Genomic DNA, 111,658 nt, shown 5'->3' with positions numbered 1-111,658 from the left:
GCACGCAGAGGGCCGCTGCGGCTTGCCACAGCCGGCTCGTTTTCAGTAGGGTTTTCATGCTTGAATGCTTTCCCGATAACGGGTCAGCGCCTCGTCGACGGTATCGAACCAGTGAGCGTGGCCGCCGTGCAGCCAGATCGCGGAATCGCAGAAATTGCGCAGCGTCGATTCGCTGTGCGAGACCATCACCAGGCCGGCGCGGCCGGCGAGGTCCTGGAATGCCTTCTGCGATTTCCGCTTGAAGGCGGCATCGCCCACTGCGGTCAGTTCGTCGACCAGATAGGTATCGAAATGGAATGCCATCGACATCGCGAACGCGAGACGCGAGCGCATGCCGGAGGAATAGGTTTTGACGGGATCGTCGAACGCTTCACCGAGTTCGGAGAAGTCGCGGACGAATTCCAGCGTTTCTTCAAGTTGTCGATGTGCGCCGTGAATACGGGCGACGAACTTGGTGTTCTGCCGGCCGCTGAGCGAGCCCTGGAAACCACCGGTCAATCCGAGGGGCCACGACACGCGGCAATTGCGCTGGATCGACCCGCGATTGGGTTGGTCGATCCCGCCGATCAGCCGCAGCAGCGTCGATTTGCCCGCGCCATTGGCGCCGATCAACGCAATACGGGCCTGCGCCGGAATATCGACGGAGATACCCTTGAGCACCCACTGCGATCCATGATGATTGCGGTAGCGCTTGTAGACGTCATTGACCCGGATCATTGCGCCACCAGCCGTCGCGCAAAACGGGTGTGCAGGGCCAGGCCGAGAAACAGCAGGGCCAGCACGACGAAGCCCAGGTATCCCAGGCTGATATGGGTCTCGCCGTGGTAGCCGGCGAAGTAGCCGCCCCGCATCGATTCGAGTCCATGCACGATGGGATTGAGCAGCAGCCAGTCACGCACCGGGCGCGGCACGCTGCCGATCGGATACATCACCGCGGACAGGAAATACAGCGGCGTGAAAGCCAGCTTCACGATCTTGCCGGCTTCGGGCAGCAGCGCACCGATTACCGAAAAAACCAGCGCCATGCCCAAGCCCAGCAACCACAGCAGTACCGCGGCCACCATTACCTGGATCGGATCGGCGGGCGCGACATCGATGCCGAACAGCGCCAGTCCGCCGAGCAGCGCGAACCAGACGATGGCGTACAGAAACGCTTCGAGCCCGGCCCTGACCAGTACGGTATCGACCGGCCGCACTTGCCGGTAGGCGAACAGCGCTGCGTTGGCATTCACGGCTTCCATGCCTCGGCCGGCCACGTTGCGTACCAGGAAGAAGCCCCAGACGCCGACCAGGATGAAGACCTCGGCATTGACGCCGCCGGCCATCAGCCGGTGCCGGATCACGCCGAACAGCACCATCAGGAAAATCAGATGAACGGCGGGCTCGAGCAGAATCCATAGCCATGCGGCCCGGCCGGTGGCCAGGCGCGCGCTGGCCTCGCGCAGGAACAGCGCGCGCCAAACCGATAGCGCTACGGAAAACTCCGAGCGAACGCCCGCCGAGCTCATTGCAGGTTGTCGAAGATGTCCAGTACGCCTGCAACCTGGTCTTCGGCATCGAGCACGACCAGCGCGCGCACATTGCGCTCGCGCATCAGGTCCTCTGCGTCCGAAAGACGAGCATCCGCTTGGATGGTGATGGGGGTGGGCGTCATGAAGTCGCCTACCGGGTGGCTCAGCGCCGTGGCATCCCGCTCGATCGCGCGGCGCAGGTCGCCGTCGGTAAAGATGCCGGCGAGCTCGCCGTTATTCAGGACAACCGCAAGTCCGAGCCGTCCGCTGGTCATCGCATCGATGGCCTCGCGCAGCGGGGCATCGGGCGCGACCACGGGCACCCGCTTGTGCATGACGTCGCGCACGCGCGTCAGCAGCTTGCGGCCCAGGCTGCCGCCCGGATGGAAGCGTGCAAAGTCCAGCGGCTTGAAGCCGCGCCGCTTGATCAGCGTGACGGCAAGGGCGTCGCCCAATGCCATGGTCAGCAGCGTCGAGGTGGTCGGCGCCAGATTGTTGGGGCACACCTCGCGCTCCATCGGCAGGTGCAGAAACACTGTGCTGTGCCTGGCCAGCGTGCTGTCCTTGCGGCCGCTGATGCCGATGATGGCGTTGCCGAAGTCCTGCAGCGAGGGGAGCAGGCGCAGGATCTCCTCGGTTTCCCCGCTGTTGGAGATCAGCACCACGATGTCGTCGTGGCGGATCACGCCCAGATCGCCATGCAGTGCTTCGCCGGGATGCAGGAAATAGCTGGGCGTGCCGGTCGAGCTGAACGTGGCTGCCATCTTGCGGCCGACCAGTCCCGACTTGCCCATGCCGCTGATGATCAAGCGGCCGCGGCAACGCAGGATCAAATCGATGGCGGTATCGACCTCCCGCCCCAACGACTCGGCCAGCGCCTCAAGTGCAGCCGCCTGCTCTTGAATGACTTCCCGGCACATCCCGGCGGCAGACTGTATCTGCCCCGCGACGGCGTCCTCCCTTACCCGTTCCGAATTGACCGCTGTATCCATTTGTTACTTTTTATTCAGTAGCTTGCGCCTTTTTCAGCGCTTATTTACTTTTCAAAGTCGGCAATGGTAAAGGCAAGCTCACTTGAAAGGCAACAGAAAGTAACAGCATAAATTCGCGATCACGTTGCCAACTTCAGACAACGCCCCGGAAATTTGTGACTTATTAGGCGATCCTCCGGCAACAAGACGAGTCAATCCTCCCTCGGTAGGCCCGGCGCATATCAGCACTGGGGGCAATGTAACGACCGAGCAGCGGCCAGACCGACGCTGTGTTCCTTTCGGGAAAACGGCCCCGGCCTATGTCGCCTATCCAACAGACGTCGCTCCCGGCGGCTCCCCATACTCCCGGCAAAAGCGCCGCCCATTACGGCGCGCCGGAACACGCGGGCGATGTCCGTCGACCTGGGTCCGGCACTTACTGCCAGGAAGCCCCGCCATGAAGCCCGATCCCAGATCCTGTGCCGGAGCGACAAATGCCCGGTCGCCGTTCGAGAGGACCGTGCTGACGCGCGGCAAGGCGACCCTGATCACCTATATGGGCGCCGGCGATTCCCATCCGACGCTGGTGCTGTGCCAGGTCGAGCGCCTGCGCGAAAGCGACCTCGAGCCGCTCGAGAAGCTGCAATCGTTCTGCACCGCACGCCACGTGCTGTTCGCCGTCGTCGCGCCCGACGAGGCCGCGCGCGCCATGGCCGAGACCTTGCAGCGCTGGGGCATCATGGTGTTCCTGAAGGCGCCCACCGACGAGGAAGTCGAGGCCTTCGTGCGGGTGCAGCGATTGATGCGCCATCCGGCGGTGTGGGTTTAGGCGGCCACTCTTCGGCCGCCTTCGATCTCATCCTGCCGCATCAGCCAGCCGTACAGATCGCGCGTATCGTCCGGCGTCGCCACCAGCTCGACGAAGCGCCCCGCATGGCGCGCGCAGGCGGCGGCATGCAGCCAGCGCAGCGTCGAATAGTCTTCCAGCGCGAAACCGACCGAATCGAACAGCGTGACGTCCTCGACCGCAGTGCGGCCCGGGACCTCGCCGCTCAATATGCGCCACAGTTCGATGACCGGGAAATCGGCCGGCATCTGCTGGATCTCGCCTTCGAGCCGAGACTGCGGCTCGTATTCCACCGCAACGCGCGCGCGCCGCAGCAGCGACGGGTCGAGCTCGGTCTTGCCGGGGCAGTCGCCGCCTACCGCGTTGATATGCACGCCCGGGGCGATCTGCTCGTCGCGAACGATCGTCGCGCGGGTCTTGTCGGCAGTCACGGTCGAGACAATGTGCGCGCCGGCCAGTGCCTCGTCGACCGACGCCATTGGAAGGATGCGCAGCGCGCCGGAATCGGTCAGGCCCGCCAGGTTGCGTTGCAGCTTGGCGGTCGCCGCCGGATCGACGTCGTAGGCGCGGATCTCGCGCACGCCGAGCATCGCGTGGAAGGCCAGCACCTGGAATTCGGCCTGCGCGCCGTTGCCGATCAGCGCCATCGTCGTGGTGCCGTGCGGTGCCATCGCCCTGGCTGCCACCGCCGAGGTTGCCGCGGTGCGCAGCGCGGTGGCCAGCGTCATGTCGGCCAGCAGCACCGGAAAACCGGTCGACACCTCGGCCAGCGCGCCGAACGCCATCACGGTCGGCATCGCATGCGCGGCGTTGCGTGGATGGCCGTTGACGTACTTGAAGGCGTACTGCTCGCCGTCAGTGACCGGCATCAGCTCGATCACGCCCACCGCGGAATGGCTGGCGAGACGAGCGGACTTCTCGAAGCGGTGCCAGCGCAGGAAGTCCTGCCGCACGTGTTCGGCCAGCTGCCGCAGTGCTGTCGGCACGCCGATGCTGCGCACCAGCGCCGCCACCGCGGTCGCGTCCAGGAAACGGGTCATCGCGGTCTCCTTCATCGTCGTCTCCTCTTCGTCTCGTCTGAAGCGGTGTTCGCGCGTCAGGCCGCCGCGACGGCGGGCTGCCCGCCGGCTGCTTCGTCGCCGGCCATGCCGCTCCCTTGCCGCATGCTGGTGCTGCGATCGAGCCGCAGCGTCATGCAGTAGGCGCCGCCGCCCGACAGCATGAACGGCGCGAGATCGACCTCGTGCACGCGATAGCCGCGCTTGCCAAGGGCGTCGCGCAGCCGCGGCGTGGTGCGCGCCATCACGATGCGGTCGTGCAGATTGACGGCGTTGACGCTGAAATGCCGCAGGTCGTCGGCGCTGGCCTCGATGCGCTGGCTGGGGGGCACGCGCGCGTGCAGCTCGCGCAGCGCGGCCTCGGTGAAGGCCGGCGGGTAGTACAGGATCTCGCCACCGGCCAGCGGGCAGAAGCAGACGTCCAGGTGGTAGCTCTGCGCGGTGGCCAGTTCCAGCGCAACGACTTCGCGGCCGAAATAGGCACCGACCGCATCGGCTGCGCAGCGTGCCGAACGCGGCCCGAAGCCGGCCCAGAAGTGGCCGCGCACCGCATCCCAGATGCAGTCGCCTGCGCCCTCCTGGTAGCAGCCGTTGGCGAGCGTCGCGACGTCGTCGAGCAGGCCGCGCTCGCGCAGTTCGGCGAAGATCCGGGCGAACGGCGCTTCCTCGCCCTGCCGCTGCGGGTAGCGGAAGCGCGCCAGCAGCGCGCGCCCGTCGAGCACCACCGCGGCATTGGCCGGAAACACCATGTCGGGCAGTCCGGGCTCGCCCGCCACGATCTCGAGCCCGAAGCCCGCCGCTTGCAGCGCGTCACGCAGCTCGGCGAACGCCCGCAGCGCGCCCCGGTGCATGCCATGGGGATCGGCGGCCCAGCGCAGCGGGTCCATCCACGGATTGATGCTGTACGACACGTCGTAGTGGGTCGGCTCGACAAGCAGGATGGTGGGTTCGGTGATCACGCCGCGCTCCTTCCATTTCGGGTTGTTGTCAGTTGCTGTCGAAATGGATTGTGGTGCACATGGACGCCAGCGGATAGCGCACAAACTGCGCAAAAAGCGCGGTGACCATGACAGAATGCCGGCACGGGCTGGCGTTATGCCAACTCCCTGTTCCCGCATCCTCAGCGAGCCGCCATGGACGACATCGACCGCCAGTTGCTGGCGCTGCTGCGCGACAATGCGCGCACCCCGACCACCGCGCTGGCCAAGGCGCTGCGGCTGTCGCGCGCCACCGTGCAGAACCGGATCGACAAGCTGCAGGAGGCCGGCGTGATCGTCGGCTATACCGTGCGGCTCAAGCCCGAAGCGGAGCCGCATCGCATTCGGGCACTGACGACGATTGCGGTGGAAGGCAACCGCATCGGCAAGGTGCTGCAGGCGCTGCGGGGCGAGCCGAACGTGCAGACGCTGCATACGACCAATGGGCGCTGGGACATCATCGCGGAGCTGCGCGCCGACACGCTGGAGGCGTTCGACCGGACGCTGGACCGCATCCGGCTGATCGAGGGGATCGCGGCGACGGAGACGAGCATCCTGCTGTCGACGTACAAGCTGTGAGGGCGTCCGGAAGCGGTCGGGATGGCGAATGCCGCTTGCCCTCTCCCCCGCCGCCCATCCCCCCACAAGCAGTGATTCAAAAGCCGCACCACCAAATTCCGATATATTGACGTGTTTCCCGCCCCCCGGGCGGGTCGTTGGAGATCTGTTCGAATGACGTCCGGCAATCCGGTTGAGAAGTCGATGGAGCGGGTCCCGCCGGGCCCGGCCGTCACCGACCGCGCGGAGCTGGACCGGCTGGTGGCCTGCGAGTATTGCGACGCGGTCTACCGCCGCCTGGTGCTCGGCCCTGGCGAGCGCGCCCAGTGCCTGCGCTGCGGCGGCGAGCTGTACCACGAGAGCCGGCGCGCCTACCGGCGGCTGCTGCCGCTGGTGCTGACCGCGCTGATCCTGTTCGTCGTGTCCAACGCCTATCCGATCGTCGAGATGGACCTGCAAGGCGTGCGCACCCAGACCACGCTGTGGGGCGCGGTGCAGGCGCTGCATGCCGACAACATGACGCTGGTGGCGCTGCTGGTGTTCGCGACCACCATCGTGTTCCCGCTGACAGAAATGCTGATGATGGCCTATCTGCTGGTCCCGCTGATGCGCGGCAACGTGCCACCCGGCTTCGAACGGATCATGCGCGGCATCCGCCAGACCCGCCCCTGGGGCATGCTCGAGGTCTTCATGATGGGCGTGCTGGTCACGCTGGTGAAGCTGTCGACGATGGCGCAGGTGCTGCCCGGCATCGCGCTGTGGTCGTTCGGCGCGCTGGTGATCGTGCTGGCGACGATGCTGACCTACGATCCGCGCGACCTGTGGCGCCATGCCGAACGGCGCCAGGAGGCCGGCCAGCGATGAGCCCCGCCGATCCCAAACCCTCGGCGCGCCAGCGCGCGCTGCGCCGCTCGCGCGAGGTGGTCGCCGGCGTGGTGCAGGAGCTGGCCGACGACGACGAACGCACGCCGCTGCCGGAGGTGCCCACCGCGACGTCGATGGGCCTGCTGTCCTGCCACGCCTGCGACGCGCTCAGTCCGCTGGACCAGGAAGGGCAGCCGTGCCGCCGCTGCGGCGCGACGCTGCATCATCGCAAGCCGGCCAGCCTGTCGCGCACCTGGGCCTTTCTGCTGGCGGCCTACATTCTGTACATTCCGGCCAACGTGCTGCCGATCATGATCACCCGCTCGATCCTCGGCACGCAGGAGGACACGATCCTGTCGGGGATCATCTATCTGTGGCTGTCGGGCTCGCGCATGCTCGCCATCGTGGTGCTGATCGCCAGCATCGTGGTGCCGCTGCTGAAGATGATGATCCTGACCTTCCTGCTGCTGTCGGTGCATCTGCGCTCGACCTGGCGGCTGCGGCAGCAGACCAGGCTCTATGGGCTGGTCGAGCTGATCGGCCGCTGGTCGATGCTCGATATCTTCGTGGTGGCGCTGCTGGCCTCGCTGGTGCGCGCCGGCGCGCTGGCGCAGGTCGACCCGGGCACCGGCGCGGCGGCGTTCGGCATGGTGGTGGTGCTGACGATGCTGGCCTCGCTGTCGTTCGACCCGCGGCTGCTGTGGGATGCGCACGATCACGCTGACGATCACGCGCGCCTGAACGCGCCCGCCGGCGCTGCCCCCGCCCCGGCACGGGCCGACTGAGCGCCGGCGCAGACGCGGAGACCGGGGCAGCCGCCCGAACCGATTCCCGAAACCGAATACCGATACCGAACACCGACGTACGCTGGACTTTTATCGATGCCCGATCCGGACAACCTCTCCTCCCCTCCTCCGCCGCAGCCGCCGCAGCCTCCGGAGCCGGCGCGCCGGCGCCGCGCGCGCTGGCTGCCGTCGGTGGTCTGGCTGATTCCCATCGTCGCCGCCGTGGTCGGGCTGTCGCTGCTGTTCCATACGCTGTCGCAGCGCGGCCCCGAGATCCAGGTGACCTTCCGCACCGCCGAAGGGCTGGCGCCGGGCAAGACGCCGGTGCGCTACAAGGACGTCGATATCGGCCTGGTCAAGCAGGTGCGGCTGGCGCCGGACCGCTCGCATGTGGTCGCGACCATCGACCTGTCCAAGGACGCGGAGAACTTCGCCGTCAAGGACACGCGCTTCTGGGTGGTGCGCCCGCGGCTGGCCGTCAGCGGCGTGTCGGGACTGGAGACGCTGCTGTCCGGCTCCTATGTCGGCGTCGATGCCGGCAAGTCCGAGGAAACCCAGAGAGAGTTCGTCGGCCTGGAAACGCCGCCGGTCGTCACCACCGACTCGTCCGGCAAGCAGTTCGTGCTGCGGGCCGCCGACCTCGGCTCGCTCGACATCGGCTCGCCGGTGTACTACCGGCGCGTGCAGGTCGGACAGGTGGTCGCCTATCAGCTCGAACCGGCCGGTCGCGACATCACGCTGCGGGTCTTCATCAACAAGCCCTACGACGAACTGGTCACCGCGGACACGCGCTTCTGGCACGCCAGCGGCGTCGACCTGAAGCTCGATGCGGGCGGCTTCAAGCTCAATACGCAGTCGCTGGTGACGATGCTGCTGGGCGGGGTCGCCTTCCAGGCGCCGCCCAACTCGCACGTCACCGAGGCCGCCAAGGAGAACACGCAGTTCCTGCTGGCCGGCGACCAGGCCGACGCGATGAAGGAGCCGGAGGAGCTGGCGCCGACGCTGGCGGTGCTGAACTTCGAGCAATCGGTGCGGGGCCTCGCCCCGGGCGCGCCGGTGGACTTCCGCGGCGTGGTGGTCGGGCAGGTACGGTCGATCGGCATCGACTACGTGCGCGAGACCAAGTCGTTCCGGCTGCCGGTCGTGGTCGAGCTCTATCCGTCGCGGATGGGCTTCCGCGAGCGCGACCTGGCCGACCGCGAACGTGCGCGCCAGCTGATGCTGGGGCTGATCGAGCGCGGCCTGCGCGCGCAGCTGCGCACCGGCAACCTGCTGACCGGCCAGCTGTATGTGGCGCTCGACTTCTTCCCCAACGCCAAGCCGGTCAAGCCGCCGGCCGATACGGCACTGGCCGAGCTGCCGACCATGCCGGGCGCGCTTGACGAACTGCAGGCCAAGCTGGGCAGCATCGTCGGCAAGATCGAGAAGGTGCCGTTCGACCAGATCGGTCAGGATCTGCGCAAGACCGTGGCGCAGCTGAACACCACGCTGGCCGGCGCCGACAAGCTGGTCGCGCAGCTGCAGGGCGACGTCGCGCCGGAAGTGCTGGCGGCCCTGCAGGACGCACGCCGCACGATCCAGTCGGCCAACGGCACGCTGTCGTCCGACGCGCCGCTGCAGCAGGACACGCGCCGCATGCTGCAGGAACTGACGCGCACCGCGATCTCGCTGCGCACGCTGACCGACTATCTCGAACGCCATCCCGAAGCGCTGCTGCGCGGCAAGACGGAGACTCAACGATGAAGGGCCCGCTAATCCTGTCCCGCCGGCTGCGCGCCGCGATGTTCGCCACGGCCTGCGCCGGCACGCTGGTGCTCGGCGGCTGCGCGTCGTCGTCGGAGCCGCGCTATTACACCCTGGCGCACGGCGGCGACGCCGCTGCGGCCGGCGCTGCATTGCCCGCCACCACGGTACTCAGCGGCACCACCTCGCCCACGGGCACGGGCACGGGCACAGGCACCAGCGCCGGCACGGGCAACGGCACAGGTGTGGGGACAGGCACCGCCAGCCAGCCACTGTGGATCGAGGTGGCGCCGGCGCGCGTGCCCGAACGGCTCAATCGCCAGCAGATCGTGATCGGCGGACCGGATGGCCGCGTGACGCCGCTCGACATGGCGCGCTGGTCGGCGCCGCTGCCCGACGAATGGCGCGATGCGCTGTCGCAGCGCCTGCAGATCGTGCTGGGCGCGGTCGACGTCTATCAGCAGGGATTGAGCGGCGTGCAGCCGCTGTACCGGATCACCACCGAGGTGGTGCGGCTCGATGCGCAGCCGGGCGCGCGCGTTGGCGCGACAGTCAACTGGACCGTGCGCCGCCTGCCCGATGGCCGCACGCTGGCCGGCCGCACGCAGGCGGAACTGCCCGCCACCGGCAGCGGCGACGATGTTGCCGGCGTGGTCGCGGCGATGCGGCAGGTGGTGGCCGATACCGCCACGCAGATCGCCGCCGGCGTGGAATCGTTGCGGACGGAGCCGGCGACGGTCGGCCGCCGGCCTTAAGACTTCCGCGCCTTCAGTCCTGGGCGCCGGCGCCCGCCGCCGCCATTGCCGCCAGGCACTGCGCGGGCCCGCCCTGCACCAGCTGCACCGAGCAGGCCAGCATCAGGTTCTTGCCGAGCCCGAAATCCTCGACATGAAAGCCGCGCGCGTCGAGCGGCCTGCCTTCGGCGTCATGACCTGCCGTGGCGCGCTCGACGATGGTGCCCGGATCGCCGGTATAGGCCCACACGGGCTTGCCCAGCGCCACCGCAAAGCCCACCTCGAAGGCCGTGCCGGAATCCGGCTCTCCCGGCCCGCGAAAGTCGTCCAGGTTGGCCATCACCAGATCGGCGCGGCGGATCAGCGCGGCATTGGCCTGGTAGATCCAGCGCGCCGCCGCCTCGCCGGCGAGGCCGGCCGGCAGCTGATGGTCCAGCGGAAACAGGCCGGTAAAGCCGTGCTGCGCGCACAGTGCCTTCAGCGTCTGGCCATGGGCCAACGCATCGGGGCGAAACACATCGGGGCCGGCGAGGTAGACGGTGGGCATGGTGTTCGGATTCCAGATTGGCGAGGTCGAAAAACGTCGTCGTTCCCGCGAACGCGGGGACCCAGTGGCTCTTGAAGACGCTGGATTGCCGCCTTCGCCGGAACGACATCGTGGCCGTACCCAGCGACCGCCGGCACGGACAAGACGCCGTCCGGCAGGATACACTTTGCTGTCTTTTTCCCGCCTTGCCCTTAACAAGAAGCTGACTATGCCTGCCATCGACCTGATCCAGATCGGCCCGCTCGCGCCGCACCTGAACGCCACGCTGCAGCAACAACACGGCGCGGCCGCGCTGTGGGAGCAGGACGACTGGCCCGCCTGGCTGCGCGAGCACGGCGCGCAGGCACGCGTGGTCGTGACCTCGGCTCGGCACGGCTGCAGCGCCGCGGTCATCGACGCACTGCCGCAACTGGCGGCGATCGTCAGCTTCGGCGTCGGCTACGACAGCATCGCGCTGGACGCGGCCCGCGCGCGCGGCATCCAGGTCAGCAACACGCCGGACGTGCTCAACGATTGCGTGGCGGACCTCGCCTTCGGCCTGATGATCGATGCCGCCCGCGGCATCTCGCACGGCGACCGTTTCGTGCGCGCCGGCCGCTGGCACCAGGGCCCGTTCCCGCTGACCAGCCGTGTGTCCGGCAAGCGCCTGGGCATCCTGGGCCTGGGCCGCATCGGCGAGAAGGTCGCGCGGCGCGCGCAGGGTTTCGACATGGAAGTCGCCTACAACAACCGGCGTCCGCGCGAGGGCGCACCTTGGCGCCATGAGCCCGACCTGCTGGCACTGGCCGCGTGGGCGGACTTCCTGGTCGTGACCTGCGTCGGCGGCCCGGAAACCGAAGGGCTGGTGTCGCGCCAGGTCATCGAGGCGCTCGGGCCGAAGGGCGTGCTGGTCAATGTCGCGCGCGGCAGCGTGATCGACGAGGACGCGATGGTCGAAGCGCTGCGCGATGGCCGCCTCGGCGCCGCCGGGCTCGACGTGTTCCGTGACGAGCCGCGCGTGCCGCCCGCGCTGACCGAACTGGACAACGTCGTGCTGGCCCCGCATATGGCCAGCGGCACGGTCGAGACGCGCGGCGCGATGCAGGCGCTGATGCTCGACAATCTGCGCGCCTTCCTCGATACCGGCAAAGTGCTGACGCCGATCCTGTAAGCGTCCCCGACGGGCCTGCCCTGTCACAAGCCGCGGCGCGGCGTTCCTTGCGAACGCCGCGCCGCGCGATTTCCGCTACCACGCCTTGCCCTCGCGCCAGCCATGCCACGGCATTTTCTCTACCTGTTCGTCTTTATCGCGCTGTACGCCTGCTTCGACCTGGTGTTCGACTACAACGAGGCCGAAGGCCTGCAGCACGTCATCGTGGATTCCATCGGCACCTCGATCACGCTGGCCGGCGTGTTCGTGCTGGCGCGCGAGCGGCTGCGCACCGACCAGGAGATCCGCCAGCTGCGCGCCTCGCTGGGCGAGGCCGAGCGGACGCTGGCGCAACGCGACGCGGCCGCCCATCAGGCCGGCCTGCAGATGCGGCATGCGATCAGCAGCCAGTTCGACCGCTGGAACCTGACCGTCAGCGAGCGCGAGGTCGCCTACCTGCTGATCAAGGGGCTGTCCCTCGAAGAGATCGCCGGCGTGCGCGACAGCAAGCCGAAGACCGTACGCCAGCACGCGACCAACATCTACGCCAAGGCCGGCCTGCGCGGCCGGCACGAACTGGCGGCCTACTTCCTCGAAGATCTGCTGGTGCCCGAGGTGCCCTGAGGGTATCGCCGGTATCGGCTGCCCTGCGCCAGGGTCCATTGACGCGTCGTTATATACCGCCGTATATTGCGCTCGATGTGACTCGGGTGTCCCCCTGCGGCGCCCCTTCGTCGCGGCGCGCGCCTTCCATGGGCGGCGCGCTGTCCTTACCGAATCCTGAATCCCGGCATCCCGGAACCAGCTGCCATGCCTGCTCGCCGTTCTCCCGCCCTTGCCATCGCCCCGCGGCGCGCGCGCTCGCGCCTGCCCGGCACCTTCGCCGCGGCGGCACTGGCCATGCTGGCGATGCTGCCGCTCCGGCCGGCGGCGGCCGCCGAACTGGTGGTCTCGGCAGCGGCGAGCCTGACCAATGCCTTCCGCGCCGTCGCCGCCGCCTATGAGCAGGCGCATCCCGGAACGAAGCTCGTACTCAATTTCGGCGCCTCGGATGTGCTGATGCAGCAGATCGTGCAGGGTGCGCCGGCCGACGTGTTTGCCTCGGCGGACCAGCAGGCGATGGACAAGGCGCAGGCCGAACACATGATCGTGCCGGGCTCGCGCCGCGACTTCGCCGCCAATGCGCTGGTGCTGATCGAGCCGGCCGACAGCGCGCTGAAGCTCGCCTCGCCGCGCGACCTGCTGCGCGACGACGTGCGGCGCGTGGCCTTCGGCAACCCGGCCTCGGTGCCGGTTGGCCGCTATACGCGCGATGCGCTGGAGGATGCGCGGCTGTGGCAGGCCGTCTCGGCCAAGGGCGTGCCCGCGCAGAACGTGCGGCAGGCGCTCGACTATGTGGCGCGCGGCGAAGTCGATGCAGGCTTCGTCTTCGCCACCGATGCGGCCGTGATGCCATCGAGGGTCCGCGTCGTCGCGCAGGTGCCGACGCGTACCGCGGTCACCTATCCGATCGCCGTGACCGCCCGCTCGCGCCAGAAGGACGAGGCTGCCCGCTTCGTCGACTTCGTGTTGTCCGCCGAAGGCCAGGCGCTGCTCGCGCGCCACGGCTTCCGGACGCGCTGAACGCGGCATCGCCTGTCCGTCGATGGAATCGGTCTGGGTCCCGCTGGCACTGTCGCTGAAGGTCGCGGGCTGGGCCACCGCGATCAATGCGGTACTTGGCGTTGCCGCCGCGGTGGCGCTGTCGCGCTGGCGCTCGCCGCTGCGCGATCTGGTCGACGCCGTGCTGACGCTGCCGCTGGTGCTGCCGCCGACCGTGCTCGGCTATTACCTGCTGGTGCTGGTCGGACGCCGCGGCGTGTTCGGCGAATGGCTGTCGTCGCTGGGCATCGAGCTGGTCTTCACCTGGCAGGGCGCGGTGCTGGCCGCGACCATCGTCGCCTTTCCGCTGGTGCTCAAGTCCGCGCGCGCGGCGATCGAGGGCGTCGACCCGCAGCTCGAGCATGCCGCACGCGTGCTCGGCGTCAGCGAGATCGGCATCGTCTTTCGCGTGACGCTGCCGCTGGCGGTGCGCGGCATCGCCGCCGGCGTACTGCTTGCCTTCGCTCGCGCACTCGGCGAGTTCGGCGCGACGCTGATGGTCGCAGGCAATCTGCCCGGCCGCACACAGACGCTGTCGGTGGCAATCTACGAGGCGGTGCAGGCCGGCGATGACAATACCGCCAACCTGCTGGTGCTGGTGACCTCGCTGACCTGCGTGGTGCTGCTGGTCATCGCCGGCCGCCTGGTGCCGGGCACGCGGCAGCCGGTGCGCTGAATCGCCGAATGGACGACGCCATGCCTGTCCCGCTGCCTGCGCCCCCGGCTGTGAATCCTTCTGCGAACCCCATGACGCTGCAGGTCCAGGTCAGCAAGCGGCTCGATACCGCCGACCGGCATTTCGCGCTCGATATCGGCTTCTCGTCCGCCAGCCGCCGCATCGCGCTGTTCGGTCCCTCGGGCGCCGGCAAGACGCTGACGCTGCGCGCGATCGCCGGTTTGCTGCGGCCCGAGCGCGGACGCATCGTGCTCGGCGAGCGCACGCTGTTCGACGCAGCGACGGGGATCGACGTGCCGCCGCAGCAACGGCGCGTCGCCTATCTGTTCCAGGACTACGCGCTGTTCCCGCATCTGACCGTCGCGCAGAACGTGGCCTTCGGGCTCGCGCGCGGCTGGCGCAATCCGCCGCGCGGCAAGAGCCACGACGATGCCGAACGCTGGCTCGACGCCTTCGGCCTGCAGGAGATTCGCGGCCACTATCCGGCGGAGATTTCCGGGGGCCAGAAGCAGCGCGTGGCGCTGGCCCGGGCGCTGGCGACCCGGCCCGATATCGTGCTGCTCGACGAACCGTTCTCGGCCCTCGATCCGGCGCTGCGTGCCCGCATGCGGGCCGAACTGCGCGCGCTGCAGACGAGCCTGGAAGTGCCGATGCTGGTGATCTCGCACGATCCCGACGATGTCGCGGCCTTGGCCGACCATGTGATGGAGATCCGCGATGGGCGGATTTATGGGGCGGCGGGACGATAGCCCGCCTGTCCAAATCGGCGTGCCCCGCGCTTGACCACGCCCCGCGGTGTTCCCCCCTCCCCCTTCACGGGGGCGAGCGGAGCAAAGCCGTTGGCCTCAGTCCATCGTCCCCAGGATCACGCTCGACGCCTTGAAGATCGCCAGCGCCGGCGCGCCCTCGGTCAGGCCAAGCTCGTCGAGCCCGGCATGGGTGACGATGGCCGCGATCGTCGCGCCGCCATCGAGCGCCAGCACGACCTCTGCATTGACTGCCCCGGGCACGATGCGCGCCACCGTGCCTGGCAGCTGATTGCGCGCGGACAGCCGCAGGCCGGGCGACGGCACGCCGATCATCACCGATGAGGCCTTGACCAGCGCGAACGCCTCGCTGCCCGGCGCCAGGCCCAGCGTCTCGACGCTCTCGTGCGTGACCGTGGCAACCACCTGTTGCCCGCCGGCCAGCGCCAGCGTGACCTCGTCGTTGACCGCGCCGGTCCGCACCCGGGTCACGGTGCCGAACAGCCGGTTGCGTGCACTGGTCTTGATCATCAGTCGCCGGATCAGATGGATATCGTGTTGCAGCGCGTCGGCCGCCGTCGCGTCGAGCTGCTCGCTGACGCGCGACAGCTGCGCGACGAAGGCGCGGTGCTCGGCCTCGAGCGCGCGATAGGTGCGCACCAGCCCTTCGCCGCGCGGCGTCAGCATCGTGCCGCCGCCGCCCTTGCCGCCGGCGGCGCGCACCACCAGCGGCTCGCCGGCGCTGTTGTTCATCGCATCGACCGCGTCCCACGCCGCCTTGTAACTGAGCCCGACCGCCTTGGCGGCCGCGGTGATCGAGCCATGTTCGGCGATCGCGGCGAGCAGCGCGATGCGGTCCTTGCCGCCGAGGTCCTGGCTGCCGGCGCGAAACCAGATCGCGCCCTGAAGTTCGAGCATGAGGCATGGCGCCGCCACGGGGCGGCGTATCGGTGTCGGAACGGCGCTATGTTACCGCGCCGCCCCCCGGCCCGGGCCCTGGCGCGGGGCGCCGCCGGCAAGGTATGTCATCACGTGATACATTGACGGCTTTTTTGCGCGGCGCTTTTTTTGCTGCGTCGCGGCACGCGCCGGCGTCTTCATGTCCTCCCGAACCTCTCCTCTCCTTGCCCTGGCCGGCGAAGTCCGGTTGCGCTGGCGCGGCTGGCTGGCCGCCTTTGTCCCGATGCCGGTGGCGGCAAGCAGCCGCGAACGGATCAAGAGCTGCCTCGGCGCGCTGTTCGCGCTGGCCTGCACCGAGTGGATCAGCCGGCATATGCTGGGCGGGCACAACCCCTGGTTCATCGCGCCGATGGGCGCCTCGGCGGTGCTGCTGTTCGCCGTGCCGTCGAGCCCGTTGGCGCAGCCGTGGTCGGTGATCGGCGGGAACCTGCTGGCGGCGCTGGTGGGCGTGACCTGCGCGCGCTGGATTCCGGACCCGGGGCTGGCCGCGGCCGTCGCGGTGGCGGTGGCGATCGGGCTGATGTTCCATCTGCACTGCGTGCATCCGCCGGCCGGCGCGGTCGCGATCACGGCGGTGTTCGGCGGCCCGGCGGTCGCCAAGCTCGGCTATGCCTTCGTGCTGTTCCCGGTCGCGCTCAATTCGATGCTGATGCTGCTGATCGCGCTGTCGTTCAACAACCTGACCGGCCGCCGCTATCCGCATCGGCCACCGCCCCCGGTGCCTGGACATGGCACCAGCGATCCGCCCCCGGGCCAGCGCGTCGGCTTCACGCGCGCGGACCTCGACGACGTGCTGGCGGCGCGCGGCGAATTCCTCGACGTCGACCGCGACGACCTCGAAGAGATCCTGGTCGCGGCCGAGCTGCGCGCGTTCGGACGCCGCTTCGGCGACATCCGCTGCGGCGACATCATGTCGCGCGATGTGGTGGCGGTCCACGCCGACCAGCGCCTCAGCGAGGCCTGGACGCTGCTGACGCGCCACCGGCTGCAGGCGCTGCCGGTGGTGTCGCCGCGGCAGCGCCGGCTGGTCGGCCTGGTCGCGCTGCCGGACCTGTTCGCCGGCGACCCCGCCAAGGGTCAACGCCGTCCCGATGGCCTGGTGCGCGACGCGATGCTGACCGAGCTGCCGACCGCGCGCCCCGACCAGCCCATCGTCGAGCTGGCCGGCGCGATGTCCGACGGCGGCTGGCACCTGATGCCGGTGGTCGACGAGCAACGGCGACTGCTCGGGCTGATCACGCAGTCGGATCTGCTGGCGGCGCTGTTGAAGCGGTGACGGGTCGATCGGGGGCCGTGTGCCCTCTCCCCGGCCCTCTCCCGCAGGCGGGAGAGGAGAACACCACGGGCAAGCTCCACACGTCGTCGCTCCAATCCGCGACGACACGCTCCGCTCTCCTGCAAGCGGGAGAGGGAGAACACCACCGGCAAGCGGGCGCCACAGCGATCGCGAACGCGCTTGCGGCATCCCGCTCCCCTCTCCCGCTCGCGGGAGAGCGGCTGGGGGAGAGGGCAAACGGCGTGCCCCTCACCGATACGGCCCAATCCCGCCATCACGGCTCTGCCACCCAACACTGGCAAAATAGCGGCCCATGAATCGTCTCTGGTCGCACCTCCTCGGCTTGTTCGTCCTCGTGCTGGCAACCTGCGCGCTGCTGGCCACGCTTGCAGTGGTGGTCGCCAGCCGGCAACTGCCCCCGCTCGACGCCATCGCGGCGTTCCGCCACTCGGCCGGCTACGTGCCGCTGGACAAGATGCCGCCCGCGCTGACGCAAGCGGTGGTCGCGATCGAAGACGAACGCTTCTATCTGCATGACGGCATCGACTACGTCGGCGTGATCCGTGCGGGCCTGGCCAATCTGTCCGACGACCTGTCGCAGGGCGCGTCGACCATCACGATGCAGGTCGCGCGCAATTTCTTCCTGTCGCGCGAAAAGACCTATACCCGCAAGCTGTACGAGGCGCTGCTGGCCTACCGCATCGAGGGCGCGTTCAGCAAGGACGAGATCCTCGAGCTGTACATGAACAAGGTCTATCTCGGCGAAGGGGCGTACGGCTTCGCGCAGGCCGCGCGCACCTATTTCGGCAAGCCCCTCGCAGACCTGACGCTGGCCGAGTCGGCGATGCTGGCCGGCCTGCCGAAGGCGCCGTCGGCCAACAACCCGGTCGTCAATCCTCGCCGCGCACGCCAGCGGCAAGCCTATATCCTGCTGCGGATGCTGGAACTGGGCCGCATCGACCGGCACCAGTACGACGCCGCGCTGCTCGAGCCGCTGCGGCTGCGTTAGCCCCCCATCGACAGGCCCCGTTCGGCCGGGCCATGTCAGTGCCGAACCGACTGCCCCGCCCCGCGTCTCCATGCTAGCCTGCTGGCAGCCGGGTTCCGCCTGCGCCGAACCCGCACCACGCCACGACGGCGGACTCTCGGGGAGGCAACGATGGATGGCATCTGGTCAGATATGCTGAGCGCGCTGCGGACGGAGTTCGCCGACATTCCCGACATCGAGGAAGCGACCCGGGTCGTGGTCCGGCTCGGCATGGCGATGCTGCTCGGCGCAATGATCGGCTACGAACGTGAAGCCGCCGGCAAGGCCGCCGGCTTGCGCACCCATATGCTGGTCGCGCTGGGCTCCGCGATGTTCGTGCTGGTGCCGCTGCAGGCCGGCGTGCCGCTGGCCGACATGAGCCGCGTGCTGCAGGGCATCGCCTCGGGTATCGGCTTCCTCGGCGCCGGCGCCATCATCAAGCTCAATAGCGAAGAGAGCATCAAGGGCCTGACCACCGCCGCCAGCATCTGGATGGTGTCCGCCATCGGCGTCGCCGCCGGCATGGGCCGCGAAGCGACTGCGCTGCTCGCGACGATTTTTACGCTGGTGATTTTGGAGATTCTGCAGCGGGTGAAGTAGGACTCTTCATCGTCGGTGTCCTCGAATCTCACTACTATGGTGGGCTAGTCTGAGATCCTATAGAGTCGCCGGATTCGGAAGGACCGGCGATACGGATCTAGATACGCTGCGCGCTCGACATGACGTCGATTGTGAGCGCGCCAATGATCCAATCATTCCGATGCATGGACACGCGAGCCCTCTTTGGAGGCAAGCGCGTTGCACGTTTTACCAACATCCACGCAGTTGCGGAACGCAAACTGCAGATGTTGGAGTCCGCCACCACACTGGCCTCGTTAATGGCTCCGCCAGGCAATCGGCTGGAAATCCTCTCGGGCAATCGACGGGGCCAGTACAGCATCAGGGTGAACGCCCAATGGCGGATTTGTTTCCTCTGGACCTCCGAAGGTCCACAGTGCGTAGAAATTGTGGACTACCATGATTGAGTTCAACAACAACGTTGGCGAGGAGTTCGCTATGGCGCGTTTTCACAACGGCATGCGCCCGGTTCATCCGGGCGAGATCCTGCGCGAGGAGTATCTGGTGCCGCTCGATCTATCGATCGCGGAACTGGCGAAGGAATTGCATATCGACACCGCGCAGATCGACGCGATCGTCCGGGGCGATGCCGGCGTGGCCAGCGAGATCGCTCTGCGTTTGGCGCGCTATTTTGGTGGTGACGCCGAAACCTGGTTGAACCTTCAGCAGGCCTACGATCTCAAGACCGCCGAACAGCAGGTCGGCGACGCCATTCGTTCCGAAGTCGCGCCGCGCAAGGCCAAGGCGGCGTAGCGGCCTCGCGCTTGATGGGCTGACCGCATCCCGGTGCACTGCGCGGGGCAACGCCTTACAGCCGCTCCCGATGCCGCTCCAGCGCCGCGCGCACGATTGGCGCGACCGCCTCCGCCTGGCCGTTGTCGACGCCCTCGAGCAAGGCTCGGCGCATCGGTGGTGCCCAGAAGCGGCGCAGGTGGGTGGCAATGTCGGCCAGCGCCTCGTCACGGTCGGGCATCGCGGCGAAGAAGGTTCCGATCTGGTTGGCCATCTTGACCAGGTTGTCGAGGTTCATGATCAGCAGCGTGGCGGCAGCAGCCGCGCGGAATGGGTGTAGACGACATGGCGGCCGGGGCGCACGAACCCGGCCAGCGTGACGCCGGCCTGTTCGGCCAGCCGGACCGCCATCGCGGTGGGTCCCGAGACGGCGGCCAGTATCCCGATGCCGGCGCTGGCGGCCTTGAGCACCATCTCGTAGCTGGCGCGGCTGGTGACCAGCGCCGCGCCGTCGGCGACCGGCTCGCCGCTGCGCGCCAGCGCGCCGATCAGCTTGTCGAGCGCGTTGTGGCGGCCGACGTCCTCCCGCACGAAGGCCACGGTGCCATCGGCGCGCAGCCAGCCGGCCGCGTGAGTCGCGCCGGTATGGCGCAGCAGCGCCTGGCGCTGCTGCAGCTCGGCAAAACCGGCATGCAGGCTCGCGCCATCGAAGCGCGCGGTGCTCGCGACCGGCGCCGGCATGCGCGCCACCTGCGACAGCGATTCGACGCCGCACAGCCCGCAGCCGGTGCGGCCCGTCATCGCGCGACGCCGCGTCTTCATCCGCGCGAAGGCATCGCCGGCAATGCGCAACTGCACCGCGATCCCCTGCCCGCCGACCTGCGTGTCGATCTCGAACACGTCGCGCGCGTTCGCGACGATGCCTTCGGTCAGGCTGAAGCCGACCGCGAAATCCTCGAGATCGGCCGGCGTGGCCAGCATCACCGCGTGCGAGATGCCGTTGTATTCGAGCGCGACAGGAACTTCTTCGGCGACATCGTCGAAGGCGAGCGCCATGTCGCCGCCCCCGCCTTCGCAGCGCGCGACCTCGACCGTGGCGTACGGCATCGGCGGATCGCCGTCGCGCTCGTATGGACAGGCCTCGTTTGGACCGGCATCGTACCGATCGGCGCGGTACGGACCGGACTCATTGCGCGCGACCACGCCGCGCTCACAGACCAGCATGGCCGGCCTCCGCCTTCTCGTCCTCCGCCACCGCATTCGCCGCCCGCAACAGCCGCAACTGCTCGTCATGGAAATCCCGATAGCGCCACTGCCATTCGGACGGCTGCGCGACCGGCAGCACCTGCACCGCGGTGACCTTGTACTCGGGGCAGTTGGTGGCCCAGTCCGAGTTGTCGGTGGTGATCACGTTGGCGCCGGACTCGGGGAAGTGGAACGTCGTGTAGACCACGCCCGGCTGCATGCGCTCGCTGACCAGCGCGCGCAGCACCGTCTCGCCGGCGCGGCTGACGATGCCGACCCAGTCGCCGTCGGCGATGCCGCGCTCCTGCGCATCGTGCGGATGGATCTCGAGCCGGTCCTCGTCGTGCCAGCGCACGTTGTCGGTGCGCCGCGTCTGCGCGCCGACGTTGTACTGCGACAGGATGCGGCCGGTGGTCAGGATCAGCGGGAAGCGCCGGTTGACCTTTTCCTCGGTCGGCACGAACTGCGTGATGATGAACTTGCCCTTGCCGCGCACGAAGGTGTCGACGTGCATGATCGGCGTGCCGGCCGGCGCCTGCGCATTGCACGGCCACTGGATGCTGCCGAGCTCGTCGAGCTTCGCGTAGCTGACGCCGGCGAACGTCGGCGTCAGCCGCGCGATCTCGTCCATGATCTCGGACGGATGACGATAGTCCATCGAATAGCCGAGCGCGTTCGACAGCAGCATCGTGACCTCCCAGTCGGCATAGCCGGCCCTGGGCGGCATCACCTTGCGCACGCGCGAGATACGGCGCTCCGCGTTGGTGAAGGTGCCGTCCTTTTCGAGGAAGGACGAGCCGGGCAGGAACACGTGCGCGTATTTGGCGGTCTCGTTCAGGAAGATGTCCTGCACCACGATGCATTCCATCGACGACAGCGCCTCGGCCACGTGCTGCGTGTTCGGATCGGACTGGACGATGTCCTCGCCCTGGCAGTACAGGCCCTTGAAGCTGCCGCCCAGCGCGGCCTCGAACATATTGGGAATGCGCAGGCCCGGCTCCGGGCTGATCTCGACGTTCCACGCCTGCTCGAACAGGCCGCGCGTGGTCGAGTCGGACACATGCCGGTAGCCCGGCAGCTCGTGCGGGAACGATCCGATATCGCAGGACCCCTGCACATTGTTCTGCCCGCGCAGCGGATTGACGCCGACGCCCTCGCGGCCGATATTGCCGGTCGCCATCGCCAGGTTGGCGATCGCCATCACCGCGGTCGAACCTTGAGCGTGCTCGGTGACGCCCAGCCCGTAGTAGATCGCGGCATTGCCGCCGGTCGCGTACAGGCGCGCGGCGCCGCGCAGCTGCTCGGCCGGCACGCCGGTGACCTCGGCCATCGCCTCGGGCGAGTTCTCGGGCCGCGCGACGAATTCGCGCCACAGGCCGAACGCCCTCGATTCGCAGCGCTCGGCGATGAAGTCCTCGGCCAGCAGCCCCTCGGTGACGATCACATGCGCCATCGCGGTCAGCACCGCGACATTGCTGCCGGGGCGCAGCTGCAGATGGTAGTCGGCACGCACGTGCGGCGACCTGACCAGATCGATGCGGCGCGGATCGATCACGATCAGGCGGGCGCCGGCGCGCAGCCGCTTCTTCAGCCGCGAGCCGAATACCGGATGGCCGTCGGTCGGATTGGCGCCGATCACCAGGATCACGTCGGAGCGCTCGACCGAACGGAAGGTCTGCGTGCCGGCCGACTCGCCGAGGGTCTGCTTCAGGCCATAGCCCGTCGGCGAGTGGCAGACGCGCGCGCAGGTGTCGACGTTGTTGTTGCCGAAGGCCGCGCGCACCAGCTTCTGCACCAGATAGCCTTCCTCGTTGGTACAGCGCGACGACACGATGCCGCCGACCGCGTCGCGGCCATGCTTTTGCTGGATGCGGCGGAACTGCGCGGCGGCGTAGCCGATCGCCTCCTCCCATGACACCTCGCGCCACGGGTCCTGGATGCTGGCGCGGATCATCGGCTTCAGGATGCGGTCCTGGTGCGTGGCGTAGCCCCAGGCAAAGCGGCCCTTGACGCAGGCATGGCCCTCGTTGGCCTGGCCGTCCTTGTACGGCACCATGCGCACCACCTCGTTGCCCTTCATCTCCGCCTTGAAGGCGCAGCCGACGCCGCAGTAGGCACAGGTGGTCACCACGCTGTGCTCGGGCTGGCCCATGCGGATCAGCGAGGTCTCGGTCAGCGTCGCGGTCGGACAGGCCTGCACGCAGGCGCCGCACGACACGCAGTCCGACTCCATGAAGGACTCGCCCTGCCCCGCCGTCACGCGCGAATCGAAGCCGCGCCCGCTGATCGTCAGCGCGAAGGTGCCCTGCGTTTCCTCGCAGGCGCGCACGCAGCGGTTGCAGACGATGCATTTCGACGGGTCGTACTCGAAGTACGGGTTCGACTGGTCCTTGACCGCATCGAGATGGCTGGCGCCATCGTCGCCATAGCGGACCTCGCGCAGCCCGACCGCGCCGGCCATGTCCTGCAGTTCGCAGTTGCCATTGGTCGGGCACGTCAGGCAATCGAGCGGATGGTCCGAGATATACAGTTCCATCACGCCGCGACGGATCTCGGCGAGCTTGCCGGTCTGCGTGCGCACCTTCATGCCGGGCTCGGCGGGCGTGGTGCATGACGCGGGATAGCCGCGCCGCCCTTCGATCTCGACCAGGCACAGCCGGCACGAGCCGAACGGCTCGAGGCTGTCGGTGGCGCACAGCTTGGGCACATGGACGCCGGCCTCGACCGCGGCGCGCATCACCGAGGTGCCGGCGGGCACGGTGACGGCGACGCCGTCGATTTCCAGCGTGACGGTTTGTTCGGCCTCGCGCCGCGGCGTGCCGTAATCGATATCGTGGTGGGGATGCAAGGTCGAACTCCGCGGGGTCGGGTTAGCGGGCGAGGATGGCATGCAAGCTCGGGCGGGGCTCATGCGGCCCGCGCCGGCAACGGCGGCAGGCCGAAGTCCTCGGGAAAGCCGTCGAGCGCCGACAGCACCGGATACGGCGTCATGCCGCCCATCGCGCAAAGCGAGCCGTGCAGCATCGTGTCGCACAGATCGCGCACCAGCCGCACCTGCTGCGTGCGCTGCGCGGGGTCGGGCTGGGCCATCAGCCTGTCGATGACCTCGACGCCGCGGGTCGAGCCGATCCGGCACGGCGTGCATTTGCCGCAGGACTCGACCGCGCAGAATTCCATCGCATAGCGCGCCTGCCGCGCCATGTCGACGGTGTCGTCGAACGCGACGATGCCGCCGTGGCCGACCACGCCGCCGAACGCGGCATAGGCCTCGTAGTCGAGCGGTACGTCCCAGCGCGCTTCGTTCAGATAGGCGCCAAGCGGACCGCCGACCTGTACCGCGCGCAATGGCCGGCCGCTGCGCGCGCCGCCGCCGTAGTCGTACAGCAGCTCGCGCAGCGTGACGCCGAACGCCTTCTCGACCAGGCCGCCGCGCGCGATATTGCCGGCCAGCTGGAACGGCAGCGTGCCGCGCGAGCGGCCCATGCCGAAGTCGCGATAGTGCTGCGCTCCCTCGGCAAGAATTACCGGCACGGTCGCCAGCGAGATCACGTTGTTGATGATCGTGGGACGGCCGAACAGCCCCTGGATCGCCGGCAGCGGCGGCTTGGCGCGCACCATGCCGCGGCGCCCCTCGAGGCTTTCCAGCAGCGCGGTTTCCTCGCCGCAGACATAGGCGCCCGCGCCCTTGCGCACCTCCAGCGCAAAGCGGCGGCCGCTGCCGCGGATATCGCCGCCGAGCCAGCCAGCCGACGTGGCGATGGCGATCGCACGTTCGAGCACCGCAATCGCATGCGGATATTCCGAGCGCACGTAGACGTAGCCTTGTTCCGCCCCGACCGCAAGGCCGGCAATCGTCATGCCCTCGATCAGCATGAAGGGATCGCCCTCCATCACCATGCGGTCGGAGAACGTGCCGGAGTCGCCTTCGTCGGCATTGCAGACCACGTATTTGACGGCGCTGTCCGCCTTCAGCACCGTGTTCCACTTGATGCCGGTCGGAAAGGCCGCGCCGCCGCGGCCGCGCAGGCCCGACTCGGTGACTTCGCGCACGATGTCGGCGCCGCCCATCGCCAGCGCACGCGTCAGGCCGCGATAGCCGCCGTGCGCCAGATAGTCGTCGAGCGACAGCGGATCGGTGATGCCCATGCGGACGAAGGTCAGCCGCTCCTGCTCGCGCAGGAACGGAATCGATTCGGTCATGCCGTGACACAGCGGATGGTTGCCGCCGCGCAGCAGGCCGGCATCGAACAGCGCGGGCACGTCGGCGGCGGTGACCGGCCCGTAGGCGATGCGCCCGGCCGGCGTCTGCACCTCGACCAGCGGTTCGAGCCAGAACATGCCGCGCGAGCCATTGCGCACGAGACGGACCGGCTCGCCGCGCGCCCCGGCTTCCGCAGCGATCGCCCGCGCCACCGCTTCGGCGCCCATGGCGAGCGCAGTCGAGTCGCGCGGAACGAACACCGTCACCGGCGCGACGGTCATCGGCATCGATGTCGTGTTCATCGGCTCACCTCGTCGTCGGACATGCAGGCGGCCCGGTCTTGCCGCGCATCGTCGTAGCCGGCATCGCCCTGCCGCAGCGCGGTCAGCAAGGCATCGAGCCGCGCCGGTGTCACGCCGCCATGCAGTTCGGTGCCGGCCATCAGCGCCGGCCCCACCGCGCACTGGCCCAGGCAATAGACCGGCTCGAGCGTGATGGCGCCGTCCGCGCTGGTCTGGTGCCAGCCGCAGCCGAGCTCGCGCTGCGCATGGTCGGCCAGCGCATCCGCGCCGACCGCCTGGCAGGCCTCGGCGCGGCACAGCTGCAGCACGTGCCGCCCGGCGGGCCGGTCGCGGAAATGGTGGTAGAAGCTGATCACGCCATGGACTTCGGCGCGCGACAGGTTCAGCGCGCCGGCGATCGCGGGCACCGCATCGGCAGGGACGAAGCCGAGAGCGTCCTGGACGTCGTGCAGGATCGGCAGCAAGGCGCCGGGCTGGTGCTGGCGCGCGCGCAGGATCGCCGCGATGCGATCGGCGGCCTCGGCATCCGGCGCCTTCGTAGCCGCGCTTTCGGATGCCGCGCCTTCCAAATAGGCTATTTTTTGCATATTGTCGGGACTCCACCCCGGCCGCCTCGCGCGCCCAACGGCGCCCAATCCCCGGGTTTTTTTGCCATGCCGGGACTATAGGCAGCGCGCACGCGAGCGGCAATATGCTATTTTTCGCCTATGTTGAGAATCGCCATCCAGCCGCACCTGCAGGTACGCGACGACAGCAACGGGGCCCCGCCGCTCGATGTCTCGCGGCTGGTCACCCTGCTCGCCCAGATCGAACGCACCGGCAGCATCCGCCAATCGTGCGAGGCGATCGGGCTGTCATATCGCTATGCCTGGGGCCTGCTCGAGGATGCGCAGTCGCTGTTCGGCGGCCCGTTGATCGACAAGCGCCGCGGCCGCGGCAGCGTGCTGACGCCGCTGTCGCAGCAGCTGGTCTGGGCCAGCAAGCGTATCGGCGCACGGCTGTCGCCGACGCTGGAGAGCCTCGCATCGGAACTGGAGATCGAACTGAAGAAGGTGCTCGACGCCTCGGTCAGCGCGCTGCGGCTGCATGCCAGCCACGGCTTCGCGGTCGCCGCGCTGCGCGACTTTCTCGACGAGCACAAGGTCCGCCATGACCTGAAGTACTGCGGCAGCCTGGAAGCGGTGGCCGCGCTGGCCGCCGGCGACTGCGATATCGCGGGCTTTCATGTGCCGATCGGCGAGTTCGAGGCCGAGACGTTCGAGCGCTTCGCGCACTGGCTGCATCCCGAGCGGCATTGCCTGATCCATCTGGCGGTGCGCACGCAGGGGCTGTTCGTCGCGCGCGGCAATCCGAAGGCGATCACGCGGCTGGATGACCTGCTGCGGCCCGACGTGCGCTTTGTCAACCGCCAGGTCGGTTCGGGCACCCGCCTGCTGCTCGACCTGATCCTGCGCGCGCGCGGCATCGACCCCGCGCGGATCGAAGGCTACAGCAATGGCGAATTCACCCATGCCGCGGTGGCCGCGTATATCGGCAGCGGCATGGCCGATGTCGGCTTCGGCGTCGAAACGGCCGCGCGTCGCTTCGGACTCGAGTTCGTGCCGGTGCTCAAGGAACGCTATTTCTTCGCGATCGAACGCGAACGGCTGCAGAGCCCGATGCTGGCCGATGCGGTGGCCGCGCTGACCAGCGGCGGCTTTCGCGAGCGCGTCGATGCGCTGCCGGGCTACGACGCGACGCTGACCGGCACCGTGCTGACGCTGCCGCAGGCCTTTCCCGGGCTGCAGCGTCCGCGCTAGCGATCGAGCCGGCGGTCAAGCCGGCGCCCGACCCAGCGCTCAACCCAGCGAACCGTAGACCTGCGGCACCCACATCTCATCGGGCACCGGCTGGCGTGCGTAGTCGTGGCTGCGCTGGCGTTCGGGCAGCACGATTTCCGGCTGCTCGATCTCGCGATAGGGAATCAGCGTCAGCAGATGGTGGATGCAGTTCAGCCGCGCAACCTTCTTGTCGTCGGCATGCACGACCCACCAGCGCGCCTCGGGGATATGCGTGCGCGCCAGCATGATTTCCTTGGCCTTGGTATAGGCCTCCCAGCGGCGGCGCGATTCGAGGTCCATCGGGCTGAGCTTCCATTGCTTCAGCGGATCGTGGATCCGCGACAGGAAGCGCAGCTCCTGTTCCTCGTCCGAGATCGAGAACCAGTACTTGATCAGCCGGATGCCGGAGCGCACCAGCATCTTCTCGAACTCTGGCACGGAGCGGAAGAACTCCTCGTACTGCTCGTCGGTGCAGAAGCCCATTACCCGCTCGACGCCGGCGCGGTTGTACCAGCTGCGATCGAACAGCACGATCTCGCCGGCCGCCGGCAGATGTGAGACATAGCGCTGGAAATACCACTGCGTGCGTTCGCGGTCGTTCGGCGCGGGCAGCGCGGCCACGCGGCAGACGCGCGGATTGAGCCGCTGCGTGATGCGCTTGATCACGCCGCCCTTGCCGGCGGCATCGCGCCCTTCGAACACGATGACGATCTTCTGGCCGGTGGCGACCACCCAGCTCTGCAGCTTGACCAGCTCGCCCTGCAGACGGAACAGTTCCTTGAAATAGTGCCGGCGCGCTTCGCGGTCGACCGCGCCGCCGGGCAGCGAGTCGGAATCGAGCAGCGCCTGCGCGTCGCCATCCTCGAGCGCGAGCTCGAATTCCTCATCGTAGTGGTCCGCCACCTCGCGGTGGATGCGGCGTACCAGTTCTTCTTCGCTCGGGGTCATCTCACGCTCCTTCACGCTCCATCGTGCTGCACGACGCTACGCCAGCAGCCCGGCCCGCGCCCGTGGCCGGGCGGTTCGCCAGCGTAGCGGTCCGGTATGTCAAAGCCGTGAAAGCGCTAGCCGGACGCTGTCACGGCGCTCCACAAGCGTAGACCAGAAAATCCCGCAGCAGCTGCGCGGGCTCGCTCAGCGGCTCGTCGCGCCGCCAGATCAGCCCGACCTCCATGTCCGGCACGGCGTCGGCCAGCGGCCGGGCCTCGATCTCCTTGCCTTCCAGCGACCACGGACGGAACACCATGTCCGACAGCACCGTGACACCGAAGCCGTGGGCCACCAGCCCGCGCAGCGCCTCCATCGACGTGGTGCGGAATGCGATGTCCGGCGCCAGCCGCTTGCTCTTCCAGTAGCGCAGCGTCGAGGTCTCGCCTTCGTCGACGGTCAGCAGGATGTACGGGTGCGCCGCCACCTCCTTCAGCGTCGGCGCGCCGCCCTGCATCAGCGGATGGCCCGGCGCGGCCCACAGCTGCCGGCGCGAGCGGATCAGCGTGCGGTGCGCGAAGCGCTGCGCTCGCGTGACGTTCGACAGCAGCACCACGCCCAGCTCGATCTCGCCGGACAGCACCGCCTCCTCGATCTCGACGCGATCGAGGTCGCGCAGGTCGAACACGATGTCCGGATAGTGCGAACGAAAGCGCGCCAGCAAGGCCGGCAGCAGATAGCCCAGCACCGTGTACGAGGCGGCGAACGACACCGTGCCCTGCTGCCCCGGCCCCTGCAGCGACGGTTCGCGCAGCATGTCCTCGACCGAATCGAGAATGCCCGCCACGCGCTGCAGCAGCCGGTGCCCTTCGGCCGTCAGCGCGACGCCGTGCGGCAGGCGGTCGAACAGCCGCACGGCCAGGCGCTGCTCCAGCGCCAGCACCGCATTGGTGATGGCCGACTGCGATACGTGCTCGCGCGTGGCCGCCATCGAGAACTGGCCGGTCTCGGCGGCCGCCTGGAAATAACGCAGCTGCCGCAGCGTGATGTCGCGGGCGAGCGGCGCCGGACGCGTCTTGGCGTCGCGGGACGCACCGCCGGTCACGGCGGTCGGAAGCGAGGGAGAGGGCGGTCTGGCGGCCATGCGATTTCCAAATATCAGCGCTCTGAATTTGTGATTTTACGATAGCGAAGCGCTTTCCTACACTCGTTCGGCATACCAGAACGCGCAGATCCGCAGATCGAAAGCGCGCACCGACGAACCGCATACCGAACGATACCGCCCGACCTTGCCGGCGAGATATCGCCATCAGCCGGAGACACCCCCCATGAACAGCCCGCTCTCGCCCGCGCAGCAACAGGCCCTCGCCGACGCGCTGGCCAACGTCAGCCTCGACGACAAGTACACCGTGGACAAGGGCCGCGTCTATCTGAGCGGCACCCAGGCGCTGGTGCGCCTGCCCATGCTGCAGAAGGCGCGCGACCGCGCGGCCGGGCTCAATACCGCCGGCTATGTGTCCGGCTACCGCGGCTCGCCGCTGGGCGGGCTGGACCAGGCGCTGTGGCAGGCGAAGGCCCATCTGGCGGGCAGCGACGTGGTGTTCCAGCCCGGGCTGAACGAAGACCTGGCGGCCACCGCGGTCTGGGGCACGCAGCAGGTCAACCTGTTCCCGGGGGCGAAGCGCGACGGCGTGTTCTCGATGTGGTACGGCAAGGGACCGGGCGTCGACCGCTCGATCGACGTGCTCAAGCACGCCAACTCCGCCGGCTCCGCGCCCCATGGCGGCGTGCTGCTGCTGGCCGGCGACGACCATGCCGCCAAGTCCTCGTCGGTCGCGCACCAGTCTGAGCACGTGCTGATCGCCGCCGGCATTCCGGTGCTGTACCCGTCCACCGTGCAGGAATACCTGGACTATGGCCTGCATGGCTGGGCGATGAGCCGCTATTCGGGCCTGTGGGTGGCGATGAAGTGCGTCACCGACGTGGTCGAGTCGAGCGCCTCGGTCGAGATCGACCCGGACCGCGTCCAGGTGGTGTTGCCGCAGGATTTCACGATGCCCGAGGGTGGGCTCAATATCCGCTGGCCCGATCCGCCGCTGGCGCAGGAAGCGCGGCTGCTGGACCACAAGTGGTACGCGGCGCTGGCCTATGTGCGCGCCAACAGGCTGAACCGCGTGGTCGTCGATTCGCCGCGGGCGCGCTTCGGCATCATGACCGCGGGCAAGGCCTATCTCGATGTGCGTCAGGCACTGGCGGACCTGGGCCTGGACGATGAAACCTGCGCCCGCATCGGCATCCGCGTGATGAAGGTCGGCTGCGTGTGGCCGCTCGACGCGCAGGACGCGCGGGAGTTCGCCACCGGTCTCGACGAGATCCTGGTGGTCGAGGAAAAGCGCCAGATCCTCGAATACGCGTTGAAGGAAGAGCTGTACAACTGGCGCGACGACGTGCGCCCGCGCGTGTTCGGCAAGTTCGACGAGCGCGACAACGAGGGCGGCGAATGGTCGGTGCCGCGCGGCAGCTGGCTGCTGCCCGCGCACTACGAGCTGTCGCCGGCGATCATCGCCAAGGCGATCGCGCGCCGGCTCGACAAGGCCGATCTGCCGGACGACGTGCGCGCGCGCATCGCGGCGCGCGTCGCGCTGATCGAGGCCAAGGAGCGCGACGCGGCCCGTCCGCGGCTGTCGGTCGAGCGCAAGCCGTGGTTCTGCTCGGGCTGCCCGCACAACACGTCGACGCGCGTGCCCGAGGGCTCGCGAGCGCTGGCCGGCATCGGCTGCCACTACATGGCGATGTGGATGGACCGCAATACCGACACCTTCAGCCAGATGGGCGGCGAAGGCGTGGCGTGGACCGGCCAGATGCATTTCACCGACGAGAAGCACGTGTTCGTCAATCTGGGCGACGGCACCTACTTCCATTCGGGCCTGCTGGCGATCCGCGCGGCGATCGCGGCGAAGGCCAATATCACCTACAAGGTGCTGTTCAACGACGCGGTGGCGATGACCGGCGGCCAGCCGGTCGACGGCGTGCTGACCGTGCCGCGCATCGCGCATCAGGTGCTGGCCGAAGGGGCGCGCGAGATCGTCGTCGTCACCGACGAACCCGACAAGTACGCCGGCGGCGGCGGGCTGCCAGTCGGCATCGCCGTGCATCACCGCGACCAGCTCGACGACGTGCAGCGGCACCTGCGCGACACGCCAGGCGTCACCGTGCTGATCTACGACCAGACCTGCGCGACCGAGAAGCGCCGCCGGCGCAAGCGCGGCGACTATCCCGATCCGGCGCGGCGCGCCTTCATCCACGACGCGGTCTGCGAAGGCTGCGGCGACTGCTCGGTGCAGTCGAACTGCCTGTCGGTCGAACCGCTGGAAACCGAGCTCGGCACCAAGCGCAAGATCAACCAGTCGTCGTGCAACAAGGACTTCTCGTGCCTGAACGGCTTCTGTCCGAGCTTCGTGACGGCCGAGGGTGCGCAGGTGCGCAAGCCGGCGGCCGCCGGAACGCCGGGGGGAAAGTCGGACGCGATCGATCTGGACGCCCTGCCCTTGCCGACGCTGCCGGCGCTGGAACGGGCCTACGGCATCGTCGTGACCGGCGTCGGCGGCACCGGCGTGGTGACGATCGGCGGCATCCTCGGCATGGCCGCGCATCTCGAAGGCAAGGGCGTCACGGTGCTCGACATGGCGGGCCTCGCGCAGAAGGGCGGCGCGGTGCTCAGCCATGTGCAGATCGCCGCCACGCCGCAGGGGCTGCATGCCACGCGCGTCGCCACGGGCGAAGCGAGGCTGGTGATCGGCTGCGATGCGATCGTGTCGGCCTCGGCCGAGGTGCTGTCCAAGGTCCGGCGCGACGTGACCGCCGCGGCCATCAACAGCGCGCGCACGCCGACCGCCGACCTGATTGCCAACCCGAAATGGCGCTTCCCCGGCGCCTCGGCCGAGCAGGACCTGCGCGACAACGTCGGCGAGGCTTGCGCCTTCATCGACGCGAACGCATGGGCCGTCAGGCTGCTGGGCGATGCGATCTTCGCCAATCCGCTGCTGCTCGGCTTCGCGTGGCAGCGCGGCTGGGTGCCGCTGTCGCTGGCGGCGCTGACGCGCGCGATCACGCTGAACGGCGTCGCCGTGCAGAAGAACCTGCTGGCCTTCGGCTGGGGCCGCGCGCTGGCGCATCGAGGCGAGACGGCGGTAAGCGCGGCGCTCGGCGGCAGCGGCAACGTTTCGCGCCAGACCGGGGCGGCATCGACGCAGGTGCTGCCGCTTCCGCAGACGCTCGACCGCTTGATCCAGGACCGCGCCGCGCTGCTGCGCGCCTACCAGAACGACGCCTATGCCGTGCGCTATCTGGCCGCCGTCGACAAGGTACGGCAGGCGGAGCTGGCGCTCGGCGCCGACCGCAAGCTGCCGCTGACCGAGGCCGTTGCGCGCAACCTGGCCAAGCTGATGGCCTACAAGGACGAATACGAGGTCGCGCGGCTGTACGCCGATCCGGCCTTCCTCGACAAGCTGCGCGCGCAGTTCGACGGCGAGCCCGGCCGCGATTATCAGCTCAACTTCTGGCTGGCGCCGCCGCTGCTGTCCGGCGAGACGCGCAACGGCCGGCCGCTCAAGCGCCCCACCAAGCGCCGCTTCGGCCCGCGCACGATGACGCTGTTCCGGCTGCTCGCCAGGCTGAAAGGACTGCGCGGCACGCCGCTCGACCCCTTCGGGCGCACGGCCGAGCGCCGCGAGGAACGGCGGCTGGTGGACGAGTATCTGGCGATGGTCGACGAGTTCGCGCGCAGCCTGGATGCCGATCGTTTCGACACCGCCCTGGCCCTTGCCAACCTGCCCGACGATATCCGCGGCTTCGGGCCGGTCAAGGAAGCGAGCATGCGCAAGGCGGCGCAGCGGCGCGCCGAGCTGATGGCGCGTTATCGCGGCGGCGCTGTCGAGGATGGCGAACGCGCTGCAGCCTGATGCGGAGGGTCTGAAGCCTCAGATCGCCGTCCCCGCGAAAGCGGGACCCCAGCGTCTTTGAACGCTACTGGGTCCCCGCCTTCCTGGAGACGGCAGCGCTTTTCGGCAATTGAAGACGCCCTGCTACGCCGTGCGCCGCGGCTCGCCGAACTGCGCCCGCAAATCATCGAACGACAGCAGCCGCCCCGCAATCGCGCTGGCCGCCACCGTCGGCGGACTGGCCAGCCACACCTGCCCCGGCCCCGAACGGCCGGGGAAATTGCGATTGATCGAGCTGACCGTGACCTGCTCGGCCGCCGTCGACGAACCCGGCCCGCAGTTCGCGCAGGCGCCGCAGGAAGGCTGCAGGATCGTCGCGCCGACCGCGTCGAACGCCTCCAGATAGCCCTGGGCGATGCAGTAGTCGCGCACCGCCGTCGTGCCGAACTGCAGATACAGCGTGACGCCGGCCGGCACCCGCAGCCCGCGCTCGGCGGCCCAGCGCAGCACCGCATGATAGTGGTCGAAGTCCTCGCGCTTGCCGGCCGTGCACGAGCCGCCGTAGGCGATGTCGATCCGTACCGGCTCGGTCAGACCGGACAGCGCCAGGCCGTTGCCGGGATCGCCCGGCCGCGCCACCATCGGCGCCAGGCCGCTGCAATCGACGTGGATCGTCGCGGCATAGTCGGCGCCGTCGTCGCTATGCATCCACGGCTCGACCGTGAAATCGATGCCGCGCCGGTCCTTCAGGAAGCGCACCGTCTCCGCATCGGGCGCGACGATGCCGGTGAAGCCGCCGAGCTCGGCGCACATATTGGTCAGCGTCGCGCGTTCGTCGGTCGACAGCGCCGACACCACCGGACCGGTGAACTCGAATACCTTGCCAACGCCCGTGCCGCCACGGATCGCCGGCAAGGCCAGCAGATGCAGCACCACGTCCTTGGCCGTCACGCCGGCCGGCAACGCACCGTCCAGCACGATCCGCAACGACGCGGGCAACGTCATGCGCACCGCGCCGGTCACGAAGGCGTTGGCCATGTCGGTCGTGCCGACGCCGAACGCCACGCAGCCGAGCGCGCCGCTGTGCGGCGTGTGCGAGTCGGTACCGACCACCAGCTGCCCCGGCAGCGCGTAATGCTCGGCCATCATCGCGTGCGAGATGCCGGCGACATTGCTGCCGTCGTCGCGCAGCGCCTCGTCCTCGGTCAACGTCCGGTGGAACCGCAGCGCGTAGTCCGCGACGAAACGCCGCTGGGCGTCGCGCATCTGCACGACGTTCCGCACCAGGCCGCCGCGCAGATGGGCCGGGCTTTGCTCGACATACGAGGTGTGGTCCTCGAACACGACGACGCGCTCGGGCGCGTGCAATGCCAGCGGCCGGCCCAGCGCGGCATGCAGCATATGGGCCGCCATGCCGGTGTAGTACTCGTGGATGAAGCGCCAGTCGGCTCGCACGAAGATGCCGTCGCCCGGAGCGGGTTCGGCCGGCGTGACTTCGGTCGCGATCGCATGGCGGGCGACGATCTTCTCGAACAGCGTGCGCGGCCGATCCGCGGCCGGCTGCGTTGGCTGCGTGGGCCGCACCGCTGGCGCGCCGTCTCCGGCGAGGCCCCGCAGATGCCGCTGGCCGAAGCGCAGCAGGCCGCCCTCGCGCAGGATCTGCGCCGCCAGTGCATCGCGGCCGGCCAGCAGTTCCTCGAGGGGAATCGCCTCGCCAGCCTGCAGCCGGGGAATCAGGCCGAAGTCGGTCGATGTCAGCAGGCCGATATTGTCGGCGTTCTGCCGGTAGATCCGCTCGAAGCTGCGGGCAATCACCAGCCGGATGCCGGCCAGTTTCTCGGCCGCCGGGCTGTGCTCGCGCGACGAGCCCTTGCCGTAGCGGTTGCCGGCGACGGTCACGGCAAAGCCGCCCTGCCGGATCGCATCGGCGCCGATCGGCTGGGCGCCGCCCGCGCGAAAGCCGGTATAGGGATAGCGCCCGAGCTGGTCGTCGAAATGGGTCAGGATCGGTACCGGGGTGATCTCGTCGGTCGAGACATCGTCGCGCAGCCCGCCGACCTGCTCCAGCGTCAGCGCCTCGCCGCGCAACTGCCGTTCGATGGTCCGCGGGCAATCGGCAAGAAACAGAATGCGGCCATCGATCTGCAGGCGGTCCATCGGGTCTTCTCCGGTCTTGTCGGTAAGCACCAGCACAGTACGTAGTGCCGAAAATCACCGAATCTACGCGCTGCGCCGCGCGACGGCCAAGCGCCGATGCGGCATCGGGGCTATCTTCGGCAGAGATATCCGGGTAAACCTGCGGTCAGGCCCGGCAGACAATGGCATGCCGGGCCGGCCGCCTTGTCCCGCCCGACGGTTTTGCGGGACACTTGCGCCGGCCGTCCGATACGAAGCCCCGCTTCCATACACCGCTCATGCACCGCATCGACCCCGTCAGCATCCAGCTCTTTCTCGCCGCCGCGCGGGAAGGCTCCATCAAGCGCGCCGCGGAAACCGAACACATCGCGCAATCGGCGCTGAGCCGCCGGATCGCCGACCTTGAACGCAGCCTGGGCGTGACGCTGCTGGTGCGCTCGCCATCCGGCGTGGCGCTGACCGAGGCCGGCGTGCGTGCGCTCGAACTGGGCCGCAAGCTGAACGAGGACATCGCCGCGTTCGCCCGCGAGGTGCAGGACCTCGGCGATCAGGTGGCCGGCACCGTGCGTCTGTCGGCCAGCCCGTCGTCGATCGTCGGTTTCCTGCCCGAGCGGCTGCACGCCTTCCGCGCCAGCCATCCGCACGTCGATATCGCGTTGCACGAGCGCTCCACCAGCGAGACGCTGCGCGCCTGCCTCGCCGATCATGCCGACGTCGGCGTCGGCGTGGCGATCGACGGCGCGCGCGGGCTCGAATCGTGGCACTTCGCGCAGGACCCGCTGATGGTGCTGCTGCCGGCCGGCCATGCGCTGGCGGCGCGCACGGGACTGCGCTACGCCGAGGTCCTGCAGTATCCGCTGGTGATCGTGCAGCAAGGCGGGGCGCTCGATACCGAGCTGCGCGATCGCGCCGCCGAAGCGGGCCTGCCGATGCGGCAAAGCGTGGCGGTGTCGAGCTTCGAGGCCGCCTGCCGGATGGTCGAGGCGGGGCTGGGCCTGGCGGTGATTCCGCATAGCGCGACCACGGCCTATGCCGGCACACGCGGCTTCGTGCGCGTGCCGCTGGACGAGCCGTGGCGGCAGCGCGAACTGCGCGTCTACGCGCCGCGCAAGACGCCGCGGCTGCGGGCGGTGGAAGCGCTGATCGCGGCGTTGCGGGCCGAGCCGCCGGCGGGGCCGTCCGAGGGCGGCTGACTTCCGAGGGCGGCTGACGTCCGAGCGCGGCTGACTTCCGTTGCCCCCGATGGCGTTCTGTGGACCGATATCGCGGAACGCGATACCCGGTCCGTCGCAACAGCATTTCTTTCCCGCAGGCTGGCCGCTCTAGACTGGCGCGCAGAGGAACCGTCGACAGGTTCCCGCCACGCGACAACGGAGACAGCATGCCCCTCATCCTTCGCACCGTCGGCCGCCTGCGCCACGCCTTCCTTCCCCTTCGCCGCACCGCTGCGCTGACCGTGGCCCTGACGATCGCCGCCGCGTCGGTGGCCGCGCCGGCCAGCGCGCAATCGGCCGACGGCAAGCCGCTGCGGCTGATCGTGCCGACCCAGCCGGGCTCGCAGGCCGACGCGGTGGCGCGTGCGCTCAGCGAATCGATGGGCCGTCAGCTCGGCCATCCGATCGTGATCGAGAACATCGCCGGCGCCGGCGGCATCCCGGGCACGCAGCAGATCGTGCGCGCGCCCAAGGACGGGCTGACGCTGGGCCTGGTGTCGTCGAACCACGTGATCAATCCCGCGATCTACCGCGCGATGCCGTTCGACTCGCTGCGCGACATCACGCCGATCACGGTGATCGGCACGCTGCCGCTGGTGCTGGTGGTCAATCCCTCGGTGCCGGCCAACAACGTGCAGGAACTGATCGCGCTGCTCAGGAGCAAGCCCGACCAGCTGAACTACGGCTCGTCGGGCAACGGCACCGTGCTGCATCTGGCCGCGGAACTGTTCGCCAGCGAGGCCAAGGTTCAGGTCCGCCACGTGCCGTACAAGGGCGCCGGCAACTACACCACCGACCTGCTCGGCGGACAGGTGCAGATGGGTTTCCTGACGGTGCCGGCCGTGCTGCCGCAGCTGAAGGCCGGCAAGCTCAAGGCCATCGCGATATCGACGCCGAAGCGCATTCCGATGCTGCCCGACGTGCCGTCGCTGGCCGAGTCCGGCCTGCCCCGCTACAGCTTCGACGCCTGGCTGGCGATCGTCGGCCCGGCCGGCCTGGCGAAGGACAAGGCGGCCGACCTGCAGGCAAGGATCAAGGCCGCGCTCGATGAAAAGCCGGTGCAGCAGAACCTGGCCGCGCAAGGCCTGGTGATCATCGGCAGCACGCCGGAGCAGGCGGCGCCGTTCTTCCAGAGCGAGCTGGACAAGCACGCGCGCATCGTCAAGCAGTCGGGCGCGAGCCTGAACTGACCCAGGCATGTCGTCCCCCGAAGGCGGGGACCCAGTGGCTTTCGAAGACGCTGGATTCCCGCTTTCGCGGCAACCACAGCGCCGTCGTCGAATGGCGTCCAGCAAAAAACAAGGCCCTCCAGTTGGAGGGCCTTGCCACGTCGAAGGACAGTCGCGCTGTCGTCGATCAGCCAGCGAAGTTCTTGCTGACGAAGTCCCAGTTCACGACGTTCCAGAATGCCTCGACGAACTTCGGACGGGCATTGCGGTAGTCGATGTAGTAGGCGTGCTCCCACACGTCGCAGGTCAGAAGCGGCTTGGCGTCGGTGGTCAGCGGGGTGGCGGCGTTCGAGGTCGACACCAGGTCCAGCGAACCGTCGGCCTTCTTGACCAGCCAGGCCCAGCCCGAACCGAAGGTACCGACCGCGGTCTTGGTGAACTCTTCCTTGAACTTGTCGAACGAGCCCCACTTGGCGTTGATCGCGTCGGCCAGCGGGCCGGTCGGCTGACCGCCGCCTTGCGGCTTCAGGCAGTTCCAGAAGAAGGTGTGGTTCCACACCTGAGCGGCGTTGTTGAAGATGCCGCCGGAGGACTTCTTGACGATCTCTTCGAGGGTCGCGTTCTCGAATTCCGTGCCCTTGATCAGATTGTTCAGATTGGTGACGTACGTCTGATGATGCTTGTCGTGATGGAACTCCAAGGTCTCCTTGGACATATGCGGGGCCAGCGCATCATGGGGGTACGGCAGCGGGGGGAGAGTATGTTCCATTGTTCTGTCTCTGTGGGTTGTGGGACGGGAGACACCGATTGTAGGTGACTTGCCATAGTGGCGCAAACGAGCGGCAAAGCCCCTTCGGGGCGCGGCAGTATGCGGCCACGGCCCCCCGCCGGGCGGGCCCTGCGGCCCCGTTTCGCAACCGATGCCGCGACGATGCGGCGCCCGTCGAAGGGTCCACGCAGGCGCCTGCCGAAGGCCCTATAGATCGAGCAGTTTGGCCTGCACGCTGGCGATGCCGATATCGGCCACGCCCTCGGCCAGATGGACCTCGAGGCGGCCGCCGGCGCGCAACTCCGAAGGGGCCCGCAGCGCCTTGCCGCGCGGGTCCAGCAGCACTGCATAGCCGCGTTCGAGCGTGCGTTGCGGCGCCAGCAGTTCGAGCGCACCGGCGGCGCGATGCAGGCGCTGCGCGGCACGTTCGTGCTGGCGTTCGCTGGCGGCGTGCATCCGTGTCACCAGTCGGGCAAGTTCCGCTTGCCCTGCGCTTGCGTCGGGACGTTGCGCGCGCCAGCGCATCGACCACAGCTGCAGCCGATGGCGGCGCGCCACCAGGTTGTCGCGCCATGCCGCGCGCAGATGTCGCGCGAGATTGTCGAGCTGTCCGCGCCGCTCCTGCAGTTGCGCCTGCGGGCTGCGCACGCGCCGCGCCAGCCAGTCCAGATGTTGGGCGCGCCGCTCGAGCTGGCGGCGCATGCATTGGCCGAGCGCGTCGCGCGCACGCGCGGCCTGCGCCAGCAGATGCGCGCGATCCGGGCTGACCAGCTCCGCCGCGCCGGTCGGCGTCGGCGCGCGCACGTCGGCGACGAAGTCGGCAATGGTGAAGTCGGTTTCGTGGCCGACGCCGCAGACCACCGGCAGCGCGCAGCGGGCCACGGCATGGGCAACCACTTCCTCGTTGAACGACCACAGGTCCTCGATGCTGCCGCCGCCGCGGCACAGGATCACCACGTCGCACTCGGCCCGCGCGCTGACCGTGTCGAGCATCGCCGCGATCTTGTCGGCGGCGCCCGCGCCCTGCACCGGCACCGGATAGACCAGCACCTGGATATGCGGCGCGCGCCGGCGCAAGGTCGTCAGCACATCGCGCAGCGCCGCGGCCTGCAACGACGTGACGACACCGATCGTGTGCGGATGGGACGGAATCGGACGCTTGCGTGCGGGATCGAACAGACCATCGCGTGCGAGCTTGTCCTTCAGCCGCAGAAAGGCCTCGTACAGATTGCCGACGCCGGCGCGCCGCATCGCTTCGACATTGAGCTGGACCTCGCCGCGCGCCTCGTACATCGACACCAGCGCACGCACTTCGACGGCCTCGCCTTCGCGCACCGGAAAGTCGACATGCTGGTTTCGTCCGCGAAACATCACGCAGCGGATCTGCGCACGCGCATCCTTCAGCGAGAAATACCAGTGCCCGCTCGACGCGCGCGTCAGGTTGGAAATTTCTCCACGCACCCAGGCCAACGGAAAGTTGCGTTCGAGTACCGATGCGATCGCATGGTTCAGTTCGCCGACCGGGATCACTTCGCGCCCGCCGGGTGCCGTCCGGGTGACTGGCGAAGGCGGAAACGAGAATGGTTCAGACATGGCAAATCGCCTCCGAAGCGGCGTCAGATGGACATGTCCACAGCATAACCGCTCTGTCAAGCCCTTCGCTGTAGGGTGCCTGAAACGGCCCGTGTTTCGTGGGGCTTGACACAAGCCTTTGATTCTTAATGACTTTCCCGGACATCACTTTTTAAGCAATGTAAGAATTTCTCTTACGCGTCAATCACTTACCATTTGTCCACACCAGCTTGTTCACAAAGTTATCCACAGGAACTCTGGACAACTACAGCGCGGTAACACCGACCGTGCGGGCGCACACGCAGCGCGGTGGACGAAACGTCGCTCCCGCACCGAAATGCAAACGACGTGAACGGGAAAGCGACGCCTCTGGCGGCTTGCGGCATTGCCGCTTTTTTAGGCAGCCCGGGGAATTGCCTTACAGATCAAGCCCTTGTCCCGCTTCTCCCGGGCTTATCCACAGGCGCTCCACAACGCTGTCCCGCCGCGATGTGGAAAGAGGTCGACTTTTGGATTTCCGTTGCTCGATACCGACGCGGCGAGCCGTTTGGACACGGTTGCACAATTTTTAGGCAGCGCAAGATAATCGCTTGTGGATCAAGGACTTGGGGCGCTTGTCAGGCGTCTTTCCACACCTGTTCCACAATCCTGTCCCGCTGCGGTGTGGAAAGCCGCGCGACGCAATGACGGCGATGCGCCGTTACCGGCGTGTCCGACGGCCTGCCGGGCCTGCCGACCCTTCTGCCCATTTTTTAAGCAGGACGGTGTTCGCCCTTTGCAATCAAGGACTTGGCACGCCTGTCCGCCCGCTTTCCACAATCGATCCACAGCACTGTCCCTGTCCGGTGTGGACATGTCTGAAAGTGGATCGCGTCCGCCCTGTCGGCTTGCCGCGCCGGGGACCGCGCGTTAGAGTGGCGCCTGTTTTTTTACGCCGGCCTGCCACAGTCCCTTCCCTTTGCGCCGGCGACTCGGGGTGTCCTTGTGTTTTCCATCATTGAAGCGGCCGGTTGGCCAATCTGGCCGTTGCTGGTGGCCTCTGTCATTGCGCTGGCCTTGATCGTCGAACGTTCGCTGAGCCTGAAGCGCAGCAAGGTGCTGCCGGCCAGGCTGTACGACCAGGCGCTGACGGTCGCGCGGCAACGGCGCGCGACGCCGGACGTGGTCGATTCGCTCGAACGCGATTCGCCGCTGGGCCGCGTGCTGGCAGCCGGACTGCGGCACGTGATCGCCCAGCCCGACACGTCGCGCGACGCCGCCAAGGACGCGGTCGAGGAAGCCGGCCGCGCGGTCGCGCACGAGCTCGAACGCTATCTGAACGCACTGGGCACGATCGCTTCGGTCGCGCCACTGATGGGTCTGCTCGGCACCGTGATCGGCATGATCGAGATCTTCGGCAGCCAGGGCGGCACCGGCGCCAATCCCGAACAACTGGCGCACGGCATCTCGGTGGCGCTGTACAACACCGCCTTCGGCCTGATGGTCGCGATCCCGGCGCTGATCTTCTGGCGCTATTTCCGCCGGCGCGTCGACGACTACGTGGCCGAGCTGGAATCGCGCGCGGCCACGTTCCTCGACGCGATCCTGCCGCAGCGGCGCGCTTGAAGGCGGATGCAGGCCATGCGATTCCGTACCCGTGCCAGGCGCGACGAGCCCGAGATCAATCTGATCCCGCTGATCGACGTGCTGCTGGTGATCCTGATCTTCCTGATGATCACGACTACCTATTCGCGCTACACCGAGCTGCGCATCCAGCTGCCGACCGCCGAGGCGCAAAGTTCGCAGCAGCGGCCACGCGAAATCGTGGTGTCGGTGTCGGCCAGCGGCGAATACGCGATCGACAAGGAACGTGTCGGCGTGCGCGACGTCGCCGGCCTGACCGAGCGGCTGCGCGCGCTGGCCGGCACCGCGGCGGCGCAGGCGCCGGTACTGATTGTCAGCGCCGATGCGCAGGCCAGCCACCAGTCGGTGGTCAACGTGATGGAAGCCGCGCGGATTGCCGGGCTGTCGCGGCTGACGTTCGCGACGCAGAGCGGCGGGACGCGGTAGGCGCCGGCCTCCGACCAGCGCCGGTCAGGTTCGATTGCGTTCTCCCTCTCCCCTCAGGGGACAGGGTCGGGGAGAGGGGGTGGCGTCAAGCAGCGCTGACACGGCAAGTGCCGCTTGCCCCCTTCCCCAAACCTCCGTCCCGCGAGCGGGACAGGGGCGCACTACCATGCCGCCCCACCGCGACACGATAGACTCTGGCGAAAACCGCTCTCCTTCTGCCCATGCCCGCTGCCCGCCATCTGCTGTCCGACTTCGTTACCCGCCAGTGGCAACGCCGCGGCTGGTTTGCCTGGCTGATGCTGCCGTTCGCCGGCGTGTTCGCTGCGATCAGCGCCCTGCGGCGGCTGGCGTACCGGCGCGGCTGGTTCAAGTCGACGCGGCTGCCGATGCCGGTGGTCGTGGTCGGCAACGTGACGGTGGGCGGCACCGGCAAGACGCCGGCGGTGATCGCGCTGGCCGACGCGCTGTGCGAGGCCGGGCTGCGTCCCGGCGTGGTCTCGCGCGGCTATGGCGTCAAGCTGGAGCGGCCGCGCCGCGTCAAGGCGACCTCGAAGGCGGAGGACGTCGGCGACGAACCGCTGCTGATCGCGCGCTCGACCGACGTGCCGGTCTGGGTCTTTCCCGACCGCGTCGCCTGTGCACAGGCGATGCTGGTCTCGCATCCGGGCATCAATGTGCTGTTGCTCGACGATGGCCTGCAGCACTACCGGCTGCAGCGCGACTTCGAGATCGTGATGTTCGACGGCCGCATGGGCGGAAACGGCTGGCTGCTGCCGGCGGGCCCGCTGCGCGAGCCGCTGTCGCGCCGCCGCGATGCCACGCTGATCAACGATCCGTATTTCCGCGCGACGCCGGACCGGCCCGAGGTCTACGGCATGCGGCTCGAGCTCGAGCAGGCCTGGCAGCTCGCCGATCCGACCATGGTGCGGCCGCTATCGACCTTCGCGGGACGGCGCGTGCTGGCCGCGGCCGGCATCGGCAACCCCGAACGCTTCTTCGCCAGCCTGCGCGGCGCGGGCCTGCAGCCCGATACGCTGCCGCTGCCGGACCACTACGATTTCGCCGAGGACCCGTTCGTCGACCATCCGGCCGCGCAGGCCGCCGAGGCGATCCTGATCACCGAGAAGGATGCCGTAAAATGCGACCGGCTTCGCGAGCCGCTCGACCCGCGCATCTGGGTCGTCCCCACCAGGCCCGTGATCGATCCGGGTCTGATCGATCGAATTCGCCGCACCGTCATTGCGCGCTGCCAGGCAGCGCCGACCGCGGCCACTGGCGCCGCCGCCGCCGCGGCCAGCCACACCAAGGAACACCAAGATGGACAACCGGCTGCTTGAAATCCTGGTTTGCCCGCTGTGCAAGGGCAAGCTCGAATACGACCGCGCCGCGCAGGAACTGATCTGCCATGCCGACAAGCTGGCCTATCCGATCCGCGACGGCATTCCGGTGATGCTGGCCGACGAGGCCCGCCAGTCGGTACCGGGCCGCGCCATCGATCCGACCTGAGGCCTGGCTCGATGTCGCTCGCCGATTTCACCGTCGTCATTCCCGCGCGGCTCGCGTCGACGCGTCTTCCCAACAAGCCGCTGGCCGATATCGCAGGCAAGCCGATGATCGTGCGCGTCGCCGAGCGCGCCCGCACCTCGTCGGCACGGCGCACCGTGGTCGCCACCGATGCGGACAGCGTGCGTGCCGCCTGCGCCGAGCATGGCATCGAAGCGCTGCTGACGCGCACCGACCATGCCACCGGCACCGACCGGCTGGCCGAGGTCGCCACGCTGCTGTCGCTGGACGACGATGCGATCGTGGTCAACGTGCAAGGCGACGAACCGCTGATCGCGCCGGCGCTGATCGACGCAGTGGCCGGGCATCTGGCCGCGCATCCCGACTGCGCGATCGCCACGGCCGCCCATCCGCTGCACGAGATCGGCGAGGTCTTCAATCCCAATGTGGTCAAGGTCGTGTGCGACAGCGCCGGCCGCGCGCTGTATTTCTCGCGCGCGCCGATTCCCTGGGCGCGCGATGCCTGGTCCGGCGTGCCGTCGGCCCCTGCCGCCAGCGCGCAGGTGCCGCTGCCCGACATGCCGGTGCTGCGCCATATCGGCCTGTACGCCTATCGTGCCGGCTTCCTGCGCCGCTTTCCGGCGCTGGCCGCCGCGCCGGTCGAGCAGACCGAAGCGCTCGAACAGCTGCGTGCGATGTGGCATGGCGAACGCATCGCGGTGCTCGCCACCGACGCCGCGCCTGCCCCAGGCGTCGATACGCCCGCGGATCTGGAGCGCGTGCGCGCGCTGTGGTCCGAGACCTCGGCGGCCATCGGCCGCTGAGCGCAGACCGGCGCAATCCCGCACGGAGCGGGCCATTCGCCCGCTCCGGTTTACACACCGTTGACCGCCGCGGCAGGCCGATTCCCGGCTGCCTCGTGGCATAATGCTCGCCAATAAAGAGCCGCTGTCGCCGTCAATGCGGGCGACGACGCAAGCTCGGTGGGGAGATGAAGAATGAGCCGTCCGGCTTGCGCCCATGCGAACCGCATGCGGACCGCGCCGGTCACCAGCCATGGCGGCGCCTGCGTGCCTGACCATCGCGCGGTAAGCCACACGTCAAGTTTCGGCGTTACCCTCCTTCCATTCCCCCGCCATACCGGATTCAAAACTCTGAGGACCCGTAAATGCGTTTGATCCTGTTGGGCGCCCCCGGCGCCGGCAAAGGCACGCAAGCCAAGTTCATCTGCGAGAAGTTCGGCATCCCGCAGATCTCCACAGGCGACATGCTGCGCGCCGCGGTCAAGGCCGGCACTGCGCTGGGCATCGAGGCGAAGAAGGTGATGGACGCGGGCGGTCTGGTCTCCGACGACATCATCATCGGCCTGGTCAAGGACCGCCTGAAGCAGGACGATTGCCGCAACGGCTATCTGTTCGACGGCTTTCCGCGCACGATTCCGCAAGCCGAGGCGATGAAGGAAGCCGGCGTGCCGATCGACTACGTGCTGGAAATCGACGTGCCGTTCGACGCGATCATCGAACGGATGAGCGGCCGCCGTGTGCATGCCGCCTCGGGCCGTACCTATCACCTGAAGTACAACCCGCCCAAGACCCCCGGCGTCGACGACGAAACCGGCGAGCCGCTGATCCAGCGCGACGACGACAAGGAAGAGACCGTGCGCAAACGTCTCGATGTCTACGCGCAGCAAACCCGTCCGCTGGTCGACTACTACTCGGACTGGGCCGCCAAGGGCGCGCCTGGCGCGAGCGTCGCGCCGCCGCAGTATCGCAAGATCAGCGGCGTCGGTTCGGTCGACGAAATCACGGCGCGCGTGTTCGAGGCGCTGAAGTAAGTCACCGAAGCCCTGCCCGATCGGGAAAGCGCAAAGGCGGCCATTGGCCGCCTTTTTCATTGCCGTTGCACGAGGTCAGCCGCCGGGCGCGGGCACGCCCGCCACGCCGGATGCCTGCACGCGATGAAAGGTCCCGTCGTGCCAGGCCGCCTGCGCGCCATCGCCATGCAGATGATGGAAGATCGTGCGATAGGCCAGCTCGAAGCCGGCGTGTTTCAGCAGCGTGGTGGACATCCTGGACATGCCCAGTGCCTGCAGCAGGGCCGAGGCCTCGAGCCGGGCGGCCTTTCCGGCGATCTTGCCGGCGGAGTTGCCAGCGGTGTTGCCGGCTGGATCGTCGATCAGCAACCGTCGCGCCAGCACCGCGGCCTGCCAATGGCGATTGCCTGACAGCGCCTGGCTTTCGTGCCGCAAGGCCTCGAGCTGCGCCAGGCTGCACTGGGCCAGCGTGTCCGCGCACAGGCCACGCGCGGCGCCGCTTCGGATCGCGTGCGCCAACCGTTCGCGCTCCCACATATCGGCACGGCGGCGTGCGAACCGCATCGCGATGCGGATCAACGTGAACAGGAACCAGGCGCCGCCGAGCACACCGCCGAGCGCGACCAGCAGCGGCGCTGCCGGGGTCGCCAGTGCCGCCGTGCCGGCTACCACCATCGTTGCCATGCCGGCGCCCGACAGCAGCACGGTGCCGACGCCATAGGCAATGCGGACAGCGGCCCGGCGCGCCAGCCCGCGCGCACGCTCGCGCCAGCGACGTTGTCCGCGGGCGAACCAGTGCAGCGCCTCGGTCGCGGCGGGCGATTGCAGCCGCCTGCGCCGCACGGGATCGGCCGACAGTCGGCGCAGATTGTCGCGGATCGCCGCGTCCACCTTCCGCAGCGTGGCATCATGCCGCCGCGCCTCCGCCAGTTCGCCGATCCCGCAACCGACCTGGGCCAGGCCAATCGCCGCGCCGAGGCCGAGCGACAGCATGTCGCCGGGAATCAGCCCGAGATCCAAGGGCGCCTCCCACCCGGACGCCGGGATCGGACTGGTTTCGTAGCCGACGCGCAGCGCCTGCAGGCTGCTGTCGCGGAGGCAGGCAATGGCACTGCCGCGCAGTCGCCGCGTGGCGCGACGATCGTTTCGCGTGACGGCGTCGTGGCCGAGAAGATCGGCGCCATGTTGCCGCAGCATGGCGTCGCGTTGCCCGTCGATCAAGGCGAGTTCGCGGTCGATCACGTCCATGGCGGCCTGTCACAGCGCAACGGCATCGCCGTTGCCGGCGGTCAGCGCCTGGCGGAACGTGTCGGGAAGATAGGCGGCGCCGTGCCGCGGCAGCCGGTGTGCGGCAAGGGCCGGTGCCGGCGTGCCATCGTGCCGGGCCGGGGTCGACAGGCAGGCGCCGATCCAATGGCGCGCCGCCTTCAGCGCGGTCTTGCGCCGCTCGACGTGTTCCGGCAGGCGCGTTCGAGCCAGCGCGGCGACCGCGCGGCGGTAGCCCGGCTCCGAGGCGCGGAGCTGTTGCGCGGTCCGGACCTTGCCAGCCGCCGTCCTGACCAGGTCGACCACGCCAAGGACCGCGTCGCCCGCCGGCAGTACGTCGCTGGCCTGGACCAGGTCCGGAGACATCGCGTCGGCCGCCTCGAACAGCGGCTCGGCCTCCTGCACGGCGGAAGACATCAGCGAGATGCCCGTCGTATCCAGCCGCAAGGTTGGCCGGCCCACGCGCAGATCGCGGATGAACTGCCGCACGGCGCCGAATGTTCCCTGCGGCTCGGCCAGATCGAGTCGGATGGCACCGGCGCCCGGCGTCGAGTGCACCGCCTTCCGGGCGCAGTGGAGCCCGCGGTGGGGCCCGCAATGGAGCCCAGGCTCGGCCCCATCCAGCGTTGGCGTCGATGGGCGGCTGCGCATCCAGCCAGCATGGAAATCGCTCACGGCGGGACTCCCGAGGTGTGACGTGAGCGCACTCTAGCCAGATGGGGTCCTGACATCTGGCGCGAATGGTTGCGGGCTTACGATTCTCGTGAGCGCTATCGGCGCGCCGCGCGGGCCTTTACAATACGGCGCGATGCTTGACGTTTACGTAAACGTTATATTCGCCGTTCGTTCTTCATCTTCATGCGCCGGCGCGGTGTCGACCGGCGCTGCCAACCCCGAGGAGACAATCGATGCAGATCCGAGACAACGTATTCATCGTCACCGGCGGCGCTTCCGGCCTGGGCGCGGGCACGGCCCGCATGCTGGCCGAACAGGGCGGCAAGGTCGTCATCGCGGACCTGAACGAGGCCGCCGGCACCGCGCTGGCCGAAGAGCTGGGCGGCCGCTTCGTCCGCTGCGACGTGACCTCGGAAGCCGACGGCCAAGCGGTCGTCGACGCCGCGGTGGGCATGGGACGGCTGGCGGGGCTGATCAACTGTGCCGGCATCGCGACCGCCAACAAGACCGTCGGCAAGAATGGCCCGCACCCGCTGGACGCCTTCGAGAAGACCATCCGCATCAACCTGATCGGCACCTTCAACATGATCCGGCTGGCCGCCGCGGCGATGGTGCAGAACACCCCGGACGATGGCGGCGAGCGCGGCATCATCGTCAACACCGCCTCGGTGGCCGCCTTCGACGGCCAGATCGGCCAGGCCGCCTACGCCGCATCGAAAGGCGGCGTGGTCGGCATGACGCTGGCGGTGGCACGCGATCTGTCGCGCGATGGCGTGCGCTGCATGACGATCGCCCCCGGCATCTTCGAGACGCCGATGCTGCTGGGCATGCCGCAGGAGGTGCAGGACGCGCTCGGCAAGATGGTGCCGTTCCCGCCGCGGCTGGGCCGCCCGGCGGAGTACGCGCAACTGGTGCAGGCGATCATCGGCAACACCATGCTCAATGGCGAGGTGATCCGGCTCGATGGCGCGATCCGGATGCAACCGAAGTAAGCCGGCACTCTCTGCACAATGGCGGCCCGGCGGCCCGGCCGCCTTTGACGGCCGCCGACAAACGGCAGCGCGAGGCCGATTGTGCTGTCCATGGCACGGCGATGGGCAGCAGTGACTACAATCGCTGTACCTCATAGGCCTCAAAGGGAGTGCAGCATGCCGCCACGTTCGCCGGTTCCGCCGTTCCTTTCCACCGCCGCCGTCAACGGATGGCCACCGACGGCCAGGCTGGCCGGCACGCTGGCCGCGCTGCTGCTGGCGGCCTGCGCGGCCCCGCAGGCCGGCAAGGACGCCGGCACCACGGCGGCGCCGGCCCCGGCCACCCCCGCCGCCAGCACCCCCGCCCCGGGCACCACCGCCCTTCCCCCGGCGCCCGAAGGCGCCTCCGGCTGGACCGACAAGCCAGGCTGGACCGCCAGTTCGTTCATGGTGGCCGCCGCCAATCCGCTCGCCACCCAGGCCGGCTACGACATGCTGAAGGCCGGGGGCACCGCGATCGATGCGGCGATCGCCACGCAGATGGTGCTCAATCTGGTCGAACCGAATTCGTCCGGCATCGGCGGCGGCGCCTTCCTGATGCATTTCGACGGCAAGCAGGTGCAGGCCTACGACGGCCGCGAGACCGCGCCCGCGGCCGCCACCGAGCGGCTGTTCTACGGCCCGGACGGCAAGGTGATGCCGTTCCGCCAGGGGCTGGTCGGCGGCCGCTCGGTCGGCGCGCCCGGCGTGCTGCGGATGCTCGAGCTCGCGCATCGACAGCACGGCAAGCTGCCCTGGCGGCGGCTGTTCGAGCCGGCGATCCGGCTGGCCGAGCAGGGCTTCGCGATCAGCCCGCGGCTGGCGACGATCATCGCGCAGGACCAGGACCTGATGAAGGATCCGACCGCGCGCGCCTACTTCTACAACGCCGACGGCACGCCCAAGGCCGCTGGCACCGTGCTGCGCAATCCCGAGCTGGCAGCGGTGCTGCGCAGCGTCGCCGCACGCGGCGCCGATGCCTTCTACCGCGGCGATGTCGCCCGCGATATCGCCGCCAAGGTCCGCTCGCATCCGACCAATCCCGGCTTGCTGACCGCCAGGGACATCGCCGACTACCGGCCGAAGGTGCGGCAGCCGATCTGCACCGACTATCGCCGCTGGACCGTCTGCGGCATGCCGCCGCCGTCGTCGGGCGGCATCGCGGTCGCGCAGATGCTGGGCATCCTGCAGGCGCTGCCGCCAGCGCGACAGATCGGCGCGGCCAGGCCGCAGCGCAACGACGTCGGGCTCGAGCCCTCGGTCGAGGGCGCGCATCTGTTCGCCGAGGCCGGCCGGCTGGCCTACGCCGACCGCAATCAGTACGTCGCCGATACCGACTTCGTGCCGCTGCCCGGCGGCGACTGGCGCAGCCTGGTCGATCCGCGCTATCTCGCCAGCCGCGCCGCGCTGATCGGCGAGCGCAGCATGGGCAAGGCCAGCGCCGGCACGCCGGCCGGCGCCACGGTGGCGCTGGGCCGCGACCGCGCGCCGGAATTTCCGTCGACCTCGCACATCTCGGTGGTCGACCGCTACGGCAATGCGCTGTCGATGACCACCACGATCGAGGACCAGTTCGGCTCGCGCCAGATGGTGCGCGGCTTCCTGCTGAACAATCAGCTGACCGACTTCTCCTTCGTCGCCGAGGAAGACGGCAAGCCGGTCGCCAACCGCGTGCAGCCGGGCAAGCGGCCGCGCTCGTCGATGGCGCCGACGCTGGTGTTCGACCGGCAAACCCGCGAGCTGGTGATGACGGCCGGCTCGCCCGGCGGCTCGGCCATCATCAACTACGTGGCCAAGACGCTGGTCGGCACGCTGGACTGGGACCTGAACGTGCAGCAGGCGATCTCGCTGCCGAACGTGGGCTCGCGCAACGGCCCGACCGAGCTGGAGAAGGGGCGGGTGTCGGACGCCTTGGTCGAAGGGCTGAAGGCGCGCGGGCATGACGTGCGCGTGATGGACCAGACCTCCGGCCTGCAGGGCATCATGCGCGTGCGCGTCAACGGCAAGCCGATGTGGTTCGGCGGCGCCGATCCGCGGCGGGAAGGGGTCGCGATGGGGGATTGAGGGGGATTGAGGAGGATTGAGGGCGATGGCGGCGGCGGTGGCATGACGGCCGCCGCTGCCCTCTCCCCCGCCCCTCTCCCGCAAGCGGGAGAGGGGCGAAAACCGGCGTCGCCAGCCGTCCCCGATTGTGTTCTCCCTCCCTTCTGTACATCGCGCACGCGGGAGAGGGGAGAAAACCAGCGCCGCCAGCCGTCCCCGATTGTGTTCTCCCTCTCCCCCTCGGGGGAGAGGGGTGGTTTCCCGCCGCCCGCCAGCAAACCTCAAGCCGCCGGAATCGGCATCGTCCTGACCATCTCCCACACCGCCGCCGCCGCCGGTGACAGCGAGCGGTCCTCGCGGCGGACCATCACGATGCGCCGCTGCTCCTGCGGCACCAGCGGGCGCCAGACCAGATTCGACGCGGCCGGCAGCGGCAGCGAGAACGACGGCAGCACCGACGCGCCGATGCCGGCCTGCACCATGCCGAAGACGCTGGCCGAGTGGCCCAGCTCCTGCACGACGCGCGGCGTCACGCCATGCATCGCGAACACGCGATCGATCAGCGGGCGGCTGCCGGAGGCGAAATCCAGCAGCACCAGCGGTACGCCATCGAGCGCGGACCACGACACCGTGTCGCGTTTTGCCAACGGATCGTCGTCGCGGCAGACAAAGCAGAACGGATCGGTGCCCAGCGGCACGGTTTCCAGCCCTTCGCTGGCCAGCGGGTCGATCAGCACGCCGAAATCGACCGCGCCGGCACGGATCTGCTCGAGCCCGTCCGCCTGCACGTTGTCGCGCACCGACAGCCGGACCTCCGGATATTGCCGGGCGCAGGCGGCCACATAGAGCGGCATCAGCCGCGCCGAGATCGTCGGGGCGCTGGCGATCACCACCCTGCCGCGGTAGCGCTCGCCCAGCTGCCGCGTCTCCTCCAGCGTGTCGTCGAGCTGGCCGAGCAGCCGTTCCAGCGCGGGCACCAGCGCCTGGCCGGCATCGGTCAGCACCACCTCGCGCGTGGTGCGGTCCAGCAGCCGCAAGCCGAGCGCCTCCTCCAGCTCGGCCACGCCCCGGCTGACCGCCGGCTGGGTCAGTCCGACCGCGTCGGCGGCGCGGCTGAAACTGCCGTGCGAGGCCACCGCCAGGAAGACCCGCAACTGCCGCAACGTGTAATTCATGCGTTAACCATATCAATGAATACGACAAATGAATTTGCATTCTAGACAGGACTGTCGTCCAATACCAGCGTTAACCCTGATTCCACCGGTTTCTGGCTATTCCTTTTCTTTTTAACCCATCCGTCCCGGCGCGCCGCTCCGGTGCGCTTCAGTCCACGCAGTCATGTCCTTCCTGCTGAATCCCTTCAAGAAACTCTACGATCTGATCGACGGCTTCGTGCTGATCATGCTGGCCGCGATCGCTGTGGCGCTGGCCGCGCCGGAACTCGGCACCGGCGACGGTCCCCTGCATCTCGGGCTGGTGACCAGCCTCGGCGTCGCGCTGGTGTTCTTCCTGCACGGTGCCGCGCTGTCGCGCGACAAGCTGGTCGCCGGTGCGAAGCACTGGCGCCTGCATACCTTCGTGCAGGTCTTCACCTATGTCGTGTTCCCGCTGATCGGCGCGGCGCTGATGTTCGCGTTGCACGACCAGCTGCCGGCCGACCTGCTGCTTGGCGTGTTCTTCCTGTGCGCGCTGCCGTCGACGGTCTCGTCGTCGGTGGCGATGACCTCGATGGCGCGCGGCAACGTGCCCGGCGCGATCTTCAACGCGACCATCTCCGGACTGATCGGCATGGCGCTGACCCCGCTGCTGATGGGCCTGGTGATCAGCGCCAGCGGCGCATCGATGCCGCTGGGCAAGGCGCTGACCGGCGTGGCGCTGCAACTGCTGCTGCCGTTCGCGCTGGGCCAGCTGGCGCGTCCGGTGATCGGCGCCTGGCTGGGCCGGCACAAGGCCATCACCAGCAAGATCGACCGCGGCGTGATCGTGCTGATCGTCTATTCGTCGTTCTGCGACGCCACCGCCGAAGGCCTGTGGCACCAGTACAGCTGGCAGACCATCGCCTCGGTGATGGCGCTGGCGGCGGTGCTGCTGTTCGCGATCCTGGCCACCACGACCTTCGTCGCACGGCGGCTGGGTTTCGCGATCGAGGACGAGATCACCGCGGTGTTCTGCGGCTCGAAGAAGAGCCTGGCCAACGGCATCCCGATGGCCAAGATCCTGTTCGCCGGCCATCCGGCGCTGGGCCTGCTGGTGCTGCCGCTGATGGTCTACCACCAGCTGCAGCTTATCGTCTGCTCGGTGATGGCCTCGCGCTACGCCAACCGCGAGCAGATCGAAGGCGCGGTCGCGCGGGCCTGACCGGGAACGTCGGCACCGCCTGGTGCCGTTCCCGCGCAAGCGGGACGCCGGCGTCCCGACAAGCCACCGGGGTTCCCGCCTTCGCAAGGACGACAAGCGTTGCCATCGAACAAGAAAGGCCGGCGATTTGCCGGCCTTTTCTTTGGATCGTGACGTCGATGGCGAGGCGCCCTTACACCGACGGGCTGCGCGACAGCGGCGGATTGCGCGCGAAGTAGCCGCGGATGCCGCGCAGGATCGCGTTGGCCAGCTGCTCCTGGTGGGCCTCGTCGTTGAGCTTGCGCTCTTCTTCCGGGTTGCTGATGAAGGCGGTCTCGATCAGGATCGACGGGATGTCGGGCGCCTTCAGCACGGCGAAGCCCGCCTGCTCGACATGGGCCTTGTGCAGCTGATGCATGCCGCCGATCTCGGACAGCACCGCCTTGCCGACGCGCAGGCTGTCGTTGATCTGCGCGGTGGTCGACAGATCCAGCAGCACGCGCGCGACCTGCGCGTCCTTGTTGTTCATGTTGGCGCCGCCGATCAGGTCGGCCGCGTTCTCCTTGTTGGCCAGCCAGCGCGCGGCCGAGCTCGACGCGCCGCGCTCGGACAGCGCGAACACCGAGGCGCCGCGCGCCTCCGGCTTGACGAAGGCGTCCGCGTGGATCGACACGAACAGGTCGGCCTTGACGCGGCGCGCCTTCTGCACGCGCACGTTCAGCGGCACGAAGAAGTCGGCGTCGCGCGTCATCATCGCCCGCATATTGGGCTGCGCATCGATCTTGGCGCGCAGGCGCTTGGCGATCTGCAGCACCACGTCCTTCTCGCGCGAGCCGGCGGCGCCGATCGCGCCCGGGTCCTCGCCGCCATGGCCGGGATCGATCGCGACCGTCAGCAGCCGGCGCATCTTGAAGCGCGACGGCGCGGGATCGTCGGCCGGATCGTTCTTGCCCGGCTTGTCCTGTGCGAGCGGCGCCTGAGGCTGCGGCGGCTGGGTCGCCGGCGAGCCGGCGGGCGGCTTCGGTCTGGTGGCGGCGACCGGCGGATTGGCGGGCAGCGGCGGCGTGGCCGGCGTCTTCGCCTGGTCTTCGAACTGGCGCACCAGCGCGGCGATCGCGTCCTCTTCGCTGCTCGGCGGCGCGCCGGCCACGCTGTCGGCGCTGTCGGTGGCCGGCGTCGAGGCGAAGCGGCGCTGCTTGTCCTCGGTCTCGCGCACCAGCTTCCACAAGGGATCGGGCGGATTGACGGGGTACAGATCGAACACCAGCCGGTTGCGGTACTGGCCGATCGGCCCCAGCGTGAACACCTGCGGCGAGATGTCTTCCTTCAGGTCGAACACCAGCCGGACCACGCGCGGCCGGTTCTGGCCCACGCGGACGGACTGGATATACGGATCGTTGGGCGTGATCTTGGCGACCAGCTCGCGCAGCGTCGGCGACAGGTCCAGGCCATCGATATCGACCACCAGCCGATCGGGATTGCGCACCATCGTGTGGACCGCGGCGAGTCGCTCGTCCGATTCGATCGTCACGCGCGTATAGTCCTCGGCCGGCCAGACCCGTACCGCGACGATGCCGGCGCCGGCCGCGATCTGCGGACCCGCGAGCGTCAGCACGACCGTTCCGGCGCCGGCTTTCAGGCATTGCGCCAGCCATTTGCGGCGGGCGAGCAGCAGTTCATCGGGACGGTCGGTGGCGAGGCGCTTGATCAGCATGCGTGCAGCAGGAGAAGTCCGGTTGGAGTATAGGCCCGCAGGATCGCGACTCGCCGATCGGCGGCCTCATCGCTGGGCGAGGTGTCCGATTGGAGCAACAGGTGCAGGTCGGGTTCCCCAAGCAGCGCGGCGGCCTTCTCCGGCCACTCGACCAGATTGAAGGCCGGCTCGGCAAAACAGTCGCGAAATCCCGCGTCGAGCCACTCCTCGGGATCGGCGAAACGATAGAGATCGAAGTGATAGACGGTCAGCGGCGAACCGTCGGCGCGCGCGACCTGGTACGGCTCGCACAGCGTGTAGGTCGGGCTGCGGACCTTGCCCGCATGGCCGAGCGCGCGCAGCACCGCGCGCGACAGCGTGGTCTTGCCCGCGCCGAGATCGCCCGACAGCTGGACGTGCACCGTCTGCGGCGGCAAGGCGCGCACCGCGCCGGCCAGCGCCGCGCCGAGGCGGCCGGTGGCCGCTTCGTCGGGCAGGATCACGGTGCGTTCTTCGAGCAGGGGCATTGCGTACAATTCAGGGATGATCGACCGAGCAGCACAGGCGCCTGACGCCGTTCTCAGCGGGACGCCAGCGGCGCAGCACGCCACCGGCGCGGATCCGCATGCGCTGGTCGCGCAGATTCGCGCCTGGGGCGCGGCGCTCGGCTTCGACGACGTGCGCGTCGCCGACGTGGACCTGAGCCATGCCGAAGCTGGTCTGCTCGAATGGCTGGCGCAGGGTTGCCATGGCGACATGGATTATATGGCGAACCATGGGCTCAAGCGCGCGCGGCCGGCCGAACTGGTGCCCGGCACGGTGCGCGCGATCGTCGCGCGCATGCCTTATCTGCCCGCTTCCACCGATGCCGAAGACGACGATGATGGCGGCGACTGGCGCGCGCGCGAGTTCGCGCGGCTGGCGCAGGTCGAGGCCGGCGGCACCGCGGCCACGATCTCGCTGTACGCCCGCGGCCGCGACTATCACAAGGTGCTGCGCACGCGCCTGCAGCAGCTGGCCGGCCGCATCGAGGGCGCGATCGGCCCGTTCGGCTATCGCGTCTTCACCGACTCGGCACCGGTGATGGAAGTCGCGCTGGCCGGCCAGGGCGGCCTGGGCTGGCGCGGCAAACACACGCTGCTGCTGGACCGCGACGGCGGCTCGATGTTCTTCCTCGGCGAGATCCTGGTCGATCTGCCGCTGCCGGTCGACCCGCCCGCCTCCGCGCATTGCGGCCAGTGCCGCCGCTGCATCGACATCTGCCCGACCCAGGCCATCGTCGGCCCGTACCGGCTCGATGCGCGCCGCTGCATCTCCTACCTCACCATCGAGCACAAGGGCGCGATTCCCGAGGAGTTGCGCGCGCCGATGGGCAATCGGGTCTATGGCTGCGACGACTGCCAACTGGCCTGCCCGTGGAACAAGTTCGCGCACCGTGCGACGCTGCCCGACTTCGCCGTGCGCAACGGCTTCGACGCGCCCGACATGGTGGAGCTGTTCGGCTGGAGCGAGGAAGAATTCAATCGGCGCCTCGAAGGCAGTCCGATCCGGCGCATCGGCCACGAGCGCTGGCTGCGCAATCTGGCCGTGGGGCTGGGCAATGCGCTGCGCGGAGCCGGCGCGCCGGCGCAGGCCGAGCGCATTCGCGCGGCCCTGCTGGCGCGCGCCGAACATCCGTCGGCGCTGGTGCGCGAGCACGTCGCCTGGGCGCTCGCGCAGCGGCCGCAGTCGCCGCAGCCACGGCCGCGGTAGCAGCGGCCACGGCCGCCGCCCCGGTGGCAGCCGCAGCCGCGGTCGGGGTAGCAGCCTCGCCTGCAGCCGCCTAGCTGACCAGCGCCAACCACAACGGCGCGGTAAAGATCGCCGACACCGTCATCGCGGAAATCGCCGCGGCCACCATCGGCCCGTTGCCGCCCATGCGGACCGCGAGGATATAGGCGCTCGATGCGGTCGGCATCGCGGCATAGAGCACCGCGATCTGCAATTGCAGCGGCGACAGCGGCAGATGCCGGCCGACGGCCCAGGCGAAGGCCGGCATCGCCAGCAGCTTGACGCCGGTCCACCAGGCTACCGGCCCGACCGTACCGACCGCGCCGCGCATCTGCAGGCCCGCGCCGACCGTCATCAGGCCGAGCGCCGTCGAGGCCGAGCCCAGCCGGGCCAGCGTCATGCCGAGGACCTCGGGCGGATGCAGCCCGATCAGATTGGTGATCAGCCCGCCGGCGGTGGCCAGGATCAGCGGATTGCGCGCCAGCTCGCGCCACAGCCGCGCCTCGCCGTGCCGCGCCAGTGCCCACACCGCGGCCACATTGCACATCGGCACCACGCAGCCGACGATCACCGCCATCATCGCCAGCCCTTCGCTGCCGCCCAGCCGCGATGCCAGCGCCAGCGCGATATACGAATTGAAGCGGAACGCGGTCTGCAGGCCGGAGGCGAAATCGACCGGATTGGGCCGCAGCACCCATTTGACCGCGTAGCCGGCGGCCATGCCGAACACCGTGGTCAGCACCGCCAGCCCGAGCATCGCCGAGGTGGTCGAGAAATCGAATACCGCGCTGTTGGTCGCCTGCAGCAGCAGCGCGGGAAACAACACGAAGTAGACCAGCCGTTCGACGCCGGACCAGAAGCCGCGATCGAACGAGGTATAGCGCACCAGCAGCCAGCCGATCAGGATCAGGCTGAAATCGGGCACCATCAGCAGAGCAGGCGACATCGGCGTCTTGTTGTTGTCGGGACGCGGGGGGCGCGTCGAAGGATGTCAGGAAGGTGGCAGCAACGATGGCCGCAGCCCGTGCGGACCGCGTTCCGGCGGCGCGCCGAGGCGGCCCGGAGTGCGCCCTAGGGCAGATACGGATTGGTATTGTTTCAGAAAACCCGGAAGATGGCACGCTCCGGCATTTCCGTCGATCTCATTCCGCTTCCCATTCCGTCCTCGATGTACCGCCCCGCCATGCCTGCCCCCCGCCACCCTTCCGCCCGCGCTCCGCTGGACCGGACCGCACGGACCGCACGCCGCCTGCGTCAGTGGCTGGCGATCTGCTGCGTGGCCGTGGCGGGCGCGCTGCCGGTGGCGGCGAGCGCGATCGAGATCGAGGGCGTGCGGCTGGACGAGGCGACCCGCCTCGGCGGCAAGGAACTGCAGCTCAACGGCGCCGGCCTGCGTTCGGTGTTCATCGTCAAGGGCTATGTGGCCGCGCTGTATCTGCCGGAGAAGGTGCGCAACGCCGCCGTGGTGCTGGGCGCCAAGGGTCCGAAGCGGCTGCAGATCCGGCCGCTGCGCGAGGTGGAATCGAGCACCTTCGTCAAGGCGCTGAACGAAGGCATGCGCGAGAACCACAACGAGGCGCAACTGGAGAAGTTCGCCGATCGCCTGCACCAGCTGGAGCAGGCGATGAACCAGGTCGGCACCGCGCGCAAGGGCGACGTGATCGACTTCGACTACACGCCGGACAGCGGCACGGTGATCGCCGTCAATGGCACGCCGCGCGGCAAACCGATCCCCGGCGAGGATTTCTACCAGGCCGTGCTGCGTATCTTCCTGGGCGAACGCCCGGTCGATCGCGATCTGAAGCGTGGCCTGCTCGGCGGCTGACCGGCCGCCGATGCATCGCGCCGGCGTGGCGGGCCCTACCGGGTCCCTGGCCGGCATTTTCAGTTCTGGACGGACACTCTCCGTCCGGCTTCACGACGGGAGACACGATCTCATGCAAAGCAAACACATTGCCCTGGCCCTGGGTCTGGCCGCCTGCGCCTCGCTGGCACAGGCACAGAGCAACTATCCGAGCAAGCCGATCAAGCTGATCATTCCGTTCGCCCCGGGCGGCACCACCGACATCGTCGGCCGCGGCGCGGCCGACCAGATGAGCAAGATCCTGGGCCAGCCGGTGGTGGTCGAGAACCGCGCCGGTGGCGGCGGCTCGATCGGCGCCGACGCGATCGCCAAGGCGGCGCCGGACGGCTACACGATCGGCATCTCGACGGTGTCGACGATGGCGGTCAACCCCGCCTGCAATCCGAAGCTGTCGTACGACCCGATCAAGGACTTCAAGCCCATCACGAACCTGGCCAACGTCGCCAACGTGATCGCGGTCAACCCGAACTTCCCGGCCAAGGACTACAAGGAATTCCTGGCCGCGCTGAAGGCCAACCCGGGCAAGTACTCGTACGCGTCGTCGGGCACCTGCGGCTTCGGCCATATGCTGGGCGAGCAGTTCAAGGTCTCGACCAAGACCTTCATGGTCCATATCCCCTACCGCGGCGCGGGCCCGGCGCTGAACGACGTGCTGGCCGGCCAGGTGCCGATCATGGTCGACAACCTGCCCTCATCGATGCCGCACATCAAGGCCGGCAAGCTGCGCCCGATCGTGGTGGCCGCCGAGAAGCGCCTGGACTCGCTGCCCAACGTGCCGACCTTCGGCGAAATGGGCCTGAAGGAGCCGAACGATCCGGCCTGGTACGGCCTGGTGGCGCCGGCCGGCACGCCCGACGACATCATCAAGAAGCTGAACGAGGCCGCCGTCAAGGCGCTGCAGGACAAGGGCTTCCGCGAACGCCTGATCGCCGCCGGCGCCGAGCCGTCGGGCAACTCGCCGGCGCAGCACGCCGCCGAGATCAAGAAGGAGTTCGACAAGATGCGCAACCTGGTCAAGGTGCAGAACATCAAGCTCGAGCAGTGATGGGCCAATAGTTCGCCCTTGGCAGTACGCCCCTCTCCCGCTTGCGGGAGAGGGAGTTCTCCCCGAAGCCTCGGCAAAGGCAGCCGCGCACTCGTCGCGGTTTTTTTTTCGCCCCTCGCGCCCGACGCACTAGAATCCGGTATCCGGATCGACCGTTGTCCCGCCCATGCAGCTCCATCCGAATCCGTCGACGGATTCTCCTCCGGCCTCGCTCCAGCCCGATCGCGACGCCAGGCTCGCCGCCCGCTTCGATGCCATCCTGGCCGCGCCATTCGGCCGCATCGGCGTGCGTGCCGATGCGCAGTGCATCCACGCGATCCACTTCCTGCCCGAGCGTTTCGCGCTGCGCGGCGCCGACCTGCCGCCGATCCGGCAGCTGGCGGCGCAGCTGGAGGCCTACTACGCCGATCCCGACGCGCCGCTCGACGTGCCGCTGGCGGGCACCGGCACCGAGTTCCAGCGCCGCGTCTGGCAGGCGATCCGCACGGTGCGGTGCGGCCGCACCGCGACCTATGGCGAACTGGCGGCCAATGTCGGCGGCACCGCGCGCGCGGTGGGCCAGGCCTGCGGCGACAACCCTTTCCCGCTGGTGGTGCCCTGCCATCGCGTGGTCGGCGCCAAGGGCCTGGGCGGCTTCGCGCATCACGGCGAGGACGGCTTCCATCTCGAAGTCAAACGCTGGCTGCTGCGCCACGAGCGGGTGATGCTGCTGTGAACGCGGCGCACGACAGCAGGGCGGCGCTGACGGACCAGCCTGCGCCGCTTGACGACCGCGCCGACGATGGCGATGCGCAGCGCGAAGCGGACATCGCCGCCGACCTGACGCTGGTCGACCGCTTCTGCGACGCGCTGTGGCTCGAAGACGGACTCGCGCGCAACACCATCGACGCCTACCGCCGCGATCTCGCGCTGCTGGCGCGCTGGCTGCGCGGCGAGCGCGGCGTGGCGCTGCTGGCGGCCGACGACGGCGCGCTGTCCGGCTACTTCGCCGCGCGCCATCCGGACACGCGGGCGTCGTCGGCGAACCGGCGGCTCGCAGTATTCCGGCGCTTCTACCGCTGGGCGCTGCGCGAGCATCTGGTCCAGGCCGACCCCTGCCTGCTGCTGCGCGCCGCCAAGCAGCCCCCGCGCTTTCCGAAGACGCTGAGCGAGGCCCAGGTCGAGGCGCTGCTGCAGGCGCCGGACATAGACACGCCGCTCGGCCTGCGCGACCGCACGATGCTGGAGCTGATGTACGCCAGCGGCCTGCGCGTATCCGAGCTGACGCAGATGAAGACGGTCGAAATCGGCCTGAACGAAGGCGTGGCGCGTGTGGTCAGCGGCAAGGGCAACAAGGAACGGCTGGTGCCGTTCGGCGCCGAGGCCGGCGTCTGGCTGCGCCGCTATCTGGCCAGCGCCCGTCCCGCTCTGCTGGGCCAGCGCGGCAGCGACGCGCTGTTCGTGACCCAGCGCGGCGAGGCGATGACGCGTCAGGCCTTCTGGTATCTGATCAAGCGCTATGCGCGCCAGGCCGAGATCCACGCCCCGCTGTCGCCGCATACGCTGCGCCATGCCTTTGCGACGCACCTGCTGAACCACGGCGCCGACCTGCGCGTGGTGCAGCTGCTGCTTGGCCATGCCGATATCTCGACCACGCAGATCTACACGCACGTCGCGCGCGAACGGCTGCGTGTCCTGCATCAGCAGCATCATCCGCGCGGCTGACCGCGCGAGCGAACGCCATGGCAAAGACCAGACATATCTCCGAAACGCCGGCCACGCAGATGCTGCGCCAGCATGGCATCGCCTTCGGCGAGCACCCGTATGACTATGTCGAGCACGGCGGCACCGAGGAATCGGCGAAGCAGCTCGGCGTCGACGAGCATCACGTGGTCAAGACGCTGGTGATGGAAGACGACAAGGCACAGCCGCTGATCGTGCTGATGCATGGCGACCGCACCGTGTCGACCAAGAACCTGGCGCGGCAGATCGGCTGCAAGAGCGTGCAGCCGTGCAAGCCCGAAGTCGCGCAGCGCCACAGTGGCTACCTGGTCGGCGGCACCTCGCCGTTCGGCACGCGCAAGCGCATGCCGGTCTATGTCGAGGAGGGTGTGCTGGCGCTCGAGCGCATCTATATCAATGGCGGCCGGCGCGGCTATCTGGTCAGCATCGAGCCGGCCGTGCTGACCGCGCTGCTGGGCGCGAGGCCGGTGCAATGCGGGCTGGCGGAGGGCTGAACAGCGCGGTGCCCTCTTCTGTGCCCTGGCCTGTGCGCTGGTTCATGCCCGGGTAATCACGGTCGTGAGCGTCACGCCGGCGCGCTACAATCGCGCCAGTTTTTTGCGACCGTTCCGGTTCTCCCCGCCTTTCCGCTGCTTTTTCGAACCCCGCCCATGGCCAATCTCGCCAATCTCGTCTTTGCCCTGCTCGCCTATCTGATCGGTTCGATCTCCTTCGCTGTCGTGGTCAGCAAGACGATGGGGCTGCCCGACCCGCATTCCTACGGCTCCGGCAATCCGGGCGCGACCAACGTGCTGCGCACCGGCAACAAGAAGGCGGCGCTGCTGACGCTGCTGGGCGACGGGCTCAAGGGCTGGCTGGCGGTCTGGCTGGCGCAGCGCTTCGGTCCCGACTACGGCGTCGACCAGACCGGCATCGCGCTGGTCGCGGTGGCGGTGTTCCTCGGCCACCTGTTCCCGGTGTTCCACCGCTTCGCGGGCGGCAAGGGCGTCGCGACCGCGGCCGGCATCCTGTTCGCGATCCACCCTTGGCTGGGCCTGGGCACGCTGGCGACCTGGCTGATCATCGCCTTCTTCTTCCGCTACTCGTCGCTGGCCGCGCTGGTGTCGGCGATCTTCGCGCCCTTCTTCTACGTGCTGATGTTCGGGATCGACGTGATGGCCGCGGCGATCGTCGCCATCAGCGCGCTGCTGATCCTGCGCCATCGCCAGAACATCGCCAAGCTGCTGTCGGGGCAGGAGAGCCGCATCGGCGAAAAGAAAAAGCCGCAGCAGTAAGCTGCGGCTTCGTGGCCGGCAGGCGCTTGACGTCCCTCCTTGACGTCCCTCCTTGACGTCCCTCCTTGACGTCCCTGTCTTACGCCGCCTTGGCCAGCTGCGCGAACGGGAACACCATCTCGACGCGCAGGCCGCCCTCGGGCCGGTTGCCCAGCGTCAGCCGGCCGCCGGACTGGCGCACCAGCCGGTCGACGATCGCCAGCCCCAGACCCGAATGCGCATTGCCGCCGCGGGCCGGGTCCAGCCGCACGAACGGCAGCGTGACCTTGTCGAAGGCGTCCTCCGGAATGCCGCTGCCCGCGTCCTCGACCACCAGCTGCCAGCCGTCCGCCACGCGCGCGGTGCGGATGCTGACCGGCGGCGCGCCGTAGTGGTAGGCGTTGTCGACCAGGTTGCCGACGATCCGATCGAGCTGCGTGGCGATCATGCGGAAGCCCTCGCCGGCCTCCAGAGACAGGTCGACCGGCCGCTCCTGCTCGGCGAGCGAGGCCGCCAGTTCCGCCATGCGGCGATCGACCGGCACCGGGCGCGCGGTCGGCTCGGCGCTCTGCGCAAAGGCAAGGAACTGCTCGACGATCGCCGACATCGACTCCACGTCGCGCGTCACGCCCGCCGCCGCCTTTGGATCGGCCAGCATCTCGGCGCGCAGCCGCAGCCGCGCCAGCGGCGTCTTCAGGTCGTGCGCGATGCCGGCCAGCATCGTGTTGCGCTCCTGATCGATGCGCGCCAGGTCCGCCACCATCTTGTTGAAGCGCTCGATCAGCTGGCGCAGCTCCAGCGGGCCGCGCTCGCGCAGCGGCGTCACCGGCTGCTGGCGCGACAGCTGCCCGGCGGCATTGGCCATCTCGCGCACCGGCCGCTGGATCTGCCAGGCGACCAGCAGCGCGAACACGATCGCCACGCTGACCACCAGCATCGCGCCGGGGATCAAGCGGTTGTCCAGCGGCGGGTTATGGACCCACAGGATCGGCATCGCGATCCAGTCCTGGCGCGTCGGCAGCTTGATCCAGATGCGCGGCGTGTCCTCGTCCTCGATGCGCACCTGGGTGCCGGGCGGCAGCCGGCCGGAGAAACGTTCGACCAGCCGGCGCGAGCGGTCGGTCGGCGCGCGCGCATGTTCCTCGGCACTCGCCTCGCCGGCGACCTCGACCAGGCTCGGCAGCTTCGCCGGCGGCCTGGCGTCGAGCGCGCGCTGGATGCTGTCGAGCTGGAACAGCATCTGCTCGACCGAATATTCCATCCGCTGCTCGCGCCGGTCCATGCGCAGGATCGCCAGCCACGAGAAATGGCTGATCACCAGCACCGCTGCGATCAGCAGCGCCATGCGGCCGAACAACGTGTCGATGCGCAGCTTCATGAGGCGGCCTGGTCCGCGTGATCGGCCTCGTCGGGCACGAAGGTGTAGCCCCGCCCGCGCACCGTCTGGATATAGCGCGGCCGCTGCGCGTCCTCGTCGAGCAGCCGGCGCAGGCGCCAGATCTGCACGTCGATACCGCGGTCGCTGACGCCGCTGGCCGCGCCGTACATCAGTTCGACGATGCGCTCGCGCGACAGCACCTCAAGCGGATGCATCAGCAGCAGCTTCAGCAGCGCGAATTCGGTGTCGCTGATCGGCAGCGCCTGGCCGGACCGCACCAGCGTGCGCTGGCGGAAGTCGACCTTGAACGGGCCGAAGCTGACGCTGTCGCGGTCTTCGGGAGCCGCCGCCGGACGCGCCAGCTTGCGGCGCAGCACCGCGTTGATCCGGGCCAGCAGCTCGCGCGGCGAGAACGGCTTGCCGAGGTAATCGTCGGCGCCGATCTCGAGGCCGACGATGCGGTCGATCTCGTCGCTGCGCGCGGTCAGCAGGATCACCGGGATATCGTCGTTGCGCGCGCGCAGCTTGCGCAGCGCGGTCAGGCCGTCGACCTTTGGCATCATCAGATCGAGCACGATCAGCGCCGGACGCTCGCGCTCGAGGCGGGCCTGCAGGCCGTCGCCGTCGTGCAGCACGGAAACGGCGAAGCCTTGCTGGGTCAGGTATTCGCGCAGCAGGTCGCGCAAGTCGGGATCGTCGTCGACGACCAGGATCTGGGTGGGCTGATTGGATCGCATAGCCGGATGATAAACAGGCACGCCGGCCGGGCCGCCGCAATGTTGTTTCGGCAAGTTACACCGGGGGCGCTGGTAATTATCTGTAATAAAGCCCTTCCGTGCCGACATAGGTCTGCCCCGCCTCACGCCGTATCCTTGCGACGTCGCCGCAGGTGGGGCCCGCTCCGCATCCGGAGCCGGCCCTGACCGTTGCGGCATACTTCTGCGTCTTTCCATCGATCAGAAGGGCCGCGCACCGAGCGTGCGCAGGACCCCGCTTCAGGACCGCTTCAGGACCCAGTGCATGGCCAATCCCGACTCCAATCCGCCCGCCAAACCCACGACCCACGGCGAGGATCATCCGATCGATGCCTCCACCGAGGCGCCCGCCGGCCGGCCCGCTGAAGGGTCCGGCTCCGGCCCGCATCGCGGCCGCGACCCCGTCCGGCCTGCCGCCGGCTCGCCCCGGCGCGGCCGGCGCGGCGCCTGGATCGCCGGCCTGCTGGTGCTTCTGCTGGCCGGCGGCGGCTGGTACTGGTACAGCCAGCGCGGCGCGTCCGATGCCGGCCAGGCGGGCCAGCCAGGCCCCGGCGGCCGCATCCCCGGCGGACCGGGCGGCCCAGGGGGTCCCGGCCGCGGCATGAGCGGCCCGGCCGCGCCGGTGGTGGTCAGCCCGGTCGTGCAGCGCGATATGGACGTGGTGCTCAATGGCCTGGGCAACGTGACCCCGGTCGCCAACGTCACGGTGCGCGCGCAGGTCTCCGGCCCGCTGCTGCGCGTGCTGTTCAAGGAGGGCCAGATGGTCAAGGCCGGCGACCTGCTGGCCGAGATCGACCCACGTCCGTTCCAGGCCGCGCTCGACCAGGCGCTGGGCCAGCTGGCGCGCGACCAGGCGCTGCTGCAGAACGCGCGCATCGACCAGCAGCGCTATCGCACGCTGCTGGCGCAGGATTCGATCGCCAAGCAGCAGGTCGACACGCAGGACGCGCTGGTGCGCCAGTACGAGGGCGTGGTCAAGACCGACCAGGCCAACGTCGACAACGCGCGCCTGCAGCTGGGCTACACCCGCATCAAGGCGCCGACCTCGGGCCGCATCGGCCTGCGCCAGGTCGACCCGGGCAATATCGTCAGCACCTCGGATGCCAACGGCATCGCGCTGATCACGCAGATCCAGCCGATCGCCGTGCTGTTCTCGATCCCGGAGGACAACCTGCCCAGTGTGCTCAGGCAGCTGAACGCCGGCCAGACGCTGCCGGTGCAGGCCTGGGACCGCCAGGCGCGCAACAAGCTGGCCGACGGCACGCTGCTGACCACCGACAACCAGATCGATACCACCACCGGCACCGTGCGGCTCAAGGCCGTGTTCCGCAATGACGACGGCATGCTGTTCCCGAACCAGTTCGTCAATGTGCGGATGCGCGTCGATACGCTGGCCGGCGCCACCGTGGTGCCGGTCGCGGCGATCCAGCGCGGCCAGCAGGGCACCTTCGTCTACGTGGTCGACCAGCAGAACAAGGTCAAGGTGCAGACCGTCGCGCTGGGACCGAGCGACGGCGAGCAGACCGCCGTGCTGCGCGGCGTGCAGGCCGGCCAGCGCGTCGTGGTCGACGGCGCAGACCGGCTGCGCGAAGGCATGACGGTGCAGACCGTCGATCCGGCGGCGCGCGCCGCGGCGGTGGCTCCGGCCAGCGAGCCGCGCGCGCGTGGCCGCCGACTTCGTGCCGGGGGCGCTTCGGGCCCGGAGGCCGCCGGACCGCGCGGTCCGCGTCCGCAGGACGGCGCCAGCGCGCCGGCCGCCGGCGCCGCGCCATCCGCGAGCCCGTCCGCGGCCCCCGCCTCCGCCGCCGCGCCGGCACCGCGCCAATGAGCCCGCGCCGTAGCCGTACCGAGGACGCTGCATGAACCCGTCACGTCTATTCATCGAGCGGCCGGTCGCCACCGCGCTGCTGATGCTCGCGATCCTGCTGTCCGGGCTGGTCGCCTACCGGATGCTGCCGTTGTCGGCGCTGCCCGAGGTCGACTACCCGACCATCCAGGTCACCACGCTGTATCCGGGCGCCAGCCCCGACGTGATGACCTCGGCGGTGACCGCGCCGCTGGAGCGCCAGTTCGGCCAGATGCCCGGGCTCAAGCAGATGTCGTCGTCCTCGTCGGGCGGCGCGTCGGTGATCACGCTGCAGTTCGACCTGACGCTGCCGCTCGACGTCGCCGAGCAGGAGGTGCAGGCCGCCATCAACGCCGGCAGCAACCTGCTGCCGGGCGACCTGCCGATGCCGCCGGTCTACAGCAAGGTCAATCCCGCCGACGCGCCGATCCTGACGCTGGCGATGACGTCGGACACGCTGCCGCTGCCCAAGCTGCAGGACCTGGTCGATACGCGCGTGGCGCAGAAGATCTCGCAGATCCAGGGCGTGGGTCTGGTCACCATCAGCGGCGGCCAGCGCCCGGCCGTGCGCATCCAGGCCAATCCGGCCGCGCTGGCAGCGCTCGGCATGTCGATCGACGACCTGCGCACCGCGATCGGCGCGGCCAACGTCAACGGCGCCAAGGGCAGCTTCGACGGCCCGGCGCGCGCCTCGACGATCGACGCCAACGACCAGCTGCGCTCGGCCGACGAATACCGCCAGATCATCATCGGCTACCAGAACGGCGCGCCGATCCGCATCACCGACGTGGCCACCATCGTCGACGGCCCGGAAAACTCGCGGCTGGCCGCGTGGGCCAACGGCAAGCCGGCCATCGTCGTCAACATCCAGCGTCAGCCCGGCGCCAACGTGATCGCCGTGGTCGACCGCATCAAGACGATGCTGCCGCAGCTGCAGGCCTCGCTGCCGGCCTCGGTCAAGGCCGAGGTGCTGACCGACCGCACCACCACGATCCGCGCCTCGGTGCACGACGTCGAGATCGAACTGCTGCTGGCGATCGCGCTGGTGGTGATGGTGATCTTCCTGTTCCTGCGCAACGTGCCGGCGACGGTGATTCCCGGCGTGGCGGTGCCGCTGTCGCTGGTCGGCACGTTCGGCGTGATGTACCTGGCCGGCTTCTCGATCAACAACCTGACGCTGATGGCGCTGACCATCGCGACCGGCTTCGTCGTCGACGACGCCATCGTGATGATCGAAAACATCATGCGCTACATCGAGAAGGGCGAGTCGCCGATGGCGGCCGCGCTCAAGGGCTCGAAGCAGATCGGCTTCACCATCATCTCGCTGACGTTCTCGCTGGTGGCGGTGCTGATCCCGCTGCTGTTCATGGGCGATGTGGTCGGCCGGCTGTTCCGCGAGTTCGCGGTCACGCTGGCGGTGTCGATCCTGATCTCGGCGGTGGTCTCGCTGACGCTGACGCCGATGATGTGCGCACGGATGCTGCGCCACGTGCCCGAGGACCAGCTGCCGCGCTTTCACCGCGCCACCGGCGCCTTCTTCGACCGCGTGATCGAGCGCTACGGCCGCGCCCTGAACTGGGTGCTGGGCCGGCAGCGCGCGACGCTGCTGGTCGCGATCGGCACGCTGGCGCTGACCGTGGTGCTGTACCTGGCGATTCCGAAGGGCTTCTTCCCGGTGCAGGACACCGGCGTGATCCAGGGCGTCACCGAAGCCTCGCAGAGCATCTCGTTCCAGGCGATGTCGCAGAAGCAGCGCGCGGTGTCGGAAGTCGTGCTGAAGGATCCGGCGGTGCAGAGCGTGTCCGCCTTCATCGGCGTCGACGGCACCAACACCACGATGAACGCCGGCCGCATGCTGATCAACCTGAAGCCCAAGGGCGAGCGCGACGACATCGCGACGGTCGCCGAGCGGCTGCAGGCCGCGGTGGAAGAGATGGGCGGCGTCTCGCTGTACATGCAGCCGGTGCAGGACCTGACCATCGAGGACCGGGTCTCGCGCACGCAATACCAGTTCACGGTCGAAGACCCCGACCCGCAGACGCTGGCGACCTGGGTGCCGAAGCTGGTCGAGCGGCTGAAGGAGGAACCCGAATTCCGCGACGTCGCCACCGACCAGCAGAACAACGGCCTGCGCGTCTACGTCGACATCGACCGCGACGCGGCGGCCCGCTTCGGCATCACCACCGCGGTGATCGACAGCGCGCTGTACAGCGCCTACGGCCAGCGGCTGGTGTCGACGATCTTCACGCAGTCGAGCCAGTACCGCGTGGTGCTGGAGGCCATGCCGGAATTCCGCGACAACCCGCAGGCGGTGGCCGAGCTGCGGCTGCCCTCCTCGTCCGGCGGACAGGTGCCGCTGGGCGCCTTCGCCCGCATCAGCGAGCGCACCGGGCCGCTGGTGATCAACCACCAGGGCCAGTTCCCGGCTGCGACGATCTCGTTCAACCTGGCGCAGGGCGCGTCGCTGGGCCACGCCGTCGACAAGATCAAGCAGGTCGAGCAGGAGATCGGCCTGCCGATCTCGATGCAGACCACGTTCCAGGGCGCGGCGCTGGCGTTCAGCGCGTCGCTGTCGAACACGCTGTGGCTGATTTTGGCCGCGGTGGTCACGATGTACATCGTGCTCGGCGTGCTGTACGAGAGCACGATCCATCCGGTGACGATCCTGTCGACGCTGCCGTCGGCCGGCGTCGGCGCGCTGCTGGCGCTGCTGCTGGCCGGCCATGACCTGGGCATCATCGCGATCATCGGCATCATCCTGCTGATCGGCATCGTCAAGAAGAACGCGATCATGATGATCGACTTCGCGCTCGAGGCCGAGCGCGAACGCGGCATGGCGCCGCGCGACGCGATCTTCGAGGCCTGCCTGCTGCGCTTCCGGCCGATCCTGATGACGACGATGGCGGCGCTGCTGGCCGCGCTGCCGATGATGCTGGGCACCGGCATCGGTTCGGAGCTGCGCCGGCCGCTGGGCATCACGATGGTCGGCGGGCTGCTGGTCAGCCAGGTGCTGACGCTGTTCACCACGCCGGTGATCTACCTGGCGTTCGACCGGGTCGCCGGCCGGCTCAAGGGCTGGCGGCGCCGCCGCTTCGGCGATCCGGACGCCGATCGGGACGCGGACTTCGGCCCCGGCGGCACGCCGGGTACCGAGCCGCCGAGGGCGCCATGAACCTGTCGGCCATCTTCATCCACCGGCCGGTCGCGACCGCGCTGCTGACGCTGGGCATCCTGCTGGCGGGGCTGGCCGCGCTGCGGATGCTGCCGGTGTCGCCGCTGCCGCAGGTCGACTATCCGACCATCTCGGTGTCGGCGTCGCTCCCGGGCGCGAGCCCGGAGACCATGGCCGCCACCGTGGCGACGCCGCTGGAGCGCGCGCTCGGCTCGATCGCCGGCGTCAACGAGATCACCTCGAGCAGCTCGCTGGGCTCCACGCGGATCGTGCTGCAGTTCGACCTGTCGCGCGACATCGACGGCGCCGCGCGCGACGTGCAGGCGGCGATCAACGCCTCGCGCGCGACGCTGCCGAGCAGCCTGCCGGGCAATCCGACCTACCGCAAGGTCAATCCGTCGGACGCGCCGATCATGATCATCGCGCTGACCTCGCCGACGATGACGCGCGGCCAGCTGTACGACGCCGCCTCGACCATCCTCGCGCAGAAGCTGTCGCAGATCGAGGGCGTCGGCCAGGTGACGATCGGCGGCGCCTCGCTGCCGGCGGTGCGGGTCTCGCTCAATCCCACCGCGCTGAACAAGTACGGCATCGCGCTGTCCGACGTGCGCAACGCGATCAGCGCGACCAATGCGAACCGGCCGCTGGGCGTGGTCGAGAACGACAGCAAGGCCTGGCAGATCTATGCCAACGACCAGGCGATGAAGGCGGAAGACTACATGCCGCTGATCATCCGCTATGCGACGCCGGGCAGCTATTCGACCACCACCGCCGGCGCGCTGATCGCCAGCACGTCGAGCGCGACCTCGGGCGGCACGGTGCGCACCACCACCGTCAACGGCGTGACCACGACCACGGTGACCGCGGGCGGCACGACGACCACCACGGTCAACAACGCGGCCGGCAGCAATGCGGCAACCAGAGGCCCCAATTCCTTCGCGGTGCCGGTGCGGCTGTCCGATGTCGCCACCGTGACCGATTCGGTGCAGGACGTGCGCAACGCCGGCTCGGCCAACGGCGAGCCCTCGGTGCTGCTGGTGCTGAACCGCTCGCCCGGCGCCAACATCATCGAGACCGTCGATCGCGTCAATGAGATGCTGCCGACGCTGCGCCAGATGATCCCGGCCGCGATCTCGATGGACGTGATGATGGACCGCACGCCGACCATCCGCGCGTCGCTGCGCGAGGTCGAGCACACGCTGATCATCTCTGTCGCGCTGGTGATCATGGTGGTGTTCCTGTTCCTGCGCAACGTGCGCGCCACGCTGATCCCCAGCGTCGCGGTGCCGGTGTCGCTGATCGGCACCTTCACCGTGATGTACCTGGCCGGCTTCTCGCTGAACAACCTGTCGCTGATGGCGCTGACGATCGCCACCGGCTTCGTCGTCGACGATGCGATCGTCGTGCTGGAGAACATCTCGCGCCATCTGGAGGCCGGCATGCGGCCGGTGCAGGCGGCGCTGCGCGGCGCGCGCGAGGTGGGCTTTACCGTGATCTCGATGAGCCTGTCGCTGATCGCGGTGTTCATTCCGCTGCTGCTGATGGGCGGCATCATCGGCCGGCTGTTCCAGGAGTTCGCGATCACGCTGTCGGTGGCGATCCTGGTGTCGCTGGTGGTCTCGCTGACGACCACGCCGATGATGTGCGCGCGGCTGCTGCGCGAGCCGCGGCACCAGCGCCCGCCCGGCCGCTGGTATCGCGCCAGCGAGCGCGTGTTCGGCTGGATCAACGAGCGCTATGCGCGCTCGCTGTCGGTCGCGCTGCGGCACAGCCGGCTGGTCTGGCTGATCCTGCTGGTGACGATCGGCCTGAACGTCTGGCTCTACGTGATCGTGCCGAAGGGCTTCTTCCCGCAGCAGGACACCGGCCGGCTGATCGGCTTCATCCGCGCGGACCAGGCCACCTCGTTCCAGGCGATGCGCCAGAAGCTCGACAGCTTCATCCGCATCGTGCAGTCCGACCCCGCGGTGGTCAACGTGACGGGCTTTACCGGCGGCTCGCAGCGCAATACCGGGCAGATGTTCGTCACGCTCAAGCCGCTGTCGGAACGCACCGAGACCGCCAACGAGGTGATCGCGCGGCTGCGCGGCAAGCTGGCCAAGGAGCCCGGCGCGAGCCTGTTCCTGGTGCCGGTGCAGGACATCCGCATCGGCGGCCGGCAGAGCAGTTCGCAATACCAGTTCACGCTGCGCTCGGACGACCTCGAGGTGCTGCGCGCGTGGGAGCCCAAGGTCCGCAATGCGCTGTCGAACCTGAAGGAGCTCGAGGACATCGACACCGACACCAACGACAAGGGCCTGCAGACCTCGGTGATCGTCGATCGCGATACCGCGTCGCGGCTCGGCGTCACGATGCAGCAGGTCGATTCGCTGTTGAACGACGCCTTCGGCCAGCGGCTGGTGTCGACGATCTACCATCCGCTGAACCAGTATCGCGTGGTGATGGAGCTGAGCCAGGAGTACCTGCAGGGGCCGAACGCGCTGAAGGACATCTATGTGGTCACCGGCGCCGGCAATCGGGTGCCGCTGTCCGCGTTCGCGCGCGTGGTGCCGACCAATACGCCGCTCGGGGTCAACCACCAGGGCCAGTTCGCCGCGTCGACGATCTCGTTCAACCTGGCCGAGGGCGTGTCGCTGTCGCAGGCCACCGAGCGCATCCAGCATGAAATGGCGCGGATCGGCGCGCCCGAATCGCTGCAGGCCAATTTCGCCGGCACCGCCAGCGCCTTCCAGGAGTCGCTGCGCAGCCAGCCGATCCTGATCCTGGCGGCGCTGATCACGATCTACATCGTGCTGGGCGTGCTGTACGAAAGCTATGTGCACCCGCTGACGATCCTGTCGACGCTGCCGTCGGCCGGCGTCGGCGCGCTGCTGGCACTGCTGGCCTCGGGCACCGAGTTCAGCGTGATCGCGCTGATCGGCGTGATCCTGCTGATCGGCATCGTCAAGAAGAACGCGATCATGATGATCGACTTCGCGATCGATGCCGAACGGCGCGAAGGGCTGACGCCGCGCGAGGCGATCTATCAGGCCTGCCTGCTGCGCTTCCGCCCGATCATGATGACGACGATGGCGGCGCTGCTCGGCGCGGTGCCGCTGGCGCTCGGCCGCGGCGACGGCGCGGAGCTGCGCGCGCCGCTCGGCATCTCGATCGTCGGCGGCCTGCTGGTCAGCCAGCTGCTGACCCTGTACACCACGCCGGTGGTCTACCTGACGCTGGACCGCTGGCGCCTGAAGTGGCAGGCGTGGCGCAACCGCCGACAGGCCCACCGCAACAGCCGTGGCAACGGCGGCGGCGGCGCGCCGTCCGCGCCCACGCCTGCCGGACTCGATTCGTGACGATGACCCAGAAAGCGATGACCCGCCCCTCCTCCCTGCCCCGCTGCGTCGTGATGGCCTGCGCGCTGCTGCTTGGCGCCTGCGCGGTCGGTCCCGACTACCAGCGGCCCGAAGCGCCGGTAACGCCCGCCTTCAAGGAAGCGCCGGCCGAATGGGGCCAATGGAAGCCCGCCGAGCCGGCCGACGCGAGCCAGCGCGGCGACTGGTGGACCGTGTTCGGCGATCCGCAGCTCGACGCGCTGATGGCGCGCGTGAAGATCTCCAACCAGACCATCGCCGCCGCCGAGGCCCAGTACCGGCAAGCCACCGCGATCCTGCGCGCGGCGCGCGCCGGCTACTTCCCGGTGGTCGGCGCCCAGGCCAGCGTGGACCGCTCGCGCAGCGGCAACGGCAACATCAGCAGCGGACAGACCGCGACGCTGTCGGCCAGCTGGGAGCTGGACCTGTGGGGCCGGGTGCGGCGCCAGGTCGAAAGCAGCGAAGCGAGCGCACAGGCGAGCGAGGCGGACCTTGCCTCGACGCTGCTGTCGACGCAGGCCACGCTGGCGCAGACCTATTTCCTGCTGCGCGTCGCCGATGCGCAGCAGGCGCTGCTGCAGCGGACCGTCGCCGATTACGAAAAATCGCTGCAGTTGGTGCGCAACCAGTACCAGGCCGGCATCGCGCAGCGCTCGGACGTGCTGCAGTCCGAGACGCAGCTCAAGAGCGCGCAGGCGCAGCTGATCGACATCCAGATCGAACGCGCGCAGTACGAGCATGCGATCGCGGTGCTGACCGGGCAGCCGCCGGCCGCGTTCTCGCTGGCACCGATCGACTTTGCCGAGACGGTGCCGCGTGTGCCGGTGGCCGTGCCGTCGCAGTTGCTGGAGCGCCGCCCCGACATCAGCGCGGCGGAGCGCCGCGTCGCCGCCGCCAACGCGCAGATCGGCGTGGCGCAGGCCGCGTATTACCCGACGCTGAGCCTGTCGGCCGCGGGCGGCTTCACGTCGAGCTCGCTCGAGCGCTGGCTGTCGCTGCCGAACCGGATCTGGTCGATCGGGCCGGAACTGGCGCTGACGCTGTTCGACGGCGGCGCGCGCAGCGCGGCCAAGGAACAGGCCATCGCGGTCTACGACCAGACCGTGGCCAGCTATCGGCAGACGGTGCTGACGGCCTTCCAGGAGGTCGAGGACAACCTGGCCGCGGCGCGCCTGCTCGAGCAGGAAGCGGTGGTACAGAACGAGGCGCTGCGCTCGGCGCGCGAGGCGCTGTCGCTGGTCAACAACCGCTATCGCGCAGGCACCGCGGGCCTGCTCGACGTGCTGACGGCGCAGACCGCGGCCTATACCGCCGAGCGCACCGCGCTGTCGATCGCCGGCCGGCAGCTCAGTGCCAGCGTGGTGTTGATCAAGGCGCTGGGCGGGGGATGGCAGGGCCCCGGGACGGCGGTGGCGACGGGATCCGAGGCAGGAGCTGCGGTGTCGCGCTAGGCGCCGCGGCGGTGGTCTGCCGCCGCCCTCGCCGAATCAACCGCTGCTGCGCCGCCGCGGCGCCGGCTGCGGCAGCGGCTGGTGGCTGACCCGCTCCTGCAGCCAGGCGCCCGCCTTGCCGAGCGGGCGCTGCTTGTGCCAGACCAGCTCCATCGCCACCGGCCAGTCCTGGTCGTCGAAGTCCAGCTCCGGTGAAACCAGCTGCGCGGCGGCCGGCGAGTTGGCGGCGACGTGCCACGGCACGAAGGCCCAGCCCAGTTCGCGCTTGACCAGCTCGACGATGACCCAGTGGCTCTCGACCCACCAGACCTCGGCCGCCACGCGCAGGCGCATCTTTTCTTCGCTGTCGCTGCGCACCGCCACCATCAGCTGCCGATGGCGCTTGAGCTCTTCCCAGCCGACCCGCTGCTGCGCCGCCAGCGGGTGATCGGGCGCGCAGATGATCTGCATCGGCACCCAGCCCAGCCCGCGGAAGGCCAGCGCGGGCGGCAACACCTCCTGCCGCCACATCAGGCCGAGGTCGGCGCCGCCCTCCAGCACCAGCCGGCTGACGTCCTCCATCACCGGAAACAGCAGCTCGAGCTCGACCGCGGGAAACCGGTGGGAAAACTCCTCCAGCAGCACGCCCAGCGTCTCTTCGGGATACAGCTCGTCGACGGCCAGCACCAGCCGGCTTTCGACGCCCTCGCCCAGGCTCTTGGCGACGCCGCGGAAATGCTCGCAGCGCTCCAGGATCACGCGAGCCTCGACCAGCAGGCGCTCGCCCGCCGGCGTCAGCGTGGGATAGCGTCCGCCGCGGTCGAACAGCGCGTTGTCCAGATCGATCTCGAGATTGGAGACGGCGGTGCTGACCACCGACTGGGCCTTGCCGAGGCGGCGCGCCGCGGCGGAGAACGAGCCGGTCTCGGCCGCGGCGACGAAGGCTTGCAGTTGTTCGAGGGACAGGCTCATGGGAGTACTGGCGCTGGGCGCATGCGATCGGGGTCAGGGCCCCATGGTGCCACACTGCCGCGATCCATCGGAATATCCGATACTTCCCAACTTGTATCTACTTGTCCTTCCGATAGACTGAGCGCCATTGTCATCGATGGAGCGACACAATGCGCGGTACGCTGGACCGAATCCGTCACACGGTTGGCTTCGAACTGATCGGCCTGCTGATCTTCGCGCCGCTGGGCAGCTGGGTGTTCGGCTACGCCCTGCACCAGATGGGCGTGATCGCCGCGGTCGCCTCGCTGATCGCCGCGGTCTGGAACTACGTCTACAACCTGATGTTCGACAAGGCCATGGTCCGGCTGACCGGCTCGGTGCGCAAGTCGCCGGCGGTGCGCGTCGGCCATGCGCTGCTGTTCGAGCTGGGCCTGCTGATCGTGTTCCTGCCGTCGGTGGCGTGGTACCTGAAGATCAGCCTGCTCGATGCGCTGCTGATGGACCTGGCGGTGGCCGGCTTCTACGTGGTCTATGCCTTCGTCTACAACTGGGCCTACGACATCGTGTTTCCGGTGCCGGGCCGCTCGGTCGCCGCCGAGGCGTCCGGCAGCGAGCCAGCCTGACCGGCGCCGCGCCAGAGCACGTCAACACCGACGCAACGAGAGGCATCAAACGACGACGCCCCGGCCATTGGCCGGGGCGTCCTGCCTTGGTGCCGCCTGACTGCTGCTACGCTGACTGCTGCGACGCTGACTGCTACGGCCCTGACTTCTGCGCCCCTTACTTCTTTTTGTCGTCGGTCAGCACGTTGCCGACCACACCGCCCAGCGCGGCGCCGCCCAGCGTGGCGCCCGGTCCGCCGATCAAGGTCGCGCCCGCGACCCCGCCCACGCCCGCGCCGATGGCGGTGTTGCGCTGCTTGGCGGTCATGTCGGCGCAGCCCGCGGTGGCGAGCAGCGTGGCCAGCGCGAACGACAGGGTAAGGGTACGCATCGAAAGCTCCTTGTACGGGCGAGAGGTAGTCCGATTGTGCAGGCGATCGCGCACGGCCGGCAGACGGCGACCACCTATGCCGGTGTCAGATAAATCCGACATCGGTGGGCGCACCATGCTCGTCGGCACGCATCTTCGCGACACCTTGTCATTGGTGCGCGTTAGACTTCGGGCGCCATTGCGAGCCAACCCATGCTGCCGATTTCCGCCCGCCTCTCCTGCCTGCCCCGCGCCTTCGCGGCAACGCTGCTGCTCTGTCTGACCCCGTACGCATGGGCGGCGCGGCCGCTCGTCACCGACGATGCGCGCATCGTCGACCCGCAATCGTGCCAGCTCGAATCGTGGCTGCGCTTCAATCGCGACGGGACCGAACGGTGGGCGCTGCCGGGCTGCAACTTCACCGGCAACTTCGAATGGACGTTCGGCGGTTCGGTGCAGCGATACGGCGACGGACCAGGCAACGCGATCACCGATCTGCAATTGCAGGGCAAGACGGTGCTCAAGCCGGTCGAGACCAACGGCTACGGCGTCGCGCTGACGGTGGGCATGACGGAATACCCGAAGGCGGAGCGGCGCAGGACGCCGGGCGGGCTCTACCTGAATCTGCCGCTGACGGTGTCGATGCGCGACGACCGCCTGCTGCTGCATGCGAACGTCGGCGCCACGCACGACCGCGCCGAACGGCAGACCCGCATGACCTGGGGCGTGGCCGGCGAGGCGGCGATCAGCCAGCGCTGGGCCATGATCGCCGAGAGCTTCGGCGAGAGCGGGACCGCCCATGGATCCAGCTCGGCGCACGGGTGTGGATCGTGCCGCAACGCGTGCAGGTCGACATGACCTGGGGCACCCAGCTGAACCAGCCGCGCGAGACGCGTTTCGTGTCGGTCGGGTTGCGGCTGCTGTCGCCGAGTTGGGGGAAATAAGCCCGCAGGCACTCGTGCCGACCCGCGCTTGCGCAGTCCGGCGATTTAGTTATACTCCATAACAATTCGTCGAACGAACGTCGAACGGACGTCAAGACAAGGAGCGGACCGCCCATCGCGGGCAGGTCCGCCACAGGAGACACCATGCGCATCGCCATCGCAGGCGGCGGCATCGGCGGGCTGACGCTCGCGCTGCTGTGCCATCGCCACGGCATCGACGCCGAAGTCTGGGAAGCCAGCGAATCCCTGAAGCCGCTCGGCGTCGGCATCAACCTGCTGCCCCATGCGGTCCGCGAACTCGCCGAACTCGGCCTGCAGCCGGCGCTCGCGCAGATCGCGATCGAAACGAGTTCGCTGTCCTACTACAACAAGTTCGGCCAACGGATCTGGCATGAGCCGCGCGGGCTTGCCGCCGGCTATCCCTATCCGCAGTTCTCGGTCCACCGCGGCGAGCTGCAGATGCTGCTGTATCGGACCGCGGTCGAGCGGCTGGGCGCCGATCGCGTCCATACCGGCCACGCCTTCGAGGCGGTGCACGACACCGGCGCGCGGCCCGGGTCGCCGGTGCAATTCACGCTGCGGCGGCGCGCGGACGGCGCGCAGGTGCCGGCCAGCGCCGATGTGCTGGTCGGCGCCGACGGCATCCATTCGGCGGTCCGGCGGCAGTTCTATCCCAGCGGCGACGACCCGCGTTTTTCGCGGCGAATGCTGTGGCGCGCGGTCACCGAGGCGCCGCCCTATCTGGACGGCCGCTCGATGTTCATGGCCGGCCATCAGGACCAGAAGTTCGTCGCCTATCCGATCTCCGAGCCGCTGCGCCGGCAGGGCCGCTCGCTGATCAACTGGATCGCCGAGCTGCGCGTGCCGGACGACGCGTCGGACACGCCGCCGCGCAGCGACTGGAACCGGCAGGTCGACAAGTCGGTGTTCCGCGAGGCCTTCGCCGGCTGGCGCTGGGACTGGATCGACATTCCGTCGCTGATCGACGGCGCCGCGGCGATCTACGAATTCCCGATGGTCGACAAGGATCCGCTGCCGCGCTGGACCTTCGATCGCGTCACGCTGCTCGGCGACGCCGCGCACCCGATGTACCCGATCGGCTCGAACGGCAGCGCACAGGCGATCGTCGATGCCCGCCATCTGGTCGACTGCCTGCTCGGCACGCCCGATACCGGCTACGCGCTGCGCGAATACGAGGCGGAACGGCTGCCGCGCACCGCCGGCATCGTGCTGCGCAACCGGCTCAACGGCCCCGAGCAGGTCATGCAGCTGGCCGAGTTGCGCGCGCCGCAGGGCTTCACCGATATCGAGCAGGTGATTCCACACGCCGAGCTGGAGGCGATCGCATTGCGCTACAAGCAGCTGGCCGGATTCGACCGGCAGTCCGTGCAGGGCGGCACACGCTGACCGCCCGCACCATCATAAGAAAGGGAGACAAGCCATGACACTTCGCCGCACCGCGCTCGCGCGCCTGGCCTCGGCACTGGCATTGACGCTGACCGCCGCCTCGATGTCCGGCGCCGCGCTGGCCGACGTCACCGTCGGCGTCAGCATCTCGTCGACCGGGCCCTCGGCCTCGCTCGGCATTCCGCAGAAGCAGTCGCTGGGACTGCTGCCACAGCAGATCGCCGGCGAAACGATCCGATATGTCGTGCTCGACGACGGCTCCGATCCGACCCAGGCCACCAAGGTGGCGCGCCGCTTCGTCAGCGAGGACAAGGTCGACATCATCCTCGGCTCGTCGGCGGTGGCGCCGTCGATCGCGATCGCCGAAGTCGCCGACGAGAGCAAGACCGTGCAGCTGGCGTTCTCGCCGATCGAGCTCAAGCCCGGCCGCGGCGAATGGACCTACCGGCTGGCCCAGCCGATCAAGCTGATGGCCGAAGCCGTCGCGGCAACCGCCAAGGCCAACGGCGTCAAGACCATCGGCTTCATCGGCTTTGCCGACGCCTATGGCGAGACCTGGCTGAAGGAATTCACCACGGCCGCGGCCGCCAACGGCATCCGCATCGTCGCCACCGAACGCTACGCGCGCTCGGACACCGCGGTCACCGCGCAAACGCTGAAGCTGATCTCGGCGCGCCCCGATGCGATGCTGATCGCCGGCGCCGGCACCGGGGCCGCGCTGCCCCACACGACGCTGCGCGAGCGCGGCTATCGCGGGCCGATCTACCACACGCACGGCGCGGCCACCAAGGACCTGATCCGCATCGGCGGCAAGGCGGTCGACGGCGCCATCCTGCCGGCCGGTCCGGTGATCGTGCCCGAGCAACTGGCCGCCGACAGCGCACCGAAGAAGCCGGGCCTGGACTATGTCAGCCGCTACGAGAAGCAATATGGCGCGGAAAGCCGCACGCAGTTCGGCGCGCATCCCTACGATGCGGGGCTGGTGCTGCAACGGATCGTGCCGGTCGCGCTCAAGCGCGCCAGGCCGGGCACGCCGGAATTCCGCGCGGCGCTGAAGGCGGCGCTCGAGAGCGAGCGCGAGATCGTGGTCTCGCATGGCGTGCTCAATTACACCAGCCAGGACCACTTCGGTTTCGACCAGCGCGGCCGCGTGATGCTGACCATCGACAACGGCAACTGGAAGCTGCTGAAATGACGGCCGAATCGACGTTGCCTGGCCTGCCCGGCTTGCCGACGCCGAAGCTCGAGCACGTCGCCGACTTCAGCTTCCGGCTCGATCCGGCGATCGAAGTCGGCGCCAGCGCGGTCGGGCAGCGGCGCGTGATTCCGATTCTCGATGGCGTCGTCGACGGCCCGCTGCTGCGCGGCCGCGTGCTGCCCGGCGGCGCCGACTTCCAGCTGGTGCGTCCGGACCTGGGCGACGGCGTCACGGTCGCGGAGATCGAGGCGCGCTACGTCCTGCAGACCGACGACGGCGCCCGGATCTACATCGTGAACGCGGGCCTGCGCAGCGGTCCCGCCGATGTGCTGGCGCGCCTGTCCGCCGGCGAGACGGTCGATCCCTCGCTGGTCTACTTCCGCACCGCGCCCCGCTTCGAGACGCAGGCACCGGCCTACCGCTGGCTGATGCAACACACCTTTGTCGCGACCGGCGCGCGTTTCCCGGACCGCGTGCAGATGCGATACTTCCGCGTCGCCTGAACGGATGGCGGCCTGCGCGCCGCCATCCCCTGCCCATGTCCGCTTCGTCACGCTCCTCACCCTCGTCCCCCTCTTCCCGCTCCCCGCGCAAGACCCGCGATACGCTCGCGCCCGACCCCGCCACCGAAGCCGGAGGCTTCGACCCGCATCTGCCGGACGTCGACTATGGGGTGCTGGACAACCTGATCGGCTACGCGATCCGCCGTGCGCAGATCCGGCTCTACGAGGACTTCGTGCGATCGCTGGCGCCGTGGAACATCACGCCGCCACGCTTTTCTGCGCTGGTGCTGATCTCGCGCAACCCGGACCTGAAGCTGACCGACCTGGCCAGGATCATGGGCATTGCACGTTCGGGGGCCGTGCTGCTGGTCGATGCGCTGGAAGAGATGAAGCTGGTGGCGCGACGGCCGGCCGAGAACGATCGCCGCGCGTTCAGCCTGGTGTTGACGGCGGCCGGCCGCCGCACGCTGGAGGCGGCGACCGAGGCCGTTTGCGACCATGACGCGAAGATGGCGCGCGCGCTGTCGGCGCAGGAACAGCAGACGTTGAGAGCACTGCTGGCGCGACTCGCCTGAGAGTAACAAATCCTGTAGTGGCCGCCATCATTTGAATAGTGTCGTCGCAGTGCGGTGGGTACGCTTCGCTGTCCTGAAGCTCCAGCCAACGTGGCCGTCCGTCGTTGGCCTTCTCCACCCCACCACCGCGCCGACATGCTTCGTATCTTTGCCCCGTCTCGCCCTGCCGCAGATCCTGCGGCACATCCTGCCGCAGCCCCTGCCGTACATCCCGCCGCTTCCCTTGAGGCCGGTCTTCCGAACCACACCGAAGCCCAACCCCAGCCGCCGCAAGACATCCGACCGGCCGGCGTCGGCGCCGGCGTCACCGTGGTGGCCGCCCATCGCGCGGAACCAGCGCCATCCGCCGATGCCGTCCGCAACCAGCCGGCGCCCCGCGTGGTCGATCTGCTCGATTCCGCCTGGCAGAAGCTGACCAGCGCGGTGCATTCGCTGGCGGATACCAGCCGCAAGGACGAGATCCTGAGCACCGCGACGCGATGCGGCAAGAAGATCGCGAAGGCGCAGTCGGCCGCCGCGCGCATCGAAGCCTGGGATCTGCAGCAAGGGCACGACGTACGCATCTCCCCTCAGGAGTTGTTGCGGCTGCGTGCCGATATCAAGCAGTGTGCGCAGTCGGTCGGCGAAGCGCTGGCCGATCTCGATCAGCTGGCCACGAGCGTTCGGGATTATCCGGACAACGAAGCCCCTGGCACCAGGGCGATCGTGTTGATGGGGATCGCCGGCATCGTCGGCGCGCTGGCGATGCTGGTCGTCACGGTCGCCTGCCCTCCCCTGGGCCTCGCACTGCTCGGAGCGCTCGCTGCCGGCGGCGCCGCAGGTGGCGGTTATCTGATCCACAAGCTCTGTCAGGCCGCCTCCGCTCACGAGGGCTTCGAACGAGCGAACGGCGACGTGTCCGGCGCCTTCCGGCAATCGCTGGAGCAGGCCAGGGCCCTGGAGGCCCGGTTCAACGACGAATTGGCGCCTGCGTTGATGCGGAATGCAACCCTCCGAACCACGAAGGATCTGCAGGAATTTCTCGAGCGGCAGATGTCGCTGAATCGGTTTGCAGGCGACGTCACGCAGCGAAGGGCGGAATGGCAGCGCGATATCACCACTCAGCTGCACGCCGACCTTCCGAGGGATCAGTCGGAACTGGTGTATCCGTGCGAGATAGCCAACGAGCGCTTGATTCCGCCGGGCTTCCGTGACGGGCTGGCCGCGCTTCCCGCGGAGCAGCAGCAGAGGTAGATCGACAAGCGTCTCCCTGGGGCCATCGACATCGCGATCAACAAGATCCGCGCTGCCGCGGATGGCAACGACGACACGTTCGATGCGCTGCTATATCTGATCACGCAGCGCCCTCGCAATGCGGTGGAGAACGCGGCGATGACTGTGCTGGCCAGGGCCATCGGACTTTCCGAAGCGTTCAGCACTGCCGCGGGGCAAAAGATCAACCTCGTGCAGATTGCATGCGACGAAAGCGGAAGGGCCATCGGCGGCACGATCACCTACAAGCTGTACCAGCCGGCGCCCGAACTCGGCCTCAACGCCTTGTACATCATGCCGCTGGGGGCCGGCGAAATCATGTTGGCGCCGGAAGACGCCGGTCTTCAGGCCGTCGCGACGTTCGCGTTGGAAGGCCGGAACATCAAGGTCACGTCGCTTACGTTCAACGCAACGCTCTCCATCCTTGCAGCGTGCGCCGAAATGTTCGCGCCCGAAGTCGACCGGTTGGCGCAGTCGGGCAATCCACAGGATTTTGTGTTTGACGAGAAGCCGGCCGGCAGCAACGTTCCGGTACCCGGCGATCCGCCCGCGGGCCGCGGCTGAGCAGCGACGAGGGCACCGAACGGCAGCCCGGATCGGGTCCACGGCGATATCGGGGCAATCCTTGATTCCAACCTGGGAGGAACTGCATATGTCATTGGTACCGACGGGATCCACGCACACGGCCATGCCGCCCCCCGGATATCTGGGCGCCCTGCCGACGGAACTGAAGCTCGCGGTCATCGATGCCGATCCGGGCGCCGCGCTTGCGTTGATGGATACCACGCATGAATTCGAGATGCTGGTTTGCGACGGGCCACTGCGCCCGCTCTTCCAGTACTTCGAGCGTTCGCCGGACCGCCTGCGGTCCTTCCTGCAGGCAGGTATCCGCTCGGGAAAGACAGCCGGCCAGTTGGTGGGCCTGGCGAAGGTATTCGACCAGGTGACGAGCGCCCCAATCGATGGCATCCGTAATGCCGCGCGATATCTGGTGGAGTTGGGAATGGTGACGCCACGGATCTACAACGCCATGTGTCCTTCCTTCGTCCATCTGCTGTGCGAAAAGGACACGCTGACGTTCTCGTTTTCGCGCCGCTTTCCGTTGCTCAGCGAAGGCGAGCTGGCCGAACATCGGAACATGCTGCGGCCGTACGCCGACGAGCACGCGTTCAACCATGTTTCCGAACTCGATATCGTCCTGCTTCGCATCGCGCCTGCGCTCGGTGAAGATGGACTGCTCGGACTGGCTTTTGATCAGTTGTGCGATCGGGACTGCTTCGGCCGCTTTCTGATCCTCCAGGGATTCGCCAATCGCGAAGCCGCCTACCATTGCTCAAGAGCCGACTCCGCGGCCCTTGCGCAAATGATGAAGCGGTTCTATGGCGCGATGGACCTGCGAATCATCGATTTCAACCGCAACGCGCGGGATGGCGCCCTCTACCGGACCGCCTTCGGCAGCCCGGGACGTCCTTCCGCCAGCTGTCAGTCAACAGCGTCGGCGTCATCGGCCCGCGTCCGTGTTCGTCCTGCGGCAAAGTGGGGTCACACGCGGGACGACCAGCGAATCTGGCTGTTTCAGCTGTTTCGCCAGCTCTGACGGCCAACGACAGGAAGCCGGGACCTGACCGCGCTTCCTCGCGACGATGTGCAGCCGAAGCTGGCATCGAGTCGCATCGTTGCAGACGACTACGGTACCATGCTGCCCATGCCTGCTCGCCCCCTTTTTGCCCGCAGCATGGTGCCATTGCTGGCGTTTGCGCTGGCATTCGGTCCCGCTGCCAATTCCGAAGCCGCCCCCAAGCGGTCCAAGCCAAAAGCCGCCGCCGCGAAGGCATCGCGGCAATCGCCGTCGACAAAGGCAGTGCCCTCCCCTGCCCGGCTGCTGTCCCTGTCACAGGATCAAACGGGCCTGCCGGCGTCGGTGCTGCTCGGCTTGCGGCAGGCGGGCGTACCGCTTTCCGCGGCCAGCTTCTACATCGTCCGGCAAGGCGCGCCGGCCGCGACCGTCAGCTGGAACGCCCAGACCCCGATGAACCCGGCTTCGACGATGAAGCTGATCACGACCTTCGCCGGCCTGCAGCTGCTGGGGCCCAGCTACCGCTGGCAGACCTCGCTCTATGCGGACCGCGAGCCGGGGGCCGACGGCGTCGTCGGCAACGTCTATCTGCGCGGTCAGGGCGACCCCAAGCTGGTGCCGGAGGAAATGGCCAAGCTGGTGGCCGAAGCGCGGCGCGCCGGCGTGACGACCATCGCCGGCGACGTGGTGCTCGATCGCAGCTACTTCGACAATGGGCTGGACAACGGCGGCACCATCGACGGCGAGACCCATCGCGCCTACAACGTGGCGCCCGACGCGCTGCTCTATTCGTTCAAGACGCTGTCGTTCACGCTGACCCCGGATGCCGCCACGCAAACGGTCGGGGTCTCCGTGATGCCGCCGCTGGCGCAGCTGCGGCTGGACAACCGGCTGGCGCTGACCAACGGCCGCTGCGGCGACTGGCGCGCCGGCGCGACGCCGACGCTGTCCCCGCAGACGGACGGTACCGTGGTGGCGTCGTTCGACGGCAGCTATTCGGCCGATTGCGGCGAGCAGGTACTGAACTTCGCCGCGCTCAGTCACGACGACTTCATCGGCGGCGGCTTTGTCGCGCAATGGCTGGCGGCCGGCGGCACCTTCGCGAAGCCACCGGCGATCCGGCGCGGCAGCGTGCCGCGGCCCGCCTTCCGGCTGACGCGCCACCATGGCCTGCCGCTGGCCGACATCGTCCGCGACATCAACAAGTATTCGAACAACGTGATGGCGCGCCAGCTGTTCCTGACCATCGGCGCGGAGATCGATCGCCGCGGCCCCGCGAACACCCGGCGTTCGGCGGCGGTGATCCGCCGCTGGCTGTCGCATCAGGGGCTGGAGATGCCGGGCCTGATGCTGGACAACGGCTCGGGCTTGTCGCGGCAGGAGCGCATCAGCGCCTACGATCTGGCCCGCCTGCTGCAACAGGCACTGGCCAGCGAGGCGGCGCCGATCTTCGTCGACTCGCTGCCGGTCCTTGGCGTCGACGGCACGTTGAGGAACCGGCTGACGCGCAGCAGCGCCGCCGGCCATGGCTATCTGAAGACGGGTACGTTGGCGGATGTGCGCGCCATCGCCGGCTATGTCGATGCAGCCGATGGCAAGCGCTACGTGGTGGTCAGCCTGATCAACCATCCGAACGCCGCGCAGGCGCAGCAGGCGCATGACGCCCTGCTCGAATGGGTCTATCGCGGCGCGCCGGTGTCGCCCGCCGCAGCCGCAGCCGCAGCGGCTGCAGAATAGCGGCCCGGGCGTTCAGTCCTGGAACGCGGCGGCGGCGCGCTGCAGCCGGTCCCGCACGCCCGCCCACTCATGCCCTTCGGGCAGCGGCTCGACGTACAGCCGCGCGTAGCCTTCCTTGTCGAGCCGGCGCAGCAGCCGGTAGAGTTCCCGGGCATACGATCTGGCGTCCGCCGGGGCCTGCACCCAGACACAACGTGGATCGTCCGCCGGCGCGGCGGAGACCCAGGCCACGCGCGCGTCCGCCGGCAGCGTCGCGAGATCGCGCGCCAGTGCGCGCGCATCGGCCAGATACAGCGGCGTGCGCGGCGCGTAGTGCGCCTTCAGTGTGCCGGAGGCCCGCGGTGCCGCGGCATCCGGCGGCAGCGGCGCGACGCCCAGCACATCGGCCATCATCGCCGGCGTGATCGCGCCCGGCCGCAACAGCACCGGGCCGACGCCCTGGTCCAGCCGCGACAGGTCGACGATCGTCGATTCGATGCCGACCTCGACGCCATCGCCCTCGAGCACATAGACGCTGTCGCCGAATTCCTCGCGCACATGCTGCGCGGTGGTCGGGCTGACCTGCCCGAACTTGTTGGCCGAAGGCGCGGCGATGCCGCCGCGGCCGCGCTTGAAGAGCGACAGCAGCGCCTGCGCGACCGGATGCGACGGGCAGCGCAGGCCGATGCTGTCCTGGCCGCCGGCCACGTCGGCCGGGATATGCGACGCACGCTTCAGAATCAGCGTCAGCGGTCCCGGCCAGAAGGCGTCGATCAGGCGCTGCGCGGCCTCGGGCACGTCGTCGGTCCAATGGCCGATGTCGGCGCCGTCGACCACATGGACGATGATCGGATGGTTGGACGGCCGTCCCTTGGCCGCGAAGATCCGCGCCACCGCCTCGGGGTTCTCGGCATCGGCGCCGAGGCCGTAGACGGTTTCGGTCGGAAACGCGACCAGCTGCCCGGCCTCGAGCAGGCGCGCGGCCTCGTCGAGTTCGGCGGCGGTCGGCATCCGGGCAGGATGGGAAGCGGCGGCCATCGTCATCACGCTGTGCGGAAAGACTGTGCGGACATCAGGGCGCGATATGCAGCAACTGCAGCGCCGCGTCGAAGGCGCGCTGCGCGTCTTCGGCGCGCTCGCCGACGCAGTTGACGTGGCCCATCTTGCGTCCGGGCCGCGCATCGCTCTTGCCGTACAGATGCAGCTTGGCACCCGGCTGCGCCACCACCGCATCCCAGGCCGGCTCGCGCTCGAGCCCGTATTCGTACCAGACGTCGCCCAGCAGGTTCAGCATCTTGCCTGCCGAATGCTGGCGCGTGCTGCCCAGCGGCAGCCGGGCCATCGCCCGCACCTGCTGCTCGAACTGACTGGTTTCGCACGCATCCATCGTGATATGGCCGGAGTTGTGCGGGCGCGGCGCCATCTCGTTGGCGACCAGGCTGCCGTCCTTGAGCACGAAGAATTCGATGCACAGCACGCCGACATAGCCCATCTCGCCGGCGATGATCGCGGCGGCGGCACGGGCACGGTCCGCGATCTCGGCCGACACCTGGCGCGACGGCATCACCGTCGAGAACAGGATGCCGTCGCGATGGACGTTCTCGGCCAGCGGCCAGGTCGCGGTCGAGCCATCGGCACCGCGCGCGGCCAGCACCGACACCTCATAGGCCAGCGGCAGCATCTGCTCGAGCACGCACGGCACATGCTGCATCGCGTTCCAGGCGGCACGCACGTCGTCGCGGGTCTTGACGCGGGCCTGGCCCTTGCCGTCGTAGCCCATGCGGGCGGTCTTCAGGATGCCCGGCAGCAGCTGCTCGGGCAGCTGGTCGATATCGGCGTCGTGCTGGATCACCCAGTGCGGGGCCGGCGACACGCCGGTGCGCTCGGCGCAGGCCGCGAAGAACTTCTTCTCGCCGATGCGGTTCTGCGCGATCGACACGCAATGGCCGCGCGGCGCAACGAAGGCGCCGAGCTGCTCGAGCCGCTCCAGCGACATCGACGGCACGTTCTCGAATTCGGTGGAGACCGCCTGGCACAGCTTTGCCATCTCGGCCAGCGCCGCCTCGTCGGTATAGGCCGCGCAGATATGCCTGTCGGCGACCGCGCCGGCCGGGCTGTCCTGGTCGGGGTCGAGCACGCAGACCTTGTAGCCCATCGCCTGGGCGGCGTGGGTGAACATCCGGCCCAGCTGGCCGCCGCCGAGCATGCCGAGCCAGGCGCCGGGCAGGATCGGCGCGTTCGGGCCGCCGACGCCGAATTCGGCGCGCGACTCGGGCGTGTGCGCTTCGATCAGATGGGGATGGATATCGGTGGGCATGCTCGTCGGGATTCCAGGGGAACGGTTTGCGGCCGCCGGCGACGGCCGCGGGGCGAATCAGCAAATCAGTGAAACAGTCAAACAGTGAAGCGAATCGGCGCAGCCGGTCACAGCGGCAACGTCATCGCGCGCGCCGCTTCGGTCTGGCGCGTGCGGAAGGCGTCCAGCGCCGCGGCCAGCGCGTCGTCGGTGGTGGCCAGCGTCGCGATCGCATGCAGCGCGGCATTGGCCGCGCCCGCCTCGCCGATCGCGAAGGTGGCGACCGGCACGCCCTTGGGCATCTGCACGATCGACAGCAGCGAATCCTCGCCGCGCAGGTATTTGGACGGCACCGGCACGCCGAACACCGGCACGATGGTCTTGGCGGCGATCATGCCCGGCAGGTGCGCGGCACCGCCGGCGCCAGCGATGATCGCGCGCAGTCCACGCGCACGCGCGGTCTCGGCATAGCGGAACATCTCGTCGGCCATCCGGTGCGCCGATACGACCTGCGCCTCGAACGGAACGCCGAAATCCTTCAGCATCGCCACCGCGTGCTGCATCACGTCCCAGTCCGAGCTGCTGCCCATCACGACGCCGACCAGCGGCTTGTTTGTCTGGCTCACTTCCAATCCTCGCTTGCGTGGCGTGCGCGCGGCCGCCCGGTTATTGCAGTTCCTGCCCGGTCAGCCGGGTCAGCGCCTCGCGGTACTTGGCCGCGGTCTTCTCGATCACGTCGGCCGGCAGCGCCGGCGCCGGCGCGGTCTTGGGCCATGGCTTGCCGTCGATGCGCACCGCCTCGAGCCAGTCGCGCACGAACTGCTTGTCGAACGACGACGGGTTGGTGCCCACCTGATACGAGTCGGCCGGCCAGAAGCGCGACGAATCGGCGGTCAGCACCTCGTCCATCAGGGTCAGCGTGCCATTCTCGTCCAGGCCGAACTCGAACTTGGTGTCGGCGATGATGATGCCGCGCGTGGCGGCGTAGTCGGCCGCTTCCTTGTACAGGCGGATCGAGATGTCGCGCATCTGCGCGGCCAGTTCCTTGCCGATACGCGCCTCGACCTCGGCGAAGCTGATGTTCTCGTCGTGCTCGCCCATCTCGGCCTTGGCCGCCGGCGTGAAGATCGGCTCGGGCAGCTTCTGCGCGTTCTGCAGCCCGGCCGGCAGCGCGATGCCGCAGACGCGGCCGGTCGCCTGGTAGTCCTTCCAGCCCGAACCGGCCAGATAGCCGCGCACCACGGCCTCGACCAGGATCGGCTTCAGACGCTTGACCACCACCGCGCGGCCGCGCACCTGCGCCACTTCGTCCGGCTGCACCACGGTCTCGGGCGCGATGCCGGTCTCGTGGTTCGGCACGATATGCGCCAGCTTCTGGAACCAGAAGTTGGCCATCTGGTTCAGCACGCGGCCCTTGCCCGGAATCGGCTCGCCGAGGATCACGTCGAACGCCGACAGGCGATCGGTCGTCACGATCAGCAGCTTGTCGTCGCCGACGGCATAGTTGTCGCGCACCTTGCCATGGCCGAGCAGCGGCAGCGAGCGGATGGAGGACTGATAGAGAGCGTCAGACATAGAAATAGGTCGGCGAGCCGGAGAGAGGGAGAAACAATGAGGGGCTTCGTGCAGTGGCGAAGCCCCATCGGTCGAATCATTGGCCACGCCATGGCGTCGGCCATGGCCCTGCCCCCGGATGCGTGCAACGCGGGAGGCCGGGCCGCGACGGCTTACTGCACCGCTTACTGCACCACCTGGGCCAGCTTGCCCGACTTGTACTGCTCGGCGATCTCCTTCAGCGCGATCGGCTTGATCTTGCCGGCCTGGCCTTCGCAGCCGAACGCGACATAGCGCGCCTTGCACACCTGCTTGGCGGCCTCGCGGGCCGGCTTCAGGTATTCGCGCGGATCGAACTTGCTCGGGTTCTCGACGAAGAAGCGGCGGATCGCGCCGGTCATGGCCAGACGGATATCGGTATCGATATTGATCTTGCGCACGCCGTACTTGATCGCTTCCTGGATTTCCTCGACCGGCACGCCGTAGGTTTCCTTCATGTCGCCGCCGAACTTGCGGATTTCCTCCAGCAGTTCCTGCGGTACCGACGACGAGCCATGCATCACCAGGTGGGTGTTGGGGATGCGGGCGTGGATTTCCTTGATGCGGCTGATCGCCAGGATGTCGCCGGTCGGCTTGCGGGTGAACTTGTACGCGCCGTGCGAGGTGCCGATCGCGATCGCCAGCGCGTCCAGCTGGGTCGCCTTGACGAAGTCGGCGGCCTGCTCGGGGTCGGTCAGCAGCATCGAGTGGTCGAGCTTGCCTTCGGCACCGATGCCGTCTTCCTCGCCAGCCTCACCGGTTTCCAGCGAGCCCAGGCAACCCAGTTCGCCCTCGACGGTCACGCCGACCGCATGGGCCATCTCGACGACCTTGCGGGTCACCTCGACGTTGTAGTCGTACTCGGCCGGAGTCTTGCCGTCTTCGCGCAGCGAACCGTCCATCATCACCGACGAGAAGCCCAGGTCGATCGCGCCCTGGCAGATCGCCGGCGACTGGCCGTGGTCCTGGTGCATCACGACCGGGATATGCGGATAGGCCTCGACCGCGGCCTCGATCAGGTGGCGCAGGAAGTGTTCGCCTGCGTATTTGCGGGCGCCGGCGGAAGCCTGCATGATCACCGGCGCATTCACTTCGTCGGCCGCCTGCATGATGGCCTGGACCTGCTCCAGGTTGTTGACGTTGAATGCCGGCAGACCGTAGCCGTTCTCGGCGGCGTGGTCGAGCAACTGGCGCATCGAAACGAGTGGCATGTCAGACTCCTAAGAAAAGAATGGGGTTCTCGGTATTGGATGTTCTTCGGGCTGCCGGGCTGTCGCCACGGCCCGCCGCTATCGTGGCAAGGTTCCGTGGGCCGCGGCACCGGGCTGTGTTCCCCAGCGCACCGTGCGCGCCGTCCTGGTCGGCGTCATCGTTCGCGTGATCGTTCGCGTGGTCGTTCGGGTCATCGGCATCGCCTCCTCGCCTCCGGCTTCATGGTCAGGGTGCGGATCCCCTTCACAGGCCGACCCGGACGATCTTCAGCGTATTGGTGCCGCCCGGCTGCCCCATCGGCTCGCCGATCGTCAGCACGATGAAATCGCCGCGCTGCACCACGCCCTTGGCAAGCAGCAGCTCCTCGGCCTGTTCCAGCGCGGTATCGCGGTCGCTGCTCGATTCCAGCGGCAGCGCCACCACGTTGCGGTACAGCTGCATCTTGCGCTGCGAGGCCAGGTTCGGCGTCATCGCGTAGATCGGCACATGGATGCGGTGACGGCTCATCCACAACGCGGTCGCGCCCGAATCGGTCAGCGCGGCAATGGCCTTCACTTGCAGATGATAGGCGGTGAACAGCGCGCCCATTGCGATCGACTGGTCGATCCGCGTGAAGGTCTGGTTCAGGAAGTCGGTATCCAGCTGGACCACCTCGGACTTCTCGGCCTCGACGCAGACCGCGGCCATCGCCTCGACGGTCTCGACCGGATAGCGTCCGGCGGCCGTCTCGGCCGACAGCATCACCGCGTCCGTGCCGTCGAGCACGGCGTTGGCCACGTCCGACACCTCGGCGCGGGTCGGCACCGGATTGACGATCATGCTTTCCATCATCTGCGTGGCGGTGATGGTCAGCTTGTTGGCCTCGCGCGCGAGCCGGATCATCCGTTTCTGCAGCGCCGGCACCGCGGCGTTGCCCACTTCCACGGCCAGGTCGCCGCGCGCCACCATGATGCCGTCCGAAGCGGCGAGGATTTCTTCGAGCACGCCCGGCCGGATCGCCTCGGCGCGCTCGATCTTGGCGATCATCCGCGCCTTGTGGCCGAACTGCTGGCCCGCCACCGCGGCGAGCTGGCGCGCCATCTCCATATCGGTGGCGTTCTTCGGGAAGCTGACCGCGATATAGTCGGCGCCCAGCGCCATCGCGGTCTTGATGTCTTCCATGTCCTTGGCCGTCAGCGCTGGCGCCGACAGGCCGCCGCCCTGGCGGTTGATGCCCTTGTTGTTGGACAGGTCGCCGCCGACCTTGACGGTGGTGAAGATCTCGTTGCCGATCACACGGTCGACCACCAGCACGATGAGGCCGTCGTTGAGCAGCAGCAGATCGCCCGGACCGACATCGCGCGGCAGGTCGCGGTAATCGAGGCCGGCGCGCTCCTGGTTGCCGAGCTGGCAGTTGGCGTCCAGCACGAACGGGTCGCCGGCCTTCAGCGTGACCTTGCCGTGCTCGAACTTGCCGACGCGGATCTTCGGCCCCTGCAGGTCGGCCATGATCGCGACCTCGCGGCCGCAGGCCTGGGCCGCCTCGCGCACCAGGCGCGCGCGCTCGAGGTGGTCCTCGGCGGTGCCGTGCGAGAAATTGAGCCGCACCACGTCGACCCCGGCCGCAATCATGCGGGTCAGCATCTCGAGCGTGCTGGAAGCGGGGCCGATGGTGGCGACGATCTTGGTCGAACGGGTCATCTGGTTTCCTTGTCCTTGGGGTGTCGCGGCCGTCCGCCGGCGCTCGCCGCTGCGGCGGCCGGCAGACGACGGGGCCTGTGGGGTCAGCCCGCGGCGCGCTGCTCCAGGACTTCGAAGGCCGGCAGCTTCTTGCCTTCGAGGAATTCGAGGAAGGCGCCGCCGCCGGTCGAGATATAGCCGACGCGGTCGGCGATGCCGTACTTGGCGATCGCGGCCAGCGTGTCGCCGCCGCCGGCGATCGAGAAGGCCTTCGATTCGGCAATCGCCTCGGCCAGCACCTTGGTGCCGTTGCCGAACTGGTCGAATTCGAACACGCCGACCGGACCGTTCCAGACGATGGTGCCGGCCGCCTTCAGCTGCTCGGCCAGCATCGCCGCGGTGCGCGGACCGATGTCGAGGATCATGTCGTCGTCGGCCACGTCCTTGACGTCCTTGACCGTGGCCGCGGCGCTGGCGCTGAACTCCCTGGCGCAGACCACGTCGACCGGGATCGGCACCGAGGCGCCGCGCGCGGCCATGATGTCGATGATGGCCCTGGCTTCGGCGGCCAGATCCGGCTCGGCCAGCGACTTGCCGATCTTCAGTCCGGCGGCCAGCATGAAGGTGTTGGCGATGCCGCCGCCGACCACCAGGTTGTCGACCTTGTCGGCCAGCGACTTCAGGATGGTCAGCTTGGTCGAGACCTTCGAGCCTGCGACGATCGCCACCAGCGGCCGGGCCGGCTGGCCCAGCGCCTTGCCCAGCGCGTCGATCTCGGCGGCCAGCAGCGGGCCGGCGCAGGCGATCGGCGCGTATTTGGCGATGCCATGGGTGGTGGCCTCCGCGCGATGCGCGGTGCCGAAGGCGTCGTTGACGTAGATGTCGCAGAGCCTGGCCATCTTCTGCGCCAGCTCGTCGCTGTTCTTCTTCTCGCCCTTGTTGACGCGGCAGTTCTCGAGCAGCACCGCCTGGCCGGGCGCGACCTCGACCCCGTCGACCCAGTTCTGCACCAGCTTGACGTCCTTGCCCAGCAGTTCCGACAGGCGCTTGCCGATCGGCGCCAGCGAATCGGCCGGCTTGAACTCGCCCTCGGTCGGGCGGCCCAGGTGGGAGGTCACCATCACGGCGGCGCCGGCGTCCAGGCAGGCCTGGATCGCGGGCACGGAGGCGCGGATGCGGGTGTCCTCGGTGATATTGCCGGCGTCGTCCTGCGGCACGTTGAGGTCGGCGCGGATGAACACACGCTTGCCGGACAGTTTGCCTTGGGAAATCAGGTCGGATAGACGCAGGACAGAGGTCATGGCTCTTGCGGGAAAGATCGGAAAAACCGGCATTTTACCTGAAGGGGGCCCCCCTTTTGCGCAATTGCAACGGGGTTGCGACGCCCGGCGCACAAAGGCAGGTGAAACCCTCATCACATCCTGCTGACGACCCCGCGGCAAAGCCGTACCATAGCTGCTCGGCCACCGCAGACGCCCCCGGCGCGCTGCCCTCGAGAAGCCGTCCAATCCAATCAAGAAGAAACAAGACGTTGGAAAGCCGACCGGGTCATCACAAGAGCCCGGCAGCGATTGACTTTGTCGTCGGAACCAGGGGAAGTCGATGAACCAAGGGAAAGTCCATGGCGCCAACCATGGGCGGCGCCAGCCTTTGCACGTGCCGCCCGCCGCCTGCCGCTCCATCGGGTCGATCATGCGGAGGCGGCAATGAACGATAGCGACATCCACGACACCATCCGCGGGCTCTACGAGGGCATCGTCGATCCGCAGGCGTGGCAGCGCAGCCTGCAGAACCTGCGCCGTGCCAGCGGCAGCACCCAGATGGGCATGGTCGTGCTGGACAAGCGCAGCAACCGCATGTCGGTGGCCGAGCTGGCCAATCCGGTTGAAGGACTGGCCGAGGCCTACCAGCAGACCTTTCAGGCGCTCGACCCGGGGCGCCCGTTTACGCCGCGGATGCCGCTCGGTGGCTGGTACATCGACGCGCGCGAGCTCGGGGTCGACACCATTGCCCGGAACCCTTTTTACGGCGACTTCCTGCATCGCTACGGCCTGGGCTCGGTGATGGCTTGCCTGGTCGATCGCCAGCCCTATTACGAGGTCTATTTCTCGCTGCAGCGGCCGCTCGACGGGCCGCTGTTCGCACCCGAGGACGCGCGCGCGCTGGACTGGGCAATTCCTCACATCCGGCAGGCGATGGCGCTGCGCGAACGCACCAGCGCGCTGACCGCGCTGCAGCGGCTGTCGATGCAGTTGCTGGACCAGCTCGCATTCGGCGTGATCGTCTTCACCGCGGACGCGCGCGTGCTGCTGCACAACGGCGAGGGCGAGGCCTGGGTGCGCCGGCTGGTGCCAAACCCCGCCGCCCCGCGCACGGGTACGGGCACAGGCGGAGGCGACGAATGGACGCTGTCGCGCCCGTTTGCCGCGATGGTGCGCGCCGCGTGCGATGCCGACGCACCGGTGCCGGCCCAGGCGGCGATCGCCCAATCGCGCCAGGGCGCTCGCGCGCAGGTCGTCGTGCTGCCGCTGCCGCCGTCGCACGCGCTCGGCCAGGCCTGGCAGCAGCCGGCCGCGCTGGTCGCGATCCACGACGCCCGCAGCAGTTCGCCGCTGCTGCCGCAGGTGCTGCGCGACCTTTACGGACTGACGCCGGCCGAGATGCGGCTGGCGACGCTGCTGACCACCGGCATCGGGCTGCCCGAGGCCTGCGAGCAGTTGCAGATCGGCCGCGAAACCAGCCGGACCCAGCTGAAGTCGGTGTTCATCAAGACCGGCACCAACAGCCAGGCCCAGCTGTCGCACCTGCTGACCCAGCTGAGCGCCACGCTGAAGGCGCCGGCGGCCGCAGCGGACCGCGTGTCCTGACGGTCAGGCCAGCAGCCGCAACGCGGTGTAGACCGCCATGCCGACCGCGATCATGCCGAGCATCTTGCGGGTGGCCAGATAGAACGCCGCGGCGGCGACGCCGGCGATCAGCTTGTAGTTTTCCAGGCCGACGGTGAAATGGCCCTGCCAGGTCATCAGGTCCGGCAGGATGATGGCCGCCAGCGCGGCGGCGGGCGCGTAGCGCAGCGCCCGCTGCAGCCGGTCCGGCAGGCTGACGTGCTCGCCCGCCATCAGGAACAGCGCGCGCGTGACGATGGTCACCACCGCCATGCCGATCAGCGCGATCCAGATCTGCCCATGGCTCATGCCCGGTCCTCCGCCGACGAAGCGGCATGGCTGGCCTGACTGCCAGCGTTGTTGTCGACGTGGCGCGTGCCGGCGGCCTTGATCCGTCGCCGCTTGCGTTCGATGCCGCGCAGCGTGGCCCGGGCCGCCATCTGGTCGCTGGCCATGCCGGCCGCGATCGCCCCGGCTACCGCCACCACCAGCCCGAGCCGGTATGGCAGCTCGAAGAAGAACAGCGCCAGCACCGCGGACACCGCGACCGCCATCAGCGTCGAGCGCGAATTGATCGTCGACACCATCACCGGAATCAGCGCCAGCGTGCCGGCCAGCGCCAGCCCCCAGCTGTCGGGGAACAGGCTCGCCAGCAGGATGCCCGCCAGCGACGACACCTGCCACATCACGAAGTTGACCAGCGCCATGCCCCAGAAATAGCCTTCCTTGCCCGGCTCGTAGCCCGGCGTCTGGTAGCGCTGCATGAAGAAGACGAAATGCAGGTCGCCGTTGAACGACCCCAGCACCGTCCGCCGCCACAGCGGCAGATAGCTGAAATGCGGCTGCAGCGCAGCGCTGAAGATCACGAAGCGCAGATTGACCACGGCCGCGGTCAGCCAGATCGTCCACAGCGGCATGCCGGCGGCGAACAGCGGCAGCACCGCCAGCTGGGCCGAGCCGGCATAGACCAGCAGGCTCATGCCGATCGCCTCGGGCACCGTCATCACCGACTTGCTCATCGCGACGCCGGTCACCAGCCCCCACGAGAACGTGGCCGGCAGCGAGGGCGCGAAACGCCGGGCGCCGGCCAGGAAGCCGGTGCGCTCGGCGGGTGGGAAGCGGGTCCACAAATGATGCAGGACGCCTTGCGTGGCACGATGCCAAAGGCGCAACCAGGCCGGGGGCCGAGGGGAAGTCATGGAGCGGATGCGGTGAGGATCCGGCCGATCGCGCGACGGCGATCCACGCGCCGCGCCGGCATCGCCGGACACCCCGCCGCGAGCGCGGCGGGTAAGGCGCCATTATAGTGCCTGGCGACCATTGGGTAAGTGGCCGCTTAAATCCCGGCAACGCCGCCAGCCCTGTGTTCGGCCGACGGTTCGACCACAGCCGCCGGCAGCGCCGCGCGCATCGCCTCCGCATCCCGCGCCGGTGGCGCGCCAAACAGCCGCCGGTATTCCCGCGTGAACTGCGGCACGCTCTCGTAACCGACGGCAAAGGCCGCGCTGCTGGCCGTCAGGCCGTCGGCCAGCATCAGCCGGCGTGCTTCGATCAGCCGCAGCTGCTTCTGGAACTGCAACGGCGACAGCGACGTGACAGTGCGGAAGTGTTGGTAGAACGACGACGGGCTCATGCCGGCGGCCGCGGCCAGCCGCTCCATCGGCAATGGCTTCGTGAAGTCCTCGCGCAGCACCGCCACGGCGCGTGCCACACGGCGCGCATTGCCTTCGGGCCATCCCAGTTCGCGGATCGCCGCACCATGCCGGCCGGCCAGCAGCCAGTAATGCAGCTCACGAACGCGCTGCGCGTGCAGCACCGGAACCGCTTCCGGCCGCTCGACCAGCCGCATCAGCCGCAGCGCGGCGTCGGCGACCTCCGCATCGGTCGGCTGGTAGCGCACCGCCAGGCCGTCCGCCGGCGGCAGCGTCTGCATCTGGATTGCGAGCTCCGCGATCACGGCCGGCTCGAGGTCCAGCACCAGCGACAGATAGGGCGCTTCGCGGCTGGCCCGGGTGACCTGGCTGACGGTCGGCACGTCGGCGGTAATCAGCAGCGAATCGCCCGCCTCGAAGGTGAAGGTCTGCGTGCCGATGGTGACCTGCTTGCTGCCCTGAAGCACCAGACAGACCAGCGGCCGCGCGATCGCATGGACCAGGCCGCTGGGCGAGGTCGCCCGGATCGTGGTCAGGCCCGGCACCGGCGTCTGGGCCAGGCCGTCGGGATCGGCATAGGCGTCCGTGTAGCGGCGGACGGCATCGAGCAGCTCGGCGTTCATGCCCGCAGCATAGCGTTGCTGTGCCGCGATGGCGAACCGGCTCGGAGATTCAGGCAAGAAAGCGGGAGGAATTGACAAAGACTATCGAGCCGCGAACTCCAATAATTCGAAGCACCACCAACCGAACCACAGGAGTTCTCGCCATGACCAGCATTGCCCTCGTGACAGGCGCCAGCCGCGGGCTGGGCCGAGCCACCGCCCTCAGCATCGCCCGCAGCGGCGGGGACGTCATCGTGACCTACCAACGCCGTGCCGACGAGGCGAACGCCGTCGTCGCCGAAATCGAGGCCATGGGCCGCAAGGCCCGCGCGCTGCAGCTCGACACCGGCGACGCCGGCAGCTTCGCCGCGTTCGCGCAAGCGCTGCGCGTGGCGCTGCGCGAGACCTGGCAGCGCGACACCTTCGATCATCTGGTCAACAACGCCGGCCACGGCGACCACGCGCTGATCGCCGACACCACGGAAACGCAGTTCGACGCGCTGGTCAATGTGCACTTCAAGGGCGTCTTTTTCCTGACGCAGACGCTGCTGCCGCTGATCGGCGACGGCGGACGCATCGTCAACCTGTCCAGCGGGCTGACGCGGGTCTCGTTCCCCGGCTACGCGGCGTACGCGGCGGTCAAGGGCGCGGTGGAAGTGCTGACGCGGTATATGGCGAAGGAATTGGGCGCGCGCGGCATCGCGGTCAATACCGTGGCCCCGGGCGCGATCGAAACGGACTTCGGCGGCGGCGCCGTCCGCGACAATCCGGAGATCAACAAGCTGTTCGCGGAAATGACGGCCCTTGGCCGGGCCGGCGTGCCGGACGATATCGGCCCGATGATCGCAAGCCTGCTGTCGGAGAGCCACCGCTGGGTCAACGCCCAGCGAATCGAGGTGTCGGGCGGTCAGGGAATCTGAGGCGGCCGCCCCGGATAATGGCCTGGGCCTGCTGGCGGCGGTGCCGCCCGGCCGGTCTCAATCGATCGACGCGCCCACCGTCTTGACGACGTTCGCCCACTTCTGGCGGTCGGCCTTGACCGTGGCGCGGAACTGATCGACGGTTTCGACGCGCGGCGTGTTGCCCGCGTCGACCAGCTTCTGGCGCACCGCCGGGTTTTCCAGCGCGACGCGCACGGCCTCGTTGACCTTGCGGGCGATCTGCGGGTCCAGGCCCTTGGGACCGAAGAAGCCGAACCAGATCGTGCTGTTGTAGCTGGGCACGCCGCTCTCGGCGATGGTCGGCACATCGGGGATCACGGGCACGCGCTTGGCGGTGGTCACGCCGAGCAGCCTGACCTTGCCGGCGCGGTATTGCGGCAGCACGCTCTGCACCTGGTTGAAGATGCAGCAGACCTCGCCCTTGAGCACGGCCTGCAGCGCGTCGGGGCCGCCCTTGTACGGCACGTGGACCATGTCCAGGCCGGCGCGCGCGTTGAACTCCGCGAAGGCCAGGTGGGTGCCGGTGCCGTTGCCGGTGGACGCGTAGTTGTACTTGCCCGGGTTGGCCTTGACCTTCTCGATGAATTCCTTGACGGACTTGACGTCGAGCACCGCCGGATTGACGGTCAGCACGTTGGAGACCTCGACCAGCGGGGCGATCGGCGTGAAGTCGGCCTCGGCGTCGAACGGCAGGTTCTTGTACAACGCCGGGTTGATGCCATGGGTCGCGGCGGTGCCCAGCAGCAGCGTGTAGCCGTCCGGCCTGGCGTGGGCGACCACTTCCGAGGCGACGTTGCCGCCGGCGCCCGGCCGGTAGTCGTACAGGATCGTGGTCTTCAGCGACTTCTGCAGCGAGTCCTGCAGCGTGCGGCCGACCATGTCGACGCCCGAGCCGGCGGTGAAACCCATCAGGATCGTGATCGGCTTGTTGTCGGGCCAGTTGCCCGGGCCCTGGGCGTGCGCGGACGGTGCCAACGACAGGCAGGCGAGGCTGCCCAGGCTGGCCAGGGTGGCGGCAAGACGGGTCACGAGGCGGCGGGTCGAAGTGCGGGTCATGGCGGCGGAAAGTCGAAAAAACCAGAACGGGAAGGTGCGGTCCCTGGCGGGCATGTGCGGCGGGGTCCGGATTCCAAAGCAAGTACGATACCAACGAATCGCCACTTTCCAAACGATTGAGTTCGCTTGAGCGTATGCCGTGACGATATAAGCGGGGCCCGACCGCTGGCCGCCCCCCACCATCGTTGGCCTGGCGCCCGCTTCCCCGCCGCTTCCTTGCCCCCGCGCCGCGTTGGCACGGGGTGTGCCGGGGCTTACAATGTCGCCTTTGCACCTTTTTGACGTTTTTGCGGGAGACGAGCATGTCGATGGCCGATCGTGACGGAAAGATCTGGATGGATGGCAAGTTGATCGATTGGCGCGACGCCAAGATCCACGTGCTGACCCATACCCTGCACTACGGCATGGGCGTATTCGAGGGCGTGCGCGCCTACAAGACGCCGGCCGGCACCGCGATCTTCCGCCTCAAGGAGCACACTCGCCGGCTGTTCAACTCCGCCAAGATCTTCCAGATGGACATCCCGTTCGACCAGGCGACCCTGGAGGCGGCGCAGCGCGAGGTGGTCAAGGCCAACCAGCTCGAGTCCTGCTATATCCGCCCGCTGGTCTGGATCGGCTCGGAAAAGCTCGGCGTCTCCGCGCGCGGCAACACCATTCACGTGGCCATCGCCGCCTGGCCCTGGGGCGCCTATCTGGGCGAGGAAGGCATGGAGCGCGGCATCCGCGTCAAGACCTCGTCCTTCACCCGCCATCACGTCAACGTGTCGCTGGTGCGCGCCAAGGCCAGCGGCTACTACATCAACTCGATCCTGGCCAACCAGGAGGCGACGAGCCTGGGCTACGACGAGGCGCTGCTGCTCGACACCGACGGCTATGTCAGCGAAGGCTCCGGCGAGAACGTCTTCATCGTCCGCAACGGCGTGATCTACACTCCCGACCTCGCCTCCTGCCTGGACGGCATCACCCGCGACGCGACGCTGACGATCGCGCGCGACCTGGGCATCGAAGTGCGCGAGAAGCGCATCACCCGCGACGAGGTGTACTGCGCCGACGAGGCCTTCTTCACCGGCACCGCGGCCGAAGTCACGCCGATCCGCGAGCTCGACGACCGCGTCATCGGCGAAGGCCGCCGCGGGCCGATCACCAAGCAGATCCAGGATGCATTCTTCGCCGCCGTCGGCGGTACCAACGAGAAATACCAGCACTGGCTGACCCTGGTCTGAAGCCGGCGGCCCGGCTGCCTTCGCCGCCGGGCCTTCGCAGCACGAGCCAGAACCCTCCTCTGACAAGACTGACCCCGCAACACCATGACGCAAACCGCAAACGTCGTCGAAATCGGCGCCGAAGACCTTCCGCTGCACTGCCCCACGCCCAATACGCCGACCTGGAACTACCATCCGCGCGTATTCCTCGATGTGGCGGACACCGGCCAGGCCAAGTGCCCGTACTGCGGCACCGTCTACCAGCTCAAGCCGGGCACCGTGATCAAGGGCCACCACTGATCGTCCGCTCGTCCGTTCCCGGCGGCGGCCACGCTGATGCGGCCGCCGCCGGCGCCGAACGCCCCGTTTCGCTCTCGCCGCTCTGCCGCCCCGCCAACCCGTGGGGCGGCTTGGCGGCGCCTTGCTTATGAACAAAGCCCTCGTCATCGCGCCCAACTGGATCGGCGACGCCCTGATGGCGCAGCCGCTGTTCGCGCTGCTAAAGCAACGCCATCCGCGTCTGGCCATCGATGCGCTCGCGCCGAAATGGGTCGCGCCCGTCCTCGCGCGCATGCCCGAGATCGGGCGCGTGTTTCCCAGCGACCTGGCGCACGGCAAGCTGCAGCTGTCGGCGCGGCTGATGTTCGCGCAGCAGTTGAAGAACGAAGGCTACGACGTCGCCTACGTGCTGCCCAACTCGCTGAAGTCCGCGCTGATCCCGTGGCTGGCCGGCATTCCGCTGCGCGTGGGCTATCGCGGCGAGGCGCGCTTCGGCCTGCTGAACATCCGGCATGCCAATCCGCCGAAGGACAAGCGTCCGCCGATGGTCGAGCACTACGCGCGGCTGGCGCTCAAGCCCGGCGCGCGACTGCCCGAGGCGCTGCCCGAGCCGCGGCTGCGGGTCGATCCGGCGCGCGTGGTCAAGACCGCCGAGCGTTTCGACATCGCGCCGCAAACCCGGCTGATCGCGTTCTGCCCCGGCGCCGAATACGGTCCGGCCAAGCGCTGGCCGGCCGCGCATTTCGCCGAGCTGGCGCAGATGCTGCGCCGTTCGTACCCGTACGCGCAGATCGTGACGCTGGGCTCGGCCAAGGACAGCGAGATCGCCGCCGAGATCTGCGCCGCGGCGCCGTTTGTGCGCAATCTGTGCGGCCAGACCTCGCTGGACGATGCGGTCGACCTGCTGGCGCTGTCGGAGGCGGCGGTCTGCAACGACTCCGGCCTGATGCACGTGACGGCGGCCCTGAACCGCCCCCAGGTCGCGGTATTCGGCTCCAGCGATCCGCGCCATACGCCCCCGCTGTCACAGGCAGCGAGTATCATGTGGCTCCAGCTCGAGTGCAGCCCCTGTTTCCAGCGCGAATGTCCGCTCGGCCATCTGCGCTGCCTCAGGGAAATCGAGCCGGAAATGGTGTTCGTGGAGTTGCGCAAGCTGCTGCACCGGCCCTGATTCCGTAGCGAACGCCGCGCGCCGACGCCGCGCCACAGGCGCGACCGGCGCGCCGCCGATTGACCGATTGACCCGCGATGGCCGTCCCGCACAGATCGACCGACACGGCGACTGGGACGGCTTCGATTCATGGCCCGGCCTGCCGGCGGGGCCCACCGACCGATCCCGCCATGCCTCGCTTCGCCCGCCTGTTCGATTCCGCCGAAGACATCCTGGAAGCCTTTCGCGAGGCATTGAAGCTGCGCGATGCCGAAGGCGCGCTGAAGCTGTGGCTGGACGAGGATTCGATCACCTGCGTGATGCCCGACGGCCAGCGGCTGATCGGCCACGATCATCTGCGCCAGGCCTTCCTGCAGCTGCTGGACCGCCAGCCGGTGCTGATCGACGTGCTCGAGAGCAGCAGCCATTCGACGCTGGGCGTCTCGATCTTCGACGTCACCGAGGCGCTGCGCTTCGCCACCGATCGCGTCGAGGCCGACCTGTACGTGCACACCACTTACGTGCTGCTGCAGAACCACGAGGGCTGGCGCCTCGCCCATATCCATTGCAGCCCGGCCAACGCCGCGCAGGTCACAATCTCGACCGCGACCGCCAAGCAGGCCCTGCACTGAACCGACCCGGGAAGCGCCCGGCATCGGACCGCGCTCGCCGACATGTCCCGCCCCGCCGACCTGATCCCGCATCCGCCCTCGCTGCTGGCCGACCCGCACGGTTTCGACGCCCACGCGCGCATGCCATGGTGGCTGCGCGGCGGCCATAGCCAGACCATCATCCCGGCCCGGCTGACGCGCCGGCCGCGCGTGAGCTTCCGCCGCGAACGCTGGGACACGCCCGACGGCGACTTCATCGACCTGGACTGGACCACGCATCCGCTCGCCCCCGGCGCCCCGCTGCTGGTGCTGTTCCACGGGCTCGAGGGCAACTCGAGCAGCCACTACGCGCAGGCGATGATGGCGGCGCTGCGCGAGCGAGGCTGGCAGGGCGTGATCCCGCATTTCCGCGGCTGCTCCGGCGAGCTGAACCTGGCGCCGCGCTTCTACCATTCCGGCGACTACGAAGAGATCGACTGGGTGCTGCGGCGGCTCGCGCAGCGGCATGCGGGCGGCGGCCGGCGGCTGTACGCGCTCGGCATCTCGCTCGGCGGCAATGCGCTGCTGCGCTATCTGGGCGAGGCGCAGTCCAGCGCCGGCTTCCTGGCCGGGGCCGCCTCAGTGTCCGCGCCGCTCGACCTGGCGGGCGGCGGCGCGGCGCTGGCGCGCGGCTTCAACCGCGTCTATACGCAGATGTTCCTGCAGACGCTCAAGCGCAAGTCGCTGGACAAGCTGGCCCAGTATCCCGGCCTGTTCGACCGCGCCGCGCTGCTGGCCAGCCGCGACCTCTATGCCTTCGACAACGTGGTCACGGCCCCGCTGCACGGCTTTCGCGATACCGACGACTACTGGGCGCGCGCCGCCAGCAAGCCGGTGCTGCGCCATATCGCGGCGCCCACGCTGGTGCTGAACGCGCGCAACGATCCCTTCCTGCCGGCGCGCTATCTGCCCGGCCCTGGGGACGTCAGCGGACAGGTCTTGCTGGACCAGCCCGAGCATGGCGGACATGTGGGATTTCTGGCGCCGCCGCGCGACTGGCGGCGCCATCTGCCGCTGTCGTCGCTGCTGCCGGGCGGCGGCCATGTCGACTGGCTGCCGGCGCGGGTGCTGCGATTCTTCGATAGCCTGGGCTGACAGGTTCTACGCTGGAATCGGCATCCCCGGGGATGTACCGCGCGTCCCGCGAGATGCGGTGCGCGCAAGCCGTTCAACAGGAGACGAGCATGGACGAGATCGTCAAGCAGGCGATGGCCCGCTGGCCCAATGTCCCCTACTGCTATGGCTGGCTCGCGCTGGACCGGCGCGGCCAATGGCGGATCCGCAACGAATACGCGCAGCAGCATGGCCTGTCCGGCGATCCGCTGCGGCATCCGGCGCTGGTCGGCTTCATCGAACGCAACTACCTGCGCGAAGAGCAAGGCGCGTGGTTCTTTCAGAACGGGCCGCAGCGCGTGTTCGTCGAACTCGCCTACGCGCCGTGGGTGGTGCGCCTGCACGAGGACCAGTTCCTTACCACGTCGCAACGGGCCTTCACACCCCGCTCCTGCCATGCCGACGAGCACGGCAATGTGGTGCTGGCCGGCGAGATCGACGGGGAAGCCGGTGTGCACGCGGCGCTGCTGCACGACCACGATCTCGACGCGTTCAGCGGCAGTTGCGACTGGCACGGCGAGGCCTGCGGCACGGACCTTGGCGTGTTTCATTTCGGTGGCCGCGATCTGCCGATCGAGCCGATCGGCGAGGCCGAGGTGCCGCGGCGCTTCGGCTTCGTGCGGCAGCCGCGGCCGGCGCCGCAGCAGGATCAGCAGCAGCAGCCGGCCAGCTGACGGCGCTCGCCGGCGCGTGCCCGCACGGACAGCCGCGGCGGCTCAGTTCGGGATGCCCTTGTTGTCCTGACGCTCTTCCCGATACTGGCGCTCGAGCTGGTGCAGCCGCGCATCGACCTCGGACAGCGTATAGAAGTCGCCATCGCCGGCCTTGCGCGCGATCTGCAGCTGTTCGATCGCGGCCTGATAGGCGCCGTCGCGCGCGTATTTCTCGGCCAGCGCCTGATGCTGCTGCACGCGCTTGCCCTGCGCCGCGTAGGCGCGCGCCAGCAGTTCCCACCACTCGGCGCGCGCGCTTTCCTCGCGGGTGCGCGAACGCAGGAAGGTCACCAGCTCGTCGGCACGGCCGGCGCCCAGCAGCGTCTCCGCATACGACAGCGCGACCGCGTGCGACAGCGGGAAGGTCTTCATCGAGGCCAGCGCCTGGCGGACCGCGTCCGGCACGCGGCCCTGCGCGCGCGCCAGTTCGATCGCCATCACGTCCAGCATCGGGCTGCCAGATGACGCGCCCGAGATATTGCCGTACAGCCGGCGCGCCTCGGCCAGCGCCTGCTCGGCCTGCACCAGCCGGCCCAGCCGCTGCTCGGCGAAGGCGATGCCGTAGTGAATTGCCGGCAGCCGCATCGGCGACGCGCTGGACAGCTGCGCCTGGAGCCCGGCGCGCGCGTTCTGGATGTCGGTGGGATTCGCTTCCTGCAGGATGCGCGCGCGCACCCGCGCGAACTCGTACTCGGGCGTGCTGCCGACCTTGCGCACCGGAAGATGGCTGGCGCGGTCCTGCATGTCGGCGATCCGCTCGGAGGTCAGCGGGTGGGTGCGCACATAGGACGGCACCGAGCTCTCCGAGATGCCGGTAACCCGCTGCAGCCGGCGGAAGAAGTCGGGCATGCCCTGCGGATCGAAGCCCGCGGCCGACAGGATCTGGAAGCCGACCCGGTCGGCCTCGCGCTCGGCGCCGCGCGAGAACGACAGCTGGTTGGCCAGCGCCGCGCCCTGCCCGCCCATCGCCAGCGCGGCGGCGGCGTCGGGGCTGCGGGTCGCCGCCAGCCCGGCCAGCACCATCGAGGCCAGTGCGATCCACATCGACTGATCCTGGCTGGTGATGCCGCGCGCGATATGGCGCTGCGTGACGTGGCCGATCTCGTGTCCGAGCACCGACGCCAGTTCCGACTCGGTCTCCGACTGCACCAGCAGGCCTGTATGCACGCCGATATAGCCGCCGGGCAGCGCAAACGCGTTGATGGTCCGGTCGCGCACGGCGAACAGCTCGAAGCCCGTCGCGAAGGTGCCGCCGCCGGTGGTGCCGGCCAGATTCTGGCGGCGCGCGGCCTGGATCAGCTTGTAGCCGAGCGCGTTCAGATAGTCGGCCAGCAACGCGTCGGTGACGTACTGCGGATCGCGGCGGATATCGCGCATGATGCGGTCGCCCAGCCGCTTCTCCATGTCCGGCGACAGCGCCGCGGTCGAAGGATCGCCCATGTCCGGCAACTGGATGCCGTTGCTCTCGACCACCGGATTGCCGCTGCGCAGGCCGAAGTCGGATCTCTGTCCGGCCTTCACGCTGCGGTTCAGGTTGTCGTAGACCTGATCGCTGGCGTCGCCGCCCAAACCCGGCAGCGTCGGCGCGATCGACGGCATCGCCTTGCCTGCCGGCGACGAAGCGGACTGGGGCCAGGCGGGCGTGGCAAGCGCCAGCATCAGCAGCGCGGCCAGCGGGCGACGCAGCGCGGCATGGCGGGGCTCGACACGAGGCGATGCGGGCGCCTGGAGCCGGCGACCGGCAGCGCGAACATCGGCGCGAACATCGGCGCAAGCATCGGCGGGCGGAGCTGGCCGGGCGACGGGGCGGAAAATCAGCATGTTGCTATGATAGCGGCCTGGCGCGACCGTTCCGCGCGCCGCCGCCGCGGCTGCCGCGCTGTCCGGCCTTTCCAGAATTCCCTCGGTTTCCCTCGTTTCCCTCGGTCCTCTCTCGCTTCAACCCCGAACCCTGCGACGCCAACCATGAGCAAGCTCACTCACTTCGATACCGCCGGCCAGGCACACATGGTGGATGTCGGCGGCAAGGACGCCACCCACCGCGTGGCGATCGCCACCGGCACCATCGCGATGGCGCCGCAGACCTTCGCGCTGGTGCGCGACGGCACCGCAAAGAAGGGCGACGTGCTCGGCATCGCCCGCATCGCCGGCATCATGGCCACCAAGCGCACCGCCGACCTGATTCCGCTGTGCCATCCGCTGGCGCTGACCAAGGTCGCGCTCGACTTCGCGCTCGACGAGGCCGCCAGCACCGTGCGCTGCACCGTGCGCGCTGAGACGCGCGGACAGACCGGCGTCGAAATGGAAGCGCTGACCGGCGTGCAGGTCGCGCTGCTGACGATCTACGACATGTGCAAGGCCGCCGACCGCGGCATGGTGATGGGCGACATCCGCCTGCTGGAGAAGCATGGCGGCAAGTCGGGGGATTGGGTGGCGCAGTGAAGAGCCGGTGAGGCGCGGCAAGAACCCGTAAGGGCGTCAGGAGGCGTCAGGACGGTACGGGTCGGCGCGCGGCATCGCGCGCAGTCGTGCCCCGGGCATGCGCGCCGCGCCGCGGCGCTAGTGGCGCAGGCCGGAAGCGGCGACGTTGCGGCCGCCGGCCGGCAGATTGGCCGCGGCCAGCAGCGCGTCGGCGAGCAGGTCCTGCCCTTCCGGACTCAGGTGGATCTCGTCGAGATAGGCCACGTCGCGCGCCCGGCGCTCGGCGTCGCGCATGCTGACGATCGGCACCTCGTATTCCTCGCACAGCCGCGAGAAGGCCTCCAGGCCGGCGGGCAGGCCCGCGCCGTCCAGTTCGTCGCGCTCGTAGTGCTGCACCAGCCGGACCTGCAGGCCGGCGCGTTTGGCCATCACGATCAGTTCGGCCAGGTCGCGCAGCGAGGCGGCGCGGTCGGCGTCCGTCGATTCGCGCGGCGGTCCCGACGATTGGTCCAGTCCCAGATAGGCGGGCAGATAGCGGGTGGCGCCCTCCACCAGCGCCGACAGCGGCGGCTGCGACGGGTGGGTGTCCTGCCGCAGCGGCGCAAAGGTCGGCACATCGCCATAGTCGGCGCCGTTGACGACGATGATCGCGGTATCGGCGTCGAGAAACCCGAAGCGCCGCGCATAGGCCAGCCAGTTGCCCGGCCCCCAACTGAACGCGGCGACGTTGCCGACGGTCGCGACCTTGCCGTCCTGCCCCAGCCGCGCGCGCAGTTGCTCGGTGGCCAAGCGGCCCTGGTCGACCTGCGCGCCGCCGTTGACGACCGAATCGCCGAACACCAGCACGCGCCGCTCGCCGGGAGCGCGCTTTTTCGGCTCGAAATCTTCGGAGCGCATGCCGAAGCGGTTGACCACATAGCGATGGCCGAAGCGCTTCACCCGCTGGTTGGGCTTGAGCAGATACTCGATGTCCGGATCGGCCTGGTACAGCGGCGGATCGCCCAGCCCAAGGCCGGCGCGCGCCAGCACCTCGGTGGTGATGATGGCGATCAGCCCGAGGACAGCCGCCGTCAGGATCCTGCGCTTGCCAGTCCGCATTCGTCTCTCCCGTGTGACACAGGCACCGGGCGAGTCTATGGGCCGGAACTGGCGTGACAAATCGTGCCGAGGGATGAAATGCCGCAGGGCCGCGCTTCCATGGAAACGACAGCCTCCATCGCTTGCCGCAGCGCGTCATTCCCCCTTCCGGCTACCGCCCTACCGCGGTATCGGTCCGGCGGCACGGCGTTGCCGGACCCACTCGCAGAATGGCTGGGGACGGCGGGCGGCGTCGACGCCGTCGCAATAGCCGGCGACCCGCGCGAACTGCTCGGCCTCGTCGCCCCGGTAGTAGTAACGCAACCGCTCCAGCCATTGGCGGCCCCGTTCCGGCTCGCCGTTCAGCGCCAGCAGCCAGGCGCCGCGCGCGATCATTGTCGGCGTCGGCAACAGGTGGATCGCCGCAATATGGGCCGGCAGCCAGGCATCGGCGCCGTCGGCGGTCAGCGGCGCCAGCTCGGCCCGGTGGGCCTCGGCGTGCTGGCCGAACCACAGGCTCGGCGCCGGCAAGGTGTCGACCCGCGTCGAACTGGCGTACTCGCGCGCCTCGACGCGGCGGTAGTCCTGCCACATGGTCGCAAGCACCAGGGCGGCGGCCAAGCCGACCGCCGCGGTGGCTGCCGTTGCCAGCGCGCGCGGCATCCGGCCCACCGTCAGCGCGGCCGGCTCGAGCCATCCCAGCAGGAAACAGAAAGGCAGCAAGAAATACAGGTAGTGCAGCGGGTACTCGAGCATCGAATGCGCGCACAGCATCGCCAGCCAGGTCAGCGCCGCCGCGGTGCGGGCGCGTTCGGCCGTATCCGCCCGCCACAGCCGCGCGCGCACCACGCGCCACAGCCACGCGGCGAGGAACAGCGCGACGCCGGCGGTGCCGACGATGCCGGTCTTGGCCAGCAGATCCAGCACGGCGTTGTGCGCGTGCAGCGACATCTCGACGACGATGCCGAGCCGCGCCAGCTGTTCGAACTGTGCCCAGCCGAATTCGCCCCAGCCGACCCCGAACCACGGATGCGCGACGAACATCGCCCACGCGTGCGACCACAGCGCGCCGCGTGCGGAGATCTGGTCGCCGGCCTGCAGTTGCGCCATGGTGTCGAACAGCGACCAGCCGAACGCCTGCCCCGCCGCCTTGATTGACGGCTGCAGCAGCATCAGCATCGCGACCAGCGCCGCGGCGGCGCACACCAGCCCGGCCGGGGCGCGCAGGCTCCCGCGGCCGGACGTCGACGCCGGCCTTTGGTCCTGCGCGGAACGCGCCAGCCAGGCTGCGACCAGCGCATAGCAGGCGGCCAGCCCCACATGGAGCACGCCGGTGCGCGAGCCGGACAGCACGACGCCGCTCTCGATCAGCGCCACCGCAACGAGCCAGGGCAGCGCGCGCAGCTTGCCGCGCGAGGCCAGCCAGACCGACGCGGCCAGCGCCAGCCCATGCACGGTTGCCTGGTGGTTGGGCTGATTCAGGTTGCCCCACAGCCGGCGATTGGTGTCGTAGAAATAGTCGGACACCAGCCCGAAGCTGTCGCCCTCGAGACGGAACAATTGCACCCACTGGGCCAGCGTGCCGAACAGCCCCGCCGCCAGCCAGGCCGTGGCGAACGCGGTCAGCACCGCGTCGGCGTCGAGCGCGCGGCGATAGCGATGGCCGGCCCAGATGGCGCCGGTGGCGAGCAGCAAGGCGGCCAACGTCAGGCCGCGGCTGCCGGTCACGTCCGGCTGGCCCGCCAGCGTCGCGCCGGCGCCCAGCGCGATCAGCCACAGGCAGAATGCGGTCACCAGCGGGACGCCACTGGGCCCGACAGCTGTGGCGTCGGCCGTGGCCGGCGCCGTGGGACGCAACGTGGCGGACCACAGCAACAGCACGACGAAAGCCAGCGCGCACGCCCACTCGCCGTAGAAGGTCGCCAGCGGCAACGTGTGCCTGGACACCAGCGGCGGCAACGCGACGGCCATCGCCATCAGCGGGCACGCGCACTCCAGCGCAATGTTCCTGCGCAAATTCACATTCGATTCCCGACGAAGGCGACGTGCCCATGGGCGCGTCGCCAGGATGATCGTTGCGCAGCCGGGCCTGGTTGGCGCCGTCCACGATGACACCCGCGCCGCTACCCGACTACGCCCTCGCCTGCGATGTATCGGCCGGCGACTGGCTGTTCCTGAGGACATACTGCCTGGCGACCGCGTTCTCGATCGTGGTGGCGATCTCCCAACTGACCGAAGTCGCGTTGACCGATGGCCGCAGCGTGATGTCCCTGCCGTCGACCCCGGCGCCCAGTCCGCTGGCGGCGAGCGTCAGCGTGATCACGCCGGGGCCGCTGACGAAGGCCTGCGCAATCTCGCGGTTCGGTGCAAACGGCGGGATCGCCGCGGCGGGATTGTCGCCATTGCAATCGTCCAGCACGCCGCCCGCTTCCTGCGCGCACAGGCTGACCGCCATCTTCAGCGGCGCGGCCGCCGTCAGCACGCTCGACAGCCTGGCCCGAATTGTATCGTCCCGATATTGCGGCACCGCGATCGCGGCGAGGATGCCGATGATGGCGACCACCACCATCAGTTCGATCAACGTGAAGGCCCGCGGCGCGCGATGCGCGCGATGCGTGCGATAGGCGTGGCGGCCCTGCGGCGAGCGAGCGGCGACTGGCATGGAGCGGCTCCCGAACGGTACGAAGGCCGACAGTATCGAGCCGGCCGACCGCGCTGCGCGGGACGTTCACAAAATTTGGCATCGGGGCGTTGGCCCGAACGCTGGCGCGCACGGATCGCTTGCGGCAAGTGCGCCGATGAAAAAAGCCCGGCAACGCCAAGGCGTGCCGGGCTCGTTTCGCATGGCCGCGTCCCCCCGCGGGGCAACGCGGCCGCGCGCGACGTCAGGCGGTCCGCGCGCCTCGCTTCTGCATCAGCTGGCCGATCACGACCACCAGGATCGCGCCAACCGCGCCGAACACCAGGTGGGCATGCGGCACATGGACTTCGAACCAGGCGGCGTCGACCGGATCGCTGACCAGCATCTCGCCGGCCAGATAGCCCAGCAGCGCGGCACCGGCGACGATGATCACCGGGAAGCGTTCCATCACCTTCAGCAGCAGCGTGCTGCCGAACACGATCAGCGGAATCGACAGGCCAAGGCCGACCACCAGCAGCAGCAGCTGGCTGCCCTCGGGCCCCTTCTGGGCCGCGGCGGCGACTGCCACCACGTTGTCCAGCGACATCACCAGGTCGGCGATCAGGATGGTGCGGATCGCGGCCCAGATATTGTCCTTGGCGTCATGGCCTTCCTCGTCGTCATCGCCGGTCAGCAACTGCACGCCGATATAGACCAGCAGGATCGCGCCGACGATCTTCAGGTACGGCAGGCTCAGCAGCTTGACCGCGGCGACGGTCAGCACCACGCGCATGATGATCGCGGCGGCGCTGCCCCAGAAGATCGCGCGCTTCTGCTGCGCGGGCGGCAGGTTGCGCGAGGCCAGCGCGATCACGACGGCGTTGTCGCCGGACAGCACGATATTGGTCAGGATGATGGATCCCAGTGCGATCCAGAACGTGGTGGACGACAGCAATTCCACTGCGTGGCTCCTCGAAGTCGATATTGGAATTGGAATGAAGACGGGGTGTCAGGGACGTCTGCGCGGGGGCCTGCGCACGGCGCGACTGCGGCGTTTCGGATGTCTGACGCCCAAGACATGGAGATGTACCGCAGCAACCTTTCGTTTTGATTTCAACAAACCGGCAAATACATCAGAAAATGATCTATTGGCTGCTCCAGTGGCGCCAAAACGACAATGCCCTCGCAGAGAGCGAGGGCATTGTCTTTGGGGCACCGCCGTCGCATGCGGCGCCCCCCCGATCGGACCGGCGGGACCGGTCCCGACCCGTATTACAGGATCGACTTGAGCAGACGGCCCATTTCCGACGGGTTCTTGGTGACCTTGATACCGCAGGACTCCATGATCTCCAGCTTGGCCTGCGCCGTGTCGGCACCGCCCGAGATCAGCGCGCCGGCGTGGCCCATGCGCTTGCCCGGAGGCGCCGTGACGCCAGCGATGAAGCCGACCACCGGCTTCTTCATGTTGTCCTTGATCCAGTAGGCCGCGTTGGCCTCGTCCGGACCGCCGATCTCGCCGATCATCACGACGGCATCCGTATCCGGATCGTCGTTGAACATCTTCATCACGTCGATGTGCTTCAGGCCGTTGATCGGGTCGCCACCGATGCCGACGGCCGACGACTGGCCCAGGCCCAGTGCGGTCAGCTGGCCCACGGCTTCATAGGTCAGCGTGCCCGAGCGCGACACCACGCCGATGCGGCCCTTCTTGTGGATGTGGCCCGGCATGATGCCGATCTTGATTTCATCCGGCGTGATCAGGCCCGGGC

Annotated in this window: 104 protein-coding genes (2 of these 104 only partly in view); 59 read left to right on the top strand and 45 right to left on the bottom strand. The window is 68.8% G+C overall.

All coding sequences use genetic code 11. From position 1 onward, the window contains the following. The 4 genes in view from F7Q96_RS07160 to F7Q96_RS07145 are tightly spaced (each overlapping or abutting the next) and all read right to left on the bottom strand, a layout consistent with a single transcriptional unit that may run on beyond the window. A protein-coding gene (locus F7Q96_RS07160; protein WP_053822291.1) for a chain-length determining protein crosses the window boundary here: on the bottom strand, nt 1–58 show its 5' portion. Its footprint begins 1,034 nt before the window's first position; the window shows 58 of its 1,092 coding nt (coding positions 1–58); it begins with the start codon at nt 56–58; the stop codon falls past the left edge of the window. Beyond that, nucleotides 55–717, bottom strand: coding sequence for an ABC transporter ATP-binding protein (locus tag F7Q96_RS07155; RefSeq protein WP_053822292.1), 663 nt, complete (start codon nt 715–717; stop codon nt 55–57). The genes F7Q96_RS07160 and F7Q96_RS07155 overlap by 4 nt, the downstream gene beginning before the upstream one ends. Next, nucleotides 714–1,508 carry an ABC transporter permease gene (locus F7Q96_RS07150; protein WP_053822293.1) on the bottom strand — a complete coding sequence of 265 codons (795 nt, stop codon included), beginning with the start codon at nt 1,506–1,508 and terminating at the stop codon, nt 714–716. Before F7Q96_RS07150 ends, F7Q96_RS07155 begins: the two co-directional genes overlap by 4 nt. Continuing rightward, nucleotides 1,505–2,431 carry a KpsF/GutQ family sugar-phosphate isomerase gene (locus tag F7Q96_RS07145; RefSeq protein ID WP_053822294.1) on the bottom strand — a complete coding sequence of 309 codons (927 nt, stop codon included), beginning with the start codon at nt 2,429–2,431 and terminating at the stop codon, nt 1,505–1,507. Before F7Q96_RS07145 ends, F7Q96_RS07150 begins: the two co-directional genes overlap by 4 nt. Nucleotides 2,432–3,002: 571 nt before the next feature. On the opposite strand from F7Q96_RS07145, the gene F7Q96_RS07140 reads away from it, so the two are divergent. After that, nucleotides 3,003–3,311, top strand: a complete 309-nt coding sequence (locus F7Q96_RS07140; protein WP_053822295.1) for a hypothetical protein — start codon at nt 3,003–3,005, stop codon at nt 3,309–3,311. Here F7Q96_RS07140 and F7Q96_RS07135 read toward each other — a convergent pair. Then, a complete protein-coding gene (locus tag F7Q96_RS07135; RefSeq protein WP_053822296.1) occupies nt 3,308–4,384 on the bottom strand; it encodes an ornithine cyclodeaminase in 1,077 nt (358 codons plus the stop codon). The two genes, F7Q96_RS07140 and F7Q96_RS07135, sit on opposite strands and share 4 nt — an antisense overlap. A gap of 41 nt (nt 4,385–4,425) precedes the next feature. Then, nucleotides 4,426–5,346, bottom strand: a complete 921-nt coding sequence (locus F7Q96_RS07130) for a dimethylarginine dimethylaminohydrolase family protein (RefSeq protein WP_053822297.1) — start codon at nt 5,344–5,346, stop codon at nt 4,426–4,428. Between the two features lie 174 nt (nt 5,347–5,520). Between F7Q96_RS07130 and F7Q96_RS07125 the strand changes: the two genes are divergently transcribed. From F7Q96_RS07125 to F7Q96_RS07105, 5 genes are all read left to right on the top strand, one after another. Further along, nucleotides 5,521–5,943, top strand: coding sequence for an Lrp/AsnC family transcriptional regulator (locus F7Q96_RS07125; protein WP_053822298.1), 423 nt, complete (start codon nt 5,521–5,523; stop codon nt 5,941–5,943). 183 nt (nt 5,944–6,126) lie between these two features. Continuing rightward, the gene (locus F7Q96_RS07120; RefSeq protein ID WP_053823167.1) at nt 6,127–6,786 is read left to right on the top strand and encodes a paraquat-inducible protein A; all 660 of its coding nucleotides are present in this window, start codon (nt 6,127–6,129) and stop codon (nt 6,784–6,786) included. Next, nucleotides 6,783–7,571 (top strand): paraquat-inducible protein A, encoded by a 789-nt coding sequence (locus F7Q96_RS07115; protein ID WP_151022300.1) that lies wholly within the window; start codon nt 6,783–6,785, stop codon nt 7,569–7,571. Before F7Q96_RS07120 ends, F7Q96_RS07115 begins: the two co-directional genes overlap by 4 nt. A 96-nt stretch (nt 7,572–7,667) precedes the next feature. Continuing rightward, complete coding sequence (locus F7Q96_RS07110) at nt 7,668–9,314, top strand: PqiB family protein (protein WP_053822299.1); 1,647 nt, start codon at nt 7,668–7,670, stop codon at nt 9,312–9,314. After that, entirely contained in the window at nt 9,311–10,069 is a 759-nt protein-coding gene (locus F7Q96_RS07105) for a PqiC family protein (RefSeq protein ID WP_390885695.1), read from the top strand. Before F7Q96_RS07110 ends, F7Q96_RS07105 begins: the two co-directional genes overlap by 4 nt. Before the next feature lie 13 nt (nt 10,070–10,082). On the opposite strand, the gene F7Q96_RS07100 is transcribed toward F7Q96_RS07105, so the two are convergent. After that, nucleotides 10,083–10,595 carry a nucleoside 2-deoxyribosyltransferase gene (locus tag F7Q96_RS07100; protein WP_053822300.1) on the bottom strand — a complete coding sequence of 171 codons (513 nt, stop codon included), beginning with the start codon at nt 10,593–10,595 and terminating at the stop codon, nt 10,083–10,085. Between the two features lie 208 nt (nt 10,596–10,803). On the opposite strand from F7Q96_RS07100, the gene F7Q96_RS07095 reads away from it, so the two are divergent. The 5 genes from F7Q96_RS07095 to F7Q96_RS07075 all read left to right on the top strand — a co-directional run bounded on the left by F7Q96_RS07095 (nt 10,804) and on the right by F7Q96_RS07075 (nt 14,790). Further along, nucleotides 10,804–11,745, top strand: coding sequence for a 2-hydroxyacid dehydrogenase (locus tag F7Q96_RS07095; protein WP_053822301.1), 942 nt, complete (start codon nt 10,804–10,806; stop codon nt 11,743–11,745). A 102-nt stretch (nt 11,746–11,847) separates the two neighbouring features. Further along, nucleotides 11,848–12,348 carry a helix-turn-helix transcriptional regulator gene (locus F7Q96_RS07090; RefSeq protein ID WP_053822302.1) on the top strand — a complete coding sequence of 167 codons (501 nt, stop codon included), beginning with the start codon at nt 11,848–11,850 and terminating at the stop codon, nt 12,346–12,348. Nucleotides 12,349–12,534: 186 nt separating this feature from the next. Beyond that, nucleotides 12,535–13,347 (top strand): molybdate ABC transporter substrate-binding protein, encoded by an 813-nt coding sequence (modA, locus tag F7Q96_RS07085; protein ID WP_170265945.1) that lies wholly within the window; start codon nt 12,535–12,537, stop codon nt 13,345–13,347. Between the two features lie 22 nt (nt 13,348–13,369). Then, complete coding sequence (gene modB / locus F7Q96_RS07080; RefSeq protein WP_053822303.1) at nt 13,370–14,041, top strand: molybdate ABC transporter permease subunit; 672 nt, start codon at nt 13,370–13,372, stop codon at nt 14,039–14,041. Between the two features lie 71 nt (nt 14,042–14,112). After that, on the top strand, nt 14,113–14,790 hold the full coding sequence (locus tag F7Q96_RS07075; protein ID WP_053822304.1) for a sulfate/molybdate ABC transporter ATP-binding protein: 678 nt from the start codon (nt 14,113–14,115) through the stop codon (nt 14,788–14,790). Nucleotides 14,791–14,886: 96 nt separating this feature from the next. On the opposite strand, the gene F7Q96_RS07070 is transcribed toward F7Q96_RS07075, so the two are convergent. Next, nucleotides 14,887–15,705, bottom strand: coding sequence for a TOBE domain-containing protein (locus tag F7Q96_RS07070; protein ID WP_053822305.1), 819 nt, complete (start codon nt 15,703–15,705; stop codon nt 14,887–14,889). 181 nt (nt 15,706–15,886) lie between these two features. Between F7Q96_RS07070 and F7Q96_RS07065 the strand changes: the two genes are divergently transcribed. From F7Q96_RS07065 to F7Q96_RS07045, 5 genes are all read left to right on the top strand, one after another. Next, nucleotides 15,887–17,023, top strand: coding sequence for an HPP family protein (locus F7Q96_RS07065; RefSeq protein ID WP_053822306.1), 1,137 nt, complete (start codon nt 15,887–15,889; stop codon nt 17,021–17,023). A 313-nt stretch (nt 17,024–17,336) separates the two neighbouring features. Beyond that, complete coding sequence (locus tag F7Q96_RS07060) at nt 17,337–18,032, top strand: transglycosylase domain-containing protein (protein ID WP_151022298.1); 696 nt, start codon at nt 17,337–17,339, stop codon at nt 18,030–18,032. Nucleotides 18,033–18,182: 150 nt separating this feature from the next. Then, nucleotides 18,183–18,650 carry an MgtC/SapB family protein gene (locus F7Q96_RS07055; protein WP_053822307.1) on the top strand — a complete coding sequence of 156 codons (468 nt, stop codon included), beginning with the start codon at nt 18,183–18,185 and terminating at the stop codon, nt 18,648–18,650. A gap of 143 nt (nt 18,651–18,793) precedes the next feature. After that, nucleotides 18,794–19,075, top strand: coding sequence for a type II toxin-antitoxin system RelE/ParE family toxin (locus tag F7Q96_RS07050; protein WP_151022310.1), 282 nt, complete (start codon nt 18,794–18,796; stop codon nt 19,073–19,075). Beyond that, a complete protein-coding gene (locus tag F7Q96_RS07045; RefSeq protein WP_269465298.1) occupies nt 19,068–19,421 on the top strand; it encodes a HigA family addiction module antitoxin in 354 nt (117 codons plus the stop codon). Before F7Q96_RS07050 ends, F7Q96_RS07045 begins: the two co-directional genes overlap by 8 nt. 55 nt (nt 19,422–19,476) lie before the next feature. On the opposite strand, the gene F7Q96_RS07040 is transcribed toward F7Q96_RS07045, so the two are convergent. The 5 genes from F7Q96_RS07040 to F7Q96_RS07020 all read right to left on the bottom strand — a co-directional run bounded on the left by F7Q96_RS07040 (nt 19,477) and on the right by F7Q96_RS07020 (nt 25,735). Beyond that, a complete protein-coding gene (locus F7Q96_RS07040) occupies nt 19,477–19,698 on the bottom strand; it encodes a formate dehydrogenase subunit delta (protein ID WP_053822308.1) in 222 nt (73 codons plus the stop codon). 2 nt (nt 19,699–19,700) lie between these two features. Next, nucleotides 19,701–20,507, bottom strand: a complete 807-nt coding sequence (gene fdhD, locus F7Q96_RS07035) for a formate dehydrogenase accessory sulfurtransferase FdhD (protein WP_053823171.1) — start codon at nt 20,505–20,507, stop codon at nt 19,701–19,703. A 103-nt stretch (nt 20,508–20,610) separates the two neighbouring features. After that, nucleotides 20,611–23,535, bottom strand: coding sequence for a formate dehydrogenase subunit alpha (gene fdhF / locus F7Q96_RS07030; RefSeq protein ID WP_144425824.1), 2,925 nt, complete (start codon nt 23,533–23,535; stop codon nt 20,611–20,613). 17 nt (nt 23,536–23,552) lie between these two features. After that, nucleotides 23,553–25,148, bottom strand: a complete 1,596-nt coding sequence (locus tag F7Q96_RS07025) for a formate dehydrogenase beta subunit (protein WP_193392487.1) — start codon at nt 25,146–25,148, stop codon at nt 23,553–23,555. Continuing rightward, nucleotides 25,145–25,735, bottom strand: a complete 591-nt coding sequence (locus F7Q96_RS07020; RefSeq protein WP_053822311.1) for a formate dehydrogenase subunit gamma — start codon at nt 25,733–25,735, stop codon at nt 25,145–25,147. Before F7Q96_RS07020 ends, F7Q96_RS07025 begins: the two co-directional genes overlap by 4 nt. Before the next feature lie 120 nt (nt 25,736–25,855). On the opposite strand from F7Q96_RS07020, the gene F7Q96_RS07015 reads away from it, so the two are divergent. Further along, nucleotides 25,856–26,947, top strand: coding sequence for a substrate-binding domain-containing protein (locus tag F7Q96_RS07015; RefSeq protein ID WP_151022296.1), 1,092 nt, complete (start codon nt 25,856–25,858; stop codon nt 26,945–26,947). 39 nt (nt 26,948–26,986) lie between these two features. Here F7Q96_RS07015 and ppk2 read toward each other — a convergent pair whose 3' ends face one another. After that, nucleotides 26,987–27,916, bottom strand: a complete 930-nt coding sequence (ppk2, locus tag F7Q96_RS07010) for a polyphosphate kinase 2 (RefSeq protein ID WP_053822312.1) — start codon at nt 27,914–27,916, stop codon at nt 26,987–26,989. Nucleotides 27,917–28,046: 130 nt separating this feature from the next. Next, on the bottom strand, nt 28,047–29,039 hold the full coding sequence (locus tag F7Q96_RS07005) for a LysR substrate-binding domain-containing protein (protein WP_226994757.1): 993 nt from the start codon (nt 29,037–29,039) through the stop codon (nt 28,047–28,049). 184 nt (nt 29,040–29,223) lie between these two features. Between F7Q96_RS07005 and F7Q96_RS07000 the strand changes: the two genes are divergently transcribed. Beyond that, the gene (locus F7Q96_RS07000) at nt 29,224–32,856 is read left to right on the top strand and encodes an indolepyruvate ferredoxin oxidoreductase family protein (RefSeq protein WP_151022294.1); all 3,633 of its coding nucleotides are present in this window, start codon (nt 29,224–29,226) and stop codon (nt 32,854–32,856) included. A gap of 123 nt (nt 32,857–32,979) precedes the next feature. Here the strand turns inward: F7Q96_RS07000 and F7Q96_RS06995 are convergent, their stop codons facing one another. Then, nucleotides 32,980–34,992 (bottom strand): aconitase family protein, encoded by a 2,013-nt coding sequence (locus F7Q96_RS06995; RefSeq protein ID WP_053823173.1) that lies wholly within the window; start codon nt 34,990–34,992, stop codon nt 32,980–32,982. Nucleotides 34,993–35,249: 257 nt separating this feature from the next. Here F7Q96_RS06995 and F7Q96_RS06990 point away from each other — a divergent pair, with 257 nt between their 5' ends. Then, the gene (locus F7Q96_RS06990; protein ID WP_053822313.1) at nt 35,250–36,164 is read left to right on the top strand and encodes a LysR family transcriptional regulator; all 915 of its coding nucleotides are present in this window, start codon (nt 35,250–35,252) and stop codon (nt 36,162–36,164) included. Between the two features lie 188 nt (nt 36,165–36,352). Then, nucleotides 36,353–37,375: a tripartite tricarboxylate transporter substrate binding protein gene (locus tag F7Q96_RS06985; protein ID WP_053822314.1), complete on the top strand. Its 1,023-nt coding sequence runs from the start codon at nt 36,353–36,355 to the stop codon at nt 37,373–37,375. Nucleotides 37,376–37,541: 166 nt separating this feature from the next. Here F7Q96_RS06985 and F7Q96_RS06980 read toward each other — a convergent pair whose 3' ends face one another. Then, nucleotides 37,542–38,123 carry a superoxide dismutase gene (locus F7Q96_RS06980; protein ID WP_053822315.1) on the bottom strand — a complete coding sequence of 194 codons (582 nt, stop codon included), beginning with the start codon at nt 38,121–38,123 and terminating at the stop codon, nt 37,542–37,544. 207 nt (nt 38,124–38,330) lie between these two features. Next, nucleotides 38,331–39,716, bottom strand: coding sequence for an exodeoxyribonuclease VII large subunit (xseA, locus tag F7Q96_RS06975; RefSeq protein ID WP_082371525.1), 1,386 nt, complete (start codon nt 39,714–39,716; stop codon nt 38,331–38,333). Nucleotides 39,717–40,679: 963 nt separating this feature from the next. On the opposite strand from xseA, the gene F7Q96_RS06970 reads away from it, so the two are divergent. The 6 genes from F7Q96_RS06970 to adk all read left to right on the top strand — a co-directional run bounded on the left by F7Q96_RS06970 (nt 40,680) and on the right by adk (nt 45,081). Beyond that, nucleotides 40,680–41,300 carry a MotA/TolQ/ExbB proton channel family protein gene (locus F7Q96_RS06970; RefSeq protein WP_053822317.1) on the top strand — a complete coding sequence of 207 codons (621 nt, stop codon included), beginning with the start codon at nt 40,680–40,682 and terminating at the stop codon, nt 41,298–41,300. Between the two features lie 15 nt (nt 41,301–41,315). Then, the gene (locus F7Q96_RS06965; protein WP_053823174.1) at nt 41,316–41,744 is read left to right on the top strand and encodes an ExbD/TolR family protein; all 429 of its coding nucleotides are present in this window, start codon (nt 41,316–41,318) and stop codon (nt 41,742–41,744) included. Nucleotides 41,745–41,965: 221 nt separating this feature from the next. Continuing rightward, entirely contained in the window at nt 41,966–43,081 is a 1,116-nt protein-coding gene (gene lpxK, locus F7Q96_RS06960) for a tetraacyldisaccharide 4'-kinase (protein ID WP_053822318.1), read from the top strand. Continuing rightward, on the top strand, nt 43,062–43,250 hold the full coding sequence (locus tag F7Q96_RS06955) for a Trm112 family protein (RefSeq protein WP_006579104.1): 189 nt from the start codon (nt 43,062–43,064) through the stop codon (nt 43,248–43,250). The genes lpxK and F7Q96_RS06955 overlap by 20 nt, the downstream gene beginning before the upstream one ends. Before the next feature lie 11 nt (nt 43,251–43,261). Next, nucleotides 43,262–44,071: a 3-deoxy-manno-octulosonate cytidylyltransferase gene (kdsB, locus tag F7Q96_RS06950; RefSeq protein ID WP_053822319.1), complete on the top strand. Its 810-nt coding sequence runs from the start codon at nt 43,262–43,264 to the stop codon at nt 44,069–44,071. 344 nt (nt 44,072–44,415) lie between these two features. Continuing rightward, nucleotides 44,416–45,081 (top strand): adenylate kinase, encoded by a 666-nt coding sequence (adk, locus tag F7Q96_RS06945; RefSeq protein WP_053822320.1) that lies wholly within the window; start codon nt 44,416–44,418, stop codon nt 45,079–45,081. Between the two features lie 75 nt (nt 45,082–45,156). Here adk and F7Q96_RS06940 read toward each other — a convergent pair whose 3' ends face one another. Both F7Q96_RS06940 and F7Q96_RS06935 read right to left on the bottom strand, forming a co-directional pair. Further along, nucleotides 45,157–46,308, bottom strand: coding sequence for a hypothetical protein (locus F7Q96_RS06940; protein ID WP_151022292.1), 1,152 nt, complete (start codon nt 46,306–46,308; stop codon nt 45,157–45,159). 9 nt (nt 46,309–46,317) lie between these two features. Beyond that, complete coding sequence (locus tag F7Q96_RS06935; protein WP_151022290.1) at nt 46,318–46,884, bottom strand: hypothetical protein; 567 nt, start codon at nt 46,882–46,884, stop codon at nt 46,318–46,320. 350 nt (nt 46,885–47,234) lie between these two features. On the opposite strand from F7Q96_RS06935, the gene F7Q96_RS06930 reads away from it, so the two are divergent. Together F7Q96_RS06930 and ggt are read left to right on the top strand one after the other, a co-directional pair. Next, complete coding sequence (locus F7Q96_RS06930; RefSeq protein WP_053822322.1) at nt 47,235–47,993, top strand: 3-hydroxyacyl-CoA dehydrogenase; 759 nt, start codon at nt 47,235–47,237, stop codon at nt 47,991–47,993. 156 nt (nt 47,994–48,149) lie between these two features. After that, nucleotides 48,150–50,075 carry a gamma-glutamyltransferase gene (gene ggt, locus F7Q96_RS06925; protein WP_151022289.1) on the top strand — a complete coding sequence of 642 codons (1,926 nt, stop codon included), beginning with the start codon at nt 48,150–48,152 and terminating at the stop codon, nt 50,073–50,075. Between the two features lie 260 nt (nt 50,076–50,335). Here ggt and F7Q96_RS06920 read toward each other — a convergent pair whose 3' ends face one another. Further along, entirely contained in the window at nt 50,336–51,229 is an 894-nt protein-coding gene (locus F7Q96_RS06920) for a LysR family transcriptional regulator (protein WP_053822323.1), read from the bottom strand. A gap of 163 nt (nt 51,230–51,392) precedes the next feature. Between F7Q96_RS06920 and F7Q96_RS06915 the strand changes: the two genes are divergently transcribed. Next, nucleotides 51,393–52,412 carry a bile acid:sodium symporter family protein gene (locus F7Q96_RS06915; RefSeq protein WP_053822324.1) on the top strand — a complete coding sequence of 340 codons (1,020 nt, stop codon included), beginning with the start codon at nt 51,393–51,395 and terminating at the stop codon, nt 52,410–52,412. Between the two features lie 172 nt (nt 52,413–52,584). Here F7Q96_RS06915 and F7Q96_RS06910 read toward each other — a convergent pair whose 3' ends face one another. Together F7Q96_RS06910 and tsaE are read right to left on the bottom strand one after the other, a co-directional pair. After that, complete coding sequence (locus F7Q96_RS06910; RefSeq protein WP_053822325.1) at nt 52,585–54,105, bottom strand: N-acetylmuramoyl-L-alanine amidase; 1,521 nt, start codon at nt 54,103–54,105, stop codon at nt 52,585–52,587. After that, nucleotides 54,099–54,611, bottom strand: coding sequence for a tRNA (adenosine(37)-N6)-threonylcarbamoyltransferase complex ATPase subunit type 1 TsaE (tsaE, locus tag F7Q96_RS06905; RefSeq protein ID WP_053822326.1), 513 nt, complete (start codon nt 54,609–54,611; stop codon nt 54,099–54,101). Before tsaE ends, F7Q96_RS06910 begins: the two co-directional genes overlap by 7 nt. Nucleotides 54,612–54,627: 16 nt before the next feature. Here tsaE and queG point away from each other — a divergent pair, with 16 nt between their 5' ends. Beyond that, the gene (gene queG, locus F7Q96_RS06900) at nt 54,628–55,836 is read left to right on the top strand and encodes a tRNA epoxyqueuosine(34) reductase QueG (protein ID WP_053822327.1); all 1,209 of its coding nucleotides are present in this window, start codon (nt 54,628–54,630) and stop codon (nt 55,834–55,836) included. 70 nt (nt 55,837–55,906) lie between these two features. Here the strand turns inward: queG and F7Q96_RS06895 are convergent, their stop codons facing one another. Beyond that, complete coding sequence (locus tag F7Q96_RS06895) at nt 55,907–56,800, bottom strand: AEC family transporter (RefSeq protein ID WP_053822328.1); 894 nt, start codon at nt 56,798–56,800, stop codon at nt 55,907–55,909. Between the two features lie 237 nt (nt 56,801–57,037). Between F7Q96_RS06895 and F7Q96_RS06890 the strand changes: the two genes are divergently transcribed. From F7Q96_RS06890 to plsY, 6 genes are all read left to right on the top strand, one after another. Continuing rightward, the gene (locus F7Q96_RS06890) at nt 57,038–57,679 is read left to right on the top strand and encodes a chalcone isomerase family protein (RefSeq protein WP_082371528.1); all 642 of its coding nucleotides are present in this window, start codon (nt 57,038–57,040) and stop codon (nt 57,677–57,679) included. Between the two features lie 112 nt (nt 57,680–57,791). Then, on the top strand, nt 57,792–58,763 hold the full coding sequence (locus F7Q96_RS06885; protein WP_053822329.1) for a tripartite tricarboxylate transporter substrate binding protein BugE: 972 nt from the start codon (nt 57,792–57,794) through the stop codon (nt 58,761–58,763). A 166-nt stretch (nt 58,764–58,929) separates the two neighbouring features. Further along, complete coding sequence (locus tag F7Q96_RS06880) at nt 58,930–59,478, top strand: methylated-DNA--[protein]-cysteine S-methyltransferase (RefSeq protein ID WP_226994758.1); 549 nt, start codon at nt 58,930–58,932, stop codon at nt 59,476–59,478. A 92-nt stretch (nt 59,479–59,570) separates the two neighbouring features. Continuing rightward, nucleotides 59,571–60,467, top strand: coding sequence for a site-specific tyrosine recombinase XerD (xerD, locus tag F7Q96_RS06875; RefSeq protein ID WP_053823177.1), 897 nt, complete (start codon nt 59,571–59,573; stop codon nt 60,465–60,467). A gap of 17 nt (nt 60,468–60,484) precedes the next feature. Further along, nucleotides 60,485–60,979, top strand: coding sequence for a Cys-tRNA(Pro) deacylase (gene ybaK, locus F7Q96_RS06870; protein WP_006579148.1), 495 nt, complete (start codon nt 60,485–60,487; stop codon nt 60,977–60,979). A 156-nt stretch (nt 60,980–61,135) separates the two neighbouring features. After that, nucleotides 61,136–61,759: a glycerol-3-phosphate 1-O-acyltransferase PlsY gene (plsY, locus tag F7Q96_RS06865; protein WP_053822330.1), complete on the top strand. Its 624-nt coding sequence runs from the start codon at nt 61,136–61,138 to the stop codon at nt 61,757–61,759. A gap of 79 nt (nt 61,760–61,838) precedes the next feature. Here the strand turns inward: plsY and F7Q96_RS06860 are convergent, their stop codons facing one another. Continuing rightward, on the bottom strand, nt 61,839–63,116 hold the full coding sequence (locus tag F7Q96_RS06860) for an ATP-binding protein (RefSeq protein ID WP_053822331.1): 1,278 nt from the start codon (nt 63,114–63,116) through the stop codon (nt 61,839–61,841). Then, nucleotides 63,113–63,853, bottom strand: a complete 741-nt coding sequence (locus F7Q96_RS06855) for a response regulator (RefSeq protein WP_053822332.1) — start codon at nt 63,851–63,853, stop codon at nt 63,113–63,115. Before F7Q96_RS06855 ends, F7Q96_RS06860 begins: the two co-directional genes overlap by 4 nt. A 283-nt stretch (nt 63,854–64,136) precedes the next feature. On the opposite strand from F7Q96_RS06855, the gene F7Q96_RS06850 reads away from it, so the two are divergent. The 4 genes from F7Q96_RS06850 to F7Q96_RS06835 are packed head-to-tail and all read left to right on the top strand — an operon-like array spanning nt 64,137 to nt 73,696. After that, a complete protein-coding gene (locus tag F7Q96_RS06850; protein ID WP_249041652.1) occupies nt 64,137–65,699 on the top strand; it encodes an MdtA/MuxA family multidrug efflux RND transporter periplasmic adaptor subunit in 1,563 nt (520 codons plus the stop codon). 31 nt (nt 65,700–65,730) lie between these two features. After that, the gene (locus F7Q96_RS06845; protein ID WP_053822333.1) at nt 65,731–68,889 is read left to right on the top strand and encodes an MdtB/MuxB family multidrug efflux RND transporter permease subunit; all 3,159 of its coding nucleotides are present in this window, start codon (nt 65,731–65,733) and stop codon (nt 68,887–68,889) included. After that, entirely contained in the window at nt 68,886–72,227 is a 3,342-nt protein-coding gene (locus F7Q96_RS06840; protein WP_151022287.1) for an efflux RND transporter permease subunit, read from the top strand. The genes F7Q96_RS06845 and F7Q96_RS06840 overlap by 4 nt, the downstream gene beginning before the upstream one ends. Before the next feature lie 2 nt (nt 72,228–72,229). Continuing rightward, on the top strand, nt 72,230–73,696 hold the full coding sequence (locus F7Q96_RS06835) for an efflux transporter outer membrane subunit (protein WP_053822334.1): 1,467 nt from the start codon (nt 72,230–72,232) through the stop codon (nt 73,694–73,696). Between the two features lie 36 nt (nt 73,697–73,732). Here F7Q96_RS06835 and F7Q96_RS06830 read toward each other — a convergent pair whose 3' ends face one another. After that, a complete protein-coding gene (locus F7Q96_RS06830; RefSeq protein ID WP_053822335.1) occupies nt 73,733–74,647 on the bottom strand; it encodes a LysR family transcriptional regulator in 915 nt (304 codons plus the stop codon). Between the two features lie 149 nt (nt 74,648–74,796). Here F7Q96_RS06830 and F7Q96_RS06825 point away from each other — a divergent pair, with 149 nt between their 5' ends. Next, on the top strand, nt 74,797–75,249 hold the full coding sequence (locus tag F7Q96_RS06825; protein ID WP_053822336.1) for a PACE efflux transporter: 453 nt from the start codon (nt 74,797–74,799) through the stop codon (nt 75,247–75,249). 157 nt (nt 75,250–75,406) lie between these two features. Here the strand turns inward: F7Q96_RS06825 and F7Q96_RS06820 are convergent, their stop codons facing one another. After that, the gene (locus tag F7Q96_RS06820; protein WP_006579879.1) at nt 75,407–75,619 is read right to left on the bottom strand and encodes a glycine zipper 2TM domain-containing protein; all 213 of its coding nucleotides are present in this window, start codon (nt 75,617–75,619) and stop codon (nt 75,407–75,409) included. A gap of 192 nt (nt 75,620–75,811) precedes the next feature. Here F7Q96_RS06820 and F7Q96_RS06815 point away from each other — a divergent pair, with 192 nt between their 5' ends. The 9 genes from F7Q96_RS06815 (at nt 75,812) to dacB (ending at nt 84,789) form a co-directional block, all read left to right on the top strand. Beyond that, on the top strand, nt 75,812–76,456 hold the full coding sequence (locus tag F7Q96_RS06815) for a hypothetical protein (RefSeq protein WP_151022285.1): 645 nt from the start codon (nt 75,812–75,814) through the stop codon (nt 76,454–76,456). Between the two features lie 230 nt (nt 76,457–76,686). After that, nucleotides 76,687–77,949 carry a flavin-dependent oxidoreductase gene (locus F7Q96_RS06810; protein WP_053822338.1) on the top strand — a complete coding sequence of 421 codons (1,263 nt, stop codon included), beginning with the start codon at nt 76,687–76,689 and terminating at the stop codon, nt 77,947–77,949. 34 nt (nt 77,950–77,983) lie between these two features. Next, the gene (locus tag F7Q96_RS06805; RefSeq protein ID WP_151022283.1) at nt 77,984–79,144 is read left to right on the top strand and encodes an ABC transporter substrate-binding protein; all 1,161 of its coding nucleotides are present in this window, start codon (nt 77,984–77,986) and stop codon (nt 79,142–79,144) included. Next, nucleotides 79,141–79,650 carry a DUF3237 domain-containing protein gene (locus F7Q96_RS06800; protein WP_151022281.1) on the top strand — a complete coding sequence of 170 codons (510 nt, stop codon included), beginning with the start codon at nt 79,141–79,143 and terminating at the stop codon, nt 79,648–79,650. The genes F7Q96_RS06805 and F7Q96_RS06800 overlap by 4 nt, the downstream gene beginning before the upstream one ends. A 35-nt stretch (nt 79,651–79,685) precedes the next feature. Continuing rightward, nucleotides 79,686–80,225 (top strand): MarR family winged helix-turn-helix transcriptional regulator, encoded by a 540-nt coding sequence (locus tag F7Q96_RS06795; protein WP_151022279.1) that lies wholly within the window; start codon nt 79,686–79,688, stop codon nt 80,223–80,225. Between the two features lie 378 nt (nt 80,226–80,603). Then, entirely contained in the window at nt 80,604–81,458 is an 855-nt protein-coding gene (locus F7Q96_RS06790; RefSeq protein ID WP_151022277.1) for a hypothetical protein, read from the top strand. Nucleotides 81,459–81,596: 138 nt separating this feature from the next. Beyond that, nucleotides 81,597–82,040, top strand: coding sequence for a hypothetical protein (locus F7Q96_RS06785; RefSeq protein WP_144425828.1), 444 nt, complete (start codon nt 81,597–81,599; stop codon nt 82,038–82,040). 88 nt (nt 82,041–82,128) lie between these two features. Then, nucleotides 82,129–83,073: a hypothetical protein gene (locus F7Q96_RS06780; protein ID WP_151022275.1), complete on the top strand. Its 945-nt coding sequence runs from the start codon at nt 82,129–82,131 to the stop codon at nt 83,071–83,073. Nucleotides 83,074–83,172: 99 nt separating this feature from the next. Next, the gene (dacB, locus tag F7Q96_RS06775; RefSeq protein ID WP_151022274.1) at nt 83,173–84,789 is read left to right on the top strand and encodes a D-alanyl-D-alanine carboxypeptidase/D-alanyl-D-alanine endopeptidase; all 1,617 of its coding nucleotides are present in this window, start codon (nt 83,173–83,175) and stop codon (nt 84,787–84,789) included. 12 nt (nt 84,790–84,801) lie between these two features. Here the strand turns inward: dacB and F7Q96_RS06770 are convergent, their stop codons facing one another. From F7Q96_RS06770 to F7Q96_RS06740, 7 genes are all read right to left on the bottom strand, one after another. Continuing rightward, on the bottom strand, nt 84,802–85,779 hold the full coding sequence (locus F7Q96_RS06770) for an L-threonylcarbamoyladenylate synthase (RefSeq protein ID WP_151022306.1): 978 nt from the start codon (nt 85,777–85,779) through the stop codon (nt 84,802–84,804). A gap of 61 nt (nt 85,780–85,840) precedes the next feature. Next, nucleotides 85,841–87,085, bottom strand: coding sequence for a 5-(carboxyamino)imidazole ribonucleotide synthase (locus tag F7Q96_RS06765; protein WP_053822343.1), 1,245 nt, complete (start codon nt 87,083–87,085; stop codon nt 85,841–85,843). 107 nt (nt 87,086–87,192) lie between these two features. Beyond that, a complete protein-coding gene (gene purE / locus F7Q96_RS06760; RefSeq protein WP_151022272.1) occupies nt 87,193–87,690 on the bottom strand; it encodes a 5-(carboxyamino)imidazole ribonucleotide mutase in 498 nt (165 codons plus the stop codon). A 40-nt stretch (nt 87,691–87,730) separates the two neighbouring features. Next, complete coding sequence (locus F7Q96_RS06755) at nt 87,731–88,639, bottom strand: phosphoribosylaminoimidazolesuccinocarboxamide synthase (protein ID WP_053822345.1); 909 nt, start codon at nt 88,637–88,639, stop codon at nt 87,731–87,733. A 164-nt stretch (nt 88,640–88,803) separates the two neighbouring features. Next, nucleotides 88,804–89,868 (bottom strand): class II fructose-bisphosphate aldolase, encoded by a 1,065-nt coding sequence (gene fba / locus F7Q96_RS06750; RefSeq protein WP_053822346.1) that lies wholly within the window; start codon nt 89,866–89,868, stop codon nt 88,804–88,806. Between the two features lie 244 nt (nt 89,869–90,112). Further along, a complete protein-coding gene (pyk, locus tag F7Q96_RS06745) occupies nt 90,113–91,549 on the bottom strand; it encodes a pyruvate kinase (RefSeq protein ID WP_053822347.1) in 1,437 nt (478 codons plus the stop codon). A gap of 83 nt (nt 91,550–91,632) precedes the next feature. Beyond that, nucleotides 91,633–92,829 carry a phosphoglycerate kinase gene (locus F7Q96_RS06740; RefSeq protein WP_053822348.1) on the bottom strand — a complete coding sequence of 399 codons (1,197 nt, stop codon included), beginning with the start codon at nt 92,827–92,829 and terminating at the stop codon, nt 91,633–91,635. Nucleotides 92,830–93,234: 405 nt separating this feature from the next. On the opposite strand from F7Q96_RS06740, the gene F7Q96_RS06735 reads away from it, so the two are divergent. Continuing rightward, complete coding sequence (locus F7Q96_RS06735; protein ID WP_053822349.1) at nt 93,235–94,395, top strand: helix-turn-helix transcriptional regulator; 1,161 nt, start codon at nt 93,235–93,237, stop codon at nt 94,393–94,395. Between the two features lie 3 nt (nt 94,396–94,398). Here F7Q96_RS06735 and F7Q96_RS06730 read toward each other — a convergent pair whose 3' ends face one another. The 3 genes from F7Q96_RS06730 to F7Q96_RS06720 all read right to left on the bottom strand — a co-directional run bounded on the left by F7Q96_RS06730 (nt 94,399) and on the right by F7Q96_RS06720 (nt 96,688). After that, nucleotides 94,399–94,722 carry an AzlD domain-containing protein gene (locus tag F7Q96_RS06730; RefSeq protein ID WP_053822350.1) on the bottom strand — a complete coding sequence of 108 codons (324 nt, stop codon included), beginning with the start codon at nt 94,720–94,722 and terminating at the stop codon, nt 94,399–94,401. Further along, nucleotides 94,719–95,612: an AzlC family ABC transporter permease gene (locus F7Q96_RS06725; protein WP_053822351.1), complete on the bottom strand. Its 894-nt coding sequence runs from the start codon at nt 95,610–95,612 to the stop codon at nt 94,719–94,721. The genes F7Q96_RS06730 and F7Q96_RS06725 overlap by 4 nt, the downstream gene beginning before the upstream one ends. Nucleotides 95,613–95,749: 137 nt before the next feature. Further along, complete coding sequence (locus F7Q96_RS06720) at nt 95,750–96,688, bottom strand: AraC family transcriptional regulator (RefSeq protein WP_053822352.1); 939 nt, start codon at nt 96,686–96,688, stop codon at nt 95,750–95,752. Between the two features lie 143 nt (nt 96,689–96,831). Between F7Q96_RS06720 and F7Q96_RS06715 the strand changes: the two genes are divergently transcribed. Next, complete coding sequence (locus tag F7Q96_RS06715) at nt 96,832–97,587, top strand: SDR family NAD(P)-dependent oxidoreductase (RefSeq protein ID WP_053822353.1); 756 nt, start codon at nt 96,832–96,834, stop codon at nt 97,585–97,587. A gap of 57 nt (nt 97,588–97,644) precedes the next feature. On the opposite strand, the gene F7Q96_RS06710 is transcribed toward F7Q96_RS06715, so the two are convergent. Then, nucleotides 97,645–98,664: a Bug family tripartite tricarboxylate transporter substrate binding protein gene (locus F7Q96_RS06710; RefSeq protein ID WP_082371531.1), complete on the bottom strand. Its 1,020-nt coding sequence runs from the start codon at nt 98,662–98,664 to the stop codon at nt 97,645–97,647. 302 nt (nt 98,665–98,966) lie between these two features. Here F7Q96_RS06710 and F7Q96_RS06705 point away from each other — a divergent pair, with 302 nt between their 5' ends. The 6 genes from F7Q96_RS06705 (at nt 98,967) to F7Q96_RS06680 (ending at nt 103,732) form a co-directional block, all read left to right on the top strand. Continuing rightward, nucleotides 98,967–99,887, top strand: a complete 921-nt coding sequence (locus F7Q96_RS06705; protein WP_053822354.1) for a branched-chain amino acid transaminase — start codon at nt 98,967–98,969, stop codon at nt 99,885–99,887. 84 nt (nt 99,888–99,971) lie between these two features. Continuing rightward, entirely contained in the window at nt 99,972–100,166 is a 195-nt protein-coding gene (locus F7Q96_RS06700) for a zinc-finger domain-containing protein (protein WP_053822355.1), read from the top strand. Between the two features lie 127 nt (nt 100,167–100,293). Continuing rightward, a complete protein-coding gene (gene waaF, locus F7Q96_RS06695) occupies nt 100,294–101,316 on the top strand; it encodes a lipopolysaccharide heptosyltransferase II (RefSeq protein WP_053822356.1) in 1,023 nt (340 codons plus the stop codon). Between the two features lie 170 nt (nt 101,317–101,486). Further along, complete coding sequence (locus F7Q96_RS06690) at nt 101,487–101,927, top strand: YybH family protein (protein ID WP_149316821.1); 441 nt, start codon at nt 101,487–101,489, stop codon at nt 101,925–101,927. Nucleotides 101,928–102,047: 120 nt separating this feature from the next. Further along, on the top strand, nt 102,048–103,040 hold the full coding sequence (locus F7Q96_RS06685; RefSeq protein WP_249041653.1) for a YheT family hydrolase: 993 nt from the start codon (nt 102,048–102,050) through the stop codon (nt 103,038–103,040). An 89-nt stretch (nt 103,041–103,129) separates the two neighbouring features. Beyond that, nucleotides 103,130–103,732 carry a DUF2946 family protein gene (locus tag F7Q96_RS06680; protein ID WP_053823180.1) on the top strand — a complete coding sequence of 201 codons (603 nt, stop codon included), beginning with the start codon at nt 103,130–103,132 and terminating at the stop codon, nt 103,730–103,732. A 42-nt stretch (nt 103,733–103,774) separates the two neighbouring features. Here F7Q96_RS06680 and F7Q96_RS06675 read toward each other — a convergent pair whose 3' ends face one another. Next, nucleotides 103,775–105,370: a beta-barrel assembly-enhancing protease gene (locus F7Q96_RS06675; RefSeq protein WP_409364732.1), complete on the bottom strand. Its 1,596-nt coding sequence runs from the start codon at nt 105,368–105,370 to the stop codon at nt 103,775–103,777. A gap of 366 nt (nt 105,371–105,736) precedes the next feature. Here F7Q96_RS06675 and moaC point away from each other — a divergent pair, with 366 nt between their 5' ends. Beyond that, complete coding sequence (moaC, locus tag F7Q96_RS06670; RefSeq protein WP_053822357.1) at nt 105,737–106,213, top strand: cyclic pyranopterin monophosphate synthase MoaC; 477 nt, start codon at nt 105,737–105,739, stop codon at nt 106,211–106,213. 117 nt (nt 106,214–106,330) lie between these two features. Here moaC and F7Q96_RS06665 read toward each other — a convergent pair whose 3' ends face one another. From F7Q96_RS06665 to sucD, 5 genes are all read right to left on the bottom strand, one after another. Further along, nucleotides 106,331–107,290, bottom strand: a complete 960-nt coding sequence (locus F7Q96_RS06665; RefSeq protein WP_151022268.1) for a hypothetical protein — start codon at nt 107,288–107,290, stop codon at nt 106,331–106,333. Nucleotides 107,291–107,449: 159 nt separating this feature from the next. Beyond that, entirely contained in the window at nt 107,450–109,240 is a 1,791-nt protein-coding gene (locus tag F7Q96_RS06660) for a PglL family O-oligosaccharyltransferase (RefSeq protein WP_053823182.1), read from the bottom strand. Nucleotides 109,241–109,400: 160 nt separating this feature from the next. After that, nucleotides 109,401–109,931, bottom strand: coding sequence for a pilin (locus tag F7Q96_RS27370; RefSeq protein WP_082371533.1), 531 nt, complete (start codon nt 109,929–109,931; stop codon nt 109,401–109,403). Nucleotides 109,932–110,154: 223 nt separating this feature from the next. After that, entirely contained in the window at nt 110,155–110,850 is a 696-nt protein-coding gene (locus F7Q96_RS06650) for a TerC family protein (protein ID WP_053822361.1), read from the bottom strand. A 311-nt stretch (nt 110,851–111,161) separates the two neighbouring features. Beyond that, nucleotides 111,162–111,658 carry the 3' portion of a succinate--CoA ligase subunit alpha gene (sucD, locus tag F7Q96_RS06645; protein ID WP_006576698.1) on the bottom strand. The gene runs 385 nt beyond the window's last position, so 497 of the gene's 882 nt are visible here — the last part of the coding sequence; its start codon lies off the right edge, out of view; it ends in the stop codon at nt 111,162–111,164.

This window comes from Cupriavidus gilardii (assembly GCF_008801915.1).
GTDB classification, from domain to species: Bacteria; Pseudomonadota; Gammaproteobacteria; order Burkholderiales; family Burkholderiaceae; genus Cupriavidus; species Cupriavidus gilardii.
Note: the sequence above shows the minus strand (reverse complement) of the source record. Positions and strands in the feature narration are given on the sequence as shown.

Excerpts from the sequence above, each read along its gene's own strand:
- F7Q96_RS07155 (WP_053822292.1), bottom strand. The coding sequence starts at position 717 with ATGATCCGGGTCAATGACGTCTACAAGCGCTACCGCAATCATCATGGA.
- F7Q96_RS07150 (WP_053822293.1), bottom strand. The coding sequence starts at position 1,508 with ATGAGCTCGGCGGGCGTTCGCTCGGAGTTTTCCGTAGCGCTATCGGTT.
- F7Q96_RS07145 (WP_053822294.1), bottom strand. The coding sequence starts at position 2,431 with ATGTGCCGGGAAGTCATTCAAGAGCAGGCGGCTGCACTTGAGGCGCTG.
- F7Q96_RS07135 (WP_053822296.1), bottom strand. The coding sequence starts at position 4,384 with ATGAAGGAGACCGCGATGACCCGTTTCCTGGACGCGACCGCGGTGGCG.
- F7Q96_RS07125 (WP_053822298.1), top strand. The coding sequence starts at position 5,521 with ATGGACGACATCGACCGCCAGTTGCTGGCGCTGCTGCGCGACAATGCG.
- F7Q96_RS07120 (WP_053823167.1), top strand. The coding sequence starts at position 6,127 with ATGGAGCGGGTCCCGCCGGGCCCGGCCGTCACCGACCGCGCGGAGCTG.
- F7Q96_RS07115 (WP_151022300.1), top strand. The coding sequence starts at position 6,783 with ATGAGCCCCGCCGATCCCAAACCCTCGGCGCGCCAGCGCGCGCTGCGC.
- F7Q96_RS07110 (WP_053822299.1), top strand. The coding sequence starts at position 7,668 with ATGCCCGATCCGGACAACCTCTCCTCCCCTCCTCCGCCGCAGCCGCCG.
- F7Q96_RS07105 (WP_390885695.1), top strand. The coding sequence starts at position 9,311 with ATGAAGGGCCCGCTAATCCTGTCCCGCCGGCTGCGCGCCGCGATGTTC.
- F7Q96_RS07100 (WP_053822300.1), bottom strand. The coding sequence starts at position 10,595 with ATGCCCACCGTCTACCTCGCCGGCCCCGATGTGTTTCGCCCCGATGCG.
- F7Q96_RS07095 (WP_053822301.1), top strand. The coding sequence starts at position 10,804 with ATGCCTGCCATCGACCTGATCCAGATCGGCCCGCTCGCGCCGCACCTG.
- F7Q96_RS07090 (WP_053822302.1), top strand. The coding sequence starts at position 11,848 with ATGCCACGGCATTTTCTCTACCTGTTCGTCTTTATCGCGCTGTACGCC.
- modA (WP_170265945.1), top strand. The coding sequence starts at position 12,535 with ATGCCTGCTCGCCGTTCTCCCGCCCTTGCCATCGCCCCGCGGCGCGCG.
- modB (WP_053822303.1), top strand. The coding sequence starts at position 13,370 with ATGGAATCGGTCTGGGTCCCGCTGGCACTGTCGCTGAAGGTCGCGGGC.
- F7Q96_RS07075 (WP_053822304.1), top strand. The coding sequence starts at position 14,113 with ATGACGCTGCAGGTCCAGGTCAGCAAGCGGCTCGATACCGCCGACCGG.
- F7Q96_RS07070 (WP_053822305.1), bottom strand. The coding sequence starts at position 15,705 with ATGCTCGAACTTCAGGGCGCGATCTGGTTTCGCGCCGGCAGCCAGGAC.
- F7Q96_RS07065 (WP_053822306.1), top strand. The coding sequence starts at position 15,887 with ATGTCCTCCCGAACCTCTCCTCTCCTTGCCCTGGCCGGCGAAGTCCGG.
- F7Q96_RS07060 (WP_151022298.1), top strand. The coding sequence starts at position 17,337 with ATGAATCGTCTCTGGTCGCACCTCCTCGGCTTGTTCGTCCTCGTGCTG.
- F7Q96_RS07055 (WP_053822307.1), top strand. The coding sequence starts at position 18,183 with ATGGATGGCATCTGGTCAGATATGCTGAGCGCGCTGCGGACGGAGTTC.
- F7Q96_RS07050 (WP_151022310.1), top strand. The coding sequence starts at position 18,794 with ATGATCCAATCATTCCGATGCATGGACACGCGAGCCCTCTTTGGAGGC.
- F7Q96_RS07045 (WP_269465298.1), top strand. The coding sequence starts at position 19,068 with ATGATTGAGTTCAACAACAACGTTGGCGAGGAGTTCGCTATGGCGCGT.
- F7Q96_RS07040 (WP_053822308.1), bottom strand. The coding sequence starts at position 19,698 with ATGAACCTCGACAACCTGGTCAAGATGGCCAACCAGATCGGAACCTTC.
- fdhD (WP_053823171.1), bottom strand. The coding sequence starts at position 20,507 with ATGCCGTACGCCACGGTCGAGGTCGCGCGCTGCGAAGGCGGGGGCGGC.
- fdhF (WP_144425824.1), bottom strand. The coding sequence starts at position 23,535 with ATGCCATCCTCGCCCGCTAACCCGACCCCGCGGAGTTCGACCTTGCAT.
- F7Q96_RS07025 (WP_193392487.1), bottom strand. The coding sequence starts at position 25,148 with ATGAACACGACATCGATGCCGATGACCGTCGCGCCGGTGACGGTGTTC.
- F7Q96_RS07020 (WP_053822311.1), bottom strand. The coding sequence starts at position 25,735 with ATGCAAAAAATAGCCTATTTGGAAGGCGCGGCATCCGAAAGCGCGGCT.
- F7Q96_RS07015 (WP_151022296.1), top strand. The coding sequence starts at position 25,856 with ATGTTGAGAATCGCCATCCAGCCGCACCTGCAGGTACGCGACGACAGC.
- ppk2 (WP_053822312.1), bottom strand. The coding sequence starts at position 27,916 with ATGACCCCGAGCGAAGAAGAACTGGTACGCCGCATCCACCGCGAGGTG.
- F7Q96_RS07005 (WP_226994757.1), bottom strand. The coding sequence starts at position 29,039 with ATGGCCGCCAGACCGCCCTCTCCCTCGCTTCCGACCGCCGTGACCGGC.
- F7Q96_RS07000 (WP_151022294.1), top strand. The coding sequence starts at position 29,224 with ATGAACAGCCCGCTCTCGCCCGCGCAGCAACAGGCCCTCGCCGACGCG.
- F7Q96_RS06995 (WP_053823173.1), bottom strand. The coding sequence starts at position 34,992 with ATGGACCGCCTGCAGATCGATGGCCGCATTCTGTTTCTTGCCGATTGC.
- F7Q96_RS06990 (WP_053822313.1), top strand. The coding sequence starts at position 35,250 with ATGCACCGCATCGACCCCGTCAGCATCCAGCTCTTTCTCGCCGCCGCG.
- F7Q96_RS06985 (WP_053822314.1), top strand. The coding sequence starts at position 36,353 with ATGCCCCTCATCCTTCGCACCGTCGGCCGCCTGCGCCACGCCTTCCTT.
- F7Q96_RS06980 (WP_053822315.1), bottom strand. The coding sequence starts at position 38,123 with ATGGAACATACTCTCCCCCCGCTGCCGTACCCCCATGATGCGCTGGCC.
- xseA (WP_082371525.1), bottom strand. The coding sequence starts at position 39,716 with ATGTCTGAACCATTCTCGTTTCCGCCTTCGCCAGTCACCCGGACGGCA.
- F7Q96_RS06965 (WP_053823174.1), top strand. The coding sequence starts at position 41,316 with ATGCGATTCCGTACCCGTGCCAGGCGCGACGAGCCCGAGATCAATCTG.
- lpxK (WP_053822318.1), top strand. The coding sequence starts at position 41,966 with ATGCCCGCTGCCCGCCATCTGCTGTCCGACTTCGTTACCCGCCAGTGG.
- F7Q96_RS06955 (WP_006579104.1), top strand. The coding sequence starts at position 43,062 with ATGGACAACCGGCTGCTTGAAATCCTGGTTTGCCCGCTGTGCAAGGGC.
- kdsB (WP_053822319.1), top strand. The coding sequence starts at position 43,262 with ATGTCGCTCGCCGATTTCACCGTCGTCATTCCCGCGCGGCTCGCGTCG.
- adk (WP_053822320.1), top strand. The coding sequence starts at position 44,416 with ATGCGTTTGATCCTGTTGGGCGCCCCCGGCGCCGGCAAAGGCACGCAA.
- F7Q96_RS06940 (WP_151022292.1), bottom strand. The coding sequence starts at position 46,308 with ATGGACGTGATCGACCGCGAACTCGCCTTGATCGACGGGCAACGCGAC.
- F7Q96_RS06930 (WP_053822322.1), top strand. The coding sequence starts at position 47,235 with ATGCAGATCCGAGACAACGTATTCATCGTCACCGGCGGCGCTTCCGGC.
- ggt (WP_151022289.1), top strand. The coding sequence starts at position 48,150 with ATGCCGCCACGTTCGCCGGTTCCGCCGTTCCTTTCCACCGCCGCCGTC.
- F7Q96_RS06920 (WP_053822323.1), bottom strand. The coding sequence starts at position 51,229 with ATGAATTACACGTTGCGGCAGTTGCGGGTCTTCCTGGCGGTGGCCTCG.
- F7Q96_RS06915 (WP_053822324.1), top strand. The coding sequence starts at position 51,393 with ATGTCCTTCCTGCTGAATCCCTTCAAGAAACTCTACGATCTGATCGAC.
- F7Q96_RS06910 (WP_053822325.1), bottom strand. The coding sequence starts at position 54,105 with ATGCTGATCAAGCGCCTCGCCACCGACCGTCCCGATGAACTGCTGCTC.
- tsaE (WP_053822326.1), bottom strand. The coding sequence starts at position 54,611 with ATGCCCCTGCTCGAAGAACGCACCGTGATCCTGCCCGACGAAGCGGCC.
- queG (WP_053822327.1), top strand. The coding sequence starts at position 54,628 with ATGATCGACCGAGCAGCACAGGCGCCTGACGCCGTTCTCAGCGGGACG.
- F7Q96_RS06895 (WP_053822328.1), bottom strand. The coding sequence starts at position 56,800 with ATGTCGCCTGCTCTGCTGATGGTGCCCGATTTCAGCCTGATCCTGATC.
- F7Q96_RS06890 (WP_082371528.1), top strand. The coding sequence starts at position 57,038 with ATGCCTGCCCCCCGCCACCCTTCCGCCCGCGCTCCGCTGGACCGGACC.
- F7Q96_RS06885 (WP_053822329.1), top strand. The coding sequence starts at position 57,792 with ATGCAAAGCAAACACATTGCCCTGGCCCTGGGTCTGGCCGCCTGCGCC.
- F7Q96_RS06880 (WP_226994758.1), top strand. The coding sequence starts at position 58,930 with ATGCAGCTCCATCCGAATCCGTCGACGGATTCTCCTCCGGCCTCGCTC.
- ybaK (WP_006579148.1), top strand. The coding sequence starts at position 60,485 with ATGGCAAAGACCAGACATATCTCCGAAACGCCGGCCACGCAGATGCTG.
- plsY (WP_053822330.1), top strand. The coding sequence starts at position 61,136 with ATGGCCAATCTCGCCAATCTCGTCTTTGCCCTGCTCGCCTATCTGATC.
- F7Q96_RS06860 (WP_053822331.1), bottom strand. The coding sequence starts at position 63,116 with ATGAAGCTGCGCATCGACACGTTGTTCGGCCGCATGGCGCTGCTGATC.
- F7Q96_RS06855 (WP_053822332.1), bottom strand. The coding sequence starts at position 63,853 with ATGCGATCCAATCAGCCCACCCAGATCCTGGTCGTCGACGACGATCCC.
- F7Q96_RS06850 (WP_249041652.1), top strand. The coding sequence starts at position 64,137 with ATGGCCAATCCCGACTCCAATCCGCCCGCCAAACCCACGACCCACGGC.
- F7Q96_RS06845 (WP_053822333.1), top strand. The coding sequence starts at position 65,731 with ATGAACCCGTCACGTCTATTCATCGAGCGGCCGGTCGCCACCGCGCTG.
- F7Q96_RS06840 (WP_151022287.1), top strand. The coding sequence starts at position 68,886 with ATGAACCTGTCGGCCATCTTCATCCACCGGCCGGTCGCGACCGCGCTG.
- F7Q96_RS06835 (WP_053822334.1), top strand. The coding sequence starts at position 72,230 with ATGACCCAGAAAGCGATGACCCGCCCCTCCTCCCTGCCCCGCTGCGTC.
- F7Q96_RS06830 (WP_053822335.1), bottom strand. The coding sequence starts at position 74,647 with ATGAGCCTGTCCCTCGAACAACTGCAAGCCTTCGTCGCCGCGGCCGAG.
- F7Q96_RS06825 (WP_053822336.1), top strand. The coding sequence starts at position 74,797 with ATGCGCGGTACGCTGGACCGAATCCGTCACACGGTTGGCTTCGAACTG.
- F7Q96_RS06820 (WP_006579879.1), bottom strand. The coding sequence starts at position 75,619 with ATGCGTACCCTTACCCTGTCGTTCGCGCTGGCCACGCTGCTCGCCACC.
- F7Q96_RS06815 (WP_151022285.1), top strand. The coding sequence starts at position 75,812 with ATGCTGCCGATTTCCGCCCGCCTCTCCTGCCTGCCCCGCGCCTTCGCG.
- F7Q96_RS06810 (WP_053822338.1), top strand. The coding sequence starts at position 76,687 with ATGCGCATCGCCATCGCAGGCGGCGGCATCGGCGGGCTGACGCTCGCG.
- F7Q96_RS06805 (WP_151022283.1), top strand. The coding sequence starts at position 77,984 with ATGACACTTCGCCGCACCGCGCTCGCGCGCCTGGCCTCGGCACTGGCA.
- F7Q96_RS06800 (WP_151022281.1), top strand. The coding sequence starts at position 79,141 with ATGACGGCCGAATCGACGTTGCCTGGCCTGCCCGGCTTGCCGACGCCG.
- F7Q96_RS06795 (WP_151022279.1), top strand. The coding sequence starts at position 79,686 with ATGTCCGCTTCGTCACGCTCCTCACCCTCGTCCCCCTCTTCCCGCTCC.
- F7Q96_RS06785 (WP_144425828.1), top strand. The coding sequence starts at position 81,597 with ATGACTGTGCTGGCCAGGGCCATCGGACTTTCCGAAGCGTTCAGCACT.
- F7Q96_RS06780 (WP_151022275.1), top strand. The coding sequence starts at position 82,129 with ATGTCATTGGTACCGACGGGATCCACGCACACGGCCATGCCGCCCCCC.
- dacB (WP_151022274.1), top strand. The coding sequence starts at position 83,173 with ATGCTGCCCATGCCTGCTCGCCCCCTTTTTGCCCGCAGCATGGTGCCA.
- F7Q96_RS06770 (WP_151022306.1), bottom strand. The coding sequence starts at position 85,779 with ATGCCGACCGCCGCCGAACTCGACGAGGCCGCGCGCCTGCTCGAGGCC.
- F7Q96_RS06765 (WP_053822343.1), bottom strand. The coding sequence starts at position 87,085 with ATGCCCACCGATATCCATCCCCATCTGATCGAAGCGCACACGCCCGAG.
- F7Q96_RS06755 (WP_053822345.1), bottom strand. The coding sequence starts at position 88,639 with ATGTCTGACGCTCTCTATCAGTCCTCCATCCGCTCGCTGCCGCTGCTC.
- fba (WP_053822346.1), bottom strand. The coding sequence starts at position 89,868 with ATGCCACTCGTTTCGATGCGCCAGTTGCTCGACCACGCCGCCGAGAAC.
- pyk (WP_053822347.1), bottom strand. The coding sequence starts at position 91,549 with ATGACCCGTTCGACCAAGATCGTCGCCACCATCGGCCCCGCTTCCAGC.
- F7Q96_RS06740 (WP_053822348.1), bottom strand. The coding sequence starts at position 92,829 with ATGACCTCTGTCCTGCGTCTATCCGACCTGATTTCCCAAGGCAAACTG.
- F7Q96_RS06735 (WP_053822349.1), top strand. The coding sequence starts at position 93,235 with ATGAACGATAGCGACATCCACGACACCATCCGCGGGCTCTACGAGGGC.
- F7Q96_RS06730 (WP_053822350.1), bottom strand. The coding sequence starts at position 94,722 with ATGAGCCATGGGCAGATCTGGATCGCGCTGATCGGCATGGCGGTGGTG.
- F7Q96_RS06725 (WP_053822351.1), bottom strand. The coding sequence starts at position 95,612 with ATGACTTCCCCTCGGCCCCCGGCCTGGTTGCGCCTTTGGCATCGTGCC.
- F7Q96_RS06720 (WP_053822352.1), bottom strand. The coding sequence starts at position 96,688 with ATGAACGCCGAGCTGCTCGATGCCGTCCGCCGCTACACGGACGCCTAT.
- F7Q96_RS06715 (WP_053822353.1), top strand. The coding sequence starts at position 96,832 with ATGACCAGCATTGCCCTCGTGACAGGCGCCAGCCGCGGGCTGGGCCGA.
- F7Q96_RS06710 (WP_082371531.1), bottom strand. The coding sequence starts at position 98,664 with ATGACCCGCACTTCGACCCGCCGCCTCGTGACCCGTCTTGCCGCCACC.
- F7Q96_RS06705 (WP_053822354.1), top strand. The coding sequence starts at position 98,967 with ATGTCGATGGCCGATCGTGACGGAAAGATCTGGATGGATGGCAAGTTG.
- F7Q96_RS06700 (WP_053822355.1), top strand. The coding sequence starts at position 99,972 with ATGACGCAAACCGCAAACGTCGTCGAAATCGGCGCCGAAGACCTTCCG.
- waaF (WP_053822356.1), top strand. The coding sequence starts at position 100,294 with ATGAACAAAGCCCTCGTCATCGCGCCCAACTGGATCGGCGACGCCCTG.
- F7Q96_RS06690 (WP_149316821.1), top strand. The coding sequence starts at position 101,487 with ATGCCTCGCTTCGCCCGCCTGTTCGATTCCGCCGAAGACATCCTGGAA.
- F7Q96_RS06685 (WP_249041653.1), top strand. The coding sequence starts at position 102,048 with ATGCCATGGTGGCTGCGCGGCGGCCATAGCCAGACCATCATCCCGGCC.
- F7Q96_RS06680 (WP_053823180.1), top strand. The coding sequence starts at position 103,130 with ATGGACGAGATCGTCAAGCAGGCGATGGCCCGCTGGCCCAATGTCCCC.
- F7Q96_RS06675 (WP_409364732.1), bottom strand. The coding sequence starts at position 105,370 with ATGCCGTCGATCGCGCCGACGCTGCCGGGTTTGGGCGGCGACGCCAGC.
- moaC (WP_053822357.1), top strand. The coding sequence starts at position 105,737 with ATGAGCAAGCTCACTCACTTCGATACCGCCGGCCAGGCACACATGGTG.
- F7Q96_RS06665 (WP_151022268.1), bottom strand. The coding sequence starts at position 107,290 with ATGCGGACTGGCAAGCGCAGGATCCTGACGGCGGCTGTCCTCGGGCTG.
- F7Q96_RS06660 (WP_053823182.1), bottom strand. The coding sequence starts at position 109,240 with ATGGCCGTCGCGTTGCCGCCGCTGGTGTCCAGGCACACGTTGCCGCTG.
- F7Q96_RS27370 (WP_082371533.1), bottom strand. The coding sequence starts at position 109,931 with ATGCCAGTCGCCGCTCGCTCGCCGCAGGGCCGCCACGCCTATCGCACG.